This is a genomic window from Salinispora sp. CH2A1_6 (genome assembly GCF_056820975.1).
In genome coordinates this window covers 337,125-452,467 of sequence record NZ_JBXEDG010000016.1, presented here as the reverse complement: position 1 = coordinate 452,467, position 115,343 = coordinate 337,125, and the positions used below count along the sequence as shown (strand labels likewise).

The window sequence follows — 115,343 nt, the reverse complement described above, 5'->3', positions numbered from 1 at the left end:
GCACGTGGTCGAGGAAGACCTCGACCCGCGCCCCGGGCAGCCGGTCGGTGAACCGGGCGGCGGCGTCGAAGAGCACCAACACCGCGTCCAGGTCCCGGTCGGCCGCCTCGGCGCGACGACGTCGGGCGATCTCCCCCTCTCCCGCCGCCGGGGTTGGGGCCAGCGCCGCCGACCAAAGGTCGGCGAGGCCGCTGGCCCGCCAGACCGCCCAGAGCACCTCCTCGGCGGTGGCACCCGGCCGGGCGGCCCCCTCCCGGGCAACCGCCAACAGACCGGCCACCGTCTGCGCCGGCTCCGCCCACCGGCGGTCGATGCCGGCCAGCTCGGCCGGGTCCCGCAGCACCTCGACGATCAGCTCGCCGGAGGGTCGGCGGTCGCCGGCGGCCAGAGCCATCACCCGCAGCCCCTGCCGCAACCGCCGTTCCGCCAGCGGATCCGCCCCGCCCAACGGTGAGTGCAGCAGGGCGACGGCCGCCTCCTCGTCGAGCCGGTCCGGGGCGAGCGCACAGCGCAACAGCAGCAGCAGCGGGGCGACCGCCGGTTGCAGGTGCAGCGGCAGATCGTCACCGTGCACAACGGTGGGCACCCCGGCGGCGTGCAGGGCGCGCCGCAGCGAGGGCAGCGCTCGCCCGGTGGAGCGCACCACCACGGCCATCTCCGACCAGGGCACCCCGTCGAGCAGATGCGCCGCCCGCAGCGCGTGCGCCAGCCAGGCCGCCTCGCTGGCGGCCGAGCGGAACGTACGGACCTCCGCCACACCCGCCGCCGCTGCGGGTGACGACCGGGTCCGCCGGTGCGTGGCCGGGCCACGCAGCCGGCGGGCCAGCCGCGCGTGCGCCGCCAGCAGTCGGGGACCGGCCCGGTACGACGTGGTGAGCACGATCTGCGCGGCCGGCGCCCCGGAGGCGGTCCGGAATCGGTGCGGGAAGGTCACCACACCGCCCGGTTCGGCACCGCGGAAGCCGTAGGTGGAGGAGTCGGGATCGGCGAGGACGACCAGCGTTTTGCCGCCTCCCGCCACGGTCGCCAGCAGCTCCTGCTGGGCAGGGTCGGTATCGGCGTACTCGTCCACGTAGACATGCACCAGCCGGCGCCGCTCCGCGGCCAGCAGCGCCGGATCGTCGAGCAGCATGCCGGTGGCGGCCCGGACCAGCTCGGCCGGATCGTAGGCGATCGAACCGCGGTTGCCGACATCGCGCAGCGCGAGCACGGCGACGTACTCCCGGAGGAACCGGGCGGCGGCCGGCCAGTCGGCCCGGCCGAGCCGCTCACCCAGCCGGGCCAGCTCCACCGGACCGACGCCCCGCTCGGCAGCCCGCATCAGCAGGTCCCGCAGCTGGCTGGCGAAGGCGCGGGTACGCAGGGCCGGGCGCAGGTCCTCCGGCCAGCCCACCGGATCGGCATCCGGCTCCTCGCCCACCAGGTCCAGCAACTCCCGAATGATCAGATCCTGTTCGGGGCCGGTGAGCAGCCGGGGCGACGGCTCGCCGCGCTCCGCGGCGGCTCGGCGCAACAGCCCGAACGCGTACGCCGGAAAGGTGCGCACCAATGGCTCCCGCAGCACCCGGGGGCCGGCGCCGGCGATCCGGGCCTCGATGCGCTGGCGCAGACCGGCGGCTTGCCGGCGACTGAAGGTGAGCACCAGGATGCGCTCGGGATCCACCCCCTCGGCTACCCGCGCGGCGACCGCCTCGACCAGGGTGGTGGTCTTGCCGGTGCCCGGTCCACCGAGCACCAGCATCGGCCCGATGGTGTGGTCGATCACCTCCGCCTGCCGGGGGTCGTCGATCCGCCCGCCCCACCGACTCTGCTCGCCCAACCGACCGTGCTCGCCCACCCGACTCTGCTCGCCCACCAGAGCGTGCTCGCCCGCCGGAGTGGGCGCCTCCGCCGGCCCGCCGGACCGGCGCACCAGCCGGTATGCCTGCATCCCCCCATCCCACCAGACCCGGCCGACAGATCCACATCCGCCCACGCCCACCGGTTGCCCTGACCACCGCGCAACGCCAGCCGGGGCGGTCCTGCCGGCTACCGCCGGCAGGACCCATGCGGCGGTGTTCAGCTCAGCCGGGACTCCAGGAGGTCGAGGGCCGCGGGGACGGTCGCCACGGCGGGAAGCAACTCCAGGCCCGCCGGCTTCAGGAAGGTCTGCCCGGCGAGGCCCCCCAGCCAGTCGAGCAGCGGGCGGTAGAAGCCATCGGCATCCACCAGCACCATCGGCTTGCTGTGCAGCGTCAGCGTGGCGGTCGTCCAGACCTCGAAGAGCTCGTCCAGCGTGCCGAGGCCACCGGGGAGGGTGAGGAAGGCATCCGACTTGTCGATCATTATGGTCTTACGGTCGGCCATCGACTCGGTGACCAGGAGTTCGTCGGAGGCGAGGTCAGCGACCTCCAGATCAACCAGGGACTGCGGGATAACGCCCAGCGTCCGCCCGCCGGCGGCCCGCGCGCCGACCGCCACCGCCCCCATCATCCCGACCCGGCCACCACCGCTGACGAGCGTGTGACCGCGGCGGGCCAGCTCCGCGCCGGTATCGGTCGCCAGGTCCAGAAAGCGTTGGTCAAGCGTGCGGGAAGACGCGCAGAAAACACAGATCGCCGCCACGGTCAGCCCCGACCCCCCTCGTCCGCCGCGGCCCGCTGCTCGGCCGCGGTGATGGCGACGGACTCCTCACGGATCGCCTCCTGTTCGGCGGAGAGCACCGCCTCCGCCTCGACGATGTGCCGCACTGCGGTGTTCACGTCGTCGGTGAGACAGATCAAATCAAGATCAACCTCTCCGATCTTACCCCCGGCCGCCATCGTGTCCCGCAGCCAGTCGAGCAACCCGCGCCAGTAGTCGGCGCCCATCAGCACCACCGGGAACCGGGTCACCTTGCCGGTCTGCACCAGGGTAAGGGCCTCGAACAGCTCGTCCATCGTGCCGAAACCACCCGGAAGCACCACGAACGCCTGGGCGTACTTGACGAACATGGTCTTCCGCGCAAAGAAATACCGAAACTCGATCGCCACATCGACCCAGTCGTTGATGCCCTGCTCGAAGGGGAGTTCGATGCCCAGGCCGACGGAGAGCCCGCCGGCCTCGCTGGCCCCCCGGTTGGCCGCCTGCATCACCCCCGGACCGCCACCGGTGATGACCGCGTAGCCGGCCCGGGCCAGCGCCCCGCCCAACTCCTCGGCCAGCCGGCACTCCGGGCTGTCCGGCAGGCTCCGCGCCGAGCCGAAGACACTCACCGCTGGCTGCAGGTCGGAGAGGGTGTCGAAGCCCTCGACGAACTCGGAGAGGATCCGCAGTGCCCGCCAGGCATCCCGGGTCTTCCAGTCACTGCGCTGGTGGGAGTCGAGCAGCCGCTGGTCGGCGGTGCTGCCACCGACCACTGACCGACGTGGTGTCCCAGCGCCCCGGTGCTGGTCCCGCCGGGCCGCACCGGCTGCCTCCCGTCCGTTGCTCTCGCTCATGCAGGCAACCGTAGTGGAGAGGCGCCGACGGGCGGAGCGAGCAGGGCCGTTCAGGCGACCGAGAGCCAGCGCCGCAGCACCGCCGCACCGTCGCGGATCTTGCTGATCTCGACGTGTTCGTCCGGGTGGTGGGCGAGGTTGGGGTCCCCGGGGCCGAAATTCAGCGCCGGCGTGCCCAACGCCGCGAAGCGGGCGACATCCGTCCAGCCCAGCTTGCCGATCGGTGCGGTACCGACGGCAGCCAGGAACTCCTGCGCCGGCGCGGCCTCCAGCCCCGGCATCGCGCCGGCCGCCAGGTCGGTGATCGCCACCTCGAAGTCGGCGAACACCTCCCGCACATGCGCCTCGGCCTGCTCCGGGCTCCGGTCCGGCGCGAACCGATAGTTGACCTCGACCGTGCAGCGGTCGGGCACCACGTTGCCAGCGACCCCGCCGTTGATGCGCACCGCGTTCATCCCCTCGCGGTACTCGCAACCATCGACCGTCACCCGGCGGGCCTCGTACGCCTCGAGCCGGCGCAGCACCTCGCCAGCGGCGTGGATCGCGTTGACGCCGTGCCAGGAGCGCGCCGAGTGCGCCCGTACGCCGCTGGTGGCGACGGTCGCCCGCAGGGTGCCCTGGCAGCCCGCCTCGACGATCCCGTGCGTCGGCTCCAGCAGCAGCGCGAAGTCGGCCGTGAGCCACTCCGGGTGCGCCTCGGAGACGAGGAAGAGACCGTTATACGTCGACTCGATCTCCTCGGCCTCGTAGAAGAAGTACGTCACGTCGTACCGCGGCTCGGCCAGGGTTACCGCGAGGTGCAACGCGTACGCGACCCCGCTCTTCATGTCGGAGGTGCCGCAGCCGTACATCAGGTCGCCGCGCACGGTGGCCGGAAAGTTGTTGTTGATCGGGACCGTGTCGAGGTGGCCGGCGAGCACCACTCGCTGGTCCCGGCCGAGGTCGGTGCGGGCCATCACGGTGTTGCCGTACCGATAGGTGGTCAGGTGCGGCACACCGCGCAGCACATCCTCGACACAGTCCGCGATCGCCTGCTCGTTCCGGGAGACGGACTCGATGTCGACCAGGGCACGGGTCAGGGCCACCGGATCGGCGAGGACCTCGGGGGTCAACGGGTTCTTCATAATCCGCACGGTACCGTCACAGAGGTGACCACTACGCAGTCTGCCTGGGGCATCGGCCTGGCCACCGTAACCGCTGACGACCAGGTGCTCGATACCTGGTACCCGACCGGAAAGCTGGGCCTCGGCGAGCTGCCGTTGGTCCCGGGCGAGGATGAGGCGGATGTCCTCGACCTGCCGCCGGGAGCGGTCGGGGACCGGGCGCTGCCGGGTCTGCGGACCGTCCAGCTGGTGACCGTTCTCGGCTCGCTGGCCGACCCGATCAAGGACGCCGCGGACGCGTACCTCCGGCTGCACCTCCTCTCGCACCGGCTGGTGCGGCCCAACGAGCTCAACCTCGACGGCATCTTCGGCAAGCTGGCCAACGTCGCCTGGACCTCGGCCGGGCCCTGCCCGCCGGAGCGGGTGGACGAGTTGCGGGTCATCGAGCGGTCCGCCGGCCGCCACCTGACCGTGTACGGGGTGGACAAGTTCCCCCGAATGACCGACTACGTGGTGCCCTCCGGCGTCCGGATCGCCGACGCGGACCGGGTCCGGATCGGCGCCCACCTCGCCTCCGGCACGACGGTGATGCACGAGGGCTTCGTGAACTTCAACGCCGGGACGCTCGGCGCCTCCATGGTCGAGGGACGCATCACGCAGGGCGTGTTGATCGGGGACGGCTCCGACATCGGTGGCGGCGCCTCGATCATGGGCACCCTCTCCGGGGGCGGCACCGAGAAGGTCCGCATCGGCGAACGGAGCCTGATCGGCGCGAACGCGGGCGTGGGTATCTCACTCGGCGACGACTGCGTGGTCGAGGCGGGCTGCTACATCACGGCCAGCTCCAAGCTCACGCTGCCGGACGGTCGGGTGGTGAAGGCGCGCGAGCTGACCGGCGTCGACGGTCTGCTCTTCTGGCGCAACTCGGTCACCGGCGGACTCGAGGCGAAGCCGCGCTCCGGGCAGGGCATCGCGTTGAACGCCGCGCTGCACGCCAACGACTGACCGGGTGACCGGTGGTTCCGCGGCGCTACCGCGGAACCACCGGAGTGACTCACTTCAGGCGGTACGCCTGCAGGATTCGCGTGCTCACCGTGTTGCCCTCGGTGTCCCGGGCGTGGGCCCGCAGCGACACGTGTCCCGAGGCGTCGTCGGGGTGCCGGACCAGGGCGGTCCAGCCGCCACCCGTACGCCGTACGGGCACCTTCCGCCAGGTCTTCCCACCGTCGTACGAGGAGTCAACGGTCAGCTTCGCGACGGTCGCGGTGCCCGCACCGGTTTGGCGCCGCACCTCGACCGGGATCGGCAGCAGCCGACCGGCGCGGGCACTGTTGTCGGCGGCCAGCGGCGGGTTGAACCGGAGCGACGACAGCGGTAGCCGGACCGGCTCCGGACCGGCCTCGTGTGTCGAACGGAAGGTCCAGGTGGACTCCACCTCAGTGCTGAGATCGGTGAAGTCGCGGGTCGCCTCGACGGTAAGCCGATAGTCCGCCTCGGCCGGCGGCACCGAGAACTCGCCCAAACGGGCCAGCTCCGACTCGCCGATCAGCTCCCCGTCCCGCCACAGCCGCATCCGCTCGGTCTCTTCCCGGGAGTTACCGCGGTGACCGGCGGCGTCGCTGAAGACCGGGATACCGGCGTGAATGGTGTCGCCCAACCGGCTCACGTGAATGAAGTCCGCCGGGTCGTCCACGGTCAGCACGGGGAAAGACGGCCCGAGCGGTGCCCTGTTCCAGACTTCCCGGGTGGTCCGGCCGGCCCGGTATGCGGTCGGCTCGGACGCCAGCCAGGCGGTCGGCTCCTGCCACGCCACCTTCAGGTCCGGTGCGGCAAAATTGATCACGCTGCTCCAGCGGACCCCCCTGGTGTTGTAATACTCGACCCGTTGGCCGGGCACCGTGGTGGGCAGCCTGACAATTGCCCCGAAGATGGGATGCTCCAGCGTGGCCAGGACATACCGCTCCGCGACCATCCCCTCGTAGCCACCGTGGAACCGGTGCTGCACGGTGGCGAGGTCGCTCTTGCGGTAGTCCCGAACGAAGCCGGTGGGCGCCCGTCCCGGAATCGCCTCACTGAGCGCGTACAGGTAAGGGCTGTGGGCTGCCTCCAGATCGGCCCACTGACTACTGATGGTGGCGACGAATATCTCGTCGGAGACGCTGCCGTTCCCGATCTGACCGACGGTGATGTCGTCGAAGTTGGCCGCCCTCAGGGAGAGGTTGTAGGACCCGCCGTCGGTACTGTAGAAGGATGAACCGATGTCGACCACAGCCGATGTCGCATCCCGCTGGGGGACGGTGACCCGGATCGGCTCCGCGGTCCGCGCGTCCACAGTGATAGCTCGTTCACGGTCGATCACGAGCTCCGGCGCAGCCAGATCGCTGACGCCGACGGATCCCTCCCCGGCTGGCGCGAAAATCGTCGACTTCAGCCCGTACCGGCCCTTCGGAAGCCGCACCTCCACCGTCCCGTCGGCGTCGTAGGCGCGCCATACCTGGAACGAATCCAGCCCGACCAGGCCGGTCCAGTATTCCGCCGCGGCCGCTCCCGTCCGATCCCGGTGGGTCAGGGTGACGTCGTAGCTCTCCACCTCACGGTTCACCGCCAAGGGGGTGACCGCCACGGTGTCGCCGGAGCGAGCCACCACCCGACCGGTCCAGTAGCCGTCGGCCTCCCCCAGCCGGGTGTCCACGGTGACGGTAGTCTCGGCCCGGCCGCCGGCCGGGATGGTGACCTGGTCCGTGCCGAGGGTGAACATGCCGACGGGCGCCGCCTCGCCGTCGGGGCCGGCCGCCTCGACCGTGAGGTCGAGCGCGACCGGGCTGGATCCCGAGTTGCGCCAGGAGACGGCACGGGTGACCGGCTGGTCGTCGTCGTGCGGCCAGCGGACCAAGCCGAAGGAGACGCTGACCGGGTCGCTGGTCACCGTCTGCCCGATCGCCCGGGTCAGATCGACCCGCCCGGCCCCCTGCTGGTAGGCGGTCTGCGCCGGATGCGGCCGGGCGGCCGCCATCAAGGTCGACTTGAGCTGCTCCGCCGCCCAGTCCGGATGCTGTTGGGCAAGCAGCGCCGCCGCACCGGCCACGTGCGGGGCGGCCATTGAGGTACCGGAGAGCCGGGTGTAGTAATCCCCTACCGGTTCACCGACAAAGCCGTGGGCCGACCGGGCGGCGACGATGTCCACCCCGGGGGCAGTGATGTCGGGCTTCAGCGCGTCGTCACCGACCCGCGGTCCCCGGCTACTGAAGTCGGCGAGTTCGTCCTCACGGTCGACCGCCCCGACGGCCAGGGCGGCGTCCGCGCTGGCCGGAGAGCCCACCGTACCGTCTCGGCCGGCATTGCCGGCCGAGATCACGAAGAGCGCGCCGGTCTGCGCGGTCAACGCTTCGACCGCCTCCTCCAGCGGGTCGATCTCTGGGCTGTCCGGCCCGCCCAGGCTCATGTTGACCACGTCAGCTCGGTGGTCGACCGCGGCCCACTGCATACCGGCCAGGATCGCCGACTCGGGGCAGCCGACGTCCTCGCAGACCTTGCCGTCGAGCAGCGTCGCCTCGGGCGCCACGCCCTTGTACCGGCCCTCGGATGCGACACCGCTGCCGGCGATGGTCGACGCGACGTGGGTCCCGTGCCCGACGGTGTCGCTGGCATCGGGCGTCCCGGTGAAGTTGCGCGCCTCGGCGATCCTGCCGGTCATGTCCGGATGGGTGGCATCGATGCCGGTGTCCAGCACCGCCACGGTTACCCCCGATCCGGTGAGGCCCGCCGACCAGGCGGCGGGGGCCCCGATCTGACCGACGCTGTGGTCGAGATTGATCGTGCGACGACCGTCGAGCCAGAGCCGCTCGACGCCCTCCTCCGCGCCGAACCGGACGCCGGTCATGCCCACGCTGAGAGCGGACCAGACCGCGGCGACATCGGACTTGCCGGCGGTCACCGCGGCACCATTGATCGCCGGGAGTTCGCGGGTCACCCCCGCGCCAGCCAGCGCCCCCGCACCACGGCTACCCGGGTCGTCCGAGTACGACACGAGCAATGGCAGCGTGTCCCGACGGGCATCGTCGTAGCCGCCGTCGATAAGCCCGGTGATGTCGAAGAGCCGACGGTCGACCCGACCGGCCTGGATCAGCGCGACCGCATCCTGTGGCACGACGGAGAGCTGGCCGTCGCGCTCGTGATCGATCAGGAAGCGCATGTCCTCCCGGCCCGGGCCGGGACGCACCTCGGCGTTGCCGGCGGCGGTCACCGTGACCCGGTCCCCGGTGATCAAGGTAACGGTGTGCAACCTGTCGGACTCGACCTTCGCGGCCCCTGCCGTGGCGGCGGAAGCAGCGGTCGGCGCGGCGAAAGCGGCGGTCGGCGCGGCGAAAGCGGCGGTCGGCGCGGCGAAAGCGGCGGTCGGCGCGGTCAACGCCAGCGTGAGCACGAGGCCGATGACGGCCGTTGTTCTTCTCCGGTGCAACGGGGCCTCCTCGTCGAGGATTACATCTACGGGAGTCGCATTGACGAGGGGCAGAATTTCACTCCCCAGCGCACGCTCCGGCATCCGGCAGATAACGTTCCATCTACACTTACGAACTCGTCACAAGCGCTGATGCCATCGCCGGATAGGCACGCTTTGACGACGACTCGCAGGTCAACAACGGGAAACGAGAAGCGGCCGGCCCACCAGACCGCAGTCGTACGGCGACTCAGCCCGGCGGTGGCTCGGCGAGGCGCACCACCAGGTCGGCCCGGTGCGCCGTGCTCGCCACCAGCGCGGCGTTCACCTCGTCGGTACCGCCCGCCCAGGCCCGGGCCTGGGCGGGCGAGCGCCCGTACGCCTCGTGCCGCGCGGTGAGCCGGCACCGCCGCTGCTCCACATCGAGATCCAGGAACCACGCCTCGTGCAGCAGCGGCCGGATCTCCTCCCACGGCCAGTCCGGCAACAGCAGGTAGTTACCCTCGGTAACCACCAGCCGGACTGACGGCGGCACCTCGACCATCCCCGCCACCGGCTCTTCCCACTCCCGCCGGAACTCCGGCGCGTAGACCGAGGTGGGCTCCGGGCGCCGCAGCCGGCGCAGCAGCGAGACGTAGCCGTTGGCATCGAACGTGTCCGGGGCGCCTTTCCGCTCTGCCCGGCCCATTCGGACAAGCTCGGCCTGCGCAAGGTGGAACCCGTCCATCGACACCAGCCGGGCCGCCGGCCCCACCGCGGCGACGATCTGCGCGGCCAGGGTGGACTTGCCCGCGCCGGGAGCACCGGTGATGCCCAGCAGCTGGCGCGAGCCGGTGTCGGCGAGAGCGCGGGCTCGCGCCACCAACTCGGCAACAGGCACCACGCGGGCCGGCCCCATCAGCTGAGGACCGGCTCGCTGATCGTGAACCGCGCCTGCACCGCCGCCTGCACCGACTGGGGTTGCGGGTCCAGATCGAGCTCGGGCACCCGTTCGGCAGTGGCCGAGTAGGACCGGGCCGCCACCATCGTTGGTCGATCGACGCCAGCGTCGGCGAGCTCGACCAGCGCGGTCACGCGGGCGCCGAGCGCCTCCGCGTACTCATGGGCCCGCCGCAGCGCGTCGGCGATCGCCGCCTGCCGAGCTTCGCGATAGACCGGGCTGTCCGGACGCAGCGACCACCACGGCCCCGACACCTCGACCTGGTCCTGGTCAGCCAGGCGCAGCATCATCTCGCCCAGGGTGGTGAAGTCGGTAACCGTGACGGTGGTGCGCACGCTGCCGTGATAGGCACGCACCCGCTCCCCCGAGCGGCGTAACTCCGGGGAGACCCGCAGCTCGCCGGTCTCCCGCCGCTCAATCATCGGGCCGTAGCCGTCAAGGAGCACCCGGACCGCGGCCGCCCGCTCGGCCAGCCGGCTCAGCGTGGTCTCCCGGTCCCGATCCCGGGCCAGCACGGCCACGGCGAACCGGGCCCGCTCCGGCGCGATCTCCCGAAAGGACTCCCCGCGAACCGCCACCACCGGTCCAGCCACCATGTGCACACCCTAGCGGCGGTTGACCGCGCCGGCAGGCCCGTCGGGGGTGCGCGTCACGCCCAACCGGGCCGCACGTCACGCCCGGCTGGGCCGCGGGAGCCCGGCGGTGTAGCGGACCCGGCCCTCGCGCACCTGGCAGCCGCCCAGATAGCCGCCGGCCGCGCCCACCTCCCGAAGCCAGCCGAGCTCCGCGGTGTGGTCCGCACCGACTGGGAATTCGCGGACCTGGGTGGTGTATGCCCGGTCGGACAGCAAGCGCCGGATCGCCCCCGCCTCGTCGTAGCGCGCGGTGAGCCGATCCCGGTCATCGGAGCGCAGGGCATCGACCAACTCGTCCAGGTAGGCCCGCACCCCGGTCAGCTCCCGCAGCACCTCGTCCCGGTTGCCGAGCAGCAGGTTGGCCGTCCGCGCCGCCGGGGTGGCCGCGACCCGGGTGCCGTCGCGGAAACTGCCGGCGGCGAGGGCGAGAACGGCATCCGGTGCGGCCGCCCGTCCGCTCGCCCCGGCCAGCGCCCCGGCGAGCAGGTGCGGCACGTGCGACGCGAGGGCGGCGGCCCGGTCGTGCTCCGCCGCGGCCAGCGGTACCACCCGAGCCCCGAACACGGCCAGGATCAGCCCGGTGAGCCAGCGGAACGGGGCCGTCGCCGGCCCCGGGCACAGCACCCACGCGGCGCCGTCGAGGAGCGTCGGCACGGCCGCCGCGAGCCCGGCGAACTCGGCCCCCGCCATCGGGTGCCCCGGCACGAACCGGTGCCGCAGACCATGCCGGGCCGCCGCCGCGGCCACCTCGGCCTTGGTGCTACCCACGTCGGTAAGGACGCAGTCGGGCCCGCTGGCCGCGGCGACCACCGGCAAGGTCGCCGGCAGGGTCGGTAGCGGCCCGCACAGGAACACCAGCTCCCGTCCGGCGACCGCCGCCTCGACGGTCTCCGGGACCGGCACTCCCCGCTCGCGGGCCTGGCCCCGGGTCGTCGGGTCCGGATCCCAGCCGGTGACGTCCAGCCCGGCTGCACGGAGCCGAAGCAGGATGGACCCCCCGATCAGACCGGTCCCCACGACCGCGGCCCGGACCCCGCGGTACGCCGCTCCGGCCGCGGCGCTCCCAGCATCGGTCACGGTCGGCACCGCCGCTCTCAGCCGGCCAACCGGTCGGCGACCGCCGCCACGTGCTGGTCGGACGCGGTCAGCGCCACGCGGACGTGGCGAGCTCCGGTGGGTCCGTAGAGGGCGCCCGCCGCCACCAGGATGCCCCGCCGGGCCAGCCAGTCGACGGTCGCCCAGCAGTCCTCGTCTCGGGTCAGCCACAGGTAGAGGCCGGCCTCCGAGTGCTCGACGGTGAACCCGGCGGCGGTGAACGCGGCGCGCAGCACGGCCCGTCGAGCCCGGTAGCGCTCCCGCTGCTCGGTGGCATCCCGCTCATCCGCCAGTGCGGTCACCATCGCGGCCTGCACCGGCGCCGGCATGATCATCCCGGCGTGCTTACGCACCTTGAGCAGCTCGGCGACGAGCGACGAATCGCCAGCGACAAAGCCGGCCCGATAGCCGGCTAGGTTGGACCGCTTGGACAGCGAGTGCACCGCCAGAACACTGTCGTACGAATCGCCGCAGACCTGGGGCGACAGCACCGAGACCGGCTCGGCCTCCCAGCCCAGCGGCAGATAGCACTCGTCGCTGGCGACGAGTGCACCGCGCTCCCGGGCCCAGTCGACGACCTTGCGCAGATGGGGTGCGGGCAACACCCGCCCCGTCGGGTTCCCCGGCGAGTTCACCCAGACCAGGCGGACCCGGGGGGTCGGACCGAGAGCGGTCAACGAATCAGCCCGCACGACGGTCGCGCCGGCGAGCCGAGCCCCGTCCTCGTATGTCGGATACGCGACCGACGGCACCACGACCACGTCCTGCGGCCCGATCCCGAGCAGCGTGGGCAACCAGGCGACCAACTCCTTCGACCCGACCACCGGAAGCACGCCGAGCCCTTCCGGGTGGGCACCGCAGGCACGCGCCGCCCAGGCCACCATCGCGGCCCGCAGCGCCGGCGAGCCGGCGGTCAGCGGGTACCCGGGGGCGTCCGAGGCGTCGGCCAGCGCCTGCCGGATCGACGGCGGCACCGGGTCAACCGGCGTACCGATGGAGAGGTTGATCAGGCCCCCCGGGTGCGCCGCGGCCAGAGCGGCCGCGGCCTCCAAGGCGTCCCAGGTGAACTCCGGCAGCCGAGCCGAGACCGGCGTGGGCCGGTTCAGTTCGCCTCTCCACGCGGCGCCTGCGCCGCGACAAAGGTGGCGTCCTTCTCCACCTTGCCGATCTTCGAAGCTCCGCCGGGCGAACCCAGGTCCTCGAAGAACTCGTAGTTGGCCGCGGTGTAGTCCTTCCACTGCTCCGGCACGTCGTCCTCGTAGAAGATCGCCTCGACCGGGCACACCGGCTCACAGGCACCACAGTCGACGCACTCGTCGGGGTGGATGTAGAGCATCCGGTTGCCCTCGTAAATGCAGTCGACCGGGCACTCCTCGATGCATGCCTTGTCGAGCACATCCACGCACGGCTCGGCGATGATGTAGGTCACCGATCTTCTCCTCCGCAGACACGCCGCGATCATCCGCGACGGGTATGAGCCTAGTATCTCGTCGGGGAGGAGGTCGATCGTGCTCCAACCAGAGGATGTGGGACAGCGGGTCGTGGTCCGCCGAATTGTGGGGATTCGCGCAGGCCGGCCCCGATTCTCCGATGCCCTGGGCGAGTTGACTGAGCTGAGCGAGAGCCATCTCACCCTCATCACCGCGCAGGGTCGGCTCGAGGTGCCGAGGGCCGAGGTCCACCGAGCGCGACGAGTACCCCCTTCCCGACGGCCGGCAGCTGCCGCGGTGGCGGCGCTGGAGCACGCGGCCGACGCGGCCTGGCCCGCACCGACCCGGGCCCACCTGGGCGACTGGCTGCTGCGCGGCGCCGACGGCTGGACCGGACGCGCCAACTCGGCGCTACCCGTCGGCGACCCGGACCGCCCGCTGCCCGTCGCGATCGACGCGGTCCAGCGCTGGTACGCCGACCTCGGTCACCCAGCTCTGATCAACACGCCGCTGCCGCTCGCTGCGCCGGTCAGCGCGGAGCTTGATGCCCGGGGTTGGGGCGGTGGCTCGCCGGTGCTCGTCCAGACGGCGCCGCTGGCCGCGCTGCCGCCCGCCCAGCCCGACGTCGCCGACACACCGCCGGTCGAGCTGACCGCCGCGCCGTCGGCGGACTGGCTGGCGCTCGTCGCCACCCGCAAGGGCGACCTGTCGGCCGCCGCCCGACACGTGCTCACCGCCGTGCCCCAGATCCGCTTCGCCCAGGTACGCATCGACGGCCGGCTGGTCGCCATCGGCCGGGGAACGGTCACCGGGGCGAGCCGCTGGCTCGGCCTCAGTCTGATCGAGGTGGCACCCGAGGCACGCCGGCGAGGACTGGCCCGGCAGGTGGTCCACGCCCTGGCCGGGTGGGGTACGGCGATCGGCGCGACGCACGCCTTCCTCCAAGTCGAACGGGGCAACGCGGAGGCGGTGCCGCTCTATCGAGCGCTCGGCTTCACCACCCATCACACCTACCGGACGCGAACGGCACCGGCCGACTGAACCGGGTCAGCGACGGACCGGCTTCTGCGGCTTCGCCGTCTTCGACTCGGCGTACCGCTTCAGCACCTGGGAACGGTGGTCCAGGCCGAGCGCGACGGCCAGCAGATAGCCCAGCAGCACCCCGATGCCGGTGACCGCGGCGTAGAGCCAGATCTGCGCGAAGAAGGTCCCCGCACCGCCACCGAACGGGTTCTTCCCCACCAGCAGGGGCCCGACCAGCACGGTCAACGCCAGCGCGACACCGACCGCGGCGGCGATGTCCGCCCCCCACTCGGCGGCCGGCCGGCTTCGGCTCCAGCCGAAAGCGACCACGGCCAGGCCCACCCCGATCACCACGAACATCCCGAGTGACACCCGGTCGGCCGCGGTCGTGTCCGCATCGTCGAACCCCACCCGGATGATCAACCGAGCGACCACGTTGACCACGAACAACGCACCCGCCAGCGCTCCGGCCACCCGCCACCGCTGCCTCATCGCACCCTCCCGACATACCGCCCGCCACCACTCGTACGGGTCGTCCTGGCAGGAATGTCTACCACCGGAGGGCGGATGCCGTCAGGTCCTGGGCCGGGTAGCCGGCGGGGCGGCCAGGATCTGCCGGAACCCCAGCACCGCGAAGGTCATTGCGCCGGCCACGACAAGCAGCAGGTCCACCCAGGTGCCGGCCAGCAGCACGTCCCCCTCCGAGGTGCGGATCCCGGCGACCGCGACCAGGAAGAACCACGGCACGGCGGGCAGCGCCACCGCCCACCGACGCCCGACAGTGGTCAGGGCGAACCAGCTCAGGACCACGTTCAACCCGACCGCGACCAGCACAGCCACACCAATCAGATGGCCGCCGACCCGCAGCGAGGCGAGCAGGAGCTCCAGCACCGCGCTGAGGGCCCCGCCGGCGACGGCCAACACGCCGCCGGTGACCCGCAACGCCCGGCTGGCGAGCCGCGCGTTGCCCCCGGCGGGGAGCGGAGCGCTCTCGTCGGGCACGACCGACACCGGCACGGCGGGAAGACTCACCACTGACCGGTCGCACCGACCGGAGCCGGGTTGACGCCGTCCGCGAGAGTCCGGTCCGAGCCCCCCTCGACCGAGGTCCGGTCCGAGCCCTCCGCGACTGGCAGCCCGGCGAAGAGATCGTCCTCCCACCCGTGTGGGCCGAAGCCGGGGCCCTTGTCACCGCTGGCGAGGGTGTAGTACTCCACCCCCATGAACTCGCTGCCGAAGTTGCCGGCGATCGAGTACAGCCAGGAGTTGTCCGGAATCTGGGTGGCGTGCGCGCGCATCGCCGCCTCCTTCGCGGCGTGCTGCCCGCTCGCGTCGATCCGGGCGGCGATGCGCTCGTCCGGCGTGCAGAACGGCAACTCCACCGCCTCCTGAAAGCCCGCGAACGGGTTGTCCGACGAGCCGGCGAAGTGCGTCATTCCGGCCTCCAGCACGCTGCGCGGCATCGCCGTCCAGTAGACCTTCGCCGGAGCGAACCCTTCGGCGGCGGCCAACTCGTGTGCCCGCATCGCCACCCGGTGGGCCTGGATGTGATCCGGATGGCCGTAGAACCCGTTGCCGTCATAGGTGACCATGACCTGGGGTCGGAGCTCCCGCATGAGCTCTACCAGCTGCCCGGCGGCCACATCGAGATCGGCCTGCCAGAAGGCGCGCGGGTGCTCGTTGGCGGCCAGGCCCATCATCCCGGAGTCGCGATAGCGGCCGGCGCCGCCGAGGAACCGGTGGTCGGTGACCCCGAGCGCGCGGCAGGCTGCCGCCAGCTCCCCGATCCGGTAGCCGCCGAGCTGGTCAGCTTCGGCCGCGGCGAGCTGCGCCAGCTCCGGCACGTGCACCTCGCCCTCCTCGCCCAGGGTGCAGGTGACCAGCGTGACGTGGGCGCCGGTGGCCGCATAGTGGGCCATCGTCGCGCCGGTGCCGATGGCTTCGTCGTCGGGATGCGCATGGACCAGCAGGAGCCGGCGATCGGGCAGTGTCGTCACGTCCGTCACTCTATCCGGCGGTTCTCGCCGCCGACCCGGATGCGTCCGGGCAGGTCCGCCACATCACCCACGGCACCGCCCTACGATCCGACGTGTGGACTTTCCGGAGCTGGCCGCACGGACCCGTCGGTTCCGCCACGGAGCGCCGCGGGCGATCTCGGTGGCCGACGACGGCACCCGGGTGCTCTTCCTTCGCTCCGGCGGGCCGACGGACCCCACCGAAGCGCTCTGGCTCCTCGATGTCGACACCGGGCAGGAGCGGCTCGTCGCCGATCCGGCGGTGCTCCTGTCAGAGGATGCCGACCAGCTCAGCCCGGGAGAGCGCACGCTGCGAGAGCGGCTGCGGCTGAGCGCCTCCGGCATCGGCTCGTACGCCCTCGACTCGGCGGGCCGGGTGGCGATCTTCGCCCTCGGTGGCCGGCTCTTCCGGGCCGACCTGATCCACGGGGACGTGGTCGAGGTGGCCGCCGCCGGCCCGGTGCTCGATCCCCGCCCCGACCCGACCGGGCAGCGGCTGGCGTACGTGACCGACGCCGGCGCCGGGGTCCGCCGGGGGGAGCTTCGGGTGGTCGAGCACGACGGCACCGACACCATGCTCGCCGGCGAGGACGCCGGGGTCATCTGGGGGCTGGCCGAGCACGTCGCGGCGGAGGAGTTCAACCGGTTCCGGGGCTACTGGTGGGCGCCGGACGGTCGCTCGGTGCTCGCCGCCCGGGTGGACGAGTCCCGACTGGACCGGTGGCACCTGCATGATCCGGCCGAGCCGGCGACCGCGCCAACCACCGTCGCCTACCCCCGGGCGGGCGGAAACAACGCCGAGGTCAGCCTGCACCTGCTCGACCTCGACGGTGGCTGGGTCGACGTGCACTGGGACCGGGAGACCTACCCGTACCTGACCGCCGTGCACTGGACCGACGGCGGACCGCTGATCACCGTGCTGCGCCGCTCCCAGCAGCACGGACTGGTGCTCGCGGTGGACCCACGCACCGGGGAGACCCAGGTGCACGCCGAGCTGGCCGACCCGCGCTGGGTGGAGCCGGTCCCCGGTACTCCCACCCACCTGCCGGACGGCCGGGTGCTGGTGGGCGGAGAACTGGCCCACGACGGCTACGACGCACGGTGCCTCTTCGCCGACGGCACGCTGCTGACACCGCCGTCGCTCTACGTGCGCCGGGTGGTCGGCCGGCTCCCGGCCCGCTCCGGCACCGGAGCGGCCGACCTGCTGGTGGAGGCGGCCGAGGGCGAGCCAAGTGAGCAGCACCTGTTCCGGGTCCGCACCACGGTCGGCGGCGGCATGGACGTCCGCCGGATCACCCCGGACTCCGGCTGGCACGTCGGTGTCGTGGGCGGGGACGTGTTGGTGGTGGGCAGCGCCTCCCTGGACCACCCGGGTCTGCGCTGGACGGTCTGGCGCGGTGACCGGGAGGTGGCGACGCTGCGGTCGTTCGCGGCGACCCCGCCGTACGCTCCGCTGCCGTTGATGGAGCGGGTGACCGATCGGCGGCTGCCGGCGGCGGTGCTCTACCCGGAGAACCACGTCTCCGGCCGCCGGCTGCCGGTGCTGCTGGACGTGTACGGCGGCCCCGGCCACCAGGAGGTGCTGGCGGCGCGGTCGGCGTGGCTGGAGCGGCAGTGGTGGGCCGACGCCGGTTTCGCGGTGGTCGTGATCGACAACCGTGGTACGCCGGGGGTCGCGCCGTCGTTCGAGAAGGCGATCCACCGGCGGGTGGCGGACATGGTCCTCACCGACCAGGTGGAGGGGCTCACCGCGCTGGCCGACAAGCATCCGGACCTGGACCTCGACCGGGTGGCGGTGCGAGGCTGGTCGTTCGGGGGCTGGCTGGCCGCGCTGGCGGTGCTGCGCCGTCCGGAGCTGTTCCGGTGCGGGATCGCCGGGGCGCCGGTGACCGACTGGAGCCTGTACGACACCGCCTACACCGAACGCTACCTGGGCCTACCCGAGGACGGGATGGATGTGTACGCCCACCATTCCCTGGTGGAGTTGGCCGCCGCCACCGAGCAGGCCCGGCCGCTGCTGCTGGTGCACGGGCTGGCCGACGACAACGTGGTGGCGGCGCACACCCTGCGGCTGTCGGCCGCGCTGGTGGCCAACGGGCACCCGCACTCGGTGCTGCCGCTCACCGGCGCCACGCACCTGGCGGCGGGCGGTGTCGGTGAACAGCTGCTGCGGCTGGAGCTGGCCTTCCTCCGTACCCACCTGGGGTGAGCGCCGTCCCCGGCGGGTACGGAGAACTCGGGTCAACCCGCGCGGTGCCGCCCGCTACCCGCGCCCGGTCACCCCGCCTGTTGCCGGGCCCAGTCGGCGACGCGTCGCGCGCTCTCCTCCTCGGAGAGGTCCTCCACCCGGGTCAGGATCGACCACCGTACGCCGAACGGGTCCCGGATGCTGGCGAAGCGGTCACCCGAGACGAAGGTGGACGGGGCTTCCCGGATCACCGCGCCGGCCGCCTGAGCCTGTTCGACCACGGTGTCAACGTCCGGACAGTAGAAGCCGATGGAGTAGCAGTCCTGCTCCCCTTCGGGGCCCGCGACGAGCCCGTACTTGGGCATCGGCTCCCCGAGCTGCAGCTGCCCCTGGCCGAAGTCGAGGACGGCGTGGGCCACGACACCACCCAGCTCGGTCACGTCAACCACCCGCGCACCGAAGATTTTCTGGTAGAAGTCGATGGCCCCGCGGGCATCCGGGATGGCCAGAAAGGGAGTCAGGCTGGTAGCTCCACGCGGCATGCCGTTCGTGGTGTGCTCGCCGTCGGCGGCTCGGTTCGGCTCAGTCATAGGAGTTGACGATAGGTAGGCGCGGCGTGCACCGGCTTGAAGATTCGCGACAGAGGTCCGAGCTGAATACGGCGAGCCGGCGGGGTGTCCTCTATCCGGCGCGGCTTCCCACGTTCGCCCGAGTTCCGGCACCAGATTCGGTGGCACAGTTGGTGCGCTGGTTCTGGATTCCGGAGTGGTGTCTCCCGGCAGGGCAGACCTCCCGACAGCAGCTGATCGCCTTTCCCGCCTGCAATCTGGTGGTCGAAACAGCCGTGGTCGGCCTCGCCGGGCCGACCACGGGCAGTTCGTACCGCGAACTCACCGGCACCGGCTGGGCGGTCGGAGCTCTGCTCCGGCCAGCGGCGGTGCCTCACTTCGCCAGCGCGCCGGCGGTGCTGCGGGACCGGTACCAACTCCTGGACCTCCCGGTCCTGTGGGAGCGGGTGAGGCGAGCGATGGTCGGGCCGGACAATCCACCGACCCGGCACCGCCAGGCGGTGGACGCGTTCGCGACGTGGCTTACCAGTACGGTGCCGCCACCGCCGCACGAAGCGCTGCTGGCCAACCGGATGGCCGATCTCATCGACACCGATCCGGCGGTGCGCACAGTCGAGGATGTCGCCCGCCGCCTACGCCTCTCCGCCCGCTCGGTGCAGCGGCTCGCGGCCCGGTTCGTCGGGTTGCCGCCGGCAGTGATGATCCGCCGCCGCCGACTACAGGAGGCCGCCCAACGTCTGCGGAATGATCCGGAGACGACGCTGGCCGATGTCGCCGCTGACCTCGGTTACAGCGACCAAGCCCACCTCGCCAACGAATTCCGGTCGGTACTCGGCCTCACGCCGGGTGCGTACCGACGCCGGGTCGGGCCAGCGGTCAGCTGATCCGGCCGCCCGGGCGGCGCGGCGCCACGCCACCGGACGGATTCGGCCAACTCCCCTAGGGTCGAGCTATGACAGAGTTCGATGCGGCCTCCATCGCTGTCCAAGCCGCCCTCGACGCAGGTGCCCGGTACGCCGATACCCGGGTGATGCACCGGCGCTACGAGTCCATGACGGCCCGAAACGGCGACATCGAGGAGCTGACCCAGGACGAGAGTGTCGGGCTGGGGGTCCGGGCGCTGGTCGGGTCGAGCTGGGGCTTTCACGCCGTACCCGACCTCTCCGATCCCACCGCCCGTGACGCCGGCCGGCGAGCGGCGCGGATCGCCGCGGCCAGTGCCCGCGTTCCGGGCCCGCCGATCGACCCGATCCCGGCCGAGCCGGTCACGGCGAGCTGGGCCTCGGCCTGCGCGGTGGATCCACTCGGCGTGCCGCTGTCGGCCAAGGGCGACCTGCTGGTCGAGGCGACCCGACTGATGGCCGCGCACGGCGCCGACCTCGCCGAGGGCCTCTACCAGGTCTGGGACACGGCAAAGTGGTTCGTCTCCAGCGAGGGCCACCGGATCGACCAGCGCATCCGCGAGTGCGGCGGCGGTATCTCGGCCACCTCGATCGACGTCGGCCAGACCCAGCGCCGGTCGTACCCGAGCTACCGGGGCCAGTACGGCACCAGCGGGTGGGAACTGGTCGACTCGCTCGACCTGACCGCGCATGCGGCACGAATCGCCGAGGAGTCCCGGGCGCTGCTCACCGCACCGCCGTGCCCCGCGGGCGAGACCGACCTGATCCTCGGCGGCGAGCAGCTCGCCCTCCAGATCCACGAGTCGGTCGGGCACGCCATCGAACTGGACCGGATCCTCGGCTGGGAGGCGGCCTTCGCCGGTACCTCCTGGCTGGAACTGGCCCAGCTCGGATCGCTGCGGTACGGCTCGGAGCTGATGACCGTCACCATCGACCCGACGCTCCCCGGCGCGCTGGGCAGCTTCGGCTACGACGACGAGGGTTCCCCGGCGGTCCGTCGGGATGCGGTCCGGGAAGGACGCTGGGTGGGCGTGCTCGCCGGCCGCGACTCGGCCGCCGCCGCTGGCCTGGACTACGGCGGCAGCGTCCGGGCGGACGGCTGGGCCCGGCTGCCGATGGTGCGAATGACCAACGTCGGGCTGCAGCCCGGTCCCCACAGTCTGGACGAGATCATCGCCGCCACCGACGAGGGGGTGTTGATGGACATCAACCGGTCCTGGTCCATCGACGACAAGCGGCTCAACTTCCAGTTCGGCTGCGAGGTCGGCTGGGAGATCAGGAAGGGGAGACGGGGACGGATGCTGCGCAACCCCACGTACACCGGAATCAGCCCGCTCTTCTGGCGTTCGATGGACATGCTCTCCGGCGAGACGGTCGCCTGGGGGACACCCAACTGTGGCAAGGGCCAGCCGGGGCAGGTGGGGCACACCGGCCATCCGGCCGCACCGGCCCGCTTCCGTGGCATCCGGGTGGGGGTGCGCGCGTGAGGGCGGCGAAGCTGCCCGGGTCCGAGCTGGACCTGGCGGGCCAGGTGATCGAGCTGGTCCGTCGGCTAGCCGGACCGGCCGCGGCGGCCGAGGTGACGGTGACCCGGGCCGAGCTGGCGTTGACCCGGTTCGCCAACTCGTTCATCCACCAGAACGTCGGCGAAACCCACCGCACCGTGCGGCTGCGGCTGCACGTCGCCGGGCGGAGCGTCGCCAGCAGCGGCAGCGTCGGCACCCCGGAGGGGCTGCGGGAACTCGTCGAGCGCACCCTGGCGGCGGTACGACTCGGTCCGCCCGACCCAGTCTGGCCGGGACTCACCCCACCTGCCCCGATTCCGCCCGGGGCGCCGGTGGACGAGGCGACCGCGTACGCGGAGCCGGGTGACCGGGCCGATCGGGTCCGCGCGTTCGTGGCGGCGGCCGACGGGCTGGAGACGGCCGGCTACTGCCGTACCACCCACCGCTCGTCGGCGTTCGCCAACTCGGCCGGTCACTCGGCCCGGGGCCAGACCGCCGAGGCGGCGATGGACGGCATCGCCCGCACCGGCGGGTCGGACGGGGTGGCCCGGCTGGCCGCCGACCGCCTGGCCGACCTGGACGGCTCCGCCCTCGGCGCCCGCGCCGCCGGCAAGGCTCGGGCGGCGACCGACCCGGTCGAGCTGCCGCCCGGCCGGTACGAGGTGGTGTTGGAGCCGGCCGCCGTCGCCGACCTGCTCCAGAACCTGTCCGCCTACGGCTTCAACGGCAAGCGGCACCACGAAGGTCAGTCCTTCGCCGAACTCGGTACGGCCCAGTTCGACCCGATGGTGACCCTGGTGGACGACCCGCTCGACCGCTCGGGTCCACCCTTCGACGTGGAGGGCACGCCGCGGGCGGCGTTGACCCTGGTTGACGCCGGCGTCACTGCTGCCGTCGCACACGATCGGCGCTCCGCCGCCCTGGCCGGCGCCACGTCAACCGGGCACGCGGTCCCCGGCGGCGCCGCGTGGGGCCCGGTCCCCCGCAACCTGCGCCTCACCGCCCCCTCGACCGAGGCCGTGCGGCAGCCCGGCTTCGGCGACGCCCGAACCGGGGCGGTTGTCGACCCGGACACCACCCCGCTCCTCGTTGGCGTCCGCCGGGGTCTGCTGGTCAGCGACTTCTGGTACACCCGGGTACTCGACCCGAAAAGCCTGGTCATCACGGGCCTCACCCGCAACGGGGTGTGGCTGGTGGAGGAGGGCGTGATAACTCGGGCGGTGCGCGACTTCCGGTTCACCGAGTCCTACCCGCGCGCACTCGGTCCGGGAGCGGTGCTCGGCGTCGGGCCCGCGCTGGCCCGCCAGCCCGACCGGGTAGACGGGGTCTGGTGGGAGGCACCGGCGCTGCGCCTCGCCGGGTGGAACTTCACCGGCGGGGCCTCCGGCTGACCCGCGGCCTCCGGTCGCCGCCGTGGGCAGGCCGGGTCGCCACCGCGAGCGGGCCGAGTCGCCACCGTTGAACAAACGGATGGGCCTCGATGCACCGACAGGCCTTTTCAAGAACGGGGACACACGGGACACTGCCTTGCGCGGACGGCTCGCAAAGATCGGCGTAACGTGTGTCACTTAGCTGCGCCGTTTCTCCGGCGCGGTCGTTGGTGTGCGCATGACGTTGGCAAGCGGGTGCGGCCCGGTTGCCTACCGAACTTGATCCGCCGCCCATCCGGGCCCCGTCAGGGAGACGACTCGAATGACATCAACGGCAACGAGGCCGGGAGGGCCGGGTGCGCCTCCGCGTGCCGCCATCGCGGCGAGAACGTTGCGTACCGACCGCTGGTGGGTGCAGCCCGTCGGCATCGCCGCAATTCTGCTCTTCTTCATCGTCTACTCGACGATCCGCGTCTTCATGGCGAAGTGGTACTACGTGGAGGACTACCACTACCTCACGCCGCTGTACTCGCCGTGCCTGACCGACTCCTGCGTGCCCGGCTCGTCGCACTTCGGCACCCCGTTCGGCGAGTTCCCCTTCTTCCTCCCCCTCGGCATCGTCGCCTTCCCGATCGTCGCCGGGTTCCGGGTGACCTGCTACTACTACCGCAAGGCGGGCTACCGCTCGTTGTGGGCCTCCCCGCCGGCCTGCGCGGTGACCGAGCCGCACCAGAAGTACACCGGGGAGACGCGATTCCCGCTGTTCGTCATGAACTGGCACCGGTACTTCTTCTACCTGGCCTTCGTGGTCCTGCTGATCAACATCTACGACGCGATCCTCGCGTTCCGCGGACCGGACGGTGCCTTCGGGATCGGTCTGGGCACGCTGATCATCCTGGTCAACATCGTCGCTCTCGCCGGTTACACGCTCTCCTGCCACGCCTGTCGGCACGTGATGGGCGGACGACTGAAGCACTTCTCCCGGAACCCGGTGCGGTACCGCTTCTGGACATTGATCTCGAAGTTGAACGTCCGGCACGGCACGTTCGCCATGGTGTCGCTGTTCACGGTGCTCTTCACCGACTTCTACATCATGGCCGTCTCCGCCGGCTGGTTCACCGACCTGCGGTTCATCAACTAGAGGGCCCCGACATGACCACTACCACGCGAATCGAACGACACCACTACGACGTCGTCGTGATCGGAGCCGGCGGCGCCGGACTGCGAGCCGCGATCGAGGCCCGACTGGCCGGCAAGAAGACCGCGATCATCTCGAAGTCGCTCTTCGGCAAGGCGCACACGGTGATGGCTGAGGGCGGCGCCGCGGCCGCGATGGGGAACGTGAACAGCCGGGACAGCTGGCAGGTGCACTTCCGCGACACGATGCGCGGCGGCAAGTTCCTGAACAACTTCCGCATGGCCGAGCTGCACGCCAAGGAGTCGCCACAACGAATCTGGGAGCTGGAGACCTACGGCGCCCTCTTCGACCGGACGAAGGACGGGAGGATCTCCCAGCGCAACTTCGGCGGGCACGAGTACCCGCGCCTCGCGCACGTGGGCGACCGCACTGGCCTGGAGCTGATCCGCACCCTCCAGCAGAAGATCGTCTCCCTCCAGCAGGAAGATCGACACGAGCACGGCTCGTACGACGCCCGGATCCGGGTCTTCGCCGAGACCACCATCACCGAGCTGCTACTCGACGGGGACCGGGTCGCCGGCGCCTTCGGCTACTACCGGGAGTCGGGCGAGTTCGTTCTCTTCGAAGCGCCGGCCGTGGTGCTGGCCACCGGCGGGGTCGGCCGGTCGTACAAGGTCACCTCGAACTCCTGGGAGTACACCGGGGACGGCCACGCGCTGGCGCTGCGGGCCGGGGCGACGCTGATCAACATGGAGTTTCTCCAGTTCCACCCCACCGGCATGGTCTGGCCCCCCTCGGTGAAGGGAATCCTGGTCACCGAGTCGGTTCGCGGGGACGGCGGGATCCTGAAGAACTCCGAGGGCACGCGGTTCATGTTCGACTACGTGCCGGATGTGTTCCGGAAGCAGTACGCGGACAGTGCGGCCGAGGCGGACCGCTGGTACGAGGACCCGGACAACAACCGGCGTCCACCGGAGCTGCTGCCGCGCGACGAGGTGGCCCGGGCGATCAACAGCGAGGTCAAGGCGGGCCGGGGCACCCCGGCCGGCGGCGTCTACCTGGACATCGCCTCCCGGCTGCCGGCGGAGGAGATTCGCCGTCGCCTCCCGTCGATGTACCACCAGTTCAAGGAGCTGGCCGACGTCGACATCACCCGGGAGCCGATGGAGGTCGGGCCGACCTGTCACTACGTGATGGGTGGAGTGGAGGTCGACCCCGACTCCGGTGCAGCCTTCGGCCACGTCCGCGGGCTGTTCGCCGCGGGTGAGGTCTCCGGTGGCATGCACGGCTCCAACCGACTCGGCGGCAACTCCCTCTCCGACCTGCTGGTCTTCGGCAAGCGGGCGGGCGGGCACGCCGCCTCGTACGCTGACGGGCTGGCGTCTCGACCCCGGGTCCCGGTGCCGGCGGTGGAGACCGCGGTGGAGACGGCCCTGGCCCCGTTGCAGCGGGACACCGGCGAAAGCCCGTACGTCCTGCAGCAGGATCTCCAGGCGGTGATGGGCGATCTGGTCGGCATCATCCGGCGGGAGGGCGAGCTGGTTGACGCGCTGGCCCGACTCGGCGAGCTTCGCGAACGAGTGGCCAAGGTGAGCGCGGCGGGCGGCCGGCGCTACAACCCGGGCTGGCACCTCGCCCTGGATCTCCGCAACATGCTGGTGGTCTCCGAGTGCACCGCGAAGGCAGCGCTGGAGCGGCGGGAGTCGCGGGGCGGCCACACCCGGGAGGATCATCCGACGATGGACCCGGCCTGGCGGCGGGTCAACCAGGTCTGCTCCCTGGAAGGCGACATCGTGCACCTGGACCGCAAGCCGCTACCGCGGATGCGGCCGGAGCTTTTCGCCCTCTTCGACCGTGCGGAGTTGGCCAAGTACCTGACCGACGAGGAGCTGGCGGAGTTCGACGCCCTCACTAAGGAGGAGCGCTGAGGAATGGGAACCGAGAAGAGCCAGGCAGCCGGCGCACCGGCCACGAAGCGAGAGTTCCGCATCTGGCGGGGCGACGAGACCGGCGGCGACCTGAAGGAATACCTGGTCGAGGTGAAAGAGGGCGAGGTCGTCCTCGACATCATCCACCGACTGCAGAGCACCGAGGCGCCGGACCTCGCCTGCCGCTGGAACTGCAAGGCCGGCAAGTGCGGCTCCTGTTCGGTGGAGATCAACGGCAAACCGAAGCTGGCCTGCATGACCCGGATGTCGACCTTCACCGAGGACGAGCCGATCTCGGTCACGCCGCTACGGACGTTCCCGATTGTTCGGGACCTCGTCACCGATGTCTCGTTCAACTACGAGAAGGCCCGGGAGACACCGGCCTTCGCACCGCCTCCCGGTGTCACCCCGGGCGACTACCGGATGCAGCAGGTTGACGTCGAGCGCTCCCAGGAGTTCCGCAAGTGCATCGAGTGCTTCCTCTGTCAGACGGTCTGTCACGTGATCCGGGACCATGAGGAGAACAAGCCCGCCTTCTCCGGGCCGCGCTACTTCATTCGGGCGGCCGAGTTGGACATGCACCCGCTGGACGCGCGGGAGGACCGCAAGGAGTACGCGCAGGCCGAACAGGGTCTGGGCTACTGCAACATCACCAAGTGCTGCACCGAGGTCTGCCCCGAGCACATCAAGATCACTGACAACGGGATTATCCCCATGAAGGAGCGGGTAGTCGACCGGAAGTATGATCCTCTTGTTTGGCTTGGTAACAAGATCTTCCGGAGGGGTCAGGTGCCTCAGACCAGCGTGACCAGCGAGCACTCCCCGGGCGCCGTGCGCACCCCCGCGGCCGGCCCGCCCGAGTTCCACTCCCACGCGGGAGCCTCGCACGACCCGAAGGCCGAGGCGCAGGCGCAGGCGGGTGTCAACTGGCATCGCGAGGTGCCGAAGCCGACCGCCCCGACGCTTGACGAGTCCGGCAAGCTGCCGCTGACCGAGCTCACCTTCGACCGGCCCGCGGCACCATCGCCCTTCGGTGAGGACGTGAGCTTCCCGCTGCCGCCGGAGCACCTGAACTACGCCCACCCGGAGCAGGACAAACACTGAACACGTCAGCGACGATGACAGAGCCGGCGGCAAACTCCGCCGGCTCTGTCCGTTTTCGGGTCGGCCTTCCGGTTCTGTTGCGGGTCAACCGGCGGCCAGCAGCGGGCGGAGCGCGGCGACAATCGGGGCATCGGCGGGTAGCCAGGTGACGCTGTCCAACTCAGCGGCGGAGAGCCAACGCAGCGCCGAGTGCTCCAAGGCCTGCGGCTGGTCGCCCTGCAGCAGCCGGGCCAGATACACCTTCAGCACCGAGCGCCCATGGGCCATCCGCACGCTCCGGCCGACCCGCTCCCCAATCTCCACCCGGACAGCCAGCTCCTCGGCGCACTCACGCCGTAGCGCCGCGACCTCGCTCTCCCCCGGCTCCACCTTGCCGCCGGGGAACTCCCACCGGCCCGCCACCTCCGGCGGGGCAGACCGTGCGCAGGCCAGCACCCGACCGTTGCGGATGATTGCCGCGCCGACGATCACCTTCGGCTCGGGTCGCTCGACCCGACCGCCATCGCTTGCCTGTTCGGTTCGCACGAGCGTCCAGCGTGCCAGATCAATCGTCGGTTTGGGTACCGTGACTAACCCATCAGGCCAGGAAGACCCAGAAGTGTGGCCGTGGACACAGCTCCCACCAGGGGACAGACTAAGTCCACCAAAAAGACACGGAAAAGCGACGATTAGGCTACAAGACCGCAACGATGCCGGGAGGTGTGGTGGTACGCATGCCGTTCGGGCGGGGTAAGCACAACTATCTCAACGATGCGCTGACTCTGCTGCCCGGCTGGACCCGGGAGGGCGAAGGGATCCGACGGACGCTCCCCATCGACGACTCCCAGCACGCGGCCCTCACCGAGCGGGTGAAGGTGGTCGCGGACGCGCTGCACCTTCGCCCCGACATCAGTCGCCACGCCGACCAGACCGAGATACGAGTCGGTCACGAGACCGTGCCGCTGACCGAGGGCGAGGTCCTACTGGCCGCCCGCATCGAGGACGCGTACCGCGCCGTCACCGAGCCCTGAGACGACGCGGGTCACCAGCAGCCGACGAACCGTCACCACAGATCACTTTGTCAAGCTTCGATGTGCTTTCCACGCCTACGCTGAGGCCATGGCGAACGCGACATACGACCGCAAGGAGCAGCTGCAGCAGATCCAGAGCGGGCTGCTCGAGGGCGAGCAGATCATCGCCGTCTACGATGCCGTCGGCACCGGTACCGGCTTCATCGGCGTGACCGACCGGCGCGTGATCATCCAGGACCGCTCGTTCATCGGCAAACGCTACGCGATCACCAGCATCCCGTACGCGAAGATCACCAGCGTGAGCGTGGTCAGCAACAAGTCGTGGGGCGGCTCGTTCTTCTCCACCGGCGCCATCGCCATTCACGTCGGCACGCACACCTACGAGGTGGAGTTCCGCGGCTCCCAGAAGAGCCACCACGTGCACAACGTGATCCTGCACTACATCAGCTGACCCGCCCCGATCCGGGTACGGCGGTCCCTGGGGTGAGGTCAGGAGGCCGCCGCGGGCCTGCCGGTGGGATCGGCGCCGGTGGCACCGCGACCGGGACGCCGGGTCAGAATCTGCGGGCCCGTGGCGGTGATGGCGATCGTGTGTTCGGAGTGGGCGGTACGGGAGCCGTCGGCGGAGCGGATCGTCCAGCCGTCCTCGTCAAACTTGATCTCGTCGGTGGAGGCGCAGAACCAGGGTTCGATGGCGATGGTGAGACCGGGATGCAGCTTCAGTCCGCGACCGGCGCGGGCGTTGTTGGCCACGTGCGGGGCCTCGTGCATGGTGCGGCCGATGCCATGCCCACCGAACTCGCCGTTGACCTGGTAGCCGTAGGAGTGCGCGACCTGACCGATCGCGGCGGAGATGTCGCCGAGTCGGCCCCCCGGCTGGGCGGCGGCGATGCCGGCGTCGAGGGCGACCTCGGTGGCCTCGATCAGCTTCAGGTCAGCCGGGGCGGGGGCGCCCACGATGAGGGAGACCGCGGAGTCGGCGACCCAGCCCTCGATGCTGACCGCCATGTCGATGCTGAGCAGGTCACCGTCGCGGAGGAGATAGTCGTGCGGCAGGCCGTGCAGCACCGCGTCGTTGACCGACAGGCACAGGACGTTACGGAAGGGGCCACGGCCGAAAGAGGGAGCGTAGTCCCAGTAGCAGGACTCGGCACCGCGTTGCGCGATCCGACGGCGGGCATGGTGTTCAAGGTCCATCAGGTTGACGCCGACCGCGGCGACCTCACCCAGTTCGGCGAGCAGCTCACCGACGAACTGGCCGGTGACCGCCATCTGGCCGATCTCCGCGGCGGACTTCAGCTCGATCACGACGCCTCCCGGGCAGCGGTATTTTAATACCGTATTTTTATACCACCCCCGGGGGAGAACACCGGGAGCTATCCTGCCGACATGGTTCGCCAACCCCTGACCGCCGAACAGATCGCCGCGGGTCAGCGCCTCGGGGTCGCCCTCCGGGCCGCGCGGGCCGATCGCGGCCTCGTCGAGGTGGCCCTGGCGGCCGGCATCTCCCCCGAAACCCTGCGCAAGATCGAGTCGGGTCGCCTGCCCGCACCAGCGTTCGGCACCGTGGTCTGCCTCAGTCGCGCCCTCGACACCCCCCTAGCCGAGCTGGCTGACGCCTGGCTCGCCAGCCCGTCCATCCCGCAGGCATCCTGACCAACAGCGGCGCGGGCGGCCCCGGCCAACCAGCCCGGCGGCCACCTCCAAGCGCCGGAGCCCCCGGCCAAGCGCCGGAACTACTCCGTTGCGGCGGTCTCAAGGAGCACACAAGCCCCGCCACCGGCAACCCAGAGCACACTCCACGAAGGCTCATCCACCGGCGCCGCTCGAACCCGCGATCGGACCCTCGCCCGCCACGCGAACCTTCGAAGCTACCGCAACGGCCCAGGTTTCGGCGCGCAAAGCCGGACAGACTCCGCCTTCGGGTGACACGAGCCGTTTCGCAGAATTAAGGCTCAGAGTTTGCGAGACTGTGAACGATCATCAGATTTGGTCTGAAGTAGTCGCCCATTCGGTTGCGAATTCGTGATGCCCATCTGCGCATCATTCGAAGGAGGCTTCATGGCCCGCTTGATCCGATCCCTCTGTGCCTCCCTCTGCGCTGTGGTGATCTTACTTACCGTTCCCTCGTACACCACTGCGAGATCACCATCTTCCGGGGGTCCAGGAGGAGAGGCCGACAGTCAGGCAACCGACGTTTACGACGTGACGCGCCGTTATGTGACGAAGTTCTACCCTCGATGGTTCACACATCAGCAACAACTCATCCTGGTCCCCAACCTACTTTTCGGACCAGACCGGATGTCCCCACTATTTCGCTCCGTCGTAGCACCCAATGACGACACGCTGTACACCTCTGCGCTCGTCGGCGTACGGAACGAGCCAGCGGTCCTGGAAATTCCGGACACCATGGCAACTTACGGCGTACTCATCACAGACGTCTACGGGAACATCATCAAGACGGATATCTCGACAACCTCTGGCGGTCGCTACGCCCTTACCGGACCCGGCTGGAGCGGAACCCTTCCACCAGAATTGACCGAAATCCCGCTTCCGGTGACGAACCCGCTAATGATCATCCGAGTCAACAGATTCTCACCCGACGGGGAGAACCAGATCGCGCTGGCCGAAGAGTTCCGGCGATCCCTCCGCATGGGCCCCCTGCTGGCATACGAGCGGGGCGTACTGGCAGAGACCCTGATCGTCCCGGTGTCTTTCTGGGCTCGCTCGTTCAAGCTCGATGCGGACCGGATGATCAAAGATAACCCACTTCGCTTCCTGCGAGAACTCCAGCGGGGAGTGATGGATATCCGGACACCACCGCTCACCGGCGACAACAGGGCACTAGCGGAAGAGTTCGACCGGCTGTTTGCTACCGGGATGTTCGAGGACGAATTCGCGCGAGCGACCCAGGACGCGCAGGCCGACATCATATCGAACTATCTTGACAACACCGATCAGAACAACTGGATCAACTTCCGGAACATCGGCTTCTGGGGAACCAACTACCTCGACCGATCCTCGATTACCCAATTCTGCCAGTACTGCAATGACATCGAAAGTTCAGCATACTACGACGTCTTCAAAGACAGCAATGATCGACAACTTAACGGCGCCTCCGGTGGATATGTCCTCACGTTCGAAAGAGACCAGATCCCCCAGGCCCGCGAGTTTTGGTCCGTTACCTCCTACATATCCGAAACAATCACCCTGCATCGCAACCCGGAGGACAAGTACGTCGTAGCAGGCTATACGCCCGGGCTCGAGACCAACGAGGACGGCTCGATCAGCATCTACGCAACACCAACTCCGCCACCCGGAGTGAGTATCGCCAACTGGCTACCCGTACCCGATGGGCCCTTCAGCATGATGCTCCGCGTCTACGGCCCGGAGGGAAGCGTGGCCGAGGGAACGTACGTCCCACCGGCGGTCCGTGAAATCAATCAATCTGGACGGAACGGAGGCGGTCCCCGCGGGAAGGGTTGAGCCTCCCTCGTAGCGGCCACGCACCGCTCACCTCCACGAAGGGCCGTGTTGGGGGCGGGAACCGAGAAAGCGCCCTCCGGGCCGGACTGACGGGACCCTGTCGAGTTCGCGGCAGTCCACCGGGGGGCGTTTCTGGGATTCCGGCAGTGAAGATTCCGTCCTCGACCAGGCCAGCCGCCCGATCAGCCTCCGGACCGGCTCAACCCGCGCAGCGCTCGACGGGACACGAGGTCCGCCTGACGGGTCGCCTCAGGAATTCGATAACGCGGACACAAGCTCAGGGTTATGTCGCACGCCTGATCAAGACCAATTCGGTGGCCAACCGAAACGAAGACGGGCTTGACCCCATCCCGCGTACGTAGCGCACGCCCAAGCGTCTCCCCACCCTCCTCCAGCGGCGACCCGGCGCCACGGCGAAGGTCTGGGTACGCGAAATCGGCGGTGAAGGAGGTCTTGGCGACCCCGAACGTTGGCAGCCCAGTCAACACACCGAGATGACAGGCCAGGCCGAAGCGCCTCGGATGCGCGATGCCGTAGCCGTCACAGACCAACACCTCCGGCTCATCCGCCAACCCCTGGAGCGCCTCCAACAGAATCGGTGCCTCCCGAAACGCCAGCAGGCCAGGGACGTACGGAAACTTGACCTCCCCGACCACGGTCGCCACATCTGTCACCGCCAACGACTCCAGCTCGATCACCACAGCCGCCGCACATACCCGGTTTGTGGATTTCTCGTAGGACACATCGAGCCCCACCACCGACTCCGGGAAGGAGGTCAGTCGGGTCGACAGGTCAACCTGACGCCGAAGCTGTCGCTGAACTTGCTCAGCATCCTCTTCACTCCAGGGCACAGCTGAGGCTATCCAGGAACCGGGTGACGCTCGCGCGCGCCTGCCGACGAGTCGCCCACTCCACCTCGCCGCTCACCACTCCCCCTCCGCTGGCCAGTGGCCGCGATTAATCGGAATCTGATGTCGCGCACGGCACGGTAATTCTCCGCCACACCGGCAGGTCCACCGCCACCGTCGCCAGCACCAGACCGAACGATGCCGACGCGCCAGGGTCAGCGCGACCACCAAGACGTACGCGCCATAAGGGACCCGCCGCTCCACAGACATCAAACGCTCTGCCTGCTGCCTGTTGCCGACTGCTGATGCGCGCCTCGCGCCTGGTCCAACAGGCGCTGTCGCGCGGCTTCCTGTTCCATTTCCTGGATGCGCTGGCCGACTCCTGAGCCAGCCGGTGCCGACACGAGGTATCGACTGACAATTCGACGCAGAAAGCCAATTGCCACGGCCATAGGTCCGCCCCTCAATCCTGAAAGCGCGGAGGGACGTCTGCCCATGTATCTCGTTCCGCGCCCGGTGTGGTCAGGGTCCAGCGTCCCGCCGGGCACGTCATCGATCTAGTAGCTAAGTGTCCGCTAACCCGGTTTGCTGTCCGCTGGTAGTCGGCGTCCCGGGGCGTACTCCACGCACAGGTCACGCAAGGTCGCGGCCTCCGGTGCCCCCGACTGTTCCACCTTTGTCAACAGTTCCGCAGCTCGCCACCAGTTCGACGGCACCACCCGCCCGGACGCCACAGCCTGCACCCCCAGAGCGACCGCCTCGTCGGGCTGACCGGCGGCGACCAGGGCAAGGCCAAGATCGAGACGAGCTGACGCGGACCGGCGAGGCCGCGCTCCCCCAGTTCCGTGCGGGTCCAAATCAGCCAGCACCGCCCGTGCTACCTGCTCGGCACCGGGGTCCCCCGCCCACGCCAACGTCGTGGCCGTATAGGCGGCAGCCTTGGCCGGGTCGTAACGATAGTGGTGCTCGGCCCGCTCCGGAACGGGCAGATTCGCCGTCAACCGCTCCACCCGGTCCAACGCTCGACGGGTCGCACCGACCTCGCCCATCCGTGCCCACGCGCGCGCCTCCTGAGCGGTCGCCTGGATGCGAGCAGAGCTGCCCTTCGGGGCAACCCGCTGAGCTTGATTGGAAAGATCGAGCGCCCTCCGGTAGTCACCTTGAGTCAGCACGTCCCAGGCCCGGGTTTCCAGGCACCATGCCTGAATCTCACCGTGCTCGGCATGTTCGGCAAGGTCCCGCGCAGCTCGCAGGTGGGCAGCCGCAGCGACCCGCTGCCGAAGGTCAATGTGAACGGTCGCCCGCAGCACCGCCAACCAGGCACCAGCAACCAACAACCGCCGTTGTTGAGCAAGCGTGACCCGTCCATCCAGTAGCCGCCGCACAACGGCGAGGTGCCGCCGTACCAGCGGCAACAGGTCTACCGGAGCCAACGTCGGATAGGAACTGGCCAGGTCGTCAACGCCCTGCTCGATCCGGTCGAGCACCTCTCCACTCACATCACTGGCGGCGACTCTCGCCCGGAGTTCGCCGGCCTCCGCCGCATGGTCGATCGGCGCGTCAACCAGGCGAGCCAGCACGCCTCCCGCGCCGAGAATCCGGTCCAGGTGGCGCGCCGTGTCGAGTGTCGGAGCCTTGACTCCTGCCTCCAGCTCCTGCAGGTGGCTCTTACTCCGATGAGCGAGCTGCCCGAGGGATCGAAACGACAGCCCACGCCGCTCCCGGAACTCACGCAGTGCTACCCCGAAGCGCGGATCGACGGACGAGGCCATAACGCCACTCCAAGCTCAACAGGCCCGGCGCGAAGTCACCCAGCCGGCCATCACGTTGACGGTACCGCCTACGTCGTGCATCGGTACCCTCAACACGTCACCGGCCGCATCGATGCCACCCTCCACCCCGATGCTGTCCCCTACAGCTCCCCGCGGGCCGCACGCCGAGTGGGTTACCGAGGGCCGCGACGCAGATCAGTCACCTCGGCGGACGGGGTGAAGCCGGCCGAGGCGTAGGTGGCCATAGCACCGGCGTTGGAGCTCTGCACGCACACGCCCGCGCTGGAGGCACCCAGGTCGCGAAGGGTCGCGGCGGCGGCGAGCGTGACCGCGGTGCCGTAGCCACGGCCACGATGACCATGGTGGACGCCGATCGGTTCCAGCAGTCCCGGCCGCCCGGGACCGGCTGACCACACGGCCGCCACCACCACGGCATCGTCGTTCTCGTCGAATAGGGCGAGGCTGCGTGCGTCACCGTAGAACGGGCCACCAGCCATCGTGAGCCAACGCCCGACCGTACGGCGTCGGTCGGCATCAGTGCGGACCGAGCCACGGAACGCGGACCAGTGAACGGCGACCCACACCTCGGCGCGATCGGGCTCGATCGTCTCGACGCGCAGACCGCGCTCCTCCACCGGATCCGAGAGGGTTCGATGGAACGTTGTCCATGGCTCGTCCCGTTCCCAACCCCGCTCCAGCAGCAGCTGGGTCAGGAGCTCCGCACCCCGGGCTTCAACGGTCACGCCGCCGTCGCCGGCAGGACACCACCTGTCGGGTCGTTCAGATCGGCGGTGAGCCGGCGGGCCAGTGCCGCATCCTCGCACCGGTGCGGAGCGACCGCCAGGCGCACCAGCCCCGGGCCGTCCAGCAGTCCGATCGCGAGAACCTCCCCGTCGCACGGCCACGCCCGAGTTGCAGCGGCGGTAGCCTCGGCCCGTTTTGCGAGTGCCAGCCGAGATCGCCGGAGTGCAACTGCAGTGCTCCCTCGTCGAGCTGCCACCGTGTGAGCGCCTCGGCCGCTGATGACAGCTCGTCGACCTTCGGAGTGCTCAGAATGATGCTCATCGACGCACCCAACCCGCGGAGCGGCCTGGCACCAGCGAATGTGGCCGGCAGCCGCTCGGTGGGACCGGTGGCCGGTGGGGCGGACCCACCGGCCACCGGACCGCGGTCAGTCGCGCCGCTCCCCCACCCGGTACGTGACCAGGTTCGGGTCGGCGTGGAGCTGGCGCTGCGTGAATTTGATGGTGTCCCAACCCTTCTCCGAGTACAGCCGGGTTTGATCGGCGTACCAGGGGGAGTTCGGATTGGCCGACTGCGAGTAGGTGAGGATCTGCCGGCCCGACGGCCCGTCCCTACCCAGCTCGACGGCCATCAGGAACGAGGTGCCGTGGACAATCTTGGAATAGCCGACGCCGGGCTCAAACGCACTGTGGATCAGGTTGAAGACGCCCGCATCGTGGTGGCCACCGTGGATCGGAATCTGTTCGGCCCCCCGCGGCTCGGTCTGGATGTCGCCGAGCCGGGCGTCGAGCGGGATGCCGTCCAGCTTCTGGACGGCGTCCGCGAGCGCGGTCCGCACCTCCGGGTCGTTGACGGCAAGCCGGCTCGGCGTAGCCAGCGGGGCGGCCGGGTCGAACGGGTCGGCGAAGCGCAGGCCCTTGGCCAGGGCGAACTCGGTGAACAGGTGTGCGCCCCGGCTGCCCAGATCAACCCGAAGATCCCAACCACGCAGGGCGGCGCAGGCTGCGGTCAGGTCGACCGTGGCGCCGTCGGAGGTGGTCGCCGTCGGCTCCGCCTCGCAACTCCGAACCAGGTCGTCGCGGACCAGTTCACCACCGTAGACCCGGTTGCCGAGGGCCACATCCCACAGGTTGCTGGTGGTGAAGCCCCTCCCGGGCAGTCCATCGGTGCCGGTGCGGCGCTGCTGCACCTGGTGCACGCCGAGCCGGGTCCGCAGGCTGCGCTGGGTCTGCTCGTCGCCGACGATGCGCGGGTAGCCCTCCAACGGATGCTCCGGATTGGCCAGCCAGTAGCTGTCGTTGGAGTTGGTCACGTAGTCACTGCGGACCAGGGTGGGCAGGTTGGCCGGGCCGAGGATGCCGGGCACCGCCGCGTCCGGATCCCGACCCAACTCGCACGCGGAGCGGGAACCGTCGAGAACCACCTCGCCCTTGCTCTCGTACCAGTCCTGGAAGGGGGCCGGAATGCAGGCGGCGGCCAGCGACTCGGTCACCCGGGGCACGACGGAGTGGTCGGCGTAGAGGGCCCGGCCGCGACGGTCAACGGCGATGACGTTGACCCAGGGCAGGAACTGCCGCTCGTCCAACACCGTCCGCAGCTCGCCCACCGACCCGGCCTGTCCCATGGCCAGCCAGCCGTCGAGCGCGCGGTTGTTGGTGGCGTTGGCGTCAGTGATCGCGTACGCCGTGGTGGTGGTCCAGTCGAGCGCACCGGGCACCACGACGACCGGGCCGAAGTGGGTGTCGTAGAGGGTCCGGCTGACCGGCCCCTCGGGAGTCTGGACGGTGACCGTACGGGCGGTCATCTTCCGGGGCTCGCCGTCGTAGCGGTAGCTGGTCGGGTCACCGGGCACCAGTTCCAGCCGGTGCCAGACATATCTCTTCGCGACGGAGACGGTGTGGCTCCAGGCGACCTGGCCATTGTGGCCGATCTGGATGGTTGGCCCGCCGACCAGTGCCGCGCCCTCGACGTTGTAGCGGCCCGGCACCTTGAGATGCATCCGGTAGAAGCGGTCGGCGCCGTCCCACGGAAAGTGCGGGTTGGCCAGCAGCATGCCGGCACCGCTGGTGGTGGCGTCCCGCCCCAAGCCGTACGCGTTGCTGCCCAACCCGGTCGCCGTACCGTCCGAGCCGGCGACCGCTGCCGTCTGCGGGGCACTCGCCGACACGCTGTTCCCGCTGGCGGTGGGGGGCGCAGTGGCGACGATAAGGTCGGCGAGCAGGCCAGAGCTGACCAGGACCACGTCGGCCCACTGCGCCCGCCACATGTCCAGTTCGCTGATCGGGCGTACCCATTCCTTCCCGGCACAGGCCGGGTCGGTGATCGCCTTCCCGTCCCGGAGGTACGCGTTGTAGCCGGCGGCGAAGCCGCGGATCTGATCGCGCACCTGGGTGGAGGGCGCACGAACGCCGTCGTGGGGACCATCGAGCAACTTCTCGGCGGCCTGGTCGTCGATGGCCTTCTGATGGAAGAGGTCGCTGCTGACGTTGCTGGCGTCCGCGCCGAACCAGCGGGACCGTTCGGCGCGGACCGTCACCATCCGCTCGGCGATCAGGCAGATGTTGTCCTCGGCTTGCACGTAGCCGGCACCGAAGCCGAGGCTGGCGAAATCACGGGCGGTGATGTGCGGCACGCCGTACGACGCGCGCTGGATCAGGGCCGCGTAGCCGTCGCCGTACGCGACAGCGGTACCGCCGGTAGCGGTGAGGCCGGCGGCGGCCAGTCCGACGACGGTAGCTGCGGCGGCGAGCCGACGTCGGATCATCGGTGGGCTCTCTTCACGGTGCGTCCTCCTCGTGGGGCTTTGTCCATGCTCGACAGAGGCTAGCGGTGGAGAACTGCACCGGACATCAGTAGTTGACCATGAAGTTTCGTCAGGGTTCACCCCGAGGGGCCGCTCGACGATGATGACCAGATGGACGACCTCAGCATCCGCGATCGGGTCCCGGCTGACCTGCACCGCTGCATCTCGGTCCTCGCAGACGTGCACCGGCGGGACCGCTACCCGCTGAACTGGCCCGGCGACCCGTACGAGTGGCTCTCCCCCGACAACGCGCGCCACGCCTGGATCGCCGAGCACGGACGCACCGTCGTCGGCCACCTCGCCCTCCACCACCCCGCCGCCGCGACCGATCCCGCCTCCCCGACCAGCTCCGCCTCCACGACCAGCCCTGTCTGCTCAACCGGCCCTGTCGCCGAGACCGCGGTCGAGGTCAGCCGCCTGTTCGTCGCAGCGGCCGCCCGTCGCCACAACACCGCGACCAGGCTCCTGCACCACGCCCGCCAATGGGCCACCGAGCACCAACTCGACCTCACGCTGGAGATCGTTGACGACCCCAGGTCAGCCGCCGCCATCGCCCTGTACGAACGCACCGGCTGGCGACACACCCACACCGCCACCGCCGACTGGACCGGCCCGGGCGGCCGACCCGTACGGCTGCGCCACTACAGCCTCCGCGACCAGGGCGTGCAGACGTCGTGGCAGAACTCACCTGGGTGACAGACCCAGATCGAGAACTGCGCTGCTCGTCAACGTGTAGGGAAAGAGTATTTTCGCTTCTGGATTTTCACCCGCCGGATGCGCGACGTGTGCCGCACATCCGGCGAGCGATTTTCGCCGACTCACCGAGAGCGGTCAGCCTTGGGTACTTGTCACCGGGAGACGGGGTATGCGCTCTCGCTGCCGCTCTGGCCGGTGGTGTGGTGGATCCAATCGGCGATATGGTCGACCCGAGCCGTCGTCTCCTCCTGCGAGTGGGGGCAGGGCGGGCCGTCTGATACCACGGACACCAGCGTCTGGGTGCCGTCCGGGTTTTCGGTGAAGTAGGGCGCACCGGAGTCGTACAGGCAGGCGCTCGTGTTGGCGGCTGGAGCATGACCGACCATCATGGCTGAGGTGCCGGCGACGCGGTTCAGCATGAACTGGCCGGTCTGCAGGTGGGTGGCGGGCGTGGGGTTGTGGGAACTGGTGGCACCCCAGCCAGTCATACGCACGATGGTTCCGGTCTGCGGTTTCGTGGTAGCAACCGGCAGTGGAGCGATATCGGTGACGGGAGTTGCCAGCTTGGCCAGCGATACGTCGAGGCTGGATGCCTGCTGTACCTCAACGACGTCAATGACGTGCCCTGTTGTGGCGTCCAGGCTAGCGCGGCCGACGGTCGCGGTGGTCGCATAGGGAACTGGTCCGCTTACCGGATTCCCCCACACGTCGTGGAAGCAGTGTCCTGCGGTGATTATCCATTGGGGGGCGATGAGAGCGGCGGAGCACGCGCTGTCGTACGTGGTTCCGTCGGGCCGCGGGATATCGGTCATCGTGAGTTTAGTGGCAAAGGTGTAGTCACCTTCGGCAACCGGGGTTCCATTGGCGACCGCATGGGCGGTGCCGGATGCGGCGAGTGCGGCCGACGCCCCGAGGGCCGCGGCGGCCGCGGCCGCCGCGATGCGCGGCGCTATAGCTGGCAAACGAATCATCGGGGAAGGCTAGCACCGGAGTATTACCGAGATGAAATACATAAAAATACTGTGTACCGAATATATAGTCAAGCGACTATACCTGCTGGTTGCGGCGCCCGAGGTGGGCACCGGTGTAAGGAACGATCAGTCGACATCCACAAGCGATCGGAATGGCCTTCGATCTGTGCCATGCGGGTCAGCTGGTTCGGACGGGGTGTGAGGTCACATGCTTTCCCTGCCGTAGCAGGTCAACACGGCCGGAGACGCCGGATCCGAGTGGCAACTCGAGGGTTGACAGTGGTCCTTACATCGTCGGGACGCGCCCGTGCTGCCAGATAGGGCGGGGTCGACTGGTCCGGCTGCGTCAACGACTCACGGCAACGCCGTAACAATCCCGTGCCTGCCGACAGCGCCGGAGGCGCGCTACCAGCCGGGAAGGCCCTGCTCAACAAGCAACTGACGGATGGGGGACCAACCAGCCCACCGAATCCAGATGAGACGGACATATCCTGAACCGTCCGTACACTGGTAGGGTGCTGGACAAGATCGACGCCCCGCCGGGCTGCATCCGACGGGGCGTCTGTGTTCCCACTTTCGAGATGGAGCGCTGTGAGAACGAAGTCGATTGTAACGGGACTGTTGGCATGCGCCATCGGGTCCACTGGTGTAGTGGCCATCGCCACGCCTGCAAGTGCTGACGTGACCGATGAGAAGCCGGTCGTCCAGAAGGCGCGTTTTGAAGCTGCGGACATCGCAGCGGCCAGCGTCCGGGCAGACAGACTTCCTAAGGACGCAATTCAGGCCCGGAGTCGGGTGACCGAGCACCTTGAGGAACAGGTCCGGCTCGGCCGTCTGGTTGACGAGCGGTCGTTGAGTGTGGCGTCACTGCCGGATCCGTTCAATCCGGGTGAAATGGTCGACATGGTGTGGGAAGGCGAGCAGACGCCGCAGTCGCTCGAAATTCAGCTTGCCGAACACCCGGACGGTCGCGCACAGATGGGAATGGGAGTCGAGGCAGCTGGTTCGCCTACGGCCGACAGTGTTCCCACCTCAGCTGGCGCGGGCTACAGCGCGGGCACCGACCCAGACAACATGTATAAGCAGGACAACGCCTGTACCACAACCTGGTTCGTGCCGAACTATGACGCGGACCGCGACCACAAGCTGGTCTCGTGCTGGGAGTGGTGGGCGCAGCCCGGTACGGTCCACTGGGTGTATAACCGGTGGATGCTGTGGACCCCGGCATTGCAGGACTCTAATTTTTTCCAGGCCGTAACGACTGATCTCTACATCGCTGCCCGTCCGTGGGTGGGGCACGAGTCAAAGCTGCCTAAACTCAATGACTGGGCCCCTCGATCCATTGACGACGACTGCTCCTCGGCCGGCACCGTTACTTTAAGTGGTGAATACAACGGCGTGGGCGGATCAATCGGAATCCCACTCACCAAGTGTGTGGATCGCATCCTGGACATCAACTCGGTGAGTCGCAAGATCGCCGTTGACTACCAGCAAGACGACGACACAAACACCGGCTCGCTGGGCCAGATGTACATGGACGTTGCCGGGGACTTTGACGCCAGTAACTCAAGTGTCATTCCCGTGATGGCTGACTACAACTGGGCAACCGTCACCTACGGGAGCATCACTGGTTTCCAGAAGGAAAACTGGGTGCAGAAAGACAGCGGATGGTGAACGACCCTTCGAGTAGTCGAGGGTGGGGATGGCGGGTGTCGCGGCGTAGCCGCGGCGCCCGCCGCGCTGTGATCGCCGCGACGATCGTAGCGATTCTCGGCTTGGCCGCCCTCGCTGCGCCTTTCGTGCTTGAATCGGAGCCGGAGAGAGCCGGGGAGAGTCCGAGTTCATGGAAATCATCAGATCATTGCGATGTCTGGCCAACTCGTGAAGAGTGCTCAGCAATCATTGTCGGCAATAAGTCTTGGCGATATTCGCTACTTCGTAGTCGCGAGGAAACGGCAGAAACCGTCCTCGTGGATCTCGGCGGCCCCGGGATATCCGTGCTGTCCGGAGCTTTGGGTCTTAAGTCTTTCGCGACGAACTTCAGCGTACTCAGCTCTCGGTACAATCTGCTCTTCATTGAGGAGCCATGGGTTAGGCAGGCGCCTCCTGAGGGTTGTGAGGATGCACTCGTGGCTCACTTCGATCACCTCCGTGACCAAGTCGTTGCATTCGCTGGTAATGCCCCGGACGTTGCGGAGAAGTGCCAGTTAGCATGGCCGCCTGGCCAGCAACCCAACCAGCCAGTTGCGCATCGCGCATGGGGATTCGACCCCGGAAACTACTCCCAGCTGGTGGCGGCTATCGGCCAACTAGAACACCTCGACCTCAAGGGATTCGTCGGCCACTCCTGGGGTTCGAAGAGGCTTGCATACCTGCTCGAAAAAGCGTCGGAAAGTGAATTTAGCCTGGACTGGAGTGTTCTTGTTCGGCCGTTTCCCGTAGGAGTTGAGGGTGATGCCCTCATCTCTGAGCAGGCTGCGGTTTTGGAACGAAATTTCGGCGTTGTTGAGGCAATGTCGCCCGTGACGGTCGACTCTCGCTCGTTGCCGGTAACATATTTTGACCAACTGTCCGCATTGGTTGAGTTGGGATACTCCGACGAAAGGTACGCCAACGAGAACTCCCAGGCCATCATTCAGGGGAAAGGCATTTCCGAGATCGGCACTCTTTCCGACGAATATTGGCAGCGATTTGGTCGGGACTCACTCTCGGTGGGCCGGCTCGCAGAGTGGCAGGAAGTATGTTCGACAACTCGGTCGCCAGACCGTAGCAACAGGAAGATCGGCGATATTGCTGATCTGCTCGCCTCGCGATTTGCTGCTTGCGAACGGATACCGCTGCACACGGGAATCCAGGCACACACCGCTGGCAAATCCTGCATTGTGGCCGCGCCGAATGACTCCGTCACGCCCCAATCCCTGATTAGGGAAACCTATCAGGCATCCTCTCCCGAAGCCACGTGGGTTGAATCGGCGGAGCGACAGCACGGCTCAATTGACGGACTAGACGAGTGCCTAGAGGCCGTTCTTCAACCGTAGATACGTGCGATCCTGCTGTCGATCAGCGGCTACCGGCGGTCCGTTTTCGCCGGACGAAGCAGCCTGGGATGGATACAGGTCCCAGGCTGCTTTCATGCCGGGCCGGACATCAGCGCCGGTGCGGTGGTCGTGGACACCGTGAAGCTGCGGCCAGGCACGTCGGAGCCAACACCGCCGCCGATCACCTGGACATGCTCGCCCACCCCATCGCGCAGGTCCCCGCCCAGCGCCCCGGCACCTGCTCAACCGGCATCTTCGGGGCGACTGGTCGATCGCTGGGGCAACTCGGCAGCCTCTACAGGCCGGCTTCAGACGTTGAAGCGGAACTCCACGACGTCGCCGTCCTGCATGATGTAGTCCTTGCCCTCGATGCGGACCTTGCCCACCGCCTTCGCGGCGCTCATCGACCCAGCCTCGAGTAGGTCGTCATAGGAGACGACCTCCGCCTTGATGAAGCCGCGCTGGAAGTCGGTGTGGATGACCCCGGCGGCCTCCGGTGCGCTCGCCCCGACCGGCACGGTCCAGGCCCGCGCCTCCTTGGGTCCGGCGGTCAGGTACGTCTGGAGCCCCAGCGTGCGGAAGCCGACCCGGACGAGCTGGTCCAGCCCGGGCTCGGCCTGCCCGATCGACTCCAGTAGCTCGCGGGCCTCCTCCTCGGGCAGGTCCACCAGCTCCGATTCGATCTTCGCGTCCATGAAGACGGCCTCGGCGGGGGCGACCAGGGCCCGCAGCTCGTCGAGGAACTCGGCGTTGGCCAGCTCGGCCTCGTCGACGTTGAAGACGTACAGGAAGGGCTTGGTGGTCAGCAGGTGCAGCTCGCGCAGGTGTTCCAGCGCGACACCGGCGGCAGCCGCGCCCGCGTACAGGGTGGTGCCGTTGTCGAGCACCTCCACGGCGGCCTTGGCGGCGGTCACCGCGGCGGCCCGGTCCTTGCGGAGCTTGGCCTCCTTCTCCAGCCGGGGAATCGCCCGCTCCAGCGTCTGCAGGTCGGCGAGGATCAGCTCCGTGTTGATCGTCTCGATGTCGTCCGCCGGGGCGATCTTGCCGTCAACGTGCACGACGTTCGGGTCGGAGAAGGCGCGGACGACCTGGCAGATCGCGGCGGCGTCGCGGATGTTGGCGAGGAACGCGTTGCCCCGCCCCTGCCCCTTCGAGGCGCCCCGGACCAGCCCGGCGATGTCGACGAACGACACCGGCGCGGGAATCACCTTCTGCGACTCGAAGATCTCGGCGAGCTTGCCCAGCCGCTCGTCCGGCAGGCCGACCACACCGACGTTGGGCTCGATGGTGGCGAAGGGGTAGTTCGCCGCGAGCACGTCATTCTTGGTCAGCGCGTTGAAGAGGGTGCTCTTGCCGACGTTGGGCAGGCCGACGATGCCGATGGTGAGACTCACGACGAGCCAGCTTACGCCGCCGCCAGTTGACCACCGGCACCTGGCCGACGATTCCTGTCGCCGGCTCAGCCCAGCAGGCGAGGGCCGATGGGGGTCTCCCGGATGCTGCCGTCCGGGCCGCGACTGACCTCGTACGCCGACACACCCGGCCGGTCCGCGACCGCCTCGACCAGCCGCTCGCCCCGGTAGAGCAGACCGACGCCGTCGTCGGTGCACCGGCTGGTGGGCAGCGTGCCGTCGCCGACCAGCCGGTGCATCAACGGGCGCCGCTGGTCTTCACTGTCGTAGTGCACCCCGTTGCCGTACGGCAGCCAGCCCAGCCCGTCGGTGAAGCCCCGCAGGGTGGTCCCGAAGCTGTCGGTGGCGCCGCCGGAGTGCCAGCAGATCGAGCCGGCGGACACCCCACCGAGCACGACCCCGGCCTCCCAGCACTCCCGCAGGATCTCGCCGAGGCCGTGCACCCGCCACACCGCCAGCAGGTTGGCCACGCTGCCGCCGCCAACCCAGATGACGTCCTGCGCCCGCAGGTGGGCCCGCACGTCCTCGACGTTGGGCATCGGGAACAGGGCCAGGTGGGACATCCGAAACCGGCTGCCGGCGAACCCCTCGTAAACCCGGGTCAGGGTGGCCGGCTGGTCCCCCTGGGCCTGGTCGAGGAAGCAGATCCGTGGCTCCGCCGCGCGGGCCAGGTCGGCGGCCAGGTCGAAGACCGGGTTGATCTGCCGGGGCTGGCCGGCGCGTCCCGGCGCGAAGATGCCCATGCTGGTGGCGAGGATGGTGGGTTCGGTGGCGGCCACGGTCGTCCTTTCCGTCGGGTGCGTCGCCCATCCTGCCCGAGCGCGGCCTCGGTCAGTCCCGGGGGCGGGCCTGGCGGGGAATGGCCGGCTCGATCCGCGGCGTTTCCGACGGCAGTTCGGCGGCGGCGGCGAGCGGCAGGGTGAAGCGCGCGTCGGCCGCCGGCCCGACCGCGTGCGACTCGCGGAGCATCCAGCGGACCTCGTCGGCGGTCCACCCCAGCCCCGGCCGGGCAGCGATCTCGCCGAGCAGCCGCACCGCCGCCCGGGTGTCGTCGTCGTAGAAGCGCACGCACCAGTGGTGCACCCACATGCCGAGCGCACGGAGCCGGTCGTCGTCCAGCGAGCGGACCAGCCGACCGCTGGCGGTTTCCTCGAACGCCCGCTCCGGGTTTCCGGCCCGGTCCCGGTCCAGCGCTCCGACCGCCGCCGGAGCGACTACCCGCATGCGGGTGAAGAAGCCCTGCGTGACCGCCGGATCCAGCGGCGGGTGCCCGTCCCGTGTCGGTGCCTGTCCGCCCGCCCCGCTTGCCATCGCCGCACCTTTCTCCCGTGACCTGGTGTGCGAGACGGTACCGACCAGGACCGACCGTTCCTGCCCCGGGCACCCCCGCGCTACACCGGCGTCCGATTCCCGCCAGCCGACCGGCTCCGGACGGAGGCATCATCGGTGCGTGGACCTGGACTTTGAACGGTGCTACCGGGCCGTTGACAGCCGCGACCAGCGGTTTGACGGCTGGTTCTACACCGGTGTGCTCTCCACCGGCATCTACTGTCGGCCATCCTGTCCGGCGACCACCCCGAAGCGAAAAAATGTACGGTTTTTCCCATCTGCTGCCGCGGCGCAGGGCGCCGGGCTGCGGGCCTGCCGTCGATGCCGGCCGGATGCGACCCCCGGTTCACCACAGTGGGATCTCCGGGCAGATCTGGTGAGTCGGGCCATGCGGCTGATCGCCGACGGCGTGGTCGACCGCGACGGGGTGCCCGGCCTGGCGGCGCGGCTCGGCTACACCGAGCGGCACCTGCACCGGCTGCTCCGCACCGAGCTGGGCGCCGGCCCGCTCGCGCTGGCCCGAGCGCAACGGGCGCAGACCGCGCGGACCCTGATCGAGTCCACCGACCTCGGGCTGGCGGAGATCGCGTTCGCCGCCGGGTTCGGCAGCGTACGGCAGTTCAACGACACCCTCCGCGAGGTGTATGCGGTCCCGCCGTCCGAGCTGCGGGCCACCCGGCGTCGTCGAACGGCACCCGCGGGACCCGGCACGTTCACGGTCCGGCTGGCCTACCGCCCCCCACTGCACGTCGGGGCGCTGCTGGACTTCCTCGCCCCGCGGACGCTACCGGGGGTGGACGAGGTACGCGCCGGTACCTACCACCGGGGCCTACGGCTGCCCCACGGCACCGGCACGGCGGCGCTGACCCCGACGGAGCGGCACGTGGCGGCGACGCTGCGCCTGACCGACCTGCGGGACCTGGCGCCAGCGGTGGCCCGGTGCCGCCGGCTGCTCGACCTCGATGCCGACCCCACCGCGGTGGACGCCGCCCTGACCACCGATCCCGCCCTGGCCCCGATGGTCGCGGCGGAACCCGGGGTCCGGGTGCCCCGCACCGTTGACGGTTTCGAGGTGGCGGTCCGCGCGGTGGTCGGCCAGCAGGTCTCGGTGGCCTCCGCCCGCACCACGCTCACCCGGCTCCTGAGCCAGCTCCCCACCCCCGTGCCGGAGGCGGGAGGCGGGGGGTTGTCCGGGTTCCCCGCCGCCGAGGAGGTGCTTGCCGCGCCGGATTCAGCCTTCCGGATGCCGGCCGCCCGCCGGGAGACGCTGCGTCGGCTGGCGGCGGCGGTGGCCGCCGGGGAGGTCGACCTGGAGCCGGGTGGGGATCGACAGGAGACCCGGCAGCGGCTGCTGGCCCTCCCCGGGATCGGCGCGTGGACCGCGGACTACGTGGCGCTCCGCGCGCTCGGCGACCCGGATGTCCTGCTCCCCACCGATGTGGCGGTCCGCCGGGGCGCCGCCGCCCTCGGCCTCCCCACCAGCCCGGACACCCTGTACTCGTACGCCGACCGCTGGCGCCCCTGGCGCTCGTACGCGATGAGCCGACTCTGGAGAGCAGCATGAACACGATCGACGCCACCGTCGCCGATACCCCCGCCGGCCCGCTCGGCATCCTCGCCGGACCGGACGGGGCGGTCCGAGCCGCCGGCTTCACCACCGACCTGCCCGCCCTGCTCACCCTGGTTCACCCACGCCTGCGCGCCCCGTTGCGCCAACGACGTGACCTCGGCCCGGTCACCGCCGCCGTCACGGCGTACCTGGATGGGGAGCTGACCGCGGTGGACGGGGTTCCGGTCGAGCAGAACACCGGCGGCGCATTCCTGGCCCACGCCTGGGACGTGCTGCGGGACCTGAAGCCGGGCGGTCCGGTCACCTACACGGAGCTCGCCGGGCTGGCCGGTCGCCCGGCCGCGGTCCGGGCCGCCGCGGCGGCCTGCGCCCGGAACGCCGCCGCACTCTTCGTCCCCTGTCACCGGGTGCTGCGCACTGACGGAACGCTCGGTGGCTACCGCTGGGGGCTGGAGGTGAAGCAGTGGCTGCTGAATCATGAGCGCCAGTTGACAACAAGCTGACACCGGCGACGGTCCTAAAAGACGTAACGTCGGGTAGTGCCCGCGGAGGTTGACGGCGATCCGGCCCCCACCACGGGCCGACATCCGCTCGACAGTCTCTGGCGGCTTCGGCACTACCTGCGCCCATACGCGCCAGAATTCGCCTGGCTCCTTCTCGCCGGTCTGGCCGCCATGGCGGCAGGGATCGCCGTACCGCTGGTGGCCCAGCGGGTGGTGGACGGCCCGGTCGCCGAGCGTGATCCCGCCGGACTGTTCCGCCTCGCCGGCCTGGCGCTGCTCTTCGGGCTCGCCGAAGCAGTGCTTATCTTCATCCGCCGCTGGGTGCAGTCCTCCTCCTCGCTGGGGATCGAGACGACCATCCGGGCCGACATCTACGCCCACCTGCAACGGTTGCCGGCCAGCTTCCACGACCGGTGGCAGTCCGGTCAGCTCCTCTCCCGGATCACCACCGACCTTTCGGCGATCCGTCGGTTCCTCTCCTTCGGCCTGCTCTTTCTCGCCCTGAACCTGGTCACGTACACCGTGGTGGTGGCGCTGCTGATCCGGCTGCACCCCGTGCTGGGCCTGGCCGTGGCGGTCAGCGCCATCCCGCTGTTCCTCCTCGCGCGACGGTTCGCCCGCGCCTACCACGCCGCCTCCCGGCGAATGCAGGACCAGCAGGGCGACCTGGCCACGCTGGTCGAGGAGACCGCGCAGGGGCTACGCACGGCGAAGGCGTACGGGCGCGGGCCGGAGCTGGCCGCCCGATTCGCTGTCAGCTCCCGAGCGCTGCACGACACCGCGGTCGGCAAGGGACGGCTGCTCGCCGACACCTCCGCCCGGCTTGACCTGGTACCAAACCTGACCCTGGGCGTCGTCCTCGTCGCCGGCGCGGGCGCCGCCGCGGCCGGCACGCTCACCATCGGCGAGTTGGTGGCCTTCGTCAGCCTCCAGCTCCTGCTGATCTGGCCGGTACAGGGCCTGGGGTGGATCATCGCGGGCGGGCAGGAGGCGGCGACCGCTGCCGACCGGATCCGGGAGGTGTTGGACACCCCGCCCGCGATCCTGGACGCTCCCGACGCCGTCGCCCCACCCCGCGCCCAGATCCTCGGTCGGTTGCGGTTCTCGGGTGTCTCGTTCCGGTACCCGGGTGCCCACGAACCCGTGCTGCGCGACGTTGACCTCACCGTCGAGCCGGGCGAGACGGTAGCACTGGTCGGCGCGACCGGCTCCGGCAAGAGCACCCTGCTGTCGCTGGTGCCCCGGCTGCACGATGTGACCGGCGGCCACCTCACCATCGACGGGTACGACGTGCGGAACCTGCAGCTGGCGACGCTACGCCGGCTGGTCGGAGTGGCCTTCGAGGAGCCGACGCTCTTCTCCATGTCGGTGTGGGAGAACGTGACGCTGGGCCGGCCCGATGCCGGTGACGAGGAGGTCCGCGCCGCGCTCGCGCTGGCGCAGGCCACCTTCGCCTACGACCTGCCGTGGGGGTTGGCGACCCGGGTCGGCGAGCAGGGCCTGTCCCTCTCCGGTGGGCAGCGGCAACGACTCGCGCTCGCCCGGACGGTGCTCAGCCGCCCCGCCCTGCTCCTGCTCGACGACCCCCTGTCCGCCCTCGACGTGCACACCGAGGCGCTGGTCGAGACGGCGCTACGCCGGGCCCTACCCGACACCACCACGCTGGTCGTGGTGCACCGACCGGCCACGATCGCGCTCGCCGACCGGGTCGCCCTGCTGGAGGCCGGCCGGATCACCGCGCTGGGCCGGCACGCCGACCTGCTCGCCACCGTGCCCGCGTACCGTGCCCTGCTCGCGGCCGAGCCAGGGCCACCGGCGGGCGATCCGGCCCCCAACGGTCTGGTGCGCTCGTGACCGACGGCGACGATCCGGGCGGTGACCCGCCGTCGACCGTTTCCGGGCCGCGACCGCGGCCGAGTCAGGAGAACTGGCGTGGCATCGCGGTCGACCCGGACGCCGACCGCAGCCGGGCCGAGGACACCGATCCGGCGGCGGTGGCCCGGCTGCGCGCCCGCAGCCGGGCGCTGCTACGCAACCTGCTCCACCCGCACCGCCGACAGCTCGCCGTCGCCGTCGCACTGCTGCTCATCCAGAACGTGGCGGGCATGGCCGGACCGTATCTGGTGATGCTCGGCATCGACCGGGCCATTCCGCCGCTGCGGGCCGGTGACACCGGGCCGTTGATGTATATCGCGGCCGCGTTCGTCGTCGCCACGGTCGCCGAGTACACCGCCCGCCGCGGCTTCCTCGTCCGCTCCGCCCAGATCGGTCAGGCGGTGCTCCTCGACCTCCGACGGCGGGTGTACGGGCACTTCCTGCGCCTGTCGGTGACGTTCCACGAGCGGTACACCTCCGGGCGGGTGGTCTCTCGGCTCACCAGCGACCTGGACTCCATCGGCGAGTTGGTCGGCGGTGGCATCGACAGCCTGGTCCTCGCCGCCCTGTCGATCCTGTCGGTGGCCGCGATCCTGCTCTGGCTGGACCTTCCGCTGGCCGCCGTGACGCTGCTGGCGTTCCCGTTCCTGTTCTGGCTGTCCCGCTGGTTCGCCCGCGCCTCGGCCGTGGCGTATCGGTGGACCCGGGACACCATCGCCCTGGTCATCGTGCACACCGTCGAGTCGCTGCGGGGAATCCGGGCGGTGCAGGCGTTCCGCCGCGAGCCGCGCAACCAACGGATCTTCACCCGGGTCAACGACGACTACCGGCGGGCCAGCCTGCACGCGTTTCAGCTGATCGCGACCTACTCGCCCGGGGTCAAGCTGATCGGCAACGTCACCATCGCGGCAGTGCTCTGCTACGGCGGGTGGCGTGTCCTCAACGGTCACGCCGAGGTCGGAGTACTCGCCGCCTTCCTGCTCTACCTACGTCGGTTCTTTGAGCCGATGCAGGAGCTGAGCCAGTTCTACAACTCGCTGCAGTCGGCCACCGCGGCGCTGGAGAAGCTCGCCGGGGTGCTGGACGAGCGGCCGGAGGTGCCGGAGCCGGCCCGCCCGGTGCCGCTGCCGGCCGCCGGGGCCGGGCGCGGCGCGGTGACCTTCCACGCGGTCTCCTTCGGGTACTACCCGCAGTCCCCGATCCTGCGCGGACTGGATCTGGACGTCCCGGCCGGACAGACCGTCGCGCTGATCGGGCCGACCGGCGCCGGCAAGTCGACCATTGCCAAGCTGCTCGCCCGTTTCCACGACCCGAACACGGGCAGCGTTTCGGTGGGGGGCGTGGACCTGCGGGACCTCGCCGACGCCGACCTGCGGCAGGCGCTCGTCCTGGTCACGCAGGAAACCCACCTCTTCGGCGGTACGGTCGCGGAGAACATCCGCTTCGGCCGGCCGGACGCGGACGACGCCGCGGTGGCGGCGGCGGCGAAGGCGATCGGCGCGGACGAGTTCATCACCGCGCTGCCCGACGGGTACGCCACCCAGGTGCACCGCCGCGGCAGCCGGCTCTCGGCCGGTCAGCGGCAGCTCGTCGCGTTCGCTCGGGTGTTCCTGGCCGACCCGGCGGTGCTGATCCTCGACGAGGCGACGTCGTCCCTCGACGTCCCGACCGAACGCGCGGTCCAGCGGGCCCTGGCCACCATTCTGCGGGACCGTACGGCGCTGGTGATCGCACACCGACTCTCCACCGTCGAGATCGCCGACCGGGTCGTGGTGTTGGAGTCGGGGCGGATCGTCGAGGACGGTCCACCGGGGCGACTGGTCCACAGCGGCGGGCAGTACGCCGCGCTACACCGCCAGTGGCTGGATTCCCTGAGCTGAGCGCAAGGAGTAGTCAGGCAACACCGGGCCCGACGGTGCCGCGCTGAGGTGCGCGCTTGCCGCCAACCGCTGGCCAGCGGTATCGGAGACTAGCTATGCGCCGGCTGACCGATCAAGGACCACTTCGCCCACGTGACCGGATCCGGTCACCGGCGAGACCCGTTGACAGGCAGGGTAAGGGCCTCGATGAGGGTTCGACCCCTTGGGCTGCCTCTGGGCAACCAAGGGGCCGCGCCACGGGGCAAGGGCCGGAAACCATGTCGAAGACAGATGTCAGCCCAACGTCGCTGCAGATCGCCATCCTGAGGTCCAAGGCCTCCGGTAATGATGACGCCGCCGCCGCGCAGCACCACATCACCTGCGGCTGCCAGGCTCTGGACGATTCACCCTGACCCCCGCACTGTCCGGAGTAAACTCCGCCGACGATCCACTGGTAGGCCGTTGACCTGCCTCAGCTGGTTTCGCCGGCCACGCTGAACGACCGGAGTCGATCGACTGCCAGGGCGGTGAAACCAACCACGATCAGCGTGCTCATCACCGCCGCGACCGGCACCGAGACATCGGTGGCGAGCAGCTCGGTCGGGGCGAACCGGTCGGCGAGCGCGATCACGTACTGCTGGATGGAGAGCACCTTCGTACCGCTGACGAAGTTGCCCAGCAGCCCCTCCCAGATCAGCACGTAAACCAGCCCGAGTAGCACCGGGCGCCGCGTGACCAGGCTGAGCGCGAGGAAGAGCGCGCAGTAGGCCAACGCGCCGATGGAGGCGGCGGCCGCGAGTGCCAGACCGACCCGGACCGAGCTGGCGAGCACACCGGCCACATACAGCGGCACGGCGACGGTGACCGCGGTGACCCCGGCCGCCACCGCCAGCTTCGGCAGCACGATCTGCCAGCGCGGCAACGGCTTGGTGAGGATGTGCACCACGGTGCCGTCATCGATCTCCGCACCGAGCACGCCGGTCCCGACGATCAACGCGATCACCGGTAGCACCACGGCCAACCCGAGGCCGACCAGCACCGACGGCCCCCACTCGCTGGGGTCCACCCCCAGCGCGCGGGAGAGCACCGCGAGCAGAACCAGCAGCACCGGGAGCGGGAACAACAGCAGGAAGCGACGCCGCCCCAACAGCCCCCGGGCGGTGATCCAGGAAACAGTCGACATGGTCAGGCCTCCACCAGGTAGGAGAACACGCTCTCCAGGGACTCGTCCTCGGGCACCAGCTGCCGCACCCGGATTCCTCGGGCCGGGGCGATCTTGGGCAGCGCCCGGGTGAAGGCGCCGTAGTCGCTCACCTGTACGGTCAGCCCGGCCTGGCCCAACTCCACACCGGTCACCGACGGTTCCGCCATCAGCGCCACGGCGAGCGCCCGGTCGTCGGTGGACCGGATCGCGAAGACGTGCGGCCGGTTGGTCATCAGCCGACGGATCGTTCGGAAGTCGCCGGAGGCGGCGAGCCGGCCGGCGACCATCACCTGCACCGTGCCGGAGAGCTGCTCGACCTCCTCCAGAATGTGTGAGCTGAACAGGATGGTGCGCCCGGCGCCGCCGAGGCGGTGCAGCAGGTCCATCATGTGCAGCCGCTGTCGCGGGTCCATCCCGTTGAACGGCTCGTCGAGCAGCAGCACCTGCGGGTCGTGGACCAGCGCCGCCGCCACCCGGGCCCGCTGTCGCATGCCCTTGGAGTACGTGCCGATCCGGCGGGACTGCGCCCCCTCCAACTCGACCAGGGCGATCGCCCGGCGAGCGGCCTCCGCGGGGTCCGGCAGCCGGTGCAGCCGTGCACTGGCCAGCACGAACTCGTACGCGGTGAGGAAGGTGTGCACGGCCTCCCGTTCGCTGACCAGGCCCAGTCGCCGGTAGACCTCGGGGTTGCGCCAGGTGGGCGCCCCGTCCAGGGTCACCGCGCCACGGGACGGCGCGAGGAAACCGGCCATCATGTGCAGCAGCGTCGTCTTGCCCGCGCCGTTGGGGCCGAGCAGGCCGGTGACCCCCGGCCCCAGGCTCATGCTGACGTCGTTGACGGCGACCACGTTGCCGTACCAGCGGGAGACCCCCGCCAGGTCCAGTCGGCTGCCGGTGGGGGCCGGCGTCGACCTCGGCTCCACACTGGTCACGCTCATCGGGTGGCCACCTTCCGGTAGCGGGCCAACAGGAGGGCGACACAGCCGGCCACGAGCAGCACGGCCGTGAGGGCGTAGAGCGGGCCGAACCGACCGATGGGCAACCCATCCCCGCCCTCGAAGAGCAGGTCACCGAGTGCCCAGGTGCCCACGCCGTTGACCATGGTCATCGGGGAGGCGAGGAAGGCCAGCTCATTGATTGTCCGCGCGGGCAGGATAGCGAGGATGCCGACGATCGGCGTGGTCATCAGGAAGACCGCGACGATCCCGCCGGCGGCGAACGCCCGCTTGCCGGTGAGCGCGGCGACCAACAGGCCGATCGCGCCGAAGACCGCCGCCCAGAGACCGGCGTAGAGCAGCCCCGGCAGCAGGTCGAGCAGCTCGTTCCAGACCCCCCGCGGCCCCTCGCCGAGGGTGAAGGCGGCACCGAGGAACATCACCAGCTGCGGGCCGCCGAGCAACAACCAGAGCGCGGTGACCAGGGCGAGGAGCTTGGCCAGCGGATAGTCCGATCGGGCCAGCGGCCGGGAGAAGTACAGCGGCAGTACTCCGCTGCGCAGATCGCGACTGACCAGTTCGGGGGCGGCGACGGCGACGAAGAAGATGATCAGCCAGCTCATCGTGTCGGCGAACTGCGCGTACGTGATCACCACCTGGCCGATCTGGCTCCGGACGGCGGCGACCACAGCGGCGACCACGATCACGATGCCCACCACGAGCCAGGGGAAGATCTTCGCCTTGGCGCTGCGGCCGAAGCCGAAGACCGTGCGCAGCCCGTGCAGGTAGAGCGCGCCGAACACCGGAGCTCGGCCGAGGCGGGGGCCCGTGTAGCGCTGGTAGCCGATGTCGTGAATGACTCCGGTCGACTCAGACATGGTTGGGCTCCCTCGTGGCGAACAGCTCGGCCACCCGGTGGCGACGCTGGTCCAACCGGTGCAGCGGCAGGTCCAGCTCGGCGACCGCGCCGAGGATCTGGTCGTAGGTGTCGTCGTCGGCCAGCTCGACGAGGAGCAGGCGGCCGTCCCGGCGGACCGGCAGCCGCAGTGCGGCCAGGCGGGCGGCGAGTTCCTCGGTGCCCTCGCTGACCTCCACGGCGAGCACGTCGGTGGCCGAGGTCATGGCGTCGATCCGGTCGGCCCGCAGCAGCCGGCCGCCGTCGATGGCGACCAGTGTGTGGCAGATCCGCTCGACCTCGCCGAGCAGGTGTGAACAGACCAGGACCGAGATGCCGAACTCGGTGCCGATCCGGTGGATCAGGGCGAGCATCGCGTCCCGCCCGGCCGGGTCGAGCCCGTTGGTGGGCTCGTCGAGCAGCAGCAGGTCCGGGTCGTGCACCAGGGCCTGGGCGAGCTTCACCCGCTGCTTCATGCCGGTCGAGTAGCCGCCGACCGGACGGTAGCGCTCCTCGTAGAGCCCGACGTGTCGCAGCGCCTCGCTGGCCCGCTCGCGCGCCACCGTCCGCGGCAGGCCGCTGACCCGGCCGAGGTGGGTAACCAACTCGGCGGCGGAGAGGTCGGGTGGCAGGGCCTCGTGCTCGGGCATGTAGCCGACGCGCGCCCGGACCTGGTCGGGCTGGGTGGTCGGATCCAGGCCGAGGACCCGGACCTGCCCGTTGGTCGGCGGGAGCAGGCCGAGCAGGATCTTGATCAGGGTGGACTTGCCGGCGCCGTTCGCGCCGACGAGGCCGACGATGCCGGGCTCGACCACAACGGTCAGATCGGCCAGCGCGGTGACCCCACCCCGGTAGGTTTTGGTCAGCGACTCGGTCGCGATGAGTGCCACGCCCCCACCCTAGGCAGGTGCCGCCAGCTTCCGACACCCGCCGCGCCCCTGATCGTTCCCGTAGGGGGCGGCAGCCGTAAGGCTCCGGTAATTCCCCCCACCGGCCCCCGCCGGCAGACTGGAGGCATGGCTTCAAGACTGCTGCGCGCCCCGCTCACCTGGGTCGCGGTCACCGTTCTCGCCGCCGGCACCGCCTTCGGTCTCTACTGGTTCCAGCCGTGGAAGCTGGTCACCAACACCGAGGTGAACGAGGAACTGACGGTCGTGGCCACCGGAACGCCACCTTCGGCCGCCAACTCCACCCCAGACGACGGCTCCGCACCAGACGAGGATTCCGCCCCGGACGCCGGCCCGACGATCGTCCGCAGCGGCGAGTTCATCACCCACGAACACGACACCAGCGGCACCGCCCGGATCATCCGCACCGCCGACGGCAAGCTGCGGCTGGAACTGGTCGGCCTGGCCACCTCCAACGGCCCTGACCTGCGGGTGTGGTTGACCGACCAGCCGGTCCGGAGCGGCGAGGCCGGGTGGCACGTGTTCGACGACGGCCACTGGGTCGAGTTGGGCCGGCTCAAGGGCAACCGCGGTGACCAGGCGTACGACATCCCGGCCGAGGTCGACCTGGACAAGCTGACCAGCGTGTCAATCTGGTGCAAACGGTTCGCGGTGTCGTTCGGCGCGGCCCCCTTGGCCACTGCCTGACCTCCGGCCGCGTCCCCATCTCCTGGAGTGGCACTCGACCGATCCCCCGGTCGGCTGAGAAACTAGTGCCGAACAGTGACTTGGGGGGTTCATGAGTAACGGTTGGGTGCCGCCCGACGAGGTGCTGCGGGACGCGCCGGCGTACTCGCCCCGCCCGGGTGAACTGGCCGACCTGGAGCTGATCCTCACCGGGGCATACACCCCGCTGACCGGCTTCATGACCCGCGCCGACCTGGTCTCGGTGAGCCGGCGGGGCCGGCTCACCGACGACGCTCCCTGGTCGGTACCGGTGACGCTCCAGGTCCCCGCGACCCTCGCCGAACGGCTGGACGTCCGGGACCCGGCCCGCCGCACGTTAGTGCTGACCGACGGCGAGGGGGCCCCGATGGCCGCGCTGGAGGTCGCCGACGCCTGGCCGGTCCGCGACGGGGTGACGGGGGTCGGTGGTCCGGTGCGTCGGCTCGGCGACGGCGGACACGGCCCGTTCCAGCGGCTACGCCGCACCCCGGCGGAGATCCGCTCGCTACTGCCGCCCGGCCGGGTCCTCGGGGTGGTCGCCGACCGGCCGCTGCACCGGCCGCAACTCGCCCAGATCGCCCACGCGACCCGCACCCTCGGCGCCCACCTGCTGGTGCTGATCCCGATCGGTGAAGACGGCGGCGACCTGCCGCCGGAGGCCCTGGTGCGCAGCGTCTTCGCCGCCCGGGACCGGATGCCGCCGGCGACGCTGATCGCCGTTCCGCTGCCCCGCCGCCGCGAGGAGATCAGCGACGCGCTGCTCCGGGCGCGGGTCTCGGCGGCGTACGGCGTGACCCATCTGCTCTCCACCGGCGAGATGCTCTCCGGTGCCGGGCTGCGGGTGCTGGTCCCGCGGGAGTTGGCCTACGACAACCGCGACGGGCAGTGGCGGTGGCGGGAGGACATCCCGCCGCGCAACCGGCGGCAGGCGCTGACCCAGGCCGAGATCGACGACCTGCTGGACCGGGGATTCCCGCTGCCGGAGTGGCACACTCCGCCGGCGGTGGCGAAAGAGTTGGTGCACGCCCGCCCACCCCGCCGCTACCGAGGCTTGGTCATCTTCCTGACCGGCCTCTCCGGTTCCGGCAAGTCCACCATCGCCCGCGGTCTCGCCGATGCCCTACGGGAGCAGGGCGAACGGACGGTCACCCTGCTCGACGGCGATGTCGTGCGCCGGGAACTGTCCGCCGGGCTCGGCTTCAGCAAGGCTGATCGGGACGCGAACATCCGCCGGATCAGCTGGGTGGCAGCCGAGATCGCCCGGCACCGGGGGGTGGCGATCTGCTGCCCGATCGCCCCCTACGAGCAGGCGCGGGCCGCCGCTCGGAAGATGGCAATGGCCACCGGGGCGGGCTTCCTACTGATCCACGTCTCCACCCCGCTGGAGGTCTGCGAGCAGCGAGACCGGAAGGGCCTGTACGCGCGCGCCCGCGCCGGTCTGCTGACCGGGATGACCGGAGTGGACGACCCGTACGAGGAACCGACCGACGCCGAGCTGACGGTCGACACGACCGATCTGACGGTGGACGAGGCGGTGCAGGAGGTGCTGCACCAGCTGGCCGAGACGGGCTGGGTCGAACCCCGCCACCCGAGCGTGTAGTTCCCGGCCGCCGGGTGCCCGGGACAGGCGGCCCGGGGACCCGGGGTGCGGGGGGCCCGGGACAGGGCCCCCCGCTGGGAAGGGACGGCTGGCTGTGCGTGACAGCCGGGAAAGCTGACAGGCGACGCACGTCGGGGGCGACCGCGGTCAACCTTCCTGGACGCGACTGGCATCTCGTCCACCTGGGTCAACGAGGCGCGCCGGAGAAAGTCGCGCCACCCGCTGGCTCGGCCCCACCCGCCGACTACCCGAGCGGTAGTCGGCGGCCCCGCCGGTCGGGATCAGGCGAGCTTGCGGGCCAGGTTCTCGTCCAGCGCGTGCATGAACTCGTCGGTGGTGAGCCACGGGGCGTCCCGCGAGATGAGCAGCGCGAGATCCTTGGTCATCTGGCCGCCCTCGACGGTCTCGATGATGACCTTCTCCAGCGTGTTGGCGAACTCGGTGACCGCCGGGGTGCCGTCCAGCTTGCCCCGGTGGGCCAGCCCCCGGGTCCAGGCGTAGATCGAGGCGATCGGGTTGGTCGAGGTCTTCTCGCCCTTCTGGTACTGCCGGTAGTGCCGGGTGACGGTGCCGTGCGCGGCCTCGGCCTCGACGGTGCGGCCGTCGGGGGTCATCAGCACGGACGTCATCAGGCCGAGCGAGCCGAAGCCCTGCGCGACGGTGTCGGACTGCACGTCACCGTCGTAGTTCTTGCAGGCCCAGACGAAGCCGCCCTCCCACTTGAGCGCCGCGGCGACCATGTCGTCGATCAGCCGGTGCTCGTAGCTGATGCCGGCCGCCTCGAAGTCGGCCTTGAACTCGGCCTCGTACACCTCGGCGAAGATGTCCTTGAACCGGCCGTCGTACGCCTTGAGGATGGTGTTCTTCGTCGACAGGTAGACCGGGTAGCCACGGTCGAGGCCGTACCGCATGGAGGCGCGGGCGAAGTCCCGGATCGACTCGTCGAAGTTGTACATGCCCATGGCGACCCCGCCGCCGGGGAAGTCGGCGATCTCCATCTCGACCGGCTGGGTGCCGTCGGTCGGGGTGTAGGTGATGGTGACCTTGCCGGGCCCGGGGACGACGAAGTCGCTGGCCTTGTACTGGTCGCCGTGGGCGTGCCGGCCGATGATGATCGGCTTCGTCCAACCGGGCACCAGCCGCGGCACGTTGGACATGATGATCGGCTCACGGAAGACGACACCGCCGAGGATGTTGCGGATGGTGCCGTTCGGCGACCGCCACATCTTCTTCAGGCCGAACTCCTCGACCCGCGCCTCGTCCGGAGTGATCGTGGCGCACTTGACACCGACGCCGTGCTCCTTGATCGCGTTGGCGGCGTCAACGGTGGCCTGGTCGTCGGTCTCGTCCCGGTGCTGGATCGAAAGGTCGTAGTAACGCAGGTCGACATCGAGGTAGGGCAGGATCAACTGCTCCCGGATCTGCTTCCAGATGATCCGGGTCATCTCGTCGCCGTCGAGCTCTACGACCGGGTTGTTTACCTTGATCTTCGCCATCGGCCGGCGCTCCTCTCGGGGGACACATGCTCAAGCAGTACGAGCGTACTGCAAACAATCCCGGTCTCCCCAGCCGGCCTCATTCCGCGGCCCCGAACCCTCGGCGGGGGCGATGGCGGCCCCGCGGCCGGGTGGCCACGGGGCGCTGCCATCGGGTGATCACATGCTGGCGACGTCGCTCTGCTTGGCCCGGACGGCCTCGGCGGCCTCCTTCAGCGCGGCCCGCTCATCGGCGTCCAGGTCGGTCTCGACGACCCGGCGGACTCCCTGCGCGCCGATCTCCGCCTCCACCCCGAGGTAGACGCCGGAGATGCCGTACTCCCCGTCCACCCAGGCGCAGACCGGCATGACCTCGCCGGAGTCCTCGGCGACGGCCTTCGCCATCCGGGCGGCGGCGGCCGACGGGGCGTAGTAGGCCGAGCCGGTCTTCAGCAACGCCACCACCTCGGCGCCACCGTTGCGGGTCTTGACCACCAGCTCCTCGATCTGCTCAGCGGGCATCGCCTCGCGCAGCGGCTTGCCGGCCACGCTGCTCTTCGACGGCACCGGGACCATGGTGTCCCCGTGCGAGCCCAGCGTCAGCGTCCGCACCGACGCCACCGGTACGCCGAGCGCCTCGGCCACGAAGTTGGTGAACCGGGCGGTGTCCAGCATGCCGGCCTGGCCGAGCACCCGGTTGTGCGGGAACTGGGTGGCGATCTGGGCCAGCGCGGTCATCTCGTCGAGCGGGTTGGAGACCACGATCACGACGGCGTTCGGCGCGTACTTGGCGACGTTCTCGGCGACCTGCCGGACGATCTTGGCGTTGGTCTCCAGCAGGTCCATCCGGCTCATGCCCGGCTTGCGCGGCAGGCCGGCGGTGACGACGACGACATCCGAGCCCTCGATGGCCTCGTAGCCCTCGCCGTTGGGGCCGGTGGTTACGCCAACCAGCTTGGTCTCGAAGCCCTCGATGGCCCGTGACTGGTTGAGGTCCAGGGCGAGACCCGCCGGCTTGCCCTCCACGATGTCCGTGATCACGACGGTGTCGAAGACGTCGTACTCGGCCAGACGCTGCGCGGTGGTGGAGCCGTAGAAGCCGGCCCCGACGACAGTGACCTTCTTACCCATTGACGTCCCACTCCCTGATACCAGTCGGTTTTTCCGGACCGTATCAGCCATCCTGGCACCGATCCGGTCAGGGGCGGACGGTTATGACCCCGATGTGTGCGCTTCGGTGCCGCTGCGGGACTTCAGCCGCGTTCGGCCCGCTCCACGACGTTGGTCAGCAGCATCGCGCGGGTCATCGGCCCCACTCCGCCGGGCATCGGGACCAGGGCCCCGGCCACCTCGGTGACGCCGGGATCCACGTCGCCGGTGTAGCGGCCCTTGCCGTCGGGGCCGATCACCCGGGTGATGCCGACATCCACCACGACCGCACCCGGCGTGATCATGTCGGCGGTGAGCAGCCCCGGCACCCCGGCGGCGACGATCACGATGTCCGCGGCTCGGGTGTGCGCGGTGAGGTCGAGGGTGCCGGTGTGGCAGAGGGTAACGGTCGCGTTCTCGCTGCGGCGGGTGAGTAGCAGACCGAGCGGGCGGCCGACCGTGTTACCCCGACCAACCACGACGACCCGGGCACCGCGCAGCGCGACGTCGTGCCGGCGAAGCAGCTCGACGATCCCGCGCGGGGTGCAGGGCAGCGGGCCCGGGTAGCCGAGCACCAGCCGGCCCAGGTTGACCGGGTGTAGACCGTCGGCATCCTTGTCCGGGTCGATCAGCTCCAGCACCCGCTGGGTGTCGAGGTGGCCGGGGAGCGGCAGCTGCACGATGTAGCCGTGACAGGCCGGGTCAGCGTTCAGGTCGCCCAGTACGGCGTCCACCTGCTCCTGCGTGGCGTCGGCCGGAAGCTCCCGCCGGAGCGAGGCGACGCCAACCTCGGCGCAGTCGCGGTGCTTGCCGTTGACGTACGCCTGGGAGCCGGGATCACCGCCGACGAGGACGGTGCCGAGACCGGGGGTGACACCTCGTTCCGCCAGAGCCTTCACGCGCACCCGCAGCTCGTCCTTGATCTCGGCTGCGGTCGCCTTGCCGTCCAGAAGCGTCGCCGTCACCTTCAGATCGTCTCACGCCAGCGACCGAGCGGGGCCGACGACCCGGGCAGCCGGCGACCAGGTGCGCCGTGTCCGGGGTCACCGGGACCGCCCACTACCGTGCGATAAGTCACTCTGAGTAACGCAGGCCGGGTCAGAACTGGACGACCACCCGCGGGCGGGGGCACGCCGGACAGTTGGCGACGGTCCGTTCGACCCCGACTTCGCGGGTCGACACGGCTCGGCCGACCCGCCGATTCGGTACACAAATCCGCAGGTAGGAGCGATATAGCTAGCACGGAAGGGTGCCACCCACAACCCCCGCCGCCACCCTCCGTTACGGCTTCGCAACCCTTCCGTTGTCGATCGCAGACCGGCGGCCTACCGTTGCCGGTCGTTGCGCAGCGTTACCCAGCGTCGGGTCCTGCGCAGCGTGAGGATGAGGAGGCTTCATGCGCGTTCGTAGACTCGCCGCCTGGACGGCCCTCCCGCTCGCGGTGACCCTGGGCCTGGTGGCCTGCGGCTCCGGCAGCGGTGGTTCCGGCGGGACCGACCCCAACGCGGCCGTGCGGATCGAGATCGCCGAGCCGCAGCACCTGGTACCGACCAACACCACTGAGACCAGTGGCTCGCAGGTGCTCGCCGCCCTGTTCAGCCCGCTGGTCGACTACGACGACGCCCACCAGGCGTACGAGGTGGCAGCTGAGTCGGTGACGTCCGAGGACAACATCACCTGGACGATCAAGCTCAAGGACGGCTACACCTTCCACAACGGCGAGCCGGTCACCGCCGACAACTACATCGACGCCTGGAACTACGGCGCCTACGCCCCGAACGGCCAGGGCTCGAGCTATTTCTTCGAGAAGATCGCCGGGTACGAGGACCTTCAGGGTGAGACCCCGGCGGCGCAGACGCTGTCCGGCCTGGAGAAGGTCGATGACCTGACCTTCACCGTCACCCTGTCGGCGCCGTACTCCGACTTCCGGGCCATGCTCGGGTACAACGCCTTCTACCCCCTACCGAAGGCGGCGTTCTCGGAGCCGGGCGTGCTCGACGAGAGCTACGAGCAGGCGCCGATCGGGCAGGGCCCGTTCAAGATGAAGGGCACCTGGCAGCACGACTCCCGGGTCGAGGTCGAGCGGTACGACGCCTTCCCCGGCGAGCAGCCGAAGGTGGCGGGCGTCGAGTTCCGGATCTACCAGCAGCCGGCCGCCGCGTACGCGGATGTCCTCTCGGACAACCTCGACGTGATCAAGGTGATCCCGACCGAGAACCTGTTGACCGCCCCCACCGACCTGGGGGACCGGTTCCAGACCAGCCCCGGGTCGACCTTCCAGTTCCTCTCCTTCCCGACCTACCAGGAGGAGTTCAGCGACCCGGACGTGCGGAAGGCGATCTCGATGGCGATCGACCGGGAGGAGATCACGAAGGCCGTCTTCAAGGACTCGCAGACTCCGGCCCGCTCGTTCGTCTCCCCGGTTGTCGCGGGCTACCGCGAGAACACCATCGGCGACGCCGGCACCTTCGACCCGGCCAAGGCCAAGGCGCTCTACGAGAGCGCCGGCGGCCCGAGCCAGATCGAGATCTCGTACAACGGCGACGGCGGCCACAAGGACTGGGTCGACGCCACCTGCAACCAGCTCAAGGCGAACCTGGATGTGGCGTGCGTCGGCAGCGCCGAGCCGAAGTTCTCCGACCTGCTGACGAAGGTCAAGGCGGAGCAGCCGGTCGGCCTGTTCCGGATGGGTTGGGTCATGGACTACCCGTCCATGGAGAACTACCTGGGCCCGCTGTACAGCAGCAACGGCTCGGCGAACTTCTACGGCTACGAGAACCCCGAGTTCGACAAGTTGGTCGCCGAGGGTTCGGCGGCGGCCTCCGGGGAGGAGGCGATCGCGAAGTACCAGCAGGCCGAAGACCTGCTGGCCGAGGACATGCCGGTGATCCCGCTGCGCTACGGCCAGAACGTCTTCGGGCACTCGAGCCAGGTCACGAACGTGGAGATCGACCTCTTCAACCGGGTCGACCTGCTGAAGATCGAAGCAGTCCAGTAGTTCGGTAGCGAGCGACGTGGTCGGGTCACCGGGTAGCTGGTGACCCGACCACGCCTCCCCTTCGCCCTTTTTCAGAGAGACTGCCTAGTATGGTCCGCTTTATTCTGCGACGACTGCTCCAGATGGTCCTCGCCTTCTTCGGGACCACGCTGATCGTCTACGCGCTGATGTTCGCCGGTCAGGGTGACCCCATCCAGGCGCTCGCCGGCGAACGCCCGGTCACCGATGCCCAGCGGGCGTACCTGACGGAGAAGTTCCATCTCGACCGGACCGGTATCGACGGCTTCTTCTACCGCTACTTCGACTACATCCGGAACCTGCTCCAGGGCGACCTCGGCGAATCCCTCACCGGACGGCAGATCGGCGACATCCTCGCCGCCGCCTGGCCGGTGACGATCAAACTGGCGCTGATCGCGATGACGGTTACCGTGCTCGTCGGAGTCACCGCCGGCGTGCTCGCCGGAATTCGGCGGGCCAGCATCTTCGACAACTCGACGCTGCTGCTGACCCTGGTCGTGCTCGCCGTGCCGACCATCGTGCTGGCACCCATCGCGCAGTATTTTCTCGGCGTCCGGTGGCAACTCTTCCCGCCCACCGCCGGCGCCGACCCCGACTTCTACGCGCTCCTGCTGCCCGGGATCGTCCTCGGCTCCCTCTCCCTGGCCACCGCGCTGCGGCTGACCCGCACCTCGGTGGCCGAGAACCTGCGCGCCGACTACGTCCGCACCGCCCGGTCGAAGGGCCTGGTCAAGCGACGGATCGTCGGCATCCACGTGCTGCGCAACTCGCTCATCCCGGTGGTCACCTTCCTCGGCGTCGAGCTGGGCAACCTGATGGGCGGCGCGATCATCACCGAAGGGGTGTTCAACATCCCCGGGGTCGGTTTCAACCTCTTCCGCGCCATCCGTACCGAGGACGGTCCGTTGGTGGTGGGGATCGTCAGCGTGCTGGTCGTGGTCTACCTCATCGCCAACCTGGTGGTAGACGTGCTCTACGCCGTACTCGACCCGAGGATCCGCTATGAGTGATTTCGAGACGGTGGCCGCGTCGGAGGACCCCAACGCCCGGCGCGGCCCCGCCGGCGAACCCCACGCGCCGAACCAGGTCGGCGGCACCTCCGTCACCCCCGGCCGACCCCGCAGCCTCGCCGGCGACGCCTGGCGGGACCTCCGGCGAAAGCCGATCTTCTGGGTCAGCTCCGCGCTGGTCCTGGTGGTCACCGCGATGGCCGCCGTGCCCACGCTGTTCACCGCCGCCGACCCGGCCGACTGCCTCCTCTCCCGGCAGCACGCCGGCCCCTCCGGCGGAGCCATCTTCGGGTACGACTTCCAGGGCTGCAACACGTATGCCCGGGCGGTCTACGGCGCCCGCGCCTCGCTCCTGGTCGGCGCCCTCTCCGCGCTGCTCACCGGACTGATCGCGCTCACCGTCGGCATGCTCGCCGGGTACTTCGGCCGGTGGATCGACGCCATCCTCTCCCGGGTGATCGACATCGTGCTCGGGATCCCGCTACTGCTCGCCGCGATCGTGCTGCTCAAGCGAGTCGCCAGCGACAGCGCGACGATCCGGATCGCGGCGGTCATCTTCGTCCTGGCGGTGCTCGGCTGGACGACAACGGCCCGGGTGGTCCGCTCGTCGGTGATCACCGCGAAGGAGCAGGACTACGTCTCCGCCGCCCGGATGCTTGGCGCGAGCAACAGCCGGATCATGTGGCGACACATCCTGCCCAACACGCTCGCCCCCGCCATCGTGGTGCTGACCATCGCGCTCGGATCGTTCATCGCGGCCGAGGCGACGCTCTCCTTCCTCGGCATCGGGCTCAAGGAACCCACGATCTCCTGGGGCATCGACATCAACAACGGCCGGGTGCACATGCGGGAGTCGGCCACCCCGTTGATCGTCCCGTCGACCTTCCTCGCGCTGACCGTGCTGTCGTTCATCATGCTCGGCGACGCGATCCGAGACGCCTTCGACCCGAAACTCCGGTGAGCCCCATGCGCGGGAACCGGCCCACCCGTGGCAGCGAGCGAAAGGCAGGCACTGTGTCCCAGTCCGCCGTCCAACCCACGCCCGCCTCCCCCACTCCGGAGGGCGGCCACCTGCTCGAGGTACGGGACCTGCACGTCGAGTTCCGCACCGGGGAGGGTGTGGCGAAGGTGATCAACGGTGTCTCGTACCACCTGGACGCCGGGGAGACCCTCGCCGTGCTCGGCGAGTCCGGCTCCGGCAAGTCAGTCACCGCCCAGGCGATCATGGGCATCCTGGACACCCCGCCCGCCATGATCCGCTCTGGGCAGATCCGCTACCAGGGCCGCGACCTGCTCACCCAGTCGGAGGAGCAACGCCGGAAGGTACGCGGCACCGAGATCGCCATGATCTTCCAGGATGCCCTCTCCGCGCTGAACCCGACCTTCCCGGTCGGCTGGCAGATCGGCGAGACACTGCGCCAACGGGCCGGGATGTCCCGCGGCGACGCCCGGCGGCGGGCGATCGAACTGATGGAGCTGGTCAAGATCCCGGCCGCGGCCAACCGGCTCGGCGACTACCCGCACCAGTTCTCCGGCGGGATGCGGCAACGCGTCATGATCGCCATGGCGTTGGCGCTGAACCCGAAGGTCCTCATCGCCGACGAGCCGACCACCGCGCTGGACGTGACCGTGCAGGCCCAGATCATGGACCTCCTGTCCGACCTGCGCCGAGACCTCCGCATGGCGATGATCCTGATCACCCACGACCTCGGCGTGGTAGCCGGCGTCGCCGACCGGATCGCCGTCATGTACGCCGGACGGATCGTCGAACACGCCGACGTCCGGTCGCTGTACAAGTCCCCGGCCCACCCATACACCAAGGGGCTGTTGGAATCGATCCCCCGGCTGGACTTCCACGGCCAGCAGCTGTCGACCATCCGGGGCCTGCCCCCGAACCTGATGCGGATCCCCTCCGGCTGCCCCTTCCACCCCCGATGCCCGTACGTCCAGCAGGTCTGCGTGGACGTCGTACCGCACGACCTGGTCCTCGGCGACGGCCGGACCAGCGCGTGCCACTTCGCGCAGGAGGTCCACGATGACCGCGCCCACTAGCCCGCCGAAGAAGGTACGCGGCGAACCGATCCTCGCCGTCGAAAACCTGGTCAAACACTTCCCGATCACCCGGGGCGTCGTCTTCCAGCGGCAGATCGGCGCGGTCCGCGCCGTGGACGGGGTCAGCTTCGACCTGCGCCGCGGGGAAACCCTCGGCATCGTCGGCGAGTCCGGCTGCGGCAAGTCCACCCTGGCCCGGCTGCTGATGCGGCTGGAGATGCCGACCTCCGGAGCGGCGACCCTGGAGGGGCGGGACCTCTTCGCCGCCCGTGGTGGGGAGTTGCGCCGGCTACGCCGCAACATGCAGATGGTCCTCCAGGATCCGTACACCTCGCTGAACCCGCGGATGACCGTCGGCGACATCATCGGGGAACCCTTCGAGATCCACCCGGAGTCGGCGCCCAAGGGCAGCCGGCAGCGGCGAGTCCAGGAACTGCTGGACATGGTCGGGCTCAGCCCCGAGCACATCAACCGGTACCCACACCAGTTCTCCGGCGGCCAGCGGCAGCGCATCGGCATCGCCCGCGCGCTCGCGCTGCGCCCCGAGGTGATCGTCTGTGACGAACCGGTCTCCGCGCTGGACGTCTCGATCCAGGCGCAGGTGATCAACCTGCTCGAGCAGCTGCAGGACGAGCTCGGCCTCTCGTACATCTTCATCGCCCACGACCTGTCGGTGGTGCGGCACATCTGTGACCGGGTCGCGGTGATGTACCTGGGTCGGATCGTCGAGCTCGGCACCGAGGAGGAGATCTACCAGCGGGCCACCCACCCGTACACCCAGGCACTGCTGTCGGCGGTGCCGGTGCCCGACCCGGAGCTGCGGGACAGCCAGAACATGATCCGCCTGATCGGCGACGTGCCAAGCCCGGCGAACCCGCCGAGCGGCTGCCGGTTCCGCACCCGGTGTTGGAAGGCGCAGGATGTCTGCGCCACCCAGGACCCGGACACCGTGCCGCGCGCCGCCGACCCGCACCCGTCCGCCTGCCACTTCGCCGAACTCCGCGAGCCAACGTCTCCCTCCTGACGACCGCCGACCACCGATGCGCTGCTTGCCGGGCAGGATCGCTGGCACGCCTCCGTATCGGTGCCGGCGAGTACCGTCAACTGTGGTGGCGCGCCGGAGTGTCGGCCGGCGGTCCGCCGCCCAGGACCGCTATCTGGGAGGCGACGATGATGGACCAGACGACCTTCGGTGCACGTCTACGCGCCCACCGCGAACGTGCCGGGAGGACCCGACCGGTCCTCGGCGGTCTGGTCGGCCGCAGCGCGGAGTGGGTCAAGGCATTGGAGAACGGCCGCCTACTTCCGCCCCGCCTTCCCATGCTGCTTCGCCTGGCTGAGGTACTGGGGCTCGCCGACCTGGCCGACCTGACCGGAGATCAGACCCTGCCCGTGGCATCGGTGACCCGCGCTGGTCATCCCGCTGTCGACAACGTCGCCGCCGCGATGCAACGCTCTCCCCTGCCGGTCGGTCCGGCTACTCGGGTGCAGGTGCTGCGCGGCCTGGTCGGTCAGGCGTGGGAGTTGTGGCACCGTTCGACGACCGAACGAACGGTGGTCGCCGGGGTACTTCCCGGGCTGCTGAGCGAAGCGCAGAGCAGTGCTCGCCGGCTGGACGGGCTGGCCCGCCGACAGGCGCTCGTCGAACTGGCCCGGGTCTACCACCTCGCCCAGTTGTACCTCGCCCACCAGCCGTACCCAGAGTTGGTGTGGCTGGCCGCTGACCGGGCGATGCTTGCCGCACAGGACGCCGACGACCCGGCCGCGGTCGCGGCGGCCGGCTGGTATTACGCCCACGTCTACCGCGGAGCCAACCAGATCGACGCCGCCGAACAGGTGCTTGTCGACGCTGCCGCTCTGGTGGACCCGGCCGCCGACGACGAGCAGTTGGCCCGGTGGGGGCAGGCCCAGCTCGGCATCGCGCTGGGGCACAGCAAGGCGGGTCGAGCCGGGCAGGCATGGCGGGCATGGGACGCCGCCGCCGAGGCCGCAGGTCGGCTTGGCAGCGGGTACACCCACCCGTGGTTGATGTTCGGACCAGCGGCCTGCGCGACATCCGCGGTCACCATCGAAACAGACCTGTGCCGACCGGGTGCGGCGGTTCGGCGTGCCGACACCATGGACTACCGGGTGCTTCCGTCGTGCACCCGTCGGGCTGCCGCCCTGATCGAGGGCGCACGGGCCCATGTGCTGCAGCGAGGTGAGGTGGCCGCGGTGCACCTGCTCGGACGGGCACTGCGGGAGAGCGTGGACACCGTGCGACACCATCCGTACGCCCGCACCGCTGTCCTGGAGCTGTCCAGCCGGCCCGGCACGGTCGGGGAGGACGCCAGGGAACTTGCCCTCGCGATCGGCGTACTGGGGGCGCTCCCTCAGGTACAGACTCTCCCCGCCGCCGGTGGAGCAGAGCACCGATGGTGAGACCAGGGGCCATCGGTGAAACCGGCGACCGACCAGCACAGCCCGGTCTCCCGAGCATGGACCTGCAGCGGCTGCGGCTGCCCTGGCCCTGCCCAACCCGAAAGCAGGAGCTACAGGCAGGGTACGACCGCGCCCCGGTGTCGCTGGCCCTCTACCTCGGCGCGCACCTCGTCCAAGCCACCGCGGACATGCCCTGGACCCCCGCCGGAATCCTCCACCAGCGTTTCCTCGGCTGGACCCGCAGCCGTGCGGTCCGCGCCAGCGGCACGCGGGAAGACCTCAGTGCAGTCGATCTCCGGTCGGGGCAGTTAGCTGCCACAAGGCGCTGACGGGCAGTGCGCGCAGTCGGTCGCCGAACGGCAGCGTGGACGTGCCGGTGTAGAGGACAACACCAGCGATGAAATCGTCGCCGAGGCGGTCGGCGAGTCGGCGCAGCCCCCGGAAGTCGTCGGGTCCGACCGTGCTGGCGGCTTTGACTTCGACCCCGACGACCTGTCCGGATCGGTTCTCGAGCACCGCGTCGACCTCGTACTGGCTCTGGTCGCGGTAGTGGTACAGCTCGACGAGCTGCTCGGACCAGGTGAGCTGACGAGAAAGCTCGGACAGCACGAACGATTCGAGCATCGGGCCGAATGGGGCACCCGGCCGGAGCAGCGCCCGGGCATCAGTCGCAAGCTCGTTGGCCGCGATACCAGAATCAACGAAGATCAGCTTCGCTGCGGCGGTGGCCCGGGTGCCCAGGTTGCGGGACCAGCCAGGGATCCGCTTGATCAAAAAGATCTCTTCCAACGCCTGGAGGTAGCGGGCGATCGTCGGCCGACTCAGTCCGAGTGCGGACTCGAGAGAGTTGGCGGCGATGATCGTCGCGGACCTGGCCACGAGCAGGCGGATCAGCTTACGCAGCTCACCCTTGTGCTGGATGTCGGACAACTGCCGGACATCGCGGTCGATCAGCGCTTGGATGTACGCGTCGAAGAACCGTTGGCGGCGTCGCGGGTCGGCACGGGCCGTTGCTTCGGGCAGACCGCCGCGCACGATTCTGGCCGCGTAGTCGGCGCGGGTCACATCCGACTCGTGTCGCACGTCGGCCCCGACCGTGAAGACAGCGTCAACGAATCCGTCCGGCTCGCCGTCGAGTTCACCTTGGGAAAGCGGCCAGAGTTCGATGGTTTCCATTCGGCCTGGCAACGCATCCGGGGCGGCCACCATGCCGAACAGCCGCGATGACCCGGTGAGCAGGTACCGGCCGGGGCGGGGGTCCTCGTCAACCGCCGCCTTGATCGCCAACAGCAACTCCGGAACGCGCTGAATCTCGTCGATGACCAGGAGTTCTGCAGAGCCCACGAAGCCGACCGGATCGGTAGCCGCTGCGGCCCGGTCCTGCGCCCGGTCGAGATCGTGCCGCTCGGCGAGCCGGTCCCCGGCGAGGACCCGAACCAGAGTGCTCTTGCCAGCCTGGCGCGCCCCGCTGATCAGCACGACGCGAGTGTCCGCCAAGGCGGCGTTGACCTGAGCAGCAGCATGGCGTGGGATCAGATGAGGCATGCCTGATGATACCCCGAGGGTTTCGATCTGCGGGGCACTCGGCTTTCGATCTGCGGGGCATCCGACTTTCGATCTGCGAGGCCCTCAGCTTTCGATCTGCGGGGCTTCAGGCTTTCGATCTGCGCGGACCTCGGGTAGGCCGTCCACGACGCCGACGTGACCGCCCACGTCGTCGCGGTCGGCGGCGCCGAGGACCGCGCCCAGCAGCCCGGGGAAGCGGGCGTCGAGGTCGCCGCCCCGAAGTTCGACGAAGCAGCGGGTGCCTTCCTGTCGGGTGCGGGTGATACCCGCGTCGCGGAGCACGCGCAGGTGATGGCTGAGGGTGGACTTGGCGACCGGCACGCGAAGCTCGCCCCACCCGCGTTCGCGACCATCGGCGAGCACACGTACCAGGCCGACCCGGATGGGGTCGTTGAGAGCCCCCAGCACGTCGATGAGGGAGATCTCGTCGGGGTCGGGATGTCGTGCCTTTCTCATGGCGACCATGCTACCTTGTTCGATGTTTTACGAACATCGAACAAGGAGATGGACAGTGCACGCCGGACCCTGCACCGATCTCACCGCACACGCCGTTGTCGTCACCGGTGCCGGATCCGGCATCGGCCGCGCCACAGCACACGCGTTCGCCCGCGCGGGCGCCCATGTGCTGGGTGTCGGCCGCCGCAAAGATGCCCTCGCGGAGACCGCCGCCGGACACCCCGCGATCGCCGTGCACCCGGCCGACCTGAACGACCCAGGCACCCCGCAGCAAGTGATTGCCGCCGCAGTCGACCGCTGGGGACACCTGGACGTCCTGGTCAACAACGCCGGCACTACCAGGATCATGCCGCTGGCGCACACCACAGCGGCGGGCATCGCCGCCCTGTTCGACCTCAACGTCGTCGCGCCCAGCCTGCTGGCGCACGCGGCCCTACCGCACCTGCGCCGAAGCCGCGGCTCGATCGTCAACGTCTCCAGTACCTACGGCCACCGGCCCCTACCAGGTGCCGCCCACTACGCGGCCTCCAAAGCCGCCCTCGAGCAGCTCACCCGGAGCTGGGCGGCAGAACTCGCGACGGACGGGATTCGGGTCAACGCCCTCGCTCCCGGCCCAACCGAAAGCCAGGCGTTGGCCGCCGCCGGACTCGCCGACCCGGCCATCGAGGAGATCAAACGAGCAGAGACCGCCCGCATCCCCCTCGGTCGCCGCGGTGACCCCGAAGAGGTCGCCGCGTGGATCCTGCGCCTGGCCGACCCGGCCAGCACCTGGCTGACCGGGCAGGTCCTCACTGTCGACGGCGGGCTGGAACTGACCTGAGCTCGGTCAGTGGAAGAAGTGCCGGGTACCGGTCAGGTACATGGTCACGCCGGCCGCCTTGGCCGCGGCGATGACCTCCTCGTCCCGGATCGATCCGCCGGGCTGGACGATCGCCCGCACTCCGGCATCGAAGAGGACCTTCGGACCGTCGGCGAACGGGAAGAACGCGTCGGAGGCGCACACCGCGCCCCGCGCCCGTTCGGCACCAGCCCGCTCCACCGCCAACCGGGCCGAGTCAACCCGGTTGACCTGCCCCATCCCGACGCCGACGGTCGCGCCGCCGCGGGCGAGCAGGATCGCGTTGCTCTTCACCGCTCGGACCGCCCGCCAGGCGAAGGCCAGGTCCCGCAGGGTCACCTCGTCGGCGGCCTCCCCGGTCGCCAGCTGCCAGGCGGCCGGGTCGTCACCCGCGGCGTCCACCCGGTCCCGTACCTGTACCAGCATTCCGCCGGTGACCGGTCGCCACTCCGCCGCCGCCGGGGCGTAGGCCGGGGCGCGCAGCAGGCGCACGTTCTTCTTGCCCCGCAGGACCTCGAGGGCGTCGGGTTCGAAATCCGGGGCGACAACCACCTCGGTGAACACCTCCGCCACCTGCCCGGCGAGCTCGACGCCGACCGGTCGGTTCACCGCGATCACGCCACCAAAGGCGGACACGGGATCACAGGCGTGTGCCTTACGGTGCGCCTCGGCGACGTCCGCGCCCACCGCGATGCCACACGGGTTGGCGTGCTTGATGATCGCCACCGCCGGCTGGTCGGAGAAGTCGTTGGCGGCCCGCCAGGCGGCGTCGGCGTCAACGTAGTTGTTGTACGACATCTCCTTGCCGTGCAGCTGCTCGGCCTGGGCGAGCCCGGCCGGGCTCGACGGGTCGGTGTAGAGGGCAGCCGGCTGGTGCGGGTTCTCCCCATACCGCAGCACGGCCTCGCGACGCAGCGCCAAGCCGGCGAAGCCCGGCCACGGTGCGTCCTCCTCGACCAACTCCCGCGCGCACCACTCGGCGACAGCCACGTCGTAGTCGGCGATCACCGCGAACGCGCGGGCCGCGAGCGCCCGACGCTGCGCCAGGGTGAAGCCACCCGCCCGGACCGCCGCCAGCAACTGGGGGTAGCCCGACGGGTCGGTCACCACGGCGACCGAGGCGTGGTTCTTGGCGGCGGCCCGCACCATCGCCGGCCCACCGATGTCGATCTGCTCGACGCACTCGTCCTGCCCCGCCCCGGAGGCGACGGTCGCCTGGAACGGGTACAGGTTGGACACCAGCAGGTCGATCGCCCCGATGCCATGCTCGGTGAGCTGCCCAACGTGCGACTCCTTGCGTAGGTCCGCGAGGAGACCACCGTGGATCTTGGGGTGCAGTGTCTTGACCCGGCCGTCGAGGATCTCCGGGAACCCGGTAACCGAGTCCACCGCGGTGACCGGCACGCCGGCACCGGCGATGGCCGACGCGGTGCTTCCGGTCGAGACGATCTCCACGCCGGCGTCGTGCAACGCCTGGGCCAGCTCGGCCAAACCGGCCTTGTCGTAGACGCTGACCAGCGCCCGCCGGATCGGGCGGCGCTCGTCCTGACTGGAACTCACGGAACCGTGACCTTTCTTCCGGTGATCGTCCAACCTGCACGGACCAGGCGACCCACCTGCTCAACAAGCTGGTGTCGCTCGGCCTCTTTGATGCGCTCGGTGAGCGTCTGCTCGTCGTCGCCGTCCCGGACCGGCACCGCGACCTGGGCGACGATCGGGCCGGTGTCCGTGCCCGCGTCGACGAAGAAGAGGGTGGCCCCGGTGATCTTCACCCCGTAGGCGAGCGCGTCGCGGGGCCCATGAATGCCGGGAAAGGCCGGCAGCAGGGTGTTGTGCGTATTCAGATAGCGGTCGCCGAACGCGGCGAGAAAATGCGGGCCGACCAGCTTCAGGAAGCCGGCGGAGACGACCAGGTCGGGGGTGTGCTCGGCGACCCGCGCGGCCAGCGCGGCGTCCCAGTCGGAGCGGGTCGGATAGTCCTTCACCCGCTCAACGAAGGTCGGCACCCCCGCCGCCGCGGCCCGATCCAGCCCGACGATGCCGTCCCGGTCCGCCCCGACCGCGACCACCCGGGCCCCGTACCCGGGATCGGTGCCGGCGTCGAGCAGCGCCTGAAGGTTACTGCCGGAGCCGGATACGAGAACGACAATGCGGGCGGCAGCTGCGGGCTCAGGCACCGGACAACCCTATCGGGGTGGTCCGGCCGCCGGTCCGCTGGGCGGCAAGCCGACGCTGCGTCAGCGACCGGACCAGGTACGCTGCCGGTCGCTCCCCCGCACACCGGTAGCCACAGTTGTCCCGGTGTCGCACCCTGTTCAAAGGAGTAGCGAGAGATGCAGCCCGGAATCCCGCCCCAGTCCTCGAACTCCTACTGATCGACCGGGAGGACGCATGCAGCCCGACCCATCCAATCCGCAGCACGATCCGTCCACCCCGCAGCACGATCCGTCCACCCCGCCGGCCGACCCGTACGCCCGACCGGTGGACCCCCACGCGCCACCGGCCGACCCGTACGCCGCATCAGCGGACCCCCACCACCCACCCGTCGACCCGTACCACCCGCCAGCGGACCCGTACGCCCCACCGGTCGACCCGTACCACCCACCAGCGGACCCGTACGCCCCACCGGTCGACCCGTACCACCCACCGGCCGGCCCGTACGCCTCGCCGGCTGCTCCGGTTTCCAAGCAGCCGTACCCTCCGCCGCCGGTGAACCCGTACGCCATGCCCACCACACCGCCGCCGAACCCGTACGCCGCGCCCACCGCTGCGCCGTACCCGGGGCCCCACGGTGGGATGCAGATGTACCCGAACGCGGGCTACCCGTTCCCGGCGGGCAAGCAGAACACGCTCGGACTGCTCTCCATGATCCTCGGCATCTCGTCGGTCCCGCTGGCCTGTTGCTTCTTTATCGGGCTACTGCTGGGCATCGCCGCGGTGGTAATCGGATGGCTCGGCCAACAGAAGGTCGAGCAGGGGCTCGCGGACAATCGTGGCCAGGCCCTGGCCGGCATGATCTGCGGGGCGACCGGCGCGCTGCTGGGCCTCGGCTGGGGGATCCTGCAATTCGTCGGGCTCGCCCTCTAGTCGCCTCGACGGAGTCAGCCGCGGGACAGGAACCGGGCCGCTACCACGCCACCCAGCACGCCGGTCCCGGTCACCACGGTCGCCACCGCCGCCACCTGCCACGGCACCGGTCCGACCTCTGCCAGCCGGCCCGCACCCAGCGGGCCGGCTGACACTGCCGCCGCGCCCCCCACCAGTAGGCCCGCCACCGGGCCGGCAAGCACCGCCGGACGCAGCAGCGGCCCCCACTCTTCCCGGGCTCTGTTGCTGCCGGAGCACAGCACCCGACGGGTCAACGACCAGCCCGCCACCATCCCGACCAGAACCGGCACCGCGAGCAGGCCCGTGCCCAGGCCGTCCACCGGCCCACCGGGGAGGCCCGCCACCAGCGGCAGGGCCGGCAGCGCCCCCACCGTCACCTCGCTGGTCTGCACCGTGGTGTCCGTGCCAACCGCGAACCCGGGGCCGAGCAGGTAGCTGGTTGACCAGATCGCTGCGTTCGGGGCGTACGCCAGGTTGACCAGGGTGATTCCGGCCTGCCCCGCCACCCCGGTGTGGTAGGCCGCGATCAGGTCGGCCGCGTCACCGCCACCAGTCGCCACCGCCAGCCCCGCCACGCCGGCCCCCGCCGCAAGCAGCAGCAGCGCCGCGACCAGACCGGTCCGGATCCCCTCCCGCAGCGGTAGCGGCGCCCGCACGGCGAGCAGGTCACCGAGCCCGGTCGCACGAACCGCCCCGACGAGGGCAGCAACTGTGGCGACCGCGGCGAGGGTCAGGCCGGTCCGTACCGGCGACACGTCCAGGTCCCCGCCGGTGACCAGCAGGGCGGCGAGCACGCCGAGGATGGTGTATGCGACCCCGACCGCCCCCGCGGCGACGCACGCACGCTGTGGCGACCTGCTGTGCCGGGCACCGATGGCCCGGGTGACGTGCACCCCGGCCCGGATGAGTCGCCAGCCGGCGAGCAGGGTCACCGCCAGCGGGGCGAGCCCGAGAGGACCGGCGTTCGTCGTCAGCGGGACGCCGTGCCCGAGCAGCCAGCCGGCCAGCCCGACCCGGACCGCCCCGGGCAGGCTCGACGCACCCGCACTGAGCTGAAAGAACCAGAGCACCACTGCTACCGGCAGCCAGGAGGTGAGCGCCGCCCCGACCGCGGCGACGCCCGCGGCGACGGCCAGCGGCGGGCGACTCGGCGGCCCACCCGCCCGTGGCGCGGGGGCCCGACGAGCAGGCCCGGGTCGCCCCGGCGGGCGGGCACCCACCCGGGTGCGCCGGCCGGGCTGATCGGGGGTGACAGAGGACATCAGGTCCACTCTGACATGCCGCGGGGGCGGTGGCAGGTCGATAAACCCCCCGGGCGGGTTCGAGTTGCGTGATCCACCGTCTCCTGCCTCCGATCCGGTCTAGCCTCGGCCACAGGACGCCACCGCGGCCGACCGGTGGGTCAAGTGGGAACCTCCACCACCGGAGATGTTGACCGTGGCCCCCTGCACCTCGGCGGGCGCGGCACCGATGCGAGGAGACACGCCGTGACCGCTGCATATCCGCCGCCCGAGGCGGCGGCGGGAAGGGACCGGACGACGCTCTGGGGCGTACTCGGCATCGTCGTCGGCCTGCTCTGTTGCGGCATCCTTGGGATCGTCTTCGGCTACTTGTCGATCCGCGACGCTCGGCGCTTCGGCAACTCGCCGGTGCTCGGCTGGTTGGGCATCGCCTTCGGCGTATTCAACATCATCGCCAATGGGCTTCTCTACCTTGGCGGCAGCAACCCGCTCAGCTGAGTTGACGACTGGAGGGATCAGCCGTGGACGGCCGATCCCTCCAGCTGTCGTCGCCGGGGCTCAGCCCGCGGACATGATCTCCCGCATCAGCCGGGCCGTCTCGGTCGGAGTCTTGCCGACCTTGACGCCGACTGCTTCCAGCGCCGTCTTCTTGGCCTCCGCCGTGCCGGCCGAGCCGGAGATGATCGCACCCGCGTGCCCCATCGTCTTACCGGGCGGTGCGGTGAAACCAGCGATGTAGCCGACCACCGGCTTGGTGACGTTCGCCTTGATGAACTCGGCAGCCCGCTCCTCAGCGTCGCCACCGATCTCACCGATCATGACGATCGCGTCCGTGTCCGGGTCGTCCTCGAAGGCGGCCAGCGCATCGATGTGCGTGGTGCCGATGATCGGGTCACCACCGATACCGACACAGGTGGAGAAGCCGATGTCGCGCAGCTCGTACATCATCTGGTAGGTCAGCGTGCCGCTCTTGCTGACCAGGCCGATCCGGCCGGCACCGGTGATGTCGGCCGGGATGATGCCGGCGTTGGAGGCGCCTGGCGACACGATCCCCGGGCAGTTCGGCCCGATGATTCGGGTCCGCTCGCCCTGCGCCACGTTGTACGCCCAGAAGGCGGCGGTGTCGTGCACCGGCACGCCCTCGGTGATCACCACGGCGAGCGGGATGCCGGCATCGATCGCCTCGATCACCGCGCCCTTGGTGAACTGCGGCGGCACGAAGATGACCGTCACGTTGGCGCCGGTCTCCCGCATCGCATCGGCGACGTTCGCGAAGACCGGCAGCTGGGCGCCGTCGAAATCAACGGTGGTACCCGCCTTGCGCGGGTTCACCCCACCGACGATGTCGGTGCCCGCGGCGAGCATCCGCCGGGTGTGCTTGGAACCCTCGGAACCGGTCATCCCCTGCACGATGACCTTCGAGTCCTTGGTCAGCCAAATCGCCATTGTCAGACTCCCGCAGCGGCCAGCTCGGCGGCCCGCTCGGCCGCACCATCCATCGTGTCGACCCGCTGGATCAGCGGGTTGTTCGCGCCGTCGAGAATCGCTCGACCGGCCTCCGCGTTGTTGCCGTCGAGGCGGACAACCAGCGGCCTGGTGACCTTCTCGCCCCGCTGCTCGAGCAGGGCCAGCGCCTGCACAATGCCGTTGGCGACCGCGTCGCAGGCGGTGATGCCGCCGAAGACATTGACGAAGACGCTCTTCACCGCAGGGTCGGAGAGCACGATCTCGAGGCCGTTGGCCATCACCGCGGCGCTCGCACCGCCACCGATGTCGAGGAAGTTGGCCGGCTTCACGCCGCCGTGTCGCTCACCGGCGTACGCGACCACGTCGAGGGTCGACATGACCAGTCCGGCGCCGTTACCGATGATGCCAACCTCACCGTCGAGCTTGACGTAGTTGAGGTCCTTCTCCTTGGCGGCCTGCTCGAGGGGATCCACCGCGGCCTGGTCAACCAGCGCCTCGTGGTCCGGGTGCCGGAACGCCGCGTTCTCGTCCAGGCTGACCTTGGCGTCGAGGAGGAGCAGCCCACCCTCGGCGGTCTTGGCGAGCGGGTTCACCTCGACCAGCGTTGCGTCCTCGGCGACGAACGCCTGCCACAGGTCCACCGCGATCTCGACGGCCTGGTCGGCAACCTCGGCCGGGAAACCGGCCTGGGTGACGATCCGCCGGGCCGTCGCCGCGTCCACGCCGACGTTCGCGTCGATCGGCTCCTTGACGACCTTTTCCGGCGTCTCGGCGGCTACCTGCTCGATGTCCATCCCACCGGCGACACTGGCGATGCAGAGGAAGGTGCGGTTCGCCCGGTCCAACAGGTAGGAGAAGTAGTACTCCTCCGCCACGTCCGCGGTCACAGTAATCATGACCTTGTGGACAGTGTGTCCCTTGATGTCCATGCCGAGGATGTCGGTGGCCCGGGCCACCGTCTCCTCCGCGCCCTCGGTCAGCTTCACCCCGCCGGCCTTACCCCGGCCGCCGACCTTCACCTGCGCCTTGACAACCACCCGACCGCCGAGGCGTTCGGCGATCGCGCGGGCCTCCTCCGGGGTCGTGGCGACGCCGCCGGCGAGCACGGGCAACCCGTGCCGCTCGAACAGGTCCCGCCCCTGGTACTCGTACAGGTCCACGATTGCGCGTCCCGTCCCGTCTCCGCGGCGCGCCGTCGCGCCGCCACCAGCGTATGGAAAACAGTTTGACGCCTGTCATCAGTTGTAACAGGCCATTGAAGGCAGCCTAGCGAGGTCGACACCACCAACGACCAAGCGGGTACGTGGTGTGCGGTTCTGCACAGCTGACTGGCCAGCACCCGCCGTTTGGCCGAGCGTCAACCTTCCGGACGATGTTTTCCCCGACACGTAACCCCGGGGGTCAGGCTTCGTTGAGTCAGATGTCGAAGCGCTGGTCAGCGCGGCGACAGACGGCCGATGCCCTGTCGGTCGAGGGGTGGCGGCGGGGCATCGTGCATAGAGAGGCCGGGCGTGTGAGGGGTGCGTCCGGCCTCTCCCCCTGTCCGGCCCAGGAACTCCTCGGGCCGATCGTCAGGCGACGGCCTGCGCCACGTTCTCCCGAACCCAGTCCACGATCGACCCCGTGGTGGCGCCCGGAGTGAAAATCTTGGCCACACCTATCTGCTGCAGTTCCGGGATATCAGTGTCCGGAATGATGCCCCCGCCAAAGACGACGATGTCTCGCGCGTCTCGCTCGGCAAGGAGCTCCAACACCCGCCGGAAAAGGGTCATGTGCGCCCCGGACAGAACGGAAAGTCCGACCGCGTCGGCGTCCTCCTGGATCGCGGTCTCCACGATCTGTTCCGGGGTCTGATGCAGCCCGGTGTAGATGACCTCCATCCCGGCGTCCCGGAGGGCACGCGCGACGACCTTTGCGCCGCGGTCATGGCCGTCCAGGCCCGGTTTGGCGACGACGACCCGAACACGAGAGCTCATCTGCGCATCCCTTTCACCGGCTCCGCGGCTTGACCTTAACGAACGGTAACCCGACCGGTCCGAGCCGAGGAATCCGGGCCGTCACACACGCCGCGGCCGGCGCACCCACCCACCCCACCGGAGAACGGGACAACACCCGGGGCCGGTCAAGTCGGACGACTCCGCCGTTCAGTCACCCTACGCGACGAACAGGATGAGATTGGGGACACCTTCACCGGCCCAACCCCTGGGCAATAGTGGATAGAATCGGACAAACATCACACCAATCTGGCGATGCGGCTTGTGACGGACCTGGCGGTTGGCTACCGTGTCCAACGGTTGTCATCAGGTCCATGGACGGGTGACGACGCGATCGGCGAAGTTCACCCAGCTCCACGAACCCGCCCGATCGCCTCGATACCCCGACAACGGAGGGTGTGCGTGCGCCAGCGCCTGTCGTCTGAGCCCGATAGATATCGCGGCCGCCGCCGCGTACCCACCCCACCGCGGAGCCGCTACGCCGCAGTGGTTACCACCGCCCTCGTCGGCGCCAGCGGAGTCGCGCTCTTCGCCGGCAGCGCCCTTCCCGACGCCAAGAGCGTCAGCCCGACGGTCCTGGACGAGCTGAAGACGGCCTCCGCGCTCAGCGAGGACGCCGCGGAGCGCGCCAACGCCGCCGACCGCTCGTCGCGGGACGGCGAGCGGTTCAGCTTGGAGGCGGAGACCGGAGTCTGGTGCCTCCCACTCAAGGACTACGAATTCAACTCCCCATACGGCGTTCAGGGTGAAGAGCTCCACACCGGTGTGGACCTGGCCGCCCCGGAGGGCACCCCCTACGTCTCCATCCATGACGGCACCGTCACCAAGGCCGGCTGGTTTGGCGGATACGGGTACACGGTGATCGTCGCGAACGCCGACGGCAGCGAGGCCATCTACGGCCACTCCTCCACTCTCAGCGTGCAGGAGGGCCAACAGGTCAAGGCCGGCGACCAGCTCGGTCTGGTCGGCAACACCGGCCTCTCCTACGGCGCCCACCTGCACCTGGAGGTCCATGTCAAGGGCGAACCGCTCGACCCGGTGCCCTGGCTGATGGAGCGCGGAGTGGACATCCAACTTCAAATGGAGCCTTTCCACAGCGAGGTAACCACCCCCTGACACAGGGTCACGCCCTACTGCCGCCCGGATCGAAGGATCCGGGCGGTTTTTTTGCACCTCCAGCAGGCAAAGGTGTTTGAGGTCACCTCCAACAGTGTGACAGAGCCCACGTGCGAGCCGGATCGCTGCCGCGGCGATTCGCGACAGGGACTGACAAAGCTCCAACGATCGCGTCGGACCGCGCCTACCCGAGAGCCCCTCGTCTCCGGCCGGCTCCGGGCGGACCTCAGGATGTCGGGGTCACGTGCCCCTACCAGCAGTGAAGGTCCGTTGTGCAGAACGACAGCCCCCGCTCGCGCAGGAATACCGCGCCGGCCCGCCATCGGCGACCGACCAGCACCCGGGGCCGGGTGCTGCGGACCGCGGCTGCCGCGGTAGCCGGACTCGCCCTCACCGGAGTCGCGGTAACAGCGATCACCGGAGATGACCAGAGCGCCCCACCGCACGGTGCCGTCGACGTCGACCTGCGAGCCCAAGCCGAGGCCCGGGCCGGGGCCGAGGCCCGGGCCGGGGCCGAGGCCGCGGCCCGCGCCGAAGCGGCCGCCCAAGCCGAGGCCGCGGCCCGCGCCGAAGCGGCCGCCCGCGCCGATCGCTCCGCCCGGGAGTCGGCGAGCAGCAGTCCGACCCCCAGCGCCTCGGCGAGCCCCACCGCGCAGCCCTCGGCCAGCGTGACACCGAAGATGACAGCCAGAGCAACCACCACGACGACCACCGCGGCAGCGCCGACCTGGGTCATCCCCATGGCCGACGCCGCCATCACCTCCTGCTACGGCCCCCGGTCGGGAATCCTGCACGCCGGCATCGACTTCGCGCTGCCCGCCGGCACCCCGGTCCGCGCCGCCTTCGGCGGCACCGTGACCAAGGCCGGCGACGTCGGCGACGGATACGGCATCTCGGTCGTCATCGATCACGGCAACGGCTATCTGACCCACTACGCCCACCTGAGCACCGCGAAGGTGACCGTTGGCGACCAGGTCAACACCGGTGACACCATCGGCCTGGAGGGTTCCACCGGCGACTCCACCGGCCCGCACCTGCACTTCGAGGTACACCAGGGCCAGCTGTGGAACCAGATCGACCCCGCGCCGTTCCTCCGCGAACGCGGCATCGACGTGGCCTGCTGACCGAGTGCCTCCCGTGGCGGCGGAGCGGAGCCCGCCGTCGGCTCAGAGTCGATCGATCGGTGCGTGCCGGAGCACCAGCCAGAGCGTCTGGTCACCGAAATCGATCTGGGCCCGGGCGCCCGGGCCGTGCCCTTCCACCGCGAGCACGCGACCCAGCCCGTACCGCTGGTGGTTGACCCGGTCCCCGACCGCGACCCGCGGGGGTGCCGACGGCAACTCGCTGGCCGTGGCGAGGCGGCTACCGTCAACGCCGAGCCGACGTGCGAGCTGCGTGGCCTTCGGCGTGCCCCCGGTGAAGCCGCCCTGCCCCCGGTCCGCACGGCCGCCCACACCCCCGCCGCCGCCGGCCCACGAGGTGTACGAGCCCTCGGTGCGCTCCCAGCGCACCAACTCCACCGGCAGCTCCGCGAGGAACCGGGACGGCGCGTTGTAGGCCGGCTGGCCCCACGCCGATCGAGTGACCGCCCGGGACAGGTAGAGACGCTGCCGGGCCCGGGTGATCCCCACGTACGCCAGACGCCGCTCCTCCTCCAATTCGTGGTTGTCGCCGAAGGTACGGGCGTGCGGGAAGACCCCGTCCTCCATCCCGGTCAGGAACACCACCGGAAACTCCAGTCCTTTGGCGGTGTGCAGCGTCATCAGGGTGACCACCCCCTGGTGCTCCGGGTCGTCGGCGGGCAACTGGTCCGCGTCGGCCACCAGCGCGACCTGCTCCAGGAAGCCGGCGACGGTGGCCCGCTCGCCCTCCTCGCCCAGGCCCTCCACCCGCTCCGTGTATTCCCGGGCCACGCTGACCAGCTCCTGGAGGTTGTCGACCCGGCCGGCATCCTGCGGGTCCAGGCTCTCCTCCAGCTCGGTCAGGTACCCCGACCGGTTCAGCAACGCCTCCAGTACCTCCTCGGGCGCGCTGGTCTCCGCGACCTCCCGGGCACCGTCGAGCAGCGCGATGAACTCCGCGATGCCGTTCGCCGCCCGGGTGGAGATGCCCGGCGCGTCCTTGGCCCGGCGCAGGGCCGCGCCGAAGGAGATCCGGTCCCGGCTGGCGAGCGCCTCGACACACGCCTCGGCGCGGTCCCCGATGCCCCGGCGGGGAGTGTTCAGCACCCGACGAAGGCTGACCGTGTCGTCCTCGTTGACCAACGCCCGAAGGTAGGCCAGGGCGTCCCGGACCTCCTTCCGCTCGTAGAAGCGGACCCCGCCGACGACCTTGTAGGGGAGGCCGACGCGGATGAACACCTCCTCGAAGACCCGGGACTGGGCGTTGGTGCGGTAGAAGACCGCCACATCCCCCGGCCGGGTGTCGCCGTCGTCCACGAGCCGGTCGATCTCCCGGGCCACCCAGTCGGCCTCGGTGTGCTCGGTGTCGGCGACGTAGCCGACGATCGGGTCGCCGTTCCCGGCCTCGCTCCAGAGCCGCTTGGGCTTACGGGAGGTATTTCGGTCGATCACGGCGTTGGCCGCGTTCAGGATGGTCTGGGTGGAGCGGTAGTTCTGTTCCAGCAGGATCGTCCGGGCGTCGGTGAAGTCCCGCTCGAACTCCAGGATATTGCGGATCGTCGCGCCCCGAAACGCGTAGATCGACTGGTCAGCGTCACCCACCACGCAGAGCTCCGCCGGGTCGAGCCCGTCGGTGCCCGACACCAGCTCCTTGATCAGCACGTACTGGGCGTGGTTGGTGTCCTGATACTCGTCAACCAGCACGTGCCGGAACCGACGCCGGTAGGTCTCCGCGACGTGCGGATGCGACTGGAGCAGGTGCACCGTCGTCATGATCAGATCGTCGAAGTCCAGCGCGTGCGCCTCCCGGAGCCGCCGCTGATAGAGCGCGTACGCCTCGGCGAGCGCCCGCTCGTTCGGCCCCTTGGCCCGGGCCGCGAACTCCTCGGGGTCGACCAGCTCGTTCTTCAGGTTGGAGACCTGGGCGGCCAGCCCGCGCGCCGGGTAGCGCTTCGGATCGAGATCCAGCTCCCGGGCGACCAACTGCATCAGCCGACGGGAGTCGTCGGCATCATAGATCGAGAAGGTCGACTTCAATCCGGCGTGCTCGTGCTCGGCCCGCAGGATGCGGACACACGCGGAGTGGAAGGTCGAGACCCACATCAACCGCGCCCGCGACCCGACCAGCTGGGCCACCCGCTCCTTCATCTCGCCCGCGGCCTTGTTGGTGAAAGTGATCGCGATGATCTCACCCGGGTGCACCTGTCGCTCCGCGAGCAGGTACGCGATCCGATGGGTAAGCACCCGGGTCTTGCCGGAGCCGGCCCCCGCCACGATGAGCAGCGGTGACCCGGCGTGGGTGACCGCGTCCCGTTGCGGGCCGTTCAGCCCGTCCAGCAACGCCTGTGGGTCGAGGCGCGCCGGAGTGGGCCGTCGCGGCGGGGCAGGGTCGGGCGCGGACGAGGGCACGGGAATGTCAAAGAGAGGATGCATCGCACGGCGAGTCTATGCCGTCGCCCTGACGAATCCCTTCGGCCACGGCCCGGGTGTGTGCGACGGTGCACTCGCCCACGCCCACGGTCCTCCCCTCCGGTGACACCAGCCTCTCTGGGGGCTCTTCTTGCGGCCCACCGCGGAAGAGGGCATACTCGGACCCGTGTTCGATCAGCGCGACTACTTTTACTACGGCCCGGAGAGTCCGGTAGCCGTGGGTCACAGCTGATCAACAAAGACCTACGAAAAGGCCCCGGGCTCGCGAGCCCGGGGCCTTTTCGTCTCGGGATCCGGGCACCAGCGCCCGACACCCGAAGGGGACGACGATGATGACAGGCGTGGCGGAACAGAGCGGCAGCACGGACGAAACGAATGGCGCGGAGGGCACCGCCGGTCGCGATGCCGGCACGAAGGAGCCACTGGCCGCAGCACAGATCGCGAAAATCCGGCAACGGATCGACGAGATCGACGGCACCCTGATCGACCTCTGGCAGGAACGGGCACGACTCTCCCAGCAGGTTGGCGTGACCCGCATGGCCTCCGGCGGCACCCGCTTGGTGCTCTCTCGGGAGCAGGAGATCCTGGAACGCTTCCGGGCCGCGCTGGGGGCGGACGGCACCCAGGTCGCCCTCCTGCTGCTCCGCGCCGGCCGCGGCCCGCTCTGATCCGACGGCCCGGTGGTGAAACAGGACCGGGGCGTCGGCCAGGTCTGGCCGACGCCCCGGTCGCTGTAGCGCTGTTACCGCTGCGCGTGCACCACGTCCCGAACCTCGGCGAAGTGGCAGGCGCTCGGGTGGTCCGAACTCTGCCGGACGGCCAGCTCCGGCTCCCGCTGAGCGCAGATCTCCTGCGCCTTCCAGCAGCGGGTCCGGAAACGGCAGCCGGAGGGCGGGTTGGCCGGTGACGGAACATCGCCGGTCAGCACGATCTGGTCCCGCATACCCCGCAACTTCGGATCCGGCACCGGCACCGCCGAGAGCAGCGCCTGCGTGTACGGGTGGGTGGGGTTCTCGTAGATCTGGTCCTCGGTGCCGATCTCAACGACCCGACCGAGGTACATCACCGCGACCCGGTCGGCGATATGCCGCACCACGGACAGGTCGTGCGCGATGAAGATGTACGACAGCCCCAACTCCTTCTGGAGCTTCTCCAGCAGGTTGATCACCTGTGCCTGGATCGACACGTCCAGGGCGGAGACCGGCTCATCGCACAAGATGATCTCCGGGTTGAGCGCCAGTGCGCGGGCGATACCGATGCGCTGACGCTGACCGCCGGAGAACTGGTGCGGGTACCGGTTGATGTGATCGGGGTTCAGACCGACCAGATCCAGCAGCTCCTGCACCCGGGCCCGCCGCTTCGGCTTCTCCAGCACCTCGGAGTGCACCTCGAACGGCTCGCCGATGATGTCGCCGACGGTCATCCGCGGGTTGAGTGACGTGTACGGGTCCTGCATCACCAGCTGGATGTTGCGCCGGCCGCGACGACGCTCGGCACCGCCGACCTTCGCCATGTTCCGGCCCTGCACGAACAGGTCACCGGAGGTGGGGGTCTCCAGCCCCACCAGCATCCGGGCGAGGGTCGACTTGCCACAGCCGGACTCGCCGACGATGCCCAGGGTCTCACCCCGGCGCAGCTGCAGGTTGATCCCGTCAACCGCGCGGACCGCACCGATCTGCCGCTTGAAGAGGATCCCCTGGGTGAGCGGGAAGTGCTTCACCAGGTCACGGGCCTCCAGCACGATGTCAGACATCGGCCTGGACCTCCTTCCAGAAGTGGCAGGCGGAGCTTCGGGCCGGGGCCACCTGATGCAGCGGTGGCACCGGATCCTGACGGCAGGCATCCTTCGCGTACCGGCACCGGGGGTTGAACGCGCAGCCCTTCGGGATGTCGGTCAGCAGCGGCGGCAAACCCTTGATGGCGGAGAGTTCCTGCCCCTTGAGGTCCAGGCGGGGAATCGACTCCAGCAGGCCCTTGGTGTACGGGTGGGATGGGCTCTCGTAGATCTCCCGGACCGGCGCCTCCTCAATGACCCGGCCGGCGTACATCACCGAGATCTGGTCCGCCACGTCGGCGACCACACCCATGTCGTGCGTGATCAGCAGCAGGCCCATGTTCCGTTCCTGCTGCAACTCGGCGAGGAGGGACATGATCTGGGCCTGCACGGTGACGTCCAGGGCGGTGGTCGGCTCGTCGGCGATCAACACCTCCGGGTCCAGCGCCAACGCCATAGCGATCATGACGCGCTGGCGCATACCACCGGAGAACTGGTGCGGGTACTCGTTCACCCGCTGCTTCGCCGCCGGAATCTTGACCAGGTCAAGCAGCTCGACAGCGCGCGCCTTGCTGTCCGCCCGGGACATGCCCCGGTGCTTGCGGAACAGCTCGCCGAGCTGGAAGCCGACCGTGAAGACCGGGTTCAGCGCGGAGAGGGCGTCCTGGAAGATCATCGCGACCCGGTTGGCGCGGACCTTACGCCGCTGCTCCTCCCGCAGCTTGAGCAGGTCGACGCCGCGGTAGCGGATCTCCCCACCGGTGATGAACCCGGGTGGGCTGTCCAGGATCCCCATAATCGCCTGGGCGGTGACGCTCTTACCGCAGCCGGACTCACCGAGAATCGCTCGGGTCTCGCCGGCCCGCAGGCTGAAGCTGACGCCGTTGACCGCGCGGGCGATGCCGTTGCGGGTACGGAACTCGACGTGCAGATCCTTGACCTCGAGCGGCAACGCATCCGAGTCAAGGCCGGGCAGGGCGTCCAGCTTGACGTTCACATCAGTGCTCATGGCGCTCACCGGAACTTCGGGTCGAGGGCATCGCGCAGGGCGTCACCCATGAGAATGAAGGACAGCACCGTGCCAATCAACAGCCCGCAGGGGAAGAGCAGCAGCCACGGGTCCTCCAGGAAGTAGACCTGATGGGCCGAGATCATGATGCCCCAGGACTGCGCCGGCGGCTGGAGCCCGATACCGAGGAAGGTCAGCGTGGCCTCCGCGGCGACGAACGAACCCAGCACGATCGTGGCGTACACCAACATCGGCGCAATCGCGTTCGGCAGGATGTGCCGGAACATCAACCGACCATTGCCCGCCCCGACCGCCCTCGCGGCCTGCACGTAGTCCAGATCCTTTGAGGAGATGACGCTACCGCGGATGATCCGGGCGATCGTCGGCCAGCTCAGCAGGAACAGCACCAGGGCGATGGTCACGACGTTCTGCTGCTTGATCAGGGTCAGGAAGACGATCGCGCCGAGCAGGAACGGCAGCGAGAAGAAGATGTCCATCAACCGGGAAATGATCCCGTCGACCCAGCCGCCGTAGTAGCCGGCGAGGAGTCCCATCAGGCCACCGAAGAGCACGATGCCCCCGGTTGCCATGATCGCGATCACCATCGACGGCCGAGCGCCGTAGATGGCGTGCGAGTAGTAGTCGCAGCCCTGGATGTTGAAGCCGAACGGATGTTCCCAGCTCGGCGCGATCCGGGACTGGTCGGTGTCACACGCCCGGGGGTCCTGACTGGTCCAGAGCTTCGGGAAGGCCGCCATCGTGCTGACCACGAGAATGTACAGGACGGCGAGCATGAAAACCGGGTCGCGGACCAGCTGGCGGCGGGCATCCGCCCACAGGCTGGCATTGCGCTCCTTGCCGCTCCTGCTCTTCTCTCCCGGGGCCCGGCCGTCACCGGAGCCCGGGGCTCCGCCGACAGCGGTGCCGGCACTCGTCGCATCACTCATGTCCACACCTCGTTTCGCTTCGCCCTGCCGCGGATCGCCGGGATCGCCGGCCACCGGTTACTGACCACGGGGCCGTCACTCATAGCGGATCCTCGGGTCGAGCACGGCGTACAGGAGGTCGACCAACAGGTTGACGAGCAGAATGACCAGCACCAGCATGGTCACCACGCCGATGATCACCGGTGATTCCCCGGTACGGGCGGCGGCCGTCACCAACCGGCCGATACCGGGCACGTTGAAGATGGTCTCGGTGACCACCGCGCCGGCCATCGCCGAACCGATGTCGACGCCGAGGTACGTGATCACGGGAATCAGCGAGTTACGCAGCGTGTGCACGCCGATGACCCGCTTGTTCGCCAGGCCCTTTGCCCGCGCGGTCCGGACGAAGTCGGCGCGGATGTTCTCCATGATGCTGGTCCGGGTCAGGCGCGCGGTGGTGGCGAGCGCGACCGAGCCGAGCACCATGCCGGGGATCAGCAGACTGGCGAAGGGGTAGTCCGGCTTGAACCCGGGGCTGAAGAACCCGTACGCGACGACGTCGGGGATCCACTCCTGATCACGCAGGACGTTGCCGAACTTGACCCCGACGAACTCTCGCACCACCACACCGAGCACGAAGATCGGCACAGAGATCACGAAGACGGTGCTGATCTTCACCAGGTTGTCGGCGAAGCTGCCGCCCCGCAGACCCGCCCAGACGCCGGCCGCGATACCGACGGCGGCCTCGAAGATGATCGCGATCAACAAAAGCTTGAGGGTGAACGGAACGGCGTTGGCCACCAGGTCGGTGACCTCCTGCCGCCGCATGTTGATGCCGAAGTCAAAGTGCAGGAAGACTCCACTCACCCGGTCGAGGAAGAGCCCGAAGCAGGGGTTGCCCTTCTGCTCGAGGCAGGGGTCACCGTAACCGAGTCGCTCGGTGACCGCCTGGAGCAGAGCCGGCGGTGGGGTCCGGTCGCCGAAGAGCGCCCGGACCGGGTTACCACTGAACTGGATCGCCAGCGAGGTCATGTAGTGGAGCAGGAACATGGTGCCCAGCACGGTCGGGATGAACTGGAGCAACCGTCGAATGACGTAGCGCCCCATGTCGGGGTCTCCTCTCGGCGCTGATATGGCGACAACGATCACCCTGGTGGGGTGACCGTTGCCGCCACATCCTTCTTACGGCTGGATCAGATGGCCGAAGCGTGGTTCTACTTCAGCGAGGTCGCACCGTAGTCGGCGCCAGCGACCTGGTTCCAGACGAAGGTGTCGACGTTCTCGCTGTAGATCGCCGCCTCCTTCCGCCAGAACATCGGGATGACCGGCAGCTCCTCAGCCAGGACATCCTCAGCCTGCTGGTAGAAGCCGATCGCCTCGTCGATGGTCGCGGCGGAGTCACCCTGCTTGATCAGGCTGTCGAACTCGGGGTTGCTGAAGGTGCTGTGGTTGCTGTCGGCACCAGAGCCGTAGATCGGAGCCAGGTAGGTCTCCAGGTACGGGTAGTCCGGGCCCCAGCCGAGCCGGAACGGGCCGGTGAGCTGCTCGTTGTCGGCCGTCTCCAGGTACTCGGGGAACTGCAGGTTGACCTTCAGCTCGTAGTCGATCCCCAGCACGCCCTTGATCTGGTCGCCAACCGCCTGCAGCCAGGCCTCGTGGCCAGCACCCGCGTTGGCCCACAGGACCAGCTTGTCGCCCTTCCAGCCGCCGGCCTCGGCGAGCAGCGCCTTGGCCTGCTCGACGTCCTTCTGGCAGTAGGTGCAGACACCCTCGCGAGCGCCCTGGAAGCTCGGCGCGACGAAACCGGTAGCCGGGGCGTACCGGCCGTCGAAGACCGCGTCCACGATCGACTGCCGGTCGATCGCCAACGAGAACGCCTGCCGGACGCGCTTGTCCTGGAAGTTCTCGTTGTACAGCGGCAGGCCGACATAGTTGAAGCTGTCACCAGCCTGCTCGTACAGCCGATCGCCGTAGCTGGCCTTGGCGTCCTTGAAGCGCGCCGGCGGGATCGTGTACATCACGTCCAGCTCGCCGGCCTGGAAGGCGGCGTAGCCGCTGTCCACGTCGGCGAAGAGCCGGTAGTTGATGCCGTCGGGCTTGCCCGGCTCACCGTTCCAGCTGTCGCTGCGCACCAGGTTGATCTCGACGTTGCGTTCCCAGGTACCGTCGATCTTGTACGGGCCGTTGCCGATCGGCGTCTCGTTGCAGGTGTCCGCGTCGTCGATGCAGGCCTGGGCCATCGGGAAGAAGCCGACGTAGCCGACCGTGGTCGGGAAGCCGGTGAACGGCTCGCTGAGCTCGACGGTGAAGGTCAGGTCGTCGACCTTCTTCAGGCCGGACATCGTCTCGGCCTTCGGCGGCGGGGCCTTCTCCGGCCCCTCACCGTCCGGGTCCTTGGACGTGACGTCGCCGAAACCGGCGATGCGCTTCATGAAGTAGCCGTTGTTCTGGGCGTTCGGCCCGTAAGCGGCGTAGTTCCACGAGCGGATGAAGGCGTCGGCGTCGACCGGCTCACCGTTGTCGAAGGTGTAGCCGTCCTTCAGCTTGACCGTCCAGAGCTTCTGGTCCTCCGACTCAATCGAGTCGGCCAGGTCGTTCTCGACTTCACCGGTCTCGGCGTTGTACTTGACCAGACCACGGTAGAGCTGACGGATCACGTAGATCGACGGCTCGTCATTGCCGTTCGACGGCAGTAGGAACGCCGGCTCCGACGCGTAGACGCGAAGCGTGCCACCGGCATCACTGCCGCTGTCGCCCGAGCCGCTGCCGCTGCCGCAGGCGGTGGCCAACATAGCGGTGGCGGTCGCCGCGACCGCCACCTTCAGGAATTTCCCGCGCATTGGGAGTGCCTCCTCAGGGCGCTCAGCTCACGAGGGGGTGTGAGGTGCCTGCCACTGTGACACCGGACGCGCGCTAGCGGGAAGGCGTGTTATCAACCCGATACCCGGCCGGGACGGTGCGTACATCCACCCGGAGGTGGATTCATCGGCCTTAGGCAAGCGTGGTAAGAGCTGCGGAAACAACATCGGCAACGGCCAACGCCGGCGCTTGCTCGCCCGCACCGGCAACCCTGGCGGGCGGCTCAGACGAGCCGACGATCCGCCGCCCAACGGGACAACTCGTAGCGGCTGGACATCTGGAGCTTGCGAAGCACGTTCGACACATGCGTCTCGACCGTCTTGATCGAGATGTAGAGCTCCTTGGCGATCTCCTTGTACGCGTACCCGCGAGCGAGCAGACGCAGCACCTCCCGCTCCCGGTTGGTCAGCTGGTCCAGCTCCGGGTCGGAGACCGGCGCGTCCGGGCGCGCGGCGAAGGCGTCCAGCACGAAACCGGCCAGCCGAGGGCTGAAGACGGCATCGCCCTCGGCGACCCGGCGGACCGCCGCCGCCAGCTCGTCCGGTGAGATCGTCTTGGTGACGTAGCCACGGGCGCCAGCGCGGATCAGCCCGATCACGTCCTCGGCCGCGTCCGAGACGCTGAGCGCAAGGAAGCGCACGTGCGCGTGCGTGCGCCGGATGGCCTCGAGCACCGCCCGGCCGCCCCCCTCCGGCATATGCACGTCAAGCAACACCACGTCCGGTTCGGTGGCGGCGATCCTACTGACCGCCTCCCCCACCGTGCTCGCCTCGCCCACCACGTCGACATGCGCACCCAGCTCGACACGGACTCCGGCCCGAAACATCGCGTGATCGTCGACGAGGAAGACGCGCAACCGCCGTGCGGCGGCCCCGCCTTCCGCCGCTGCGCCTGGTGCCTGCTCCGCCATTCACCTACTCCTCTCCGCCGTGGACCCGTCGCGGGAGATCGGCAGGATCAACCGGATCTCGGTCCCCTCCCCGGGCTCGGAGCGGAGCTCCGACCGGCCACCGTGTCGCTTCATCCGCCCGATGATCGAGCCCCGAACGCCGTGCCGGTGGTCCTCCACCGTAGTCGGGTCGAAGCCCCTCCCCCGATCCCGGACGAAGACGCTGACCTGCTCGGGTTCGACCTCGGCGTAGAGCGAGACGGTCTGCACCCCAGCGTGCCGGGCCGCGTTTACCAGCGCCTCGCGGGCGGCGGCCACCAACGCGCCGACCCGCTCGTCGGTCTCCCGGTCACCGACGACCACCGTCTCCACCGTGATCGCGTACGTGTCCTCCACCTCGGCCGCCGCCTGCTCCAGCGCCGCCGCGAAGCGCTCCGTCGGCGAAGCCGTCGGCCGGTAGAGCCAGTTACGCAGCGAGCGTTCCTGACCCCGGGCCAGCCGCGTCACCATCTTCCCGTCGCTGGCGTTTCGCTGGATCAACGCGAGGGTGTGCAGCACCTGGTCATGCACCATGGCGGCCAGCTCGGCCCGCTCCTGCTCCCGGATCCGCCCTTCCCGCTCCGACCGGAGCTGGTTCCACGTGCGCCAGAGCACCGGCGCGGCCACCACCCCGACACCTGCCAGACCGACCAGGGCAAAGATCACACCGTTGAGCACCGCGTCGAAGTTCTGCGTCGGTGAATACACCGCCGCCACCCCGATCGCCCCCACCGCAACCAGGATTCCGCCGCCGATGAATCGGAGTACGAACGCCCGCCGGTCACTCTCCTCCACCACCGCGCTCAGCCAGGGCACCGGCGGCGTCCCGCCCCCCTGCCGTCGCCGCTGCGGTGCGGACTGGTGCCAGATCAGCCCAGCCCCGACCGCGATGATCGTGACCAGCCAGCCGGCGGTGCCGGCCACACCGGTAGCACCCACCGAATCAAAGAGGATCATCTGGAGGATCAGCACCACCAGGCCGATCGCCACGAACGGCAGCAGCTGAGCCACGTCGCGACGGGGCGGGGTGGCGGTGTCTCCCGGTCGCACCGGCACCACCGCCCAGAAGGCGGCGTACAGCAGCAGCCCGAGGCCGTTGAAGCCGAGTAACACCAGGAACGCGACCCGGACCCAGAGCACCGGAATGCGAAGGTGCCCGGCGATCCCCGCCGCCACCCCAGCAGCGATCCGGTGCTCGCGGGCGCGGTAGAGGCGCGGCGACGAGTTGATCACGGCACTGATCGCGGGGCTCCCTAGCTAGTCGCGGCGGGTTTCGCCGGCGAGCGGCACACGCCGCCGGTTCCGATCGTCACACGCCAGGTCACCACTCGACCACGGGGGCGTCCCGGAGATCCTGCCCACCGGATCTCAGGGTGAGGTCAGGGTCTCCGCCGGAGGCCGGCGAGGTGACGAGGGAGCAGGATCGAGGTCATGACCGAGGAAGCTGCCCAGCACCAGCCGACCGGGGCGACGTCACCATCTGCGGCGTCGACGGGGGAGCCGCCACCGCCCGGGGGCCCACCCCCTCCGCCGCCCGGGGGTAGCGGCTTCACCTCGCGGTACGGGCTGGTCCGACCGCACGACGGCCGCTACCTGGCCGGCGTCTGCGCGGCGATCGGCCGGGCGACGAACACCGATCCGGTGCTCTGGCGGGTGCTGCTCGCGGTGCTCGGCTTCTTCGGCGGTATCGGCATCCTGGTGTACGTCTCCGCCTGGCTGATCATCCCGGGCGAGGGGGACACCGCCTCACCGGTCGAGTCGATGCTGGGCCGGGGACGCTCCAGCATGTCCCCGGTCACCGTGATCGTGCTCGGCATCCTGGTGGCGGTCAGCTTCGCCTTCATCGTCACCGACGCGTTCCGGGCCATGCTGCTCGGCGCGGCGATCCTGATCAGCGGCGCGCTGCTACTCAACCGCGAACGTCCGGGCCGGTTCAGACCGCCCGTCGCACCACCGCAGCCCTGGCCGACCTGGGCCCCGCCGCAGGCACCGACAGCGCCCGAGGCTCCACCCGGCGGCTTCCGCCCCCCGTTCGCCCCGCATGGGCCGTACGCCCCGCATGGGCCGTACGCCTCGCCGCCCCCGCCGCCGGAGCGAAAGCGACCGCGGGAACGGTCCGCGCTCGGCGGGGTGACCTTCTCGCTGATCTTCCTCATCCTCGGGCTGCTGGCCGTACTGGACCTGACCGGCGTACCCGCCCTCGGCGCGTCCGCGTACTTCGCGGCGGTCCTGGCCACCATCGGCCTCGGCCTACTCGTCGGCGCCTGGTTCGGCCGGGCCCGCTGGCTCATCGCGCTCGGCCTGATCACCGCCGCCGCGCTGGGGGTGGCCACCGTAGCCGAGTCCGACCGGTTCCACGCAGTGAACCAAGCGGTGACCTGGGCTCCTGCCGACCACGCCGAGCTCGCGAGCCGGTACGAGAACACCGTCGGAAGCTCCCTGCTCGACCTGCGCTCGGTGGACTTCACCGGGAAGCGCAGCGAGATCACGGTGGCGGTCACCGCCGGGGAGGCCACCGTGGTACTGCCCCCGAACGTTGATACCACCGTCACCGCGACCGTCAGCGTCGGCGACGCGGTTGTCTTCGACCAACGCGTCGACAAGCGCGGCGCCTCCACCGGTGTGCTGCGCGAGAGCACCGACCTGGGGGCGGACGGCCCCGGCGGCGGGACGCTGCGTCTCTTCGTTCACGTTGATGTCGGCCAACTGGAGGTGACCCGATGAAGGCCCACCGCACCGACTTGGTGTCCCTGATCTTCGGACTGCTCTTCCTTTTCCTCGCCGCCTGGTGGCTGGTCGCCCGGTTACTCGAGTTCATGCTCCCCCCGGTGGGCTGGTTCCTGGCCGGAGCGCTGCTACTGATCGGCGTGTTGGGCTTGGTCGGGGCGCTTCGCGCAGCCCGTTCCGGCAGCCCGGCCGCTCCAGCGACGACGGCTCCGCCAACCGGTGCGATGCCGGAACCTGGTCCGCCGGAGGGGGACCGGCGCTGAGCGCGACGCCGGGTCGGCACGACTCGGGGCATATGCTGGCCGGTGGCGCCCGCCCCCACCGCGCACTCGCCGGCTCGGTCCCGGCAGCCCACCCGCGGGGCAACGCCGACCCGAGCCGACCCGACGCCGATCGCGCCGATTTCACCAACCCGTCGTCCCGACCCCGTCAGGAGCCTGTCCGACATGACCCAGTCCCCCGCTGCGCTTCCCACCGGTCGCTCCGGTCCGGTCCGCATCGGCGAACGCGCCGCCCGTGTCCTCGTCTCGGAACTCGCCCGGATCAACGAGCCGAAGGCTGCCCTGCTGGTTGACGCCAGCCCGGAGTCCCCGGTGCTCGCCGCGACCATCGCGGCGTTGTTGCCCGGTGACACGCTCACCGTCGTGCCGGCCGGGTCGTCGGACGCCGGGATACTGCGCGAGCACCTAGCCGCGCACGGGCCCTGGGTAGCCGACCGGGTCCGGGTCGTTGACACGCTGGCCGACGCCGAAGCCGAGGCCGCGGCAGTGGCGATCATCGGCGAACCGCTCACCGGGACGGTGGAGGAGGCTCGCGCCGCCCTCGACGGGCTTGGCAAGTACCTCGGCACCGGAGCCACACTGAGCGTCGCCACACCCGCCATCACCAGGCGCACCGGCGACGCGGGCGATGAGTTGTCGCGCCAGGCGGCGCTACACGGCGTCGGTAGCGACCTGCTGCTGCGCAACAACCCGCCGCTGCGGGTCTACCGACTCCGCTTCAGCCCGGCCGACGCGGCGGCGGCGGTGGGGATGGCCCCGGCGTACCGGCCCTCCAGCGTGCCGCTGACCCGCACGATGCACATCGACAGCAACGGGGTGGCTGCCGCCGGAATCGCCCTCGGGCTGGCGGCGGTGGCCCGCGCCGCCCGGCCAGCCTCGAAGCTGTGGCTACTGCCGGCCCTCGCCGCCGCACCAGTCGCCGCCTTCTTCCGGGACCCGGAGCGGGAGGTGTCAGCGGATCCGTCCGCGGTGGTCACCTCGGCCGACGGCAGGGTGCTCTCGGTACAACGGCTCTCCGACGAGCGGTTCGGCGACGGCGAGTGGCTGCGGATCGCCGTGTTCCTGTCGGTGCTCGACGTCCACGTCAACCGCTCCCCGGTGGCGGGCAAGGTGGTCGACTACTTCGTGACCGACGGTGGCTTCGCCAACGCGATGAAGCCCGATGCGGAACACAACGTCGCCGCGTACACGGTGTTGGACACCACCAACGGAACGGTGGTCGTGGCGCAGCGTACTGGTTTGATCGCCCGGCGGATCGTGCAGCGGGCACCCGTCGGGTCGCTGCTCGCCAAAGGCGAGCGGTTCGGGTTGATCAGGTTCGGCTCACGCACCGACGTCTACCTGCCGGCCGATGGGGCGCAGCCGCTGGTCGGGCCCGGCGACCGGGTCGTGGGTGGGTCGTCGGTGATCGCCCGCTGGCACTGACCGCGACGGGGCGACGGAAGAGGCTGCCCGGGACGCCGTGACACCACGGCGTCCCGTCGCGTAACCGGATCAGATGGTGTGGCGCTGCCGCAGCCAGAGCACCGGACCGCTGAGCAGGTAGCCCGCCACGACCAGGGCGAAGGTCAGCCGGATGTCGACCAGCGCACCGACCACCGGAACCAGCCACACCCAAGGCGGGAGCTTCACCAGGCGAGCGAGCTTCGCATACGGAAAGCTGGAGACCATCGCGAAGGCGAGCAGCGCCACCCCGCCGAGTAGGACCAGCCCGGACACCGGCAGCCCGATGGCAACGGTCAGGGCCAGCATCGCGGCGGCCATGGTGGTGGGCACACCACGGAAGAAGCGGCCGTCCTTCGGCGAGACATTGAACCGGGCGAGGCGGATCGCGGCGCAGGACGCGACGAGCGCGCAGGCCACCGCCGCGGCGGCCGGCGGCACCGAGCCGGCCAGTGAGGCGTAGACCACGACCGGGGCGGCGAGGCCGAAGGAGCACATGTCGGCCAACGAGTCCATCTGGGCGCCGAACGGACTGGCTACGCCGAGTCGGCGGGCGAGGGCGCCGTCGAGACCGTCGAAGGCAACACAGGCGATCAGGCAGAGGGCTGCTGGCCGCACCTCACCCTGCATGGCCAGGAAGATCGCCAGCATGCCGAGGGTGAGACTGGCGAGGGTGCAGCCGTTGACCAGCACGAATTTCATCCGCCGGGCCGCCGTCCGCGCGCCGGGAAGAAGCGGGATCGCGATCGCCACCGCCTCGTCCACCGGCGGGGCCGAGACGACAACAGGGCTGACCGGGGCGATCGCCGCCACTTCGTCCACCGGCGGGGCGGGGACGACAGCGGGGCTGGCCGGGACGATCGCCTCCACCTCGGCGTCGTACCGCGGATAGCGGCGCTTGGGGAACCGGCGCTCGAGCAACGGCCGGTCAACAGCGGAACGGAGGCCGCCATCATGGCGACCTGCCCGGACCCACAGCACCTGACGGGCGATCGTGCCGCTGCGCCGCAACGGCCCTGCCCATCGACGCCCTGCGGGACGTGGACTGTCTGTCGTACGACGCCGGCGCCAGGGGGCTCTCGGCACGTTCCCTCCATCACCGGATCGGCACACCGCCGTAACGGCGGGGCGTCCGGCTGTCTCGTGCCGGACCTTCGTGGCCCAGCAGCCGTTTTGCGGGGTACACCATCGCACAGGCAAACGGGGCTTGGCGATAGCTGCCGGTGGTACTTAAAACTCCCTTAAACCGCGCGAACCGCCCTCTTACTCTCAACCCGGATCGCATCGCCCGTTACACCGTTAACTCCCGCACCCAAATGTACCGGAGCCCAGCGGCACCACCATGACGAGCACTCTTCGGCACCCGCAGTGCCCCAATCTCGGAGAACCGGGGGCCGCGATCCACCTGATCGTCCACCCAGGCCGCTGCCGCACCAGGATGCTCAGCGGAGCTCGGCCACCATCCGGGCAGCGATATCGCTGAGCCGCAGCCCCGCGAGCTCGGCGACGGTGAACCAGCTCGCTCGTGCGGTCGACCCGCCGGCCAGCTCCAGCACCCGCGCCTCGGTCGGCTCGTCCACCACCGCCGTGTAGATGGCCCGAACGGTGTGCCAGTCCACCGGGTGGCCCTCCGGTCCGACCGCCCCCGGGTGATGGAGGCTATCCACCCCGACCAACTGGACCACCCGGCCGACCTGACCGGACTCCTCCGCCAGTTCGCGGAGCAGCCCGGTCTCCGGCGCCTCACCGTAGTCGGTGCCCCCGCCGGGAAGGTGCCAGCTGCCAGCGCCCGGGTAGCCCTCCGCGATCAACGTCAGTAGCACCCGACCAGCCGGGTCGGTGACCAGCCCGTACGCGCCGAACCGGCGCCGCCGGGGGATCGACGCCGCAGCGGTCGACGGCGGACCCTCCGATGCCGCAGCGGCTGACGCGGGATTGATCGACGCCGCAGCGACTGACGGCGGCGGCAGCACGTGGGACAAGCCCGGCGGCAGAGGTGTGCCCGGCAGGGCGAGTAGCTCCGCCGTGAACGGCATCACGGGCACCGCCGCCGCGTCGGGCGTGAACCACCCCAGCCCGGCGCCGCCCTGCTCTGGCAGGACCGCTTCCCCCGTCGTCACGGTCACGTCGAACACCAACCGGTCCGTGTGCAGTCCGGCTCCGGCGGCGGAGGTGGCCACATCGGCTACCGCCGCCCGGACCCCGGTCACCAGCACGGCCAACCCGGTCTCCTCGCCGAATCCGCGGACAACCGCGGCGGCGGGATGTTCAGCGTGCCGAAGCCCCCCGCCCGGCAGCCGCCAGGCATCCCGGCCCGGGTGCCCGTCCGAGCTCCGTACGAGTAGCACCTGCCCGCCGTCATCCCGCAGCACCCCATATGCCGCTATTTGCCGCTGCTGCACCCTGCCCCCGCTCTGCACCGCGCCCATGAGACGTTGTCGCCGCGATCCGACGATAGCTCCGAGAACGCCCGGCGGGGGCGGTCAGGTCAGCCGGGCGGCCTGGACCGCCTCGGCCGTAACCTCGGTCAGCCGCTCTGCCGGGAGGGCACCCAGCTCCTCCTTCGCGAACCAGCGAGCCTCACAGGTTGATCCACCAACATCGATCACCGTGGGCGGGGCGGGGCGGTCAACCACAACCCGGTAGAAGGCACGGACCCCGTGCCAGTCGATCGGGTATCCCTCCGGACCGAGCGAGGCGGCGTCCCGGTGACTCGCCGCGCCAAGTAGCTCGACCAACCGCCCGGTCTGCCCGGTCTCCTCGACCAACTCACGGATGAGGGCCGCGCCCGGCTGCTCACCGTAGTCCGTTCCGCCGCCCGGCAGGTGCCAACAACCGGCACCCGGGTATCCGTCCGAGACGCGGGTGAGCAGGACCCGCTCGTCTGGGTCGGTGACGACCGCGTACGCGGCGAAGCGCTGCGCCCGGTGGAGGCCGTCCGGCCCCTCGACCGCGTAGAAGGAGGGAAACTCGGGCGGCTCGTCCGGAACGATGTCCGCCGACGAGGCGGGCAGGCCGAGAGCCCGCGCCGTGAACGAGCGCAGGGGCAACGCGCGGGCCTGCTCCGGGGTGAACCAGCGGGCCAGGTCGGTCGGCTGGTCAGCGCGGTCGGCGAGCGTCCCGCCCCGCACCGACACCTGGTAGAGCAGGCGGTCGGTGTGGATCGTGATGCCCCGCTCAGGTAACGCACGCATGTCGGCGAGCACGTCGGTGAGGGTGGCGACGCTGACCGACAGCCCGGTCTCGGCGGCGGTTTCCCGCACGACCGTGTCGCAGGGGTCCTCGCCGTGGTCCACCGCGCCCCCGGGCAGCGACCAGGTACCGGGTGTGCCGGAACGCTGCGAGGCACGGACCAGCAGCACCTGACCGACCGAGTTAGTACAAACCGCGTACGCCGCGATCCTACGAAGCGGCTCCAGCATGAGGGTCACAGAGCCAAATTCTCCCCGCTCCCCGCCACCGACGCCGAAAAGGGTCGGATTCATGACTCATGGCTCGCGAGTGAGGGGCAGATCAGGGTAAGGCCCCGGGAAGTCACCGAGGTCGCCCGGAGTGGGGCGAGCCACCATGAGGAGATGACCGAGACCGGAACCCCCAGCCCCCGTACAAACAGCTCCGTCGCCCTACCACCGACCGGATAGTCGCCGGGGTGGCCAGCGGTGTCGGCCGCTACCTCAACGTCGACCCCACGCTGGTTCGGGTCATCTTCGCGGTGACCGGCCTGTTCACCGGCGGGATCGCGGTGCTCGCGTACCCGATCATGTGGTTCCTGATTCCGGCGGAGCCGGCGAGCGCGCCGGCCTGGCCGCACCCGGCTACCCCCGGGGCGACGACCACCGCCACCCCCACCTGGTCGGGGCCGGGGCCGCAGCCGCCGGCTCCCCCCGTCAGATGAACGCGACTCACTCCCACTCGATGGTGCCCGGCGGCTTGCTGGTGACGTCCAGAGCCACCCGGTTCACCTCGGCGACCTCGTTGGTGATCCGGGTGGAGATCCGGGCAATCAGGTCGTACGGCAGCCGCGACCAGTCGGCCGTCATCGCGTCCTCGCTGGAGACCGGGCGCAGCACCACGGGGTGCCCGTAGCTACGTCCGTCTCCCTGCACACCCACACTGCGTACGTCGGCCAGAAGAACCACCGGGAACTGCCACACGCCCCGATCCAGGCCCGCAGCGCTGAGCTCCTGCCGGGCGATGAAGTCGGCCCGGCGGAGCACGTCGAGCCGCTCGCGGTCCACCGCACCGATGATCCGAATGGCGAGCCCCGGCCCGGGGAACGGGTGCCGCCAGACCATCGCCTCCGGCAGGCCCAACTGGAGGCCAAGTGTGCGAACCTCGTCCTTGAAGAGCGTACGCAGCGGCTCGACCAGGGAGAATCCGAGATCCTCCGGAAGCCCGCCGACGTTGTGGTGGCTCTTGATGCTGGCCGTGCCCGTGCCGCCACCGGACTCCACCACGTCCGGATAGAGGGTGCCCTGCACCAGGAACTCCACGTCGCCGTGGGCGGCGATGTCCCGGGCAGCGGCCTCGAAGGTCCGGATGAACTCCCGGCCAATGATCTTGCGCTTCCGCTCCGGATCGGTCACCCCGGCCAACGCGGTCAGGAACTGGTCTGCCGCGTCAACCACCCGCAGCTTGATTCCGGTGGCGGCGACGTAGTCCTTCTCCACCTGCTCGGCCTCACCCGCCCGAAGCAGACCATGGTCAACGAAGACGCAGGTCAACTGGTCGCCGATGGCCCGGTGCACCAGCGCCGCGGCGACCGCGGAGTCCACGCCGCCGCTGAGGCCGCAGATGACCTCCTTGGCACCGACCTGCTCCCGGATCCGGGCCACCTGCTCGTCGATGATGTTCTCCGGCGTCCAGGTGGGCTCGATGCCGGCGATGTCGTAGAGGAAACGGGTCAGCATCTCCTGGCCGTGCGCCGTGTGCCCGACCTCCGGGTGGAACTGCACCCCGGCCCGGCGCCCGGCCCGATCCTCGAAGGCCGCCACCGGGGCGCCCGCCGACTCGGCGGTCACCGCGAAGCCAGCCGGCGCCTCCGTCACACAGTCGCCGTGGCTCATCCAGACCGAAAGATCACCAGGGAGATCGCGCAGCAATGCCCCGGCTTCCGGCCGCGGGCGCAGCACCGTGCCGCCGAACTCCCGATTGCCGGTCCGCGCGACCGTGCCCCCGAGTGCCTGCGCCATCGCCTGGAAGCCGTAACAGATGCCGAAGACCGGCACCCCGGCCTCGAACACGCCGGCGTCGATACCGGGCGCGTCGGGCGCGTAGACGCTGGACGGGCCGCCCGAGAGAATGATCGCTGCCGGGTCCTTCGCCAGCATCTCGGCCACCGGCATCGTGTGCGGGACGATCTCCGAGTAGACCCGGGCCTCCCGTACCCGCCGTGCGATGAGCTGGGCGTACTGGGCTCCGAAGTCCACCACCAGGACAGGGCGCGGGGTGCTCATGTGCAGAAAGCCTACCCACCGACACGCCCGACGCCGACCCGGGACCCGAGTCGGCGCAGCGGCCCCGCCTACCGCGCCACGCCGCGGTCTCCCCGGTGCTACCGCAGCGCACCGGGAGCATCCGCCGGCACCGCCGGATGGCGCGGTGCCACCGGGGCCAGTCGAACGTACGGGGAGCCGAGCGGAGGGCGCGGATCCGGGTCCCCCTGGTTCGGCCAGAACGACATGGCCCGCTCGGCCTGGGCGGTGATGGTCAGGCTCGGGTTCACCCCGAGATTGGCCGAGACCGCCGCGCCGTCAACGACGTGCAGCCCGGGGTGCCCGTACACCCGCTGCCACGGGTCCACCACGCCGTCCTCCTCGGTGGCGCCGATCACCGCGCCGCCCAGAATGTGTGCGGTCACCGGCACATTGAACGGTTCGGTGAGCGCACCACCCGGCACCCCGTTGATCTCCTCTGCCAAGAGCCGAACCGCCCGGTTACCGGCCGGTATCCAGGTCGGGCTCGGCGCTCCGTGACCCGGTTCGCAGACGAGTCGTCGGCGACCGCCGAGCCCACGGCGCAGCCGCGTGGTCAACGAATTGTCCGCCGACTGCATGACCAGGGCGATCACCGTCCGCGCGGACCAGTTGCGGACCGACATCATCTGCGCCGCCGCACGCGGCCGCCGCACGAGGGTGCCCAGCCAGCGGCGCACCCGGCGTGGGCCGCCGTCCACCAACAGGGTCTGGAGCAGCCCCATCGCGTTCGAGCCCCGGCCGTAGCGGACCGGCTCGATGTGGGTCTGCGAATCGGGGTGGAACGAGCTGGTGATCGCCACCCCTTCGGTGAAGTCGACCCCCGCCGCCCGCGCCGCCCGCCGGGGCACCGACGCGCCGAGAACCGCCTCCGAATTGGTGCGGGTCAACGCGCCGAGGCGGGACGAGAGCCGCGGCAGCGCCCCCGCCACCTGCATCCCGTGCAGCAGACGCTGGGTACCCAACGCACCGGCGGCGAAGACCACCTGGTCGGCGTGGATCACCTGTGAGCGCCCCCGCAGCCAGGAGCCGGTACGCCGGGTGTGCACCGCGTACCCGCCCCCCTCGACCGGCGCGACGGCGGTCACGGTCGTCAACGGATGCACCTGTGCACCGAGCCGCTCGGCCAGCCACAGATAGTTCTTGGCCACCGTGTTCTTCGCGCCGAACCGGCAACCCGTCATGCAGGCACCGCAGTGCGTGCAGCCGGTTCGCTCCGGCCCCGCCCCGCCGAAGTAGGGATCGGGCACCCGCTGTCCCGGCCGGCCGAGGTGCACGCCGACCGGGGTGGCCCGGAAGGTGTGCCCGACCCCCATCCGCTCCGCCACCGCCCGCATCGCCCGGTCCGCGTCGGTGGTTTCCGGGTACGTGGTGACGCCGAGCATTCGCTTCGCCTGATCGAAGTGGCGGGTCAACTCCTCCCGCCAGTCGGTGATGTCCCGCCACTGCGGATCCTGAAAGAAGGCGTCCAGCGGCTCGTACAGCGTGTTCGCGTAGACCAGGGAACCGCCGCCCACCCCGGCGCCGGAGAGCACCAGCACGCCACCGGCCCGGCGTCGGCCCGCCCGCAGCAGGGTGATCCGCTGCAGGCCGTAGCAGCCCAGTCGTGGTGCCCAGACAAAGCGACGCAGTTGCCAGGACGTCTGTGGGAAGTCGCCGTCGGCGAAGCGGCGGCCCGCCTCCAGGACCCCGACCCGGTAGCCCTTCTCGGCCAGCCGCAGCGCGGCGACGCCACCACCGAAGCCCGACCCGATGACGACCACGTCGTACCGCATTGACCCATCATTACCGACCGGTAGCAATCGCGCCAGAGGCAGCTCAGGCCGGTTCGGGAAGAGCGGGCCGGGTGGTGCCGGAGAGCCAGGCGTCGAAGAGGGCGTCGAGCTGCTCGCCAGCGACCCGCTCGGCCAGTGCGACGAAGTCGTCGGTGGTGCCGTTACCGTCGCGCCGCTCGGCGGTCCAGGCCCGCAGGATGGCGAAGAAGGCGTCGTCGCCGACCGTCCGCCGCAGGGCGTGCACGGTCAGCGCCCCACGCTGGTAGACCGCGGTGCCGAACATCTGCCCCGGCCCCGGGTCCAGGGCCGGCAGCGACCAGTCTGTCCCCGCGTACCGGTCCTCGAAGGTATCCTGCACCGACCGACCCCCCTGGTGCTCCGCCCAGAGCCACTCGGCGTAGGTGGCGAAGCCCTCGTTCAGCCAGATGTCCCGCCACCGGGTCACCGCCACACTGTCGCCGAACCACTGGTGCGCCAGTTCGTGGACGACCACATCGAAGTTGGGCCGCCCGCTGCGGAAGAAGGCGGGGCCGTACACGGGACGGGACTGGGTCTCCAACGCGTACCCCACCCGCGGGTCGGCGACCGCCACCCCGCCGTAGGAGTCGAACGGGTACGGCCCGAAGCGGTCGGCCAGGAAGTCGGCGATCTCGCCGGTACGGGCCAGTGAGACGGCCTCCGGGCTGGTCTCCGAGAGCTGCTCCGGCACGGCGGTGACGATCGGCTTCCCGGCGTGGGTGCCGGTCTCCACCCGGTAGGCGCCGATCACCAGGGTAGTCAGATAGCTCGCCATCGGGGCCCGCTGCGCCCAGCGCCAGGTGGTTCGGCCGTCGGCGCTGCTCTGCTCCCCGGGCACCCCGTTGCTGAGCGCGGCGAGCCCGTCCGGGACGGTGACCTCGATGTCGTACGTCGCCTTGTCACTCGGGTGGTCGTTCACCGGGAACCAGGCGGCGGCCGAGTAGGGCTGGCCGAGCGCGATCGCACCGTCCTCGGTGTGCAGGAAACCGCCGCCGCCCAGCGGACCGTTCGGCCGGGTGCCGGGGCGGCCGGCGTACTCGACCGCGACGGTGAAGCGGCTGCCCTGGGCCAGCCCCCGCGCTGGCGTCACCACCAGCTCGTCGCCGTCGCGGCGGTGGCGGGCCCGGTCCCCATCCACCTCGACCGCCGTGACCTCCAGACCCTGCAGGTCCAGGTTGAACCGGGACAGCGGTTGGGTGGCGACGGCGGTGACCGCCGCCTGCCCCCGGAGCCGATCGCTGGCCGGATCGTAGTCGACGACGAGCCGGTAGTGCTCCACGTCATATCCGCCGTTGCCCGCACCCGGCACGTACGGGTCGCCCAGGTCAACAGCGCCCGGACGGAAGTCGCCGCCCGGATTTGCCGACGAGCAGCCGGTGAGCAGGGTCGCCGCCACGACGACGACGGCGGCGAGGCCGGGTCGAACCCGGGCGGAGGTGGACCGCACCGGTCGAGCCTAACCACCCGACCGGCGCGATGACGCACCTCCGCACCGGTTAACGATCCAGGACCAGGCCGACCTTCTGGAACTCCTTGAGGTCGCGGTAGCCGCACTTGGCCATCGCCCGGCGCAGCCCACCGAAGAGGTTGAGCTGGCCATCCGGCTCGTCGGCCGGGCCGTACAGCAACCGTTCCATCGAGCCGACCGGCTCGCCGGCGGCCTCGAAGGCGCCCCGGGGCAGTGACGGGTGGCTGGCGGCCGAGTGCCACCAGGCGCCGCCGGCCGGCGCCTCCGGGCAGAGCGAGAGCGGCTCACCCAGCATCACCGCGTCGGCGCCACAGCCAAGTGCCTTGGCGATGTCGCCGGATGTCCGGATGTCACCGTCGGCGATCAGGTGGACATAGCGGCCGCCGGTCTCGTCCAGGTAGTCCCGGCGGGCCGCGGCGGCGTCGGCGATCGCGGTGGCCATCGGCACCCGGATGCCCAGCACCGACTCGGTGGTTGACCAGTCGTCACCGCCGATCCCCACGATCACCCCGGCGGCACCGGTGCGCATCAGGTGCAGGGCGGTCTTGTAGTCGGTGCAGCCGCCGACGACCACCGGCAGGTCCAGGTCGGCGATGAACTCCTTGAGGTTCAGCGGCTCGTCGGTGGTGGAGACGTGCTCGGCGGAGACGATGGTGCCCTGGATCACCAGGATGTCCACCCCGGCGTCGAGGATCACCGGGGCGAGCGCCAGGGTGTGCTGCGGCGAGACGCGTACCGCCACCGTCTGGCCGCCGGCCCGCAGCTCACGAACCCGCTCGGCGATCAGGTCCGCGCGAATCGGCTCGGCGTACACCTCCTGAAGCCGTCGGGTGTGGTGCGGCCCGGTCGCGCCGGTGCGGGTGGGGCGGGGCGACGGGTTCGTGGCGTCCTCGCCCAGGCCGGCCAACTCCGCCAGTACCTTCGCCGGGTTCTCGTATCGGGTCCAGAGACCCTCCACGTTGAGCACACCGAGGCCACCGAGCTGGCCGAGCCGCACCGCCGAGGCCGGGCTCATCGTCGCGTCGGAGGGGTGACCGACGCAGGGGATGCCGAACGGGTACGCATCGAGCTGCCAGGCCGTCGACACATCGTCGACGTCGCGGGTACGGCGGCTCGGCACGATCGCGATGTCGTCCAGGTGGTAGCCGCGCTGCGCGGTCTTGCCCAGCCCGATCTCGACCACGTCACGCATGGGGACTCCAGACGGTAGGGGGTGGTGGGTCAGCGGGTGTGGTAATTGGGCGCCTCAGCGACCATCTGGATGTCGTGCGGGTGGCTCTCCTTGAGCCCGGCCGCGGTGATCCGAATGAGCTGTCCGCGCTGGTGCAGCTCGGCGACGCTCTCCGCGCCGGCGTACCCCATCGCCAGGCGCAACCCGCCGACCAACTGGTGGGCGACCTGGGCGAGCGGGCCGCGGTACGGCACCTGACCCTCGACACCCTCGGGGACGAGCTTCTCGTCGCTGGTGACATCCTGCTGGAAGTAGCGGTCCTTCGAGTACGACCGGACCTGGCCCCGGGATTGCATCGCGCCCAGCGAGCCCATCCCCCGGTAGGCCTTGTACTGCTTGCCGTTGATGAAGATCAGCTCACCGGGACTCTCCGCGCAGCCCGCGAGCAGGCCGCCCAGCATCACCGTGTCCGCACCGGCCACGAGCGCCTTGGCGATGTCGCCGGAGTACTGGATGCCACCGTCACCGATGACCGGAACGCCGGCCGGCCGGGCCGCCCGGGCCGCCTCCATGATCGCGGTCACCTGCGGCACGCCGACGCCGGCCACGATCCGCGTCGTGCAGATCGCCCCCGGCCCGACCCCCACCTTGACCCCGTCCACACCGGCCTCGACGAGCGCCTTCGCCCCCGCGTAGGTGGCGACGTTACCGCCGACGACATCGACGCGGACGTCCTTCTTGATCCGGGCGACCATCTCCAGCACCGCCCGTTGGTGACCGTGCGCGGTGTCCACGATCAAGACGTCCACGCCGGCGTCCACCAGGGCGCGGGCCCGCTTGTACGCGTCCTCGCCCACACCGACGGCGGCGGCGACGCGGAGCCGACCGGCGGAGTCCTTGGTGGCGTTCGGATACTGCTCGCTCTTGGTGAAGTCCTTGACGGTGATCAGGCCCCGCAGCTTGCCGGTGCCGTCAACGATCGGCAGCTTCTCGACCTTGTGCTGGCGCAGCAGGCCGAGCGCGTCGTCCTTGCTGACGCCGACCGGGGCGGTGACCAGCGGGGTTCGGGTCATGATCTCGCGGACCGGCGTGGCCGGGTCGGAGACGAAACGCATGTCGCGGTTGGTGACGATGCCGACCAGTTGGCCGTCGCCGTCAACCACCGGCACACCGGAGATCCGGTACTGCCCGCAGAGCGTGTCCACGTCCTGAAGGGTGTCGTTCGGGCCCGCGGTCACCGGGTTGGTGATCATTCCGGACTCGGAGCGCTTCACCAGGTCGACCTGGAGCGCCTGGTCCTCCACGGAGAGATTGCGGTGCAGCACGCCGATCCCGCCCTGGCGAGCCATGGCGATCGCCATCCGGCCCTCCGTCACCGTGTCCATCGCGCTGGACAGCAGCGGGATGTTCAGCTCGACGCCGCGGGTCAGCTTCGTGCGGGTGTTCACCCGACTCGGCACGACATCCGACTCGCCCGGCTGGAGCAGCACATCGTCGAAGGTCAGACCGAGTGGAACCACCCGCGCCGAACCGGCGGGCAGCTCCGGCAGGTGACCGCCCAGCTCACCGCCATCTGCGTCGGTCGGTTGAACTGTGCTGGGCGAATTTTCCACGATTGCTCCCCTGAGCTGCTCGAACGGGCTTCAGCGAGGTGGCGCGGGCGGGCACCGGCAGAAACCGGGTAGCGGCGCTTCGCCCATCGTACCCATCGACTGGCCGCGCCCCCGCTGCCGGCGGGCAGGTCACGTACGCCCAGGGCAGGCAGGTCACCTCGGCCCAGGGCGGGCGGAGACCGGGCGTTGGGTCTACGGTGAGGGGGTGCACGACGAGCCCATCGATCCCTTCAATGGAGAGCCGGCCGACTCGACGGCGGGCCAGCCCGATTCCGGCGACGCCGAGCTCGATCCGCTGAGCGACGCCGAGCGGCAGGAGGTGCTGGAGGACCTCGCCGACCTGGAGATCTACCAGGCCCTGCTGGCACCGATCGGGGTACGCGGTCTGGTGATCAAGTGCGAGGATTGCCGGGAGCCGCACTACTTCGGCTGGGATCTACTTCGCGGCAACCTGCGTCATCTACTCAGCTCCGGGCACCCCCGGGTGCACGAGCCGGCGTACGACCCCGATCCGGATCACTACGTGACCTGGGACTACGCCCGCGGGTACGCCGACGGGGTGCACGACACCCTGAGCGAGGGCAGCGACGAGGAGCCGAACTCCAACCGCTGACCCGGGCGCTCGACCGGGTCTCGGGCCCGATCGATCCCGCATTCTCGACTGATCGACACCCGGAGCCGGGGCTGGTCGATCGACACGTCAGTGACGCATCAGGCGACCAATCCGGCGCGGAAGCCGGCGGCGACCGCGTGGGCACGGTCCCGGGCGCCGAGCTTGCGGAAGAGTCGCCGGGCGTGGGTCTTGACCGTGTCCTCGGAGACGAACAGCTCCCGGCCGATCTCGGCGTTGCTCTTGCCCTCGGCCATCCCCAGGAGCACCTGTAGCTCCCGCTCGGTCAGCCCGACCGCTGGCCGCGACTCCCGAGCTGGGCCGCCAGCTGGGACCACGGCGGGCTCACCCGCCGGGTCGGCGGGATCGTCGCCGCGCTGCACCGGTACGACCGTGGGCCCTCCACCAGATCCCTCGGCGGCCCCGGCCGGCCAACCCGACGGGGGGTCGGCGGGAGCCCGGCCGCCGGGAGTAGCGCGGACCGACCCGCCCACCGAAGCCGCGTCCCGGGCCGGATCGACCCGGTGGCGGTTGGCCCGCCCGGGGGCGGAGAGCAGCAGCAGCGCCTTCGCCACCGAGCTGGTGAGGTCGTGGTCGGCGCCCTGAATCAGCCCTCGGGCACCCGCGCTGATGGTCGCCGCCGCCGACTCGGACTCCTCGATACCCAGCAGCACCACCGCCGCCTGCGGCGCCCGGGCCAGGACCCGGCGAACGAACCCCGCACTGTCTGGCCGGGTCAGCGCCGTATCAACAAGCACCACGTCGGCGGGGCGTTCGGCGAGTCGCAGCATCACCTCCGGGTCGGAGACAGCAGTTCGCACCGCCCCAGACAGCCCCAGCCGCGCCGCGGCGGAGGTCAGGTGTTGCGCCGCCAAGGGCGTCCGAACGCACACGAGAACCGTACGCACAATGGTCTCCTCTCCGTCAACGAGCAGACCATGACGGAGTCCGGTCGGGAGGGGGTTCCCGCCAATCCTTCGAACTTTTCCGACAGTTGGGGCATTTGCCGCGAGTTGTCCGGGGTTCCGGTCCTGGGGGACCACCAAATGGACAGGCAGCACCACCAACCGGGCCACACCGAGGCACTGGCGCGGTTGGCGGCGAAGGACGGGGCGGGGGTCGGCGTGTTGGCCTGGCCGTGGTGGCCGCCGGCGCCGCCGGGTGAGGTGGCGGCGCTGCGGCGCCGGTTCTCTCCGACCGGACTCTCACCAGAGCCCAACGCGGTCAACGCACCCGCGTCGCGAGCGGCTCGCCACTCCAGGACTCAGCCTCGATGCGTAGGTTGCACTCCGCCGGGAACGTCCGCCGTTTCGGGCGTCCGCCCGGCTCGAGCAAGGCGCCGAAGCGAGCGCCGTTGCTACTTCGTGGGCTGGCGGGTTCCGGGGCAATCACCCCGACCGCCCATCGCCGTGTGTGGCGGGCAAGAGCTGCCCGGCCTTACACCGACCCGGGCACCACAGGCTGAGCACTGTGACTGAGGCGACATAGCTGCGCTCCCTTCTCAGCTGAACTACCGGGAGGCGTGCCAACCGGACCGTCGGCACACCCGGGCCCGGCTCCGGACCCTCTCCGCCGGCAGCTGGGCTTTCCCCCGCACGGTGGCGTCAACCCCGCGATCTGTTGCGCGCCAGCTCAATGCCAGTGGTCGCGCCGGGTAGATATCAGTGGCATCGGGCGTGAGGCGGTGCTGGCGCGGGGCTGGCCACACTGTTAGGGGTCCAACCAAGGGTGGCCCAGTCGTGGCGGCTGTCCCATCCGTGGTCAATCTCCTGCAGCGAGGTCCAGCGGTAGTACCCGGATGGCGGCCGGGTGCCACCATCGGTAGCGATCCACCCGCAGCCCGGCAGAACGCGCTTCGCGGGAGTGCCGCCGCGGCACAGCACTCCTCGGATCTGGCCCGGTAAGTATCCTTGATTGCTTGCCAAACTATTTTGAGGTTGGCCGCGGCTGCACCGCAAATCAACGTTGCAATGGTCCTCAATCTGGGACGCCCGCAGTCCTGGCGGAAAACCAACGGATATGGCTGACCTACGGAGACGCAGGGGGCGATGATGTCGCAGCGATGGTCTCCACTACGTTCACGACGGATTTGTCCGGTAAACGTAGTGGAGGACGCTACTGATCCTGTCGCGCGCCGATGCCGGCATCACCTGGGCGGTTAATGCGTTGCGTCGGTCGAAAAGGGCGGCAAGGATTGTCGACATGCCGCAGGTGGAGATCGATATTCGGCCCTACGCCAACGACGACTGGGATGCGATCGCGCGCATTCACGATGCCGCGCGACGTGACGAGTTACGCGGATCCGCCGGGGTCGAGGCTTTCCTGACCCTTGCGCAGACCGCCGAGCGAGAAGGGCTTTTCGACGGGCACCTGTGGGTGGCAGAGGCCGGTGGCAGCGTAGCCGGCTTCGTCGCACTCGACGACGACGAAGTAACCTGGCTGTACGTCGACCCGCAACGCTACCGGCAGGGAATCGGCAGGGCGCTGCTCGGCCACGCGGTCGCCGCAGCCGGGCCCCGGGTCGAGGTCACCGTCCTCGACGGTAACCCGGCCGCCGAGGCGCTCTACGCCAGCGAGGGGTTCACCGTCACGCAGACCCGGACCGGCCCGCTGGTCGGCAACGAGACGTTCACCGCCACCGGTCACATCATGCACCTCGACAAGCCCGACGCGCCACCGGACGAACGTCGGGTGCCGACCGTCGACACGGTGTGACCGGCCGACCCTCCTCGGCCGGTGAGGGTGTTCACGCGGCGACGGCACCGCCGTCACGTGGCGGCCAACCGGACTGGCTCCGTTACGTGGGCAGCGCATGACCACCTACCCTGCCGGAATCGGGCCGCTAAGTGTGGTCCTCATCGCCCATGCCAGGGGTCGCAACGCGGTTTTCCGCCAACCCAGTACGAACCATCTACCCGGCAGTCCTCACGATGCCTTCGCCTGGCGACGCCCAGAGACGGCTGTTGGCCGGCACCCGAACCGGGTGCCGGCCAACAGTTTCTTTCCCCCTTGGTTGGGTCAGGTCTGTGGGCGGGGGGTGTGGTGCTGCGGTGGGGTCAGTTGGTCCAGTGCGCGGCGACGAGGTCGGCGGCCTGGGTCTCCCACTGGGCGTAGTGGAACGGGTAGGCCGACACCTGGACCTTCTGGGCGGCTTCGGTCAACGGCAGTTCCTGCCAGCCGTCGACCTGCTTGAGCCCGTTGAGGAAGGCGGTGGTGGAGTACTCGGGGTCGGTGATCTGCTCCACGCTGCCCCAACCGGAGGAGGGGCGCTGCTGGAACAGGCCCTGCGAGTCGTGGTCGTTACGCGCACCCAGGTGACCCAGGTTCTCCAGCTTCGACTCCTGCAAGCTGGTAGCGATCGCCACCACGGCGGCGCGTTCGTCCATGCCGGCCTTCTTCGTGGCCTCGATGATCGCCTTCACATTCGATACCTGCTCGTCGCCCAGGTCGATGCGGGACTGCTTGCCCTGGGTGCCGTGCGGGATCAGCGTGTCCATGTCCGGCTTGTCCACCTGCACGGCAGCGGCGGCGGCGGGGGTGGTGTCGGTGAGGGTGGCCAGGGGGCCGGCGACGACACCGGTGGACAGGGCCAGACCAGCGATACCAAGCACACTACGACGCAGAATCGTGTTCACCATGGGGGTTGCTCCATTCGGGGGTCGACACCCATCACGCACGCCCGAAGGGGGTCAGGCGGCAACAGGGTGCAAGCACCGTCCGGCGCTCAAAGAACAGGAAAGAAAAGATCGGCTACCGCGGTCCGGGGACACGCACGGCGCCGGGTCCAGATGTAACGACCGGCGGACCGCCACCATTCCGGGGCTCACGCACGCCCGGCATCCGCCATCGGCGGGGCGCTTCCACGGCCGTACGCAGGGTGTAACGCCCCGACGGCCGCCGAGATTCCACCACCACGGTGCCCCCGACCACACCCCACACAGGCATCAACCAGACACTGATGACACCCCTCTCAAGGCATAGGCCTCTCGCGACGTAGACATCAAACGGCTACGAGCCCTGTCGGTGATCAACCGCGGTAAACGAAGACACTCCGGAGCGGACCAGCTTCTGAGCAGGCCGGAACTGGATCTAGCATGAGGCGCCATCCGAAGTACCTCTGCCGGCTGCGCGGGCCGTCCCGGGCGGTGGGCCTTAGGTACGGCTGTTGGCCGGCACCCGGTTCGGGTGCCGGCCAGCAGCGTGTTTTCCTCTTGGCGCAGTGTTGACTGTGCTGGTTTAGCTGGTGCTGTACTCGCTGCCTAGCCTGGCGGTGTGGTCAGCGATCCGGTTGGCTCACTTGTTGAGCCGCCACTGGTCCACGGTCTCGCCTCGGAGAACGCTGAGTAGTGCCTCTTTGTTCTCGAAGCTGGTGACCTTGTCCCGGTCTTCGCTCAGGTGGATGTGCCAGAGGTGTGATGGGTCGGAGGTGGCGGCTTCGTCCTTGCGGAAGTCCCAGCCTTCCACCTCGTTGTCGCTGTCGGCCTGTCCGAAGAACTCACGCCAGCCGTCCAGGCGAGGATCGTCGGGGTCCTGGCCGGAGGCGAGCAGGCGGCTGGAGTACTCGGCGATGTTGGTGGCCTCCGAGAAGGTCCAGTCGTAGGCGGCGGCCTTGTCCGAGGGTCCGCCCTGGTCGTTGTCGTCTAGGACGGAGTAGTCGGTGGGGCTGTTGGCTACGCGGGTGTTGTGGTAGCCGGGCTTGTCGGTGTAGACACCGCCGTCGGCCGTGCCGGGCTGCAACTTCAGCAGTTCCTCCTGCAGCCACGACGAGGCCTCGGCCACCTTGTCCGGGTTGCCGGCAGCGGTTGCGGGCGTGGCGCCCACCGCGAAGGCTCCGCCCAGGGTCGCGGACGCGGCCAGGGCCAGCACACTACGACGCAGAATCGTGTTCATGAGAATGCTCCATTCGGGGGTCGACACCCCACACGCACCCAAAAGGGGAGGGGCGCAGGGTGCGAGCACCGTCCGGCGCTCAACAGAAAAGGGGGGGGGGGGGGGAAGGAAGTTCCTCGGCTACCGCGGTCCGGGGGACACCCACGGTGCCGGGTCCAGGTGTAACGACCGGCGGGCCGCCACCATTTCCGGGGCCTCACCCACCCCACCGGTGGGTCGCTTCCTCGGTCGTACGCAGGGTGTAACGCTCCGACGCCGGCCGGGATTCCGCCCACCACCATGCCCCCGACCACACGCCACACGGGCATGATGGGGATATCAGTGACGATGGCCTAACCGGGTGCCGCACTCACCCATCGCGCGGCAAGATATGTGGCCATTGCGCAGGCTCAGCGCCAATTTCCCGTCATTACACGTACACCTTCTCTACCTATAGGTCGTTCCAGCAGTGGCGCGCAGACCACCTCGACACCGAACGCGAACTCCGCGCCACCGGAGTCCTCCACGCCGACCACCGCCCCGACACCGTCGCGGTCAACCCCGAAGTCCTCTACGGCCTGCGCTACCGCAGCACCCCACCGGCTTCCGACCGCCGGACATTCAGCCGGCACCCGCCCGGACAGAAACTCGGCGTATCCAGGACATTTAGCTGACGCACAACACGATCACTCCCGACCGGCCTGCGCCGGTACCGGGAACGACTCCGCGGCGAGACGGCGTACTGGCGGGTCAGCCAACCGTGACGCGCATCGTGTGCCAACCGGTCGCGCCGTCCGGAGCCACCGGCGCGCTCCGGCCGGTCTGCGTCTCACCGGTCACGTCGGTGGCCCGAACCTGAAGCGTGTGCTCCCCCGGCGTCGCATCCCACCGCCACGACCACTGCACCCAGGTATCCACCGAGACCGTCGGCGCGAGGTCCGCCTCCCGCCAGGGCCCCTCGTCCACCCGGACCTCCACCCGCCGGATGCCCCGGTGCTGCGCCCAGGCGACACCGGCGACAACCACCTCCCCCGCCACCAGCCGGCTCCGCCGCCGGGGCGTGTCGATCCGCGACTGGGTCTTCACCGGGCCCTGCGCCGACCAGCCGCGCGGCACCCAGTACGCGTCGAAGTCCGCGAAGCTGGTCAACTCCAACTCGGTGACCCACTTACAGGCCGACACATAGCCGTACAGGCCCGGCACCACCATCCGGACCGGGAAGCCGTGCTCGACCGGCAGCGGCTCACCGTTCATACCGACCGCCAGCAGCGCGTCCCGCCCGTCCCGCAGCACTGCCGTGGGGGTGCCGCAGGTCCAGCCGTCGACCGACCGCCCAACCACCTGATCCGCGCCCGGCAGCGGATCCGCCTCGGCCAACAGCTCCCGCAGCGGCACCCCCAGCCAGCGGGCATTGCCGATCAGGTCACCGCCGACCTCGTTCGACACGCAGGCCAACGTGACATACCGCTCGACCAGCGGCCGGGCCAGCAGGTCGGCGAAGCTGAGGGTGATCGGGTTACGGACCCGGCCGTGGATGCGCAACTGCCAGGTGGCCGGATCAACCTGCGGCACCACCAGGGCGGTGTCGATCCGGTAGAAGCCGGATCTGGGCGTGACGTAGGAGGCGAGCTGCGGCAGATCCAGATCGGCACCGGCCGGCACCGCGGCGGCCGGCGAGGCCGGGGCCGGCAGCACGACCGCCGCCCGGGCCGCCGACACTCCCCGCCGGCCACTCAGCCACCGGCCGCCGACACCGGCTGCCCCCGCCGCACCGAGCAGCAGCCCACTCGCGGTGAGGAACCGTCGCCGGGACTCCGGACTCGGCCCCACGGCCTGCTCCCGGGCAGCCGACCCGGAACCCGGCGCACCGGAATCGGCCGGCGGGGTGGGGACGGACCAAGGCCAGGGATCCCACTCCAACGGGCCCTGGATGAACGCCCAGAGCACCAACCCACCGAGGCTGCCCCCGGCCAGCGCCGGCAGAGCGTCGGCGAATTCCGCGCCGGCCCGGGTCAGGGCGGCGAACGCCCCCAGCGCCGTGAACGCCGTGACACCGGCAAACCCGTACGCCAGGTGCCGCCGGGACAGGACGCCGAGCAGTGCGGCGAAGCCGGCCAACAGCAGGGCCGTCCCCACCAGCAGCGCGACCTTGTCGTAGCTGCCGAACAGCGCGATGCCGAACTGTTTGAGTGGCTCCGGCACGGTGTCGACCACCAGCCCGCCGACGGCTACCAGGGGAGCGGAACGGGGGCCGGTCAACACCGCGACGAGCTCCGCCGCGCCGATCGCCACCGCAGCGGCGATCACCCCGGCCAAAGCGGCGTGGCGATAGGTCGTACTGGTCACGCGGACCAGTGTTTCCAATCTCGGTCCGCGTCGGTAGTCACGTCAGCGTTCCGTAAGCAGTCCGGAAGACGCGTCGGGGCGCGTCGCCACTGTGGACGACGCGCCCCGACCGAGCGTCCGGCGTGGGTCAGAAACCCGGGCCGTGCTGGTGGCCGTGGCCGTGGCCACCCGCGGCCGGCTCCGGCTCCTGCGGCTTGTCCACCACGAGGCTCTCGGTGGTGAGCAGCAGGCCCGCGATCGACGCGGCGTTGGCGACGGCGTTACGGGTCACCTTCACCGGGTCGAGAATGCCAGCCTTGGCCAGGTCGACGTACTCGCCGGTGGCCGCGTCAAGGCCGTGGCCCCAGTCCTTGTCAACGACCTTCTGCACCACCACGTAGCCGTCGTGGCCAGCGTTCTGGGCGATCCAGCGCAGCGGCTCGACCAGCGCCTTGCGCACGATCGAGACGCCGACCTTCTCGTCCCCGGTGAGGCCGAGGTCACCATCGAGCGCCGGCAGGACCTGGGCCAGGGCGGCACCGCCGCCGGGCACCGTGCCCTCCTCGACCGCGGCCTTGGTGGCGGCGATGGCGTCCTCGATGCGGTGCT

General features: G+C 69.9%; 102 protein-coding genes and 1 pseudogene (2 of these 103 cut by a window edge). 42 read left to right on the top strand and 61 right to left on the bottom strand.

Annotated elements, in window-relative coordinates:
* The 4 genes from AC1UKG_RS23140 to dapE form a co-directional block, all read right to left on the bottom strand.
* Positions 1–1,930, bottom strand: the 5' portion of a protein-coding gene (locus AC1UKG_RS23140) for an ATP-dependent helicase (protein WP_482643027.1). The gene continues 1,502 nt to the left of window position 1, outside the view; the window shows 1,930 of its 3,432 coding nt (coding positions 1–1,930); the start codon lies at positions 1,928–1,930; its stop codon lies beyond the left edge, outside the window.
* 128 nt (positions 1,931–2,058) lie between these two features.
* Entirely contained in the window at positions 2,059–2,604 is a 546-nt protein-coding gene (locus AC1UKG_RS23135) for an LOG family protein (protein WP_482643028.1), read from the bottom strand.
* A gap of 2 nt (positions 2,605–2,606) precedes the next feature.
* Positions 2,607–3,458, bottom strand: a complete 852-nt coding sequence (locus AC1UKG_RS23130) for an LOG family protein (RefSeq protein WP_018813981.1) — start codon at positions 3,456–3,458, stop codon at positions 2,607–2,609.
* A gap of 50 nt (positions 3,459–3,508) precedes the next feature.
* Positions 3,509–4,582, bottom strand: coding sequence for a succinyl-diaminopimelate desuccinylase (gene dapE / locus AC1UKG_RS23125; RefSeq protein ID WP_018744145.1), 1,074 nt, complete (start codon positions 4,580–4,582; stop codon positions 3,509–3,511).
* Between the two features lie 24 nt (positions 4,583–4,606).
* Between dapE and dapD the strand changes: the two genes are divergently transcribed.
* Positions 4,607–5,566, top strand: a complete 960-nt coding sequence (dapD, locus tag AC1UKG_RS23120) for a 2,3,4,5-tetrahydropyridine-2,6-dicarboxylate N-succinyltransferase (protein ID WP_018726095.1) — start codon at positions 4,607–4,609, stop codon at positions 5,564–5,566.
* Positions 5,567–5,615: 49 nt separating this feature from the next.
* On the opposite strand, the gene AC1UKG_RS23115 is transcribed toward dapD, so the two are convergent.
* The 6 genes from AC1UKG_RS23115 to fdxA form a co-directional block, all read right to left on the bottom strand.
* A complete protein-coding gene (locus AC1UKG_RS23115; RefSeq protein WP_482643157.1) occupies positions 5,616–8,984 on the bottom strand; it encodes a S8 family serine peptidase in 3,369 nt (1,122 codons plus the stop codon).
* Between the two features lie 265 nt (positions 8,985–9,249).
* Positions 9,250–9,897 (bottom strand): nucleoside/nucleotide kinase family protein, encoded by a 648-nt coding sequence (locus AC1UKG_RS23110; RefSeq protein WP_018813983.1) that lies wholly within the window; start codon positions 9,895–9,897, stop codon positions 9,250–9,252.
* On the bottom strand, positions 9,897–10,535 hold the full coding sequence (locus AC1UKG_RS23105; RefSeq protein ID WP_018744149.1) for an SIMPL domain-containing protein: 639 nt from the start codon (positions 10,533–10,535) through the stop codon (positions 9,897–9,899). The genes AC1UKG_RS23110 and AC1UKG_RS23105 overlap by 1 nt, the downstream gene beginning before the upstream one ends.
* A gap of 75 nt (positions 10,536–10,610) precedes the next feature.
* A complete protein-coding gene (locus AC1UKG_RS23100) occupies positions 10,611–11,651 on the bottom strand; it encodes a prephenate dehydrogenase/arogenate dehydrogenase family protein (protein ID WP_026271325.1) in 1,041 nt (346 codons plus the stop codon).
* A gap of 17 nt (positions 11,652–11,668) precedes the next feature.
* Positions 11,669–12,775, bottom strand: a complete 1,107-nt coding sequence (dapC, locus tag AC1UKG_RS23095; RefSeq protein WP_482643158.1) for a succinyldiaminopimelate transaminase — start codon at positions 12,773–12,775, stop codon at positions 11,669–11,671.
* Positions 12,772–13,098, bottom strand: a complete 327-nt coding sequence (gene fdxA, locus AC1UKG_RS23090) for a ferredoxin (protein ID WP_018216902.1) — start codon at positions 13,096–13,098, stop codon at positions 12,772–12,774. The genes dapC and fdxA overlap by 4 nt, the downstream gene beginning before the upstream one ends.
* A gap of 79 nt (positions 13,099–13,177) precedes the next feature.
* Here fdxA and AC1UKG_RS23085 point away from each other — a divergent pair, with 79 nt between their 5' ends.
* Positions 13,178–14,140 (top strand): GNAT family N-acetyltransferase, encoded by a 963-nt coding sequence (locus AC1UKG_RS23085; protein WP_482643029.1) that lies wholly within the window; start codon positions 13,178–13,180, stop codon positions 14,138–14,140.
* Between the two features lie 6 nt (positions 14,141–14,146).
* Here AC1UKG_RS23085 and AC1UKG_RS23080 read toward each other — a convergent pair whose 3' ends face one another.
* From AC1UKG_RS23080 to mshB, 3 genes are all read right to left on the bottom strand, one after another.
* A complete protein-coding gene (locus AC1UKG_RS23080) occupies positions 14,147–14,614 on the bottom strand; it encodes a hypothetical protein (protein WP_026271328.1) in 468 nt (155 codons plus the stop codon).
* Between the two features lie 81 nt (positions 14,615–14,695).
* Positions 14,696–15,139 (bottom strand): hypothetical protein, encoded by a 444-nt coding sequence (locus AC1UKG_RS23075; protein WP_018744154.1) that lies wholly within the window; start codon positions 15,137–15,139, stop codon positions 14,696–14,698.
* An 11-nt stretch (positions 15,140–15,150) separates the two neighbouring features.
* Positions 15,151–16,128 (bottom strand): N-acetyl-1-D-myo-inositol-2-amino-2-deoxy-alpha-D-glucopyranoside deacetylase, encoded by a 978-nt coding sequence (mshB, locus tag AC1UKG_RS23070; RefSeq protein WP_018744155.1) that lies wholly within the window; start codon positions 16,126–16,128, stop codon positions 15,151–15,153.
* An 85-nt stretch (positions 16,129–16,213) separates the two neighbouring features.
* Between mshB and AC1UKG_RS23065 the strand changes: the two genes are divergently transcribed.
* Positions 16,214–18,346 (top strand): prolyl oligopeptidase family serine peptidase, encoded by a 2,133-nt coding sequence (locus AC1UKG_RS23065; protein ID WP_018744156.1) that lies wholly within the window; start codon positions 16,214–16,216, stop codon positions 18,344–18,346.
* A 68-nt stretch (positions 18,347–18,414) separates the two neighbouring features.
* On the opposite strand, the gene AC1UKG_RS23060 is transcribed toward AC1UKG_RS23065, so the two are convergent.
* On the bottom strand, positions 18,415–18,915 hold the full coding sequence (locus tag AC1UKG_RS23060; protein WP_482643030.1) for a VOC family protein: 501 nt from the start codon (positions 18,913–18,915) through the stop codon (positions 18,415–18,417).
* A 26-nt stretch (positions 18,916–18,941) separates the two neighbouring features.
* On the opposite strand from AC1UKG_RS23060, the gene AC1UKG_RS23055 reads away from it, so the two are divergent.
* The 6 genes from AC1UKG_RS23055 to AC1UKG_RS23030 all read left to right on the top strand — a co-directional run bounded on the left by AC1UKG_RS23055 (position 18,942) and on the right by AC1UKG_RS23030 (position 26,841).
* Complete coding sequence (locus AC1UKG_RS23055; RefSeq protein ID WP_475889008.1) at positions 18,942–19,778, top strand: helix-turn-helix domain-containing protein; 837 nt, start codon at positions 18,942–18,944, stop codon at positions 19,776–19,778.
* 68 nt (positions 19,779–19,846) lie between these two features.
* Positions 19,847–21,283 (top strand): TldD/PmbA family protein, encoded by a 1,437-nt coding sequence (locus AC1UKG_RS23050; RefSeq protein ID WP_018744159.1) that lies wholly within the window; start codon positions 19,847–19,849, stop codon positions 21,281–21,283.
* Positions 21,280–22,692 carry a TldD/PmbA family protein gene (locus tag AC1UKG_RS23045; protein WP_482643031.1) on the top strand — a complete coding sequence of 471 codons (1,413 nt, stop codon included), beginning with the start codon at positions 21,280–21,282 and terminating at the stop codon, positions 22,690–22,692. Before AC1UKG_RS23050 ends, AC1UKG_RS23045 begins: the two co-directional genes overlap by 4 nt.
* Positions 22,693–22,993: 301 nt before the next feature.
* Positions 22,994–23,812: a hypothetical protein gene (locus AC1UKG_RS23040; RefSeq protein WP_033662826.1), complete on the top strand. Its 819-nt coding sequence runs from the start codon at positions 22,994–22,996 to the stop codon at positions 23,810–23,812.
* 11 nt (positions 23,813–23,823) lie between these two features.
* Positions 23,824–25,737, top strand: coding sequence for a fumarate reductase/succinate dehydrogenase flavoprotein subunit (locus AC1UKG_RS23035; protein WP_018744162.1), 1,914 nt, complete (start codon positions 23,824–23,826; stop codon positions 25,735–25,737).
* Positions 25,738–25,740: 3 nt separating this feature from the next.
* Complete coding sequence (locus AC1UKG_RS23030) at positions 25,741–26,841, top strand: succinate dehydrogenase/fumarate reductase iron-sulfur subunit (RefSeq protein ID WP_018744163.1); 1,101 nt, start codon at positions 25,741–25,743, stop codon at positions 26,839–26,841.
* Positions 26,842–26,925: 84 nt separating this feature from the next.
* Here AC1UKG_RS23030 and AC1UKG_RS23025 read toward each other — a convergent pair whose 3' ends face one another.
* Positions 26,926–27,366: a (deoxy)nucleoside triphosphate pyrophosphohydrolase gene (locus AC1UKG_RS23025; RefSeq protein WP_018744164.1), complete on the bottom strand. Its 441-nt coding sequence runs from the start codon at positions 27,364–27,366 to the stop codon at positions 26,926–26,928.
* Positions 27,367–27,554: 188 nt separating this feature from the next.
* Between AC1UKG_RS23025 and AC1UKG_RS23020 the strand changes: the two genes are divergently transcribed.
* Positions 27,555–27,851 carry a 4a-hydroxytetrahydrobiopterin dehydratase gene (locus AC1UKG_RS23020; protein WP_033662827.1) on the top strand — a complete coding sequence of 99 codons (297 nt, stop codon included), beginning with the start codon at positions 27,555–27,557 and terminating at the stop codon, positions 27,849–27,851.
* A gap of 88 nt (positions 27,852–27,939) precedes the next feature.
* A complete protein-coding gene (locus AC1UKG_RS23015; protein WP_018222714.1) occupies positions 27,940–28,302 on the top strand; it encodes a PH domain-containing protein in 363 nt (120 codons plus the stop codon).
* A 38-nt stretch (positions 28,303–28,340) separates the two neighbouring features.
* Here AC1UKG_RS23015 and map read toward each other — a convergent pair whose 3' ends face one another.
* On the bottom strand, positions 28,341–29,159 hold the full coding sequence (gene map / locus AC1UKG_RS23010; protein WP_482643032.1) for a type I methionyl aminopeptidase: 819 nt from the start codon (positions 29,157–29,159) through the stop codon (positions 28,341–28,343).
* 81 nt (positions 29,160–29,240) lie between these two features.
* Here map and AC1UKG_RS23005 point away from each other — a divergent pair, with 81 nt between their 5' ends.
* Positions 29,241–29,507 carry a helix-turn-helix domain-containing protein gene (locus AC1UKG_RS23005; protein WP_018813989.1) on the top strand — a complete coding sequence of 89 codons (267 nt, stop codon included), beginning with the start codon at positions 29,241–29,243 and terminating at the stop codon, positions 29,505–29,507.
* 564 nt (positions 29,508–30,071) lie between these two features.
* Entirely contained in the window at positions 30,072–31,337 is a 1,266-nt protein-coding gene (locus AC1UKG_RS23000) for a DUF1214 domain-containing protein (RefSeq protein ID WP_482643159.1), read from the top strand.
* A 182-nt stretch (positions 31,338–31,519) separates the two neighbouring features.
* Here AC1UKG_RS23000 and AC1UKG_RS22995 read toward each other — a convergent pair whose 3' ends face one another.
* The 4 genes from AC1UKG_RS22995 to AC1UKG_RS22980 form a co-directional block, all read right to left on the bottom strand.
* On the bottom strand, positions 31,520–32,188 hold the full coding sequence (locus AC1UKG_RS22995) for an endonuclease V (RefSeq protein ID WP_482643033.1): 669 nt from the start codon (positions 32,186–32,188) through the stop codon (positions 31,520–31,522).
* A gap of 572 nt (positions 32,189–32,760) precedes the next feature.
* Complete coding sequence (locus AC1UKG_RS22990; protein ID WP_482643034.1) at positions 32,761–33,957, bottom strand: helix-turn-helix domain-containing protein; 1,197 nt, start codon at positions 33,955–33,957, stop codon at positions 32,761–32,763.
* A gap of 173 nt (positions 33,958–34,130) precedes the next feature.
* Positions 34,131–34,700 carry a GNAT family N-acetyltransferase gene (locus AC1UKG_RS22985; RefSeq protein WP_482643035.1) on the bottom strand — a complete coding sequence of 190 codons (570 nt, stop codon included), beginning with the start codon at positions 34,698–34,700 and terminating at the stop codon, positions 34,131–34,133.
* Positions 34,701–35,128: 428 nt separating this feature from the next.
* Complete coding sequence (locus AC1UKG_RS22980; RefSeq protein ID WP_482643036.1) at positions 35,129–37,465, bottom strand: acylase; 2,337 nt, start codon at positions 37,463–37,465, stop codon at positions 35,129–35,131.
* 150 nt (positions 37,466–37,615) lie between these two features.
* On the opposite strand from AC1UKG_RS22980, the gene AC1UKG_RS22975 reads away from it, so the two are divergent.
* On the top strand, positions 37,616–38,200 hold the full coding sequence (locus AC1UKG_RS22975) for a GNAT family N-acetyltransferase (protein WP_482643037.1): 585 nt from the start codon (positions 37,616–37,618) through the stop codon (positions 38,198–38,200).
* 152 nt (positions 38,201–38,352) lie between these two features.
* Here the strand turns inward: AC1UKG_RS22975 and AC1UKG_RS22970 are convergent, their stop codons facing one another.
* Complete coding sequence (locus AC1UKG_RS22970; protein WP_482643038.1) at positions 38,353–39,171, bottom strand: S1 family peptidase; 819 nt, start codon at positions 39,169–39,171, stop codon at positions 38,353–38,355.
* Positions 39,172–39,822: 651 nt separating this feature from the next.
* Here AC1UKG_RS22970 and AC1UKG_RS22965 point away from each other — a divergent pair.
* Together AC1UKG_RS22965 and AC1UKG_RS22960 are read left to right on the top strand one after the other, a co-directional pair.
* Complete coding sequence (locus tag AC1UKG_RS22965) at positions 39,823–40,845, top strand: hypothetical protein (protein ID WP_155244421.1); 1,023 nt, start codon at positions 39,823–39,825, stop codon at positions 40,843–40,845.
* A gap of 455 nt (positions 40,846–41,300) precedes the next feature.
* Positions 41,301–42,209 carry a hypothetical protein gene (locus tag AC1UKG_RS22960; protein WP_482643039.1) on the top strand — a complete coding sequence of 303 codons (909 nt, stop codon included), beginning with the start codon at positions 41,301–41,303 and terminating at the stop codon, positions 42,207–42,209.
* A 308-nt stretch (positions 42,210–42,517) separates the two neighbouring features.
* On the opposite strand, the gene ychF is transcribed toward AC1UKG_RS22960, so the two are convergent.
* The 3 genes from ychF to AC1UKG_RS22945 all read right to left on the bottom strand — a co-directional run bounded on the left by ychF (position 42,518) and on the right by AC1UKG_RS22945 (position 44,932).
* Positions 42,518–43,603 carry a redox-regulated ATPase YchF gene (gene ychF, locus AC1UKG_RS22955; protein ID WP_018216931.1) on the bottom strand — a complete coding sequence of 362 codons (1,086 nt, stop codon included), beginning with the start codon at positions 43,601–43,603 and terminating at the stop codon, positions 42,518–42,520.
* Between the two features lie 65 nt (positions 43,604–43,668).
* Positions 43,669–44,400 (bottom strand): peptidase E, encoded by a 732-nt coding sequence (locus AC1UKG_RS22950; protein WP_018744177.1) that lies wholly within the window; start codon positions 44,398–44,400, stop codon positions 43,669–43,671.
* Between the two features lie 52 nt (positions 44,401–44,452).
* A complete protein-coding gene (locus tag AC1UKG_RS22945) occupies positions 44,453–44,932 on the bottom strand; it encodes a hypothetical protein (RefSeq protein WP_018744178.1) in 480 nt (159 codons plus the stop codon).
* 139 nt (positions 44,933–45,071) lie between these two features.
* Here AC1UKG_RS22945 and AC1UKG_RS22940 point away from each other — a divergent pair, with 139 nt between their 5' ends.
* The 5 genes from AC1UKG_RS22940 (at position 45,072) to AC1UKG_RS22920 (ending at position 51,170) form a co-directional block, all read left to right on the top strand.
* Positions 45,072–46,514, top strand: coding sequence for an AlkA N-terminal domain-containing protein (locus tag AC1UKG_RS22940; RefSeq protein WP_482643040.1), 1,443 nt, complete (start codon positions 45,072–45,074; stop codon positions 46,512–46,514).
* Entirely contained in the window at positions 46,511–47,023 is a 513-nt protein-coding gene (locus AC1UKG_RS22935; protein ID WP_018744180.1) for a methylated-DNA--[protein]-cysteine S-methyltransferase, read from the top strand. Before AC1UKG_RS22940 ends, AC1UKG_RS22935 begins: the two co-directional genes overlap by 4 nt.
* Positions 47,024–47,059: 36 nt before the next feature.
* A complete protein-coding gene (locus AC1UKG_RS22930; RefSeq protein WP_018813998.1) occupies positions 47,060–48,877 on the top strand; it encodes an ABC transporter ATP-binding protein in 1,818 nt (605 codons plus the stop codon).
* Positions 48,874–50,778: an ABC transporter ATP-binding protein gene (locus AC1UKG_RS22925; RefSeq protein WP_482643041.1), complete on the top strand. Its 1,905-nt coding sequence runs from the start codon at positions 48,874–48,876 to the stop codon at positions 50,776–50,778. Before AC1UKG_RS22930 ends, AC1UKG_RS22925 begins: the two co-directional genes overlap by 4 nt.
* 257 nt (positions 50,779–51,035) lie before the next feature.
* Entirely contained in the window at positions 51,036–51,170 is a 135-nt protein-coding gene (locus tag AC1UKG_RS22920; RefSeq protein WP_482643042.1) for a hypothetical protein, read from the top strand.
* Between the two features lie 59 nt (positions 51,171–51,229).
* Here AC1UKG_RS22920 and AC1UKG_RS22915 read toward each other — a convergent pair whose 3' ends face one another.
* The 4 genes from AC1UKG_RS22915 to AC1UKG_RS22900 are packed head-to-tail and all read right to left on the bottom strand — an operon-like array spanning position 51,230 to position 54,681.
* Positions 51,230–51,940 (bottom strand): ABC transporter permease, encoded by a 711-nt coding sequence (locus AC1UKG_RS22915; RefSeq protein WP_018744183.1) that lies wholly within the window; start codon positions 51,938–51,940, stop codon positions 51,230–51,232.
* A 2-nt stretch (positions 51,941–51,942) separates the two neighbouring features.
* Complete coding sequence (locus AC1UKG_RS22910) at positions 51,943–52,899, bottom strand: ABC transporter ATP-binding protein (protein ID WP_482643043.1); 957 nt, start codon at positions 52,897–52,899, stop codon at positions 51,943–51,945.
* Entirely contained in the window at positions 52,896–53,774 is an 879-nt protein-coding gene (locus AC1UKG_RS22905; RefSeq protein ID WP_018744185.1) for a hypothetical protein, read from the bottom strand. Before AC1UKG_RS22905 ends, AC1UKG_RS22910 begins: the two co-directional genes overlap by 4 nt.
* Entirely contained in the window at positions 53,767–54,681 is a 915-nt protein-coding gene (locus tag AC1UKG_RS22900; RefSeq protein ID WP_018814001.1) for an ABC transporter ATP-binding protein, read from the bottom strand. Before AC1UKG_RS22900 ends, AC1UKG_RS22905 begins: the two co-directional genes overlap by 8 nt.
* 126 nt (positions 54,682–54,807) lie before the next feature.
* Between AC1UKG_RS22900 and AC1UKG_RS22895 the strand changes: the two genes are divergently transcribed.
* A complete protein-coding gene (locus AC1UKG_RS22895; RefSeq protein ID WP_018814002.1) occupies positions 54,808–55,386 on the top strand; it encodes a DM13 domain-containing protein in 579 nt (192 codons plus the stop codon).
* A gap of 91 nt (positions 55,387–55,477) precedes the next feature.
* Positions 55,478–57,004: an adenylyl-sulfate kinase gene (gene cysC, locus AC1UKG_RS22890; protein WP_018744188.1), complete on the top strand. Its 1,527-nt coding sequence runs from the start codon at positions 55,478–55,480 to the stop codon at positions 57,002–57,004.
* 281 nt (positions 57,005–57,285) lie between these two features.
* On the opposite strand, the gene AC1UKG_RS22885 is transcribed toward cysC, so the two are convergent.
* The 3 genes from AC1UKG_RS22885 to AC1UKG_RS22875 form a co-directional block, all read right to left on the bottom strand.
* The gene (locus tag AC1UKG_RS22885; protein WP_018744189.1) at positions 57,286–58,500 is read right to left on the bottom strand and encodes an NADP-dependent isocitrate dehydrogenase; all 1,215 of its coding nucleotides are present in this window, start codon (positions 58,498–58,500) and stop codon (positions 57,286–57,288) included.
* Positions 58,501–58,659: 159 nt separating this feature from the next.
* A complete protein-coding gene (locus AC1UKG_RS22880) occupies positions 58,660–59,610 on the bottom strand; it encodes a malate dehydrogenase (protein ID WP_018744190.1) in 951 nt (316 codons plus the stop codon).
* Positions 59,611–59,732: 122 nt separating this feature from the next.
* Positions 59,733–60,593: a bifunctional methylenetetrahydrofolate dehydrogenase/methenyltetrahydrofolate cyclohydrolase gene (locus AC1UKG_RS22875; RefSeq protein ID WP_018729221.1), complete on the bottom strand. Its 861-nt coding sequence runs from the start codon at positions 60,591–60,593 to the stop codon at positions 59,733–59,735.
* A 431-nt stretch (positions 60,594–61,024) separates the two neighbouring features.
* Here AC1UKG_RS22875 and AC1UKG_RS22870 point away from each other — a divergent pair, with 431 nt between their 5' ends.
* The 7 genes and pseudogenes from AC1UKG_RS22870 (at position 61,025) to AC1UKG_RS22840 (ending at position 68,456) form a co-directional block, all read left to right on the top strand.
* Positions 61,025–62,626 (top strand): ABC transporter substrate-binding protein, encoded by a 1,602-nt coding sequence (locus AC1UKG_RS22870; protein WP_018814004.1) that lies wholly within the window; start codon positions 61,025–61,027, stop codon positions 62,624–62,626.
* Positions 62,627–62,715: 89 nt separating this feature from the next.
* Positions 62,716–63,654 (top strand): ABC transporter permease, encoded by a 939-nt coding sequence (locus tag AC1UKG_RS22865; RefSeq protein ID WP_026271333.1) that lies wholly within the window; start codon positions 62,716–62,718, stop codon positions 63,652–63,654.
* Positions 63,647–64,615: an ABC transporter permease gene (locus tag AC1UKG_RS22860; protein ID WP_029124090.1), complete on the top strand. Its 969-nt coding sequence runs from the start codon at positions 63,647–63,649 to the stop codon at positions 64,613–64,615. Before AC1UKG_RS22865 ends, AC1UKG_RS22860 begins: the two co-directional genes overlap by 8 nt.
* 5 nt (positions 64,616–64,620) lie before the next feature.
* Entirely contained in the window at positions 64,621–65,706 is a 1,086-nt protein-coding gene (locus tag AC1UKG_RS22855; RefSeq protein ID WP_018744193.1) for an ABC transporter ATP-binding protein, read from the top strand.
* Positions 65,690–66,730, top strand: coding sequence for a dipeptide ABC transporter ATP-binding protein (locus AC1UKG_RS22850; RefSeq protein ID WP_018744194.1), 1,041 nt, complete (start codon positions 65,690–65,692; stop codon positions 66,728–66,730). Before AC1UKG_RS22855 ends, AC1UKG_RS22850 begins: the two co-directional genes overlap by 17 nt.
* Positions 66,731–66,879: 149 nt before the next feature.
* Positions 66,880–68,127, top strand: a complete 1,248-nt coding sequence (locus AC1UKG_RS22845) for a helix-turn-helix domain-containing protein (RefSeq protein ID WP_475889066.1) — start codon at positions 66,880–66,882, stop codon at positions 68,125–68,127.
* Between the two features lie 15 nt (positions 68,128–68,142).
* Positions 68,143–68,456 (top strand): annotated as a pseudogene (locus AC1UKG_RS22840) (hypothetical protein).
* Here AC1UKG_RS22840 and AC1UKG_RS22835 read toward each other — a convergent pair.
* The gene (locus tag AC1UKG_RS22835; protein ID WP_018744196.1) at positions 68,407–69,672 is read right to left on the bottom strand and encodes an ATP-binding protein; all 1,266 of its coding nucleotides are present in this window, start codon (positions 69,670–69,672) and stop codon (positions 68,407–68,409) included. The pseudogene AC1UKG_RS22840 and the gene AC1UKG_RS22835 sit on opposite strands and share 50 nt — an antisense overlap.
* Positions 69,673–69,756: 84 nt before the next feature.
* Entirely contained in the window at positions 69,757–70,158 is a 402-nt protein-coding gene (locus AC1UKG_RS22830) for an ArsR family transcriptional regulator (RefSeq protein WP_018744197.1), read from the bottom strand.
* Between the two features lie 46 nt (positions 70,159–70,204).
* Between AC1UKG_RS22830 and AC1UKG_RS22825 the strand changes: the two genes are divergently transcribed.
* Positions 70,205–70,969 carry an SDR family oxidoreductase gene (locus tag AC1UKG_RS22825; protein WP_018814007.1) on the top strand — a complete coding sequence of 255 codons (765 nt, stop codon included), beginning with the start codon at positions 70,205–70,207 and terminating at the stop codon, positions 70,967–70,969.
* Between the two features lie 6 nt (positions 70,970–70,975).
* Here the strand turns inward: AC1UKG_RS22825 and purH are convergent, their stop codons facing one another.
* Both purH and purN read right to left on the bottom strand, forming a co-directional pair.
* Positions 70,976–72,547 carry a bifunctional phosphoribosylaminoimidazolecarboxamide formyltransferase/IMP cyclohydrolase gene (gene purH, locus AC1UKG_RS22820; RefSeq protein WP_018744199.1) on the bottom strand — a complete coding sequence of 524 codons (1,572 nt, stop codon included), beginning with the start codon at positions 72,545–72,547 and terminating at the stop codon, positions 70,976–70,978.
* On the bottom strand, positions 72,544–73,164 hold the full coding sequence (gene purN, locus AC1UKG_RS22815) for a phosphoribosylglycinamide formyltransferase (RefSeq protein WP_018744200.1): 621 nt from the start codon (positions 73,162–73,164) through the stop codon (positions 72,544–72,546). Before purN ends, purH begins: the two co-directional genes overlap by 4 nt.
* Positions 73,165–73,378: 214 nt before the next feature.
* Here purN and AC1UKG_RS22810 point away from each other — a divergent pair, with 214 nt between their 5' ends.
* Positions 73,379–74,074, top strand: a complete 696-nt coding sequence (locus AC1UKG_RS22810) for a hypothetical protein (RefSeq protein ID WP_033663806.1) — start codon at positions 73,379–73,381, stop codon at positions 74,072–74,074.
* A gap of 14 nt (positions 74,075–74,088) precedes the next feature.
* Here AC1UKG_RS22810 and AC1UKG_RS22805 read toward each other — a convergent pair whose 3' ends face one another.
* Positions 74,089–75,357: a cell division protein PerM gene (locus AC1UKG_RS22805; RefSeq protein ID WP_475888983.1), complete on the bottom strand. Its 1,269-nt coding sequence runs from the start codon at positions 75,355–75,357 to the stop codon at positions 74,089–74,091.
* A gap of 225 nt (positions 75,358–75,582) precedes the next feature.
* Between AC1UKG_RS22805 and AC1UKG_RS22800 the strand changes: the two genes are divergently transcribed.
* Positions 75,583–75,834, top strand: coding sequence for a hypothetical protein (locus tag AC1UKG_RS22800; RefSeq protein ID WP_018744203.1), 252 nt, complete (start codon positions 75,583–75,585; stop codon positions 75,832–75,834).
* 60 nt (positions 75,835–75,894) lie between these two features.
* Here the strand turns inward: AC1UKG_RS22800 and sucD are convergent, their stop codons facing one another.
* The 3 genes from sucD to icmB all read right to left on the bottom strand — a co-directional run bounded on the left by sucD (position 75,895) and on the right by icmB (position 78,779).
* Complete coding sequence (sucD, locus tag AC1UKG_RS22795; protein ID WP_018744204.1) at positions 75,895–76,782, bottom strand: succinate--CoA ligase subunit alpha; 888 nt, start codon at positions 76,780–76,782, stop codon at positions 75,895–75,897.
* A gap of 2 nt (positions 76,783–76,784) precedes the next feature.
* Positions 76,785–77,963, bottom strand: coding sequence for an ADP-forming succinate--CoA ligase subunit beta (gene sucC / locus AC1UKG_RS22790; protein WP_018744205.1), 1,179 nt, complete (start codon positions 77,961–77,963; stop codon positions 76,785–76,787).
* Between the two features lie 411 nt (positions 77,964–78,374).
* The gene (gene icmB / locus AC1UKG_RS22785) at positions 78,375–78,779 is read right to left on the bottom strand and encodes a coenzyme B12-dependent isobutyryl CoA mutase small subunit (RefSeq protein WP_018744206.1); all 405 of its coding nucleotides are present in this window, start codon (positions 78,777–78,779) and stop codon (positions 78,375–78,377) included.
* 420 nt (positions 78,780–79,199) lie between these two features.
* Here icmB and AC1UKG_RS22780 point away from each other — a divergent pair, with 420 nt between their 5' ends.
* Both AC1UKG_RS22780 and AC1UKG_RS22775 read left to right on the top strand, forming a co-directional pair.
* Positions 79,200–79,913, top strand: coding sequence for a M23 family metallopeptidase (locus AC1UKG_RS22780; RefSeq protein ID WP_033662828.1), 714 nt, complete (start codon positions 79,200–79,202; stop codon positions 79,911–79,913).
* 272 nt (positions 79,914–80,185) lie between these two features.
* Positions 80,186–81,037, top strand: a complete 852-nt coding sequence (locus AC1UKG_RS22775) for a M23 family metallopeptidase (RefSeq protein WP_482643231.1) — start codon at positions 80,186–80,188, stop codon at positions 81,035–81,037.
* 42 nt (positions 81,038–81,079) lie between these two features.
* On the opposite strand, the gene pcrA is transcribed toward AC1UKG_RS22775, so the two are convergent.
* Entirely contained in the window at positions 81,080–83,467 is a 2,388-nt protein-coding gene (gene pcrA, locus AC1UKG_RS22770; RefSeq protein ID WP_026271338.1) for a DNA helicase PcrA, read from the bottom strand.
* Between the two features lie 326 nt (positions 83,468–83,793).
* On the opposite strand from pcrA, the gene AC1UKG_RS22765 reads away from it, so the two are divergent.
* The gene (locus AC1UKG_RS22765; RefSeq protein WP_033662829.1) at positions 83,794–84,132 is read left to right on the top strand and encodes a chorismate mutase; all 339 of its coding nucleotides are present in this window, start codon (positions 83,794–83,796) and stop codon (positions 84,130–84,132) included.
* 74 nt (positions 84,133–84,206) lie between these two features.
* On the opposite strand, the gene AC1UKG_RS22760 is transcribed toward AC1UKG_RS22765, so the two are convergent.
* From AC1UKG_RS22760 to AC1UKG_RS22730, 7 genes are all read right to left on the bottom strand, one after another.
* The gene (locus AC1UKG_RS22760) at positions 84,207–85,217 is read right to left on the bottom strand and encodes an ABC transporter ATP-binding protein (RefSeq protein WP_018744211.1); all 1,011 of its coding nucleotides are present in this window, start codon (positions 85,215–85,217) and stop codon (positions 84,207–84,209) included.
* Positions 85,210–86,247, bottom strand: a complete 1,038-nt coding sequence (locus AC1UKG_RS22755) for an ABC transporter ATP-binding protein (RefSeq protein WP_018744212.1) — start codon at positions 86,245–86,247, stop codon at positions 85,210–85,212. The genes AC1UKG_RS22760 and AC1UKG_RS22755 overlap by 8 nt, the downstream gene beginning before the upstream one ends.
* Positions 86,248–86,252: 5 nt before the next feature.
* Positions 86,253–87,194 carry an ABC transporter permease gene (locus AC1UKG_RS22750; RefSeq protein ID WP_026271339.1) on the bottom strand — a complete coding sequence of 314 codons (942 nt, stop codon included), beginning with the start codon at positions 87,192–87,194 and terminating at the stop codon, positions 86,253–86,255.
* A 75-nt stretch (positions 87,195–87,269) separates the two neighbouring features.
* Positions 87,270–88,280: an ABC transporter permease gene (locus tag AC1UKG_RS22745; protein WP_018744214.1), complete on the bottom strand. Its 1,011-nt coding sequence runs from the start codon at positions 88,278–88,280 to the stop codon at positions 87,270–87,272.
* A 107-nt stretch (positions 88,281–88,387) separates the two neighbouring features.
* The gene (locus AC1UKG_RS22740; protein WP_018744215.1) at positions 88,388–90,013 is read right to left on the bottom strand and encodes an ABC transporter substrate-binding protein; all 1,626 of its coding nucleotides are present in this window, start codon (positions 90,011–90,013) and stop codon (positions 88,388–88,390) included.
* Between the two features lie 242 nt (positions 90,014–90,255).
* Entirely contained in the window at positions 90,256–90,942 is a 687-nt protein-coding gene (locus AC1UKG_RS22735; RefSeq protein WP_018744216.1) for a response regulator transcription factor, read from the bottom strand.
* Entirely contained in the window at positions 90,943–92,193 is a 1,251-nt protein-coding gene (locus AC1UKG_RS22730) for a PspC domain-containing protein (RefSeq protein WP_029124097.1), read from the bottom strand.
* Positions 92,194–92,391: 198 nt separating this feature from the next.
* On the opposite strand from AC1UKG_RS22730, the gene AC1UKG_RS22725 reads away from it, so the two are divergent.
* The 3 genes from AC1UKG_RS22725 (at position 92,392) to AC1UKG_RS22715 (ending at position 95,393) form a co-directional block, all read left to right on the top strand.
* Positions 92,392–93,684, top strand: a complete 1,293-nt coding sequence (locus tag AC1UKG_RS22725) for a PspC domain-containing protein (RefSeq protein ID WP_482643045.1) — start codon at positions 92,392–92,394, stop codon at positions 93,682–93,684.
* Positions 93,681–93,950 carry a hypothetical protein gene (locus AC1UKG_RS22720; protein ID WP_018744219.1) on the top strand — a complete coding sequence of 90 codons (270 nt, stop codon included), beginning with the start codon at positions 93,681–93,683 and terminating at the stop codon, positions 93,948–93,950. The genes AC1UKG_RS22725 and AC1UKG_RS22720 overlap by 4 nt, the downstream gene beginning before the upstream one ends.
* Before the next feature lie 183 nt (positions 93,951–94,133).
* Positions 94,134–95,393, top strand: a complete 1,260-nt coding sequence (locus AC1UKG_RS22715; RefSeq protein WP_482643046.1) for a phosphatidylserine decarboxylase — start codon at positions 94,134–94,136, stop codon at positions 95,391–95,393.
* Between the two features lie 69 nt (positions 95,394–95,462).
* Here AC1UKG_RS22715 and AC1UKG_RS22710 read toward each other — a convergent pair whose 3' ends face one another.
* The 3 genes from AC1UKG_RS22710 to AC1UKG_RS22700 form a co-directional block, all read right to left on the bottom strand.
* Positions 95,463–96,422 (bottom strand): CDP-alcohol phosphatidyltransferase family protein, encoded by a 960-nt coding sequence (locus AC1UKG_RS22710; protein WP_018744221.1) that lies wholly within the window; start codon positions 96,420–96,422, stop codon positions 95,463–95,465.
* A gap of 431 nt (positions 96,423–96,853) precedes the next feature.
* On the bottom strand, positions 96,854–97,840 hold the full coding sequence (locus AC1UKG_RS22705; RefSeq protein ID WP_196230278.1) for an NUDIX domain-containing protein: 987 nt from the start codon (positions 97,838–97,840) through the stop codon (positions 96,854–96,856).
* Between the two features lie 54 nt (positions 97,841–97,894).
* Complete coding sequence (locus tag AC1UKG_RS22700) at positions 97,895–98,842, bottom strand: NUDIX domain-containing protein (RefSeq protein WP_482643160.1); 948 nt, start codon at positions 98,840–98,842, stop codon at positions 97,895–97,897.
* A 206-nt stretch (positions 98,843–99,048) separates the two neighbouring features.
* On the opposite strand from AC1UKG_RS22700, the gene AC1UKG_RS22695 reads away from it, so the two are divergent.
* Positions 99,049–99,306, top strand: coding sequence for a PspC domain-containing protein (locus AC1UKG_RS22695; protein WP_026271341.1), 258 nt, complete (start codon positions 99,049–99,051; stop codon positions 99,304–99,306).
* Between the two features lie 7 nt (positions 99,307–99,313).
* On the opposite strand, the gene guaA is transcribed toward AC1UKG_RS22695, so the two are convergent.
* From guaA to guaB, 5 genes are all read right to left on the bottom strand, one after another.
* Positions 99,314–100,867, bottom strand: coding sequence for a glutamine-hydrolyzing GMP synthase (gene guaA / locus AC1UKG_RS22690; RefSeq protein WP_018744225.1), 1,554 nt, complete (start codon positions 100,865–100,867; stop codon positions 99,314–99,316).
* A 98-nt stretch (positions 100,868–100,965) separates the two neighbouring features.
* Complete coding sequence (locus AC1UKG_RS22685) at positions 100,966–102,660, bottom strand: GMC family oxidoreductase (RefSeq protein WP_018744226.1); 1,695 nt, start codon at positions 102,658–102,660, stop codon at positions 100,966–100,968.
* Positions 102,661–102,703: 43 nt separating this feature from the next.
* Entirely contained in the window at positions 102,704–104,125 is a 1,422-nt protein-coding gene (locus AC1UKG_RS22680) for a M1 family metallopeptidase (RefSeq protein ID WP_018814019.1), read from the bottom strand.
* A 49-nt stretch (positions 104,126–104,174) separates the two neighbouring features.
* Positions 104,175–105,338: a GuaB3 family IMP dehydrogenase-related protein gene (locus AC1UKG_RS22675; protein WP_018744228.1), complete on the bottom strand. Its 1,164-nt coding sequence runs from the start codon at positions 105,336–105,338 to the stop codon at positions 104,175–104,177.
* A 29-nt stretch (positions 105,339–105,367) separates the two neighbouring features.
* The gene (guaB, locus tag AC1UKG_RS22670; protein WP_018744229.1) at positions 105,368–106,930 is read right to left on the bottom strand and encodes an IMP dehydrogenase; all 1,563 of its coding nucleotides are present in this window, start codon (positions 106,928–106,930) and stop codon (positions 105,368–105,370) included.
* A gap of 205 nt (positions 106,931–107,135) precedes the next feature.
* Between guaB and AC1UKG_RS22665 the strand changes: the two genes are divergently transcribed.
* Positions 107,136–107,543, top strand: a complete 408-nt coding sequence (locus AC1UKG_RS22665) for a DUF5319 domain-containing protein (protein WP_018744230.1) — start codon at positions 107,136–107,138, stop codon at positions 107,541–107,543.
* A gap of 98 nt (positions 107,544–107,641) precedes the next feature.
* Here AC1UKG_RS22665 and AC1UKG_RS22660 read toward each other — a convergent pair whose 3' ends face one another.
* A complete protein-coding gene (locus tag AC1UKG_RS22660) occupies positions 107,642–108,448 on the bottom strand; it encodes a response regulator transcription factor (RefSeq protein WP_018814020.1) in 807 nt (268 codons plus the stop codon).
* A 1,294-nt stretch (positions 108,449–109,742) separates the two neighbouring features.
* Here AC1UKG_RS22660 and AC1UKG_RS22655 point away from each other — a divergent pair.
* Positions 109,743–110,255 carry a GNAT family N-acetyltransferase gene (locus AC1UKG_RS22655; protein WP_018814022.1) on the top strand — a complete coding sequence of 171 codons (513 nt, stop codon included), beginning with the start codon at positions 109,743–109,745 and terminating at the stop codon, positions 110,253–110,255.
* A 341-nt stretch (positions 110,256–110,596) separates the two neighbouring features.
* Here the strand turns inward: AC1UKG_RS22655 and AC1UKG_RS22650 are convergent, their stop codons facing one another.
* The 5 genes from AC1UKG_RS22650 to groL form a co-directional block, all read right to left on the bottom strand.
* Positions 110,597–111,178, bottom strand: a complete 582-nt coding sequence (locus AC1UKG_RS22650; protein ID WP_482643047.1) for a hypothetical protein — start codon at positions 111,176–111,178, stop codon at positions 110,597–110,599.
* A gap of 655 nt (positions 111,179–111,833) precedes the next feature.
* Positions 111,834–112,430 carry a hypothetical protein gene (locus AC1UKG_RS22645; protein ID WP_018729777.1) on the bottom strand — a complete coding sequence of 199 codons (597 nt, stop codon included), beginning with the start codon at positions 112,428–112,430 and terminating at the stop codon, positions 111,834–111,836.
* A gap of 389 nt (positions 112,431–112,819) precedes the next feature.
* On the bottom strand, positions 112,820–113,041 hold the full coding sequence (locus AC1UKG_RS22640; RefSeq protein ID WP_155244542.1) for a hypothetical protein: 222 nt from the start codon (positions 113,039–113,041) through the stop codon (positions 112,820–112,822).
* Positions 113,042–113,159: 118 nt separating this feature from the next.
* The gene (locus tag AC1UKG_RS22635) at positions 113,160–114,755 is read right to left on the bottom strand and encodes a molybdopterin-dependent oxidoreductase (RefSeq protein ID WP_018815526.1); all 1,596 of its coding nucleotides are present in this window, start codon (positions 114,753–114,755) and stop codon (positions 113,160–113,162) included.
* Positions 114,756–114,882: 127 nt separating this feature from the next.
* Positions 114,883–115,343, bottom strand: partial view of a chaperonin GroEL gene (gene groL, locus AC1UKG_RS22630; RefSeq protein ID WP_018744604.1) — the end only. 1,171 nt of this gene lie beyond the right edge of the window; the window shows 461 of its 1,632 coding nt (coding positions 1,172–1,632); the start codon falls outside the window, past its right edge; the stop codon is at positions 114,883–114,885.

Excerpts from the sequence above, each read along its gene's own strand:
- AC1UKG_RS23130 (WP_018813981.1), bottom strand. The coding sequence starts at position 3,458 with ATGAGCGAGAGCAACGGACGGGAGGCAGCCGGTGCGGCCCGGCGGGAC.
- dapE (WP_018744145.1), bottom strand. The coding sequence starts at position 4,582 with ATGAAGAACCCGTTGACCCCCGAGGTCCTCGCCGATCCGGTGGCCCTG.
- AC1UKG_RS23110 (WP_018813983.1), bottom strand. The coding sequence starts at position 9,897 with ATGGGGCCGGCCCGCGTGGTGCCTGTTGCCGAGTTGGTGGCGCGAGCC.
- AC1UKG_RS23105 (WP_018744149.1), bottom strand. The coding sequence starts at position 10,535 with ATGGTGGCTGGACCGGTGGTGGCGGTTCGCGGGGAGTCCTTTCGGGAG.
- AC1UKG_RS23080 (WP_026271328.1), bottom strand. The coding sequence starts at position 14,614 with ATGAGGCAGCGGTGGCGGGTGGCCGGAGCGCTGGCGGGTGCGTTGTTC.
- AC1UKG_RS23060 (WP_482643030.1), bottom strand. The coding sequence starts at position 18,915 with ATGACTGAGCCGAACCGAGCCGCCGACGGCGAGCACACCACGAACGGC.
- AC1UKG_RS23050 (WP_018744159.1), top strand. The coding sequence starts at position 19,847 with ATGACAGAGTTCGATGCGGCCTCCATCGCTGTCCAAGCCGCCCTCGAC.
- AC1UKG_RS23040 (WP_033662826.1), top strand. The coding sequence starts at position 22,994 with ATGACATCAACGGCAACGAGGCCGGGAGGGCCGGGTGCGCCTCCGCGT.
- AC1UKG_RS23035 (WP_018744162.1), top strand. The coding sequence starts at position 23,824 with ATGACCACTACCACGCGAATCGAACGACACCACTACGACGTCGTCGTG.
- AC1UKG_RS23030 (WP_018744163.1), top strand. The coding sequence starts at position 25,741 with ATGGGAACCGAGAAGAGCCAGGCAGCCGGCGCACCGGCCACGAAGCGA.
- AC1UKG_RS23020 (WP_033662827.1), top strand. The coding sequence starts at position 27,555 with ATGCCGTTCGGGCGGGGTAAGCACAACTATCTCAACGATGCGCTGACT.
- AC1UKG_RS23015 (WP_018222714.1), top strand. The coding sequence starts at position 27,940 with ATGGCGAACGCGACATACGACCGCAAGGAGCAGCTGCAGCAGATCCAG.
- AC1UKG_RS23005 (WP_018813989.1), top strand. The coding sequence starts at position 29,241 with ATGGTTCGCCAACCCCTGACCGCCGAACAGATCGCCGCGGGTCAGCGC.
- AC1UKG_RS22990 (WP_482643034.1), bottom strand. The coding sequence starts at position 33,957 with ATGGCCTCGTCCGTCGATCCGCGCTTCGGGGTAGCACTGCGTGAGTTC.
- AC1UKG_RS22980 (WP_482643036.1), bottom strand. The coding sequence starts at position 37,465 with ATGATCCGACGTCGGCTCGCCGCCGCAGCTACCGTCGTCGGACTGGCC.
- AC1UKG_RS22975 (WP_482643037.1), top strand. The coding sequence starts at position 37,616 with ATGGACGACCTCAGCATCCGCGATCGGGTCCCGGCTGACCTGCACCGC.
- AC1UKG_RS22970 (WP_482643038.1), bottom strand. The coding sequence starts at position 39,171 with ATGATTCGTTTGCCAGCTATAGCGCCGCGCATCGCGGCGGCCGCGGCC.
- AC1UKG_RS22945 (WP_018744178.1), bottom strand. The coding sequence starts at position 44,932 with ATGGCAAGCGGGGCGGGCGGACAGGCACCGACACGGGACGGGCACCCG.
- AC1UKG_RS22935 (WP_018744180.1), top strand. The coding sequence starts at position 46,511 with ATGAACACGATCGACGCCACCGTCGCCGATACCCCCGCCGGCCCGCTC.
- AC1UKG_RS22920 (WP_482643042.1), top strand. The coding sequence starts at position 51,036 with ATGTCGAAGACAGATGTCAGCCCAACGTCGCTGCAGATCGCCATCCTG.
- AC1UKG_RS22915 (WP_018744183.1), bottom strand. The coding sequence starts at position 51,940 with ATGTCGACTGTTTCCTGGATCACCGCCCGGGGGCTGTTGGGGCGGCGT.
- AC1UKG_RS22910 (WP_482643043.1), bottom strand. The coding sequence starts at position 52,899 with ATGAGCGTGACCAGTGTGGAGCCGAGGTCGACGCCGGCCCCCACCGGC.
- AC1UKG_RS22905 (WP_018744185.1), bottom strand. The coding sequence starts at position 53,774 with ATGTCTGAGTCGACCGGAGTCATTCACGACATCGGCTACCAGCGCTAC.
- AC1UKG_RS22895 (WP_018814002.1), top strand. The coding sequence starts at position 54,808 with ATGGCTTCAAGACTGCTGCGCGCCCCGCTCACCTGGGTCGCGGTCACC.
- cysC (WP_018744188.1), top strand. The coding sequence starts at position 55,478 with ATGAGTAACGGTTGGGTGCCGCCCGACGAGGTGCTGCGGGACGCGCCG.
- AC1UKG_RS22885 (WP_018744189.1), bottom strand. The coding sequence starts at position 58,500 with ATGGCGAAGATCAAGGTAAACAACCCGGTCGTAGAGCTCGACGGCGAC.
- AC1UKG_RS22880 (WP_018744190.1), bottom strand. The coding sequence starts at position 59,610 with ATGGGTAAGAAGGTCACTGTCGTCGGGGCCGGCTTCTACGGCTCCACC.
- AC1UKG_RS22870 (WP_018814004.1), top strand. The coding sequence starts at position 61,025 with ATGCGCGTTCGTAGACTCGCCGCCTGGACGGCCCTCCCGCTCGCGGTG.
- AC1UKG_RS22865 (WP_026271333.1), top strand. The coding sequence starts at position 62,716 with ATGGTCCGCTTTATTCTGCGACGACTGCTCCAGATGGTCCTCGCCTTC.
- AC1UKG_RS22860 (WP_029124090.1), top strand. The coding sequence starts at position 63,647 with ATGAGTGATTTCGAGACGGTGGCCGCGTCGGAGGACCCCAACGCCCGG.
- AC1UKG_RS22855 (WP_018744193.1), top strand. The coding sequence starts at position 64,621 with ATGCGCGGGAACCGGCCCACCCGTGGCAGCGAGCGAAAGGCAGGCACT.
- AC1UKG_RS22850 (WP_018744194.1), top strand. The coding sequence starts at position 65,690 with ATGACCGCGCCCACTAGCCCGCCGAAGAAGGTACGCGGCGAACCGATC.
- AC1UKG_RS22845 (WP_475889066.1), top strand. The coding sequence starts at position 66,880 with ATGGACCAGACGACCTTCGGTGCACGTCTACGCGCCCACCGCGAACGT.
- AC1UKG_RS22835 (WP_018744196.1), bottom strand. The coding sequence starts at position 69,672 with ATGCCTCATCTGATCCCACGCCATGCTGCTGCTCAGGTCAACGCCGCC.
- AC1UKG_RS22830 (WP_018744197.1), bottom strand. The coding sequence starts at position 70,158 with ATGGTCGCCATGAGAAAGGCACGACATCCCGACCCCGACGAGATCTCC.
- AC1UKG_RS22810 (WP_033663806.1), top strand. The coding sequence starts at position 73,379 with ATGCAGCCCGACCCATCCAATCCGCAGCACGATCCGTCCACCCCGCAG.
- AC1UKG_RS22805 (WP_475888983.1), bottom strand. The coding sequence starts at position 75,357 with ATGTCCTCTGTCACCCCCGATCAGCCCGGCCGGCGCACCCGGGTGGGT.
- sucD (WP_018744204.1), bottom strand. The coding sequence starts at position 76,782 with ATGGCGATTTGGCTGACCAAGGACTCGAAGGTCATCGTGCAGGGGATG.
- icmB (WP_018744206.1), bottom strand. The coding sequence starts at position 78,779 with ATGAGCTCTCGTGTTCGGGTCGTCGTCGCCAAACCGGGCCTGGACGGC.
- pcrA (WP_026271338.1), bottom strand. The coding sequence starts at position 83,467 with ATGCATCCTCTCTTTGACATTCCCGTGCCCTCGTCCGCGCCCGACCCT.
- AC1UKG_RS22765 (WP_033662829.1), top strand. The coding sequence starts at position 83,794 with ATGATGACAGGCGTGGCGGAACAGAGCGGCAGCACGGACGAAACGAAT.
- AC1UKG_RS22760 (WP_018744211.1), bottom strand. The coding sequence starts at position 85,217 with ATGTCTGACATCGTGCTGGAGGCCCGTGACCTGGTGAAGCACTTCCCG.
- AC1UKG_RS22755 (WP_018744212.1), bottom strand. The coding sequence starts at position 86,247 with ATGAGCACTGATGTGAACGTCAAGCTGGACGCCCTGCCCGGCCTTGAC.
- AC1UKG_RS22750 (WP_026271339.1), bottom strand. The coding sequence starts at position 87,194 with ATGAGTGATGCGACGAGTGCCGGCACCGCTGTCGGCGGAGCCCCGGGC.
- AC1UKG_RS22745 (WP_018744214.1), bottom strand. The coding sequence starts at position 88,280 with ATGGGGCGCTACGTCATTCGACGGTTGCTCCAGTTCATCCCGACCGTG.
- AC1UKG_RS22740 (WP_018744215.1), bottom strand. The coding sequence starts at position 90,013 with ATGCGCGGGAAATTCCTGAAGGTGGCGGTCGCGGCGACCGCCACCGCT.
- AC1UKG_RS22735 (WP_018744216.1), bottom strand. The coding sequence starts at position 90,942 with ATGGCGGAGCAGGCACCAGGCGCAGCGGCGGAAGGCGGGGCCGCCGCA.
- AC1UKG_RS22725 (WP_482643045.1), top strand. The coding sequence starts at position 92,392 with ATGACCGAGGAAGCTGCCCAGCACCAGCCGACCGGGGCGACGTCACCA.
- AC1UKG_RS22720 (WP_018744219.1), top strand. The coding sequence starts at position 93,681 with ATGAAGGCCCACCGCACCGACTTGGTGTCCCTGATCTTCGGACTGCTC.
- AC1UKG_RS22715 (WP_482643046.1), top strand. The coding sequence starts at position 94,134 with ATGACCCAGTCCCCCGCTGCGCTTCCCACCGGTCGCTCCGGTCCGGTC.
- AC1UKG_RS22705 (WP_196230278.1), bottom strand. The coding sequence starts at position 97,840 with ATGGGCGCGGTGCAGAGCGGGGGCAGGGTGCAGCAGCGGCAAATAGCG.
- guaA (WP_018744225.1), bottom strand. The coding sequence starts at position 100,867 with ATGAGCACCCCGCGCCCTGTCCTGGTGGTGGACTTCGGAGCCCAGTAC.
- AC1UKG_RS22685 (WP_018744226.1), bottom strand. The coding sequence starts at position 102,660 with ATGCGGTACGACGTGGTCGTCATCGGGTCGGGCTTCGGTGGTGGCGTC.
- AC1UKG_RS22675 (WP_018744228.1), bottom strand. The coding sequence starts at position 105,338 with ATGCGTGACGTGGTCGAGATCGGGCTGGGCAAGACCGCGCAGCGCGGC.
- AC1UKG_RS22655 (WP_018814022.1), top strand. The coding sequence starts at position 109,743 with ATGCCGCAGGTGGAGATCGATATTCGGCCCTACGCCAACGACGACTGG.
- AC1UKG_RS22650 (WP_482643047.1), bottom strand. The coding sequence starts at position 111,178 with ATGGTGAACACGATTCTGCGTCGTAGTGTGCTTGGTATCGCTGGTCTG.
- AC1UKG_RS22645 (WP_018729777.1), bottom strand. The coding sequence starts at position 112,430 with ATGAACACGATTCTGCGTCGTAGTGTGCTGGCCCTGGCCGCGTCCGCG.